The sequence below is a fragment of the Methylobacterium sp. HMF5984 genome (assembly GCF_045033435.1).
GTDB lineage: Bacteria > Pseudomonadota > Alphaproteobacteria > Rhizobiales > Beijerinckiaceae > Methylobacterium.
Window position 1 is genome coordinate 1,478,385 of sequence record NZ_JBJFLN010000001.1, and the last position, 112,253, is coordinate 1,590,637.

116 protein-coding genes, 2 tRNA genes and 2 pseudogenes (2 of these 120 cut by a window edge) are annotated in these 112,253 nt (G+C 65.8%); 62 read left to right on the plus strand and 58 right to left on the minus strand.

Translation table 11 applies throughout. The features are described 5' to 3' along the window. From ada to mgtE, 5 genes are all read right to left on the minus strand, one after another. A protein-coding gene (ada, locus tag ACFZ8E_RS07000) for a bifunctional DNA-binding transcriptional regulator/O6-methylguanine-DNA methyltransferase Ada (protein ID WP_243949636.1) crosses the window boundary here: on the minus strand, positions 1-40 show its beginning. It extends 1,037 nt beyond the left edge of the window; only the first 40 of its 1,077 coding nucleotides appear in the window; it begins with the start codon at positions 38-40; its stop codon lies off the left edge, out of view. Positions 41-172: 132 nt separating this feature from the next. Then, a complete protein-coding gene (locus ACFZ8E_RS07005; protein WP_405042418.1) occupies positions 173-1,054 on the minus strand; it encodes a DNA-3-methyladenine glycosylase family protein in 882 nt (293 codons plus the stop codon). 17 nt (positions 1,055-1,071) lie between these two features. Beyond that, on the minus strand, positions 1,072-4,848 hold the full coding sequence (locus ACFZ8E_RS07010) for a PAS domain S-box protein (RefSeq protein ID WP_405044339.1): 3,777 nt from the start codon (positions 4,846-4,848) through the stop codon (positions 1,072-1,074). A 73-nt stretch (positions 4,849-4,921) separates the two neighbouring features. Then, the gene (locus ACFZ8E_RS07015) at positions 4,922-5,251 is read right to left on the minus strand and encodes an Hpt domain-containing protein (RefSeq protein WP_147727214.1); all 330 of its coding nucleotides are present in this window, start codon (positions 5,249-5,251) and stop codon (positions 4,922-4,924) included. A gap of 128 nt (positions 5,252-5,379) precedes the next feature. Further along, a complete protein-coding gene (gene mgtE / locus ACFZ8E_RS07020) occupies positions 5,380-6,780 on the minus strand; it encodes a magnesium transporter (protein ID WP_405042419.1) in 1,401 nt (466 codons plus the stop codon). 481 nt (positions 6,781-7,261) lie between these two features. On the opposite strand from mgtE, the gene pqqA (ACFZ8E_RS07025) reads away from it, so the two are divergent. After that, positions 7,262-7,351, plus strand: coding sequence for a pyrroloquinoline quinone precursor peptide PqqA (gene pqqA / locus ACFZ8E_RS07025; protein WP_018042171.1), 90 nt, complete (start codon positions 7,262-7,264; stop codon positions 7,349-7,351). A 70-nt stretch (positions 7,352-7,421) separates the two neighbouring features. After that, positions 7,422-7,511: a pyrroloquinoline quinone precursor peptide PqqA gene (gene pqqA / locus ACFZ8E_RS07030; RefSeq protein ID WP_007559225.1), complete on the plus strand. Its 90-nt coding sequence runs from the start codon at positions 7,422-7,424 to the stop codon at positions 7,509-7,511. Between the two features lie 145 nt (positions 7,512-7,656). On the opposite strand, the gene ldtR is transcribed toward pqqA (ACFZ8E_RS07030), so the two are convergent. The 4 genes from ldtR to ACFZ8E_RS07050 form a co-directional block, all read right to left on the minus strand. Continuing rightward, on the minus strand, positions 7,657-8,169 hold the full coding sequence (gene ldtR / locus ACFZ8E_RS07035; RefSeq protein ID WP_147727217.1) for a transcriptional regulator LdtR: 513 nt from the start codon (positions 8,167-8,169) through the stop codon (positions 7,657-7,659). Positions 8,170-8,333: 164 nt separating this feature from the next. Beyond that, on the minus strand, positions 8,334-8,789 hold the full coding sequence (locus ACFZ8E_RS07040; RefSeq protein WP_147727218.1) for a DUF6163 family protein: 456 nt from the start codon (positions 8,787-8,789) through the stop codon (positions 8,334-8,336). Then, on the minus strand, positions 8,789-9,853 hold the full coding sequence (locus tag ACFZ8E_RS07045; protein ID WP_405042420.1) for an enoyl-CoA hydratase/isomerase family protein: 1,065 nt from the start codon (positions 9,851-9,853) through the stop codon (positions 8,789-8,791). The genes ACFZ8E_RS07040 and ACFZ8E_RS07045 overlap by 1 nt, the downstream gene beginning before the upstream one ends. A 122-nt stretch (positions 9,854-9,975) precedes the next feature. Next, a complete protein-coding gene (locus ACFZ8E_RS07050; RefSeq protein ID WP_405042421.1) occupies positions 9,976-10,734 on the minus strand; it encodes a hypothetical protein in 759 nt (252 codons plus the stop codon). 249 nt (positions 10,735-10,983) lie between these two features. Between ACFZ8E_RS07050 and hemB the strand changes: the two genes are divergently transcribed. From hemB to ACFZ8E_RS07100, 10 genes are all read left to right on the plus strand, one after another. Then, positions 10,984-12,057: a porphobilinogen synthase gene (gene hemB, locus ACFZ8E_RS07055; RefSeq protein ID WP_405042422.1), complete on the plus strand. Its 1,074-nt coding sequence runs from the start codon at positions 10,984-10,986 to the stop codon at positions 12,055-12,057. Continuing rightward, the gene (locus ACFZ8E_RS07060) at positions 12,054-12,428 is read left to right on the plus strand and encodes a hypothetical protein (RefSeq protein ID WP_405042423.1); all 375 of its coding nucleotides are present in this window, start codon (positions 12,054-12,056) and stop codon (positions 12,426-12,428) included. Before hemB ends, ACFZ8E_RS07060 begins: the two co-directional genes overlap by 4 nt. Before the next feature lie 253 nt (positions 12,429-12,681). Next, positions 12,682-13,734 (plus strand): methyl-accepting chemotaxis protein, encoded by a 1,053-nt coding sequence (locus ACFZ8E_RS07065; protein WP_405042424.1) that lies wholly within the window; start codon positions 12,682-12,684, stop codon positions 13,732-13,734. A 78-nt stretch (positions 13,735-13,812) separates the two neighbouring features. Next, a complete protein-coding gene (locus ACFZ8E_RS07070; RefSeq protein ID WP_147727423.1) occupies positions 13,813-14,301 on the plus strand; it encodes an RDD family protein in 489 nt (162 codons plus the stop codon). Between the two features lie 158 nt (positions 14,302-14,459). Continuing rightward, a complete protein-coding gene (locus ACFZ8E_RS07075; protein ID WP_147727422.1) occupies positions 14,460-15,215 on the plus strand; it encodes an arginyltransferase in 756 nt (251 codons plus the stop codon). A gap of 104 nt (positions 15,216-15,319) precedes the next feature. Then, a complete protein-coding gene (gene purB / locus ACFZ8E_RS07080) occupies positions 15,320-16,627 on the plus strand; it encodes an adenylosuccinate lyase (protein ID WP_243949652.1) in 1,308 nt (435 codons plus the stop codon). A gap of 58 nt (positions 16,628-16,685) precedes the next feature. Continuing rightward, the gene (locus ACFZ8E_RS07085; RefSeq protein WP_405042425.1) at positions 16,686-17,543 is read left to right on the plus strand and encodes a D-amino-acid transaminase; all 858 of its coding nucleotides are present in this window, start codon (positions 16,686-16,688) and stop codon (positions 17,541-17,543) included. Positions 17,544-17,828: 285 nt separating this feature from the next. After that, positions 17,829-18,170, plus strand: a complete 342-nt coding sequence (locus ACFZ8E_RS07090) for a hypothetical protein (RefSeq protein ID WP_243949656.1) — start codon at positions 17,829-17,831, stop codon at positions 18,168-18,170. A 159-nt stretch (positions 18,171-18,329) separates the two neighbouring features. Continuing rightward, positions 18,330-19,622, plus strand: a complete 1,293-nt coding sequence (locus ACFZ8E_RS07095; protein ID WP_405042426.1) for an adenylosuccinate synthase — start codon at positions 18,330-18,332, stop codon at positions 19,620-19,622. Positions 19,623-19,673: 51 nt separating this feature from the next. Continuing rightward, the gene (locus tag ACFZ8E_RS07100) at positions 19,674-21,074 is read left to right on the plus strand and encodes a histidine kinase (protein ID WP_405042427.1); all 1,401 of its coding nucleotides are present in this window, start codon (positions 19,674-19,676) and stop codon (positions 21,072-21,074) included. 89 nt (positions 21,075-21,163) lie between these two features. Here the strand turns inward: ACFZ8E_RS07100 and rpoH are convergent, their stop codons facing one another. Both rpoH and ACFZ8E_RS07110 read right to left on the minus strand, forming a co-directional pair. Further along, positions 21,164-22,048, minus strand: a complete 885-nt coding sequence (gene rpoH, locus ACFZ8E_RS07105) for an RNA polymerase sigma factor RpoH (protein WP_147728070.1) — start codon at positions 22,046-22,048, stop codon at positions 21,164-21,166. 243 nt (positions 22,049-22,291) lie between these two features. Further along, a complete protein-coding gene (locus ACFZ8E_RS07110; RefSeq protein ID WP_405044340.1) occupies positions 22,292-23,269 on the minus strand; it encodes an RluA family pseudouridine synthase in 978 nt (325 codons plus the stop codon). A gap of 128 nt (positions 23,270-23,397) precedes the next feature. Between ACFZ8E_RS07110 and ACFZ8E_RS07115 the strand changes: the two genes are divergently transcribed. Continuing rightward, positions 23,398-23,472, plus strand: a tRNA-Glu gene (locus ACFZ8E_RS07115). Between the two features lie 171 nt (positions 23,473-23,643). Then, positions 23,644-23,895: a hypothetical protein gene (locus ACFZ8E_RS07120; protein ID WP_405042428.1), complete on the plus strand. Its 252-nt coding sequence runs from the start codon at positions 23,644-23,646 to the stop codon at positions 23,893-23,895. A 133-nt stretch (positions 23,896-24,028) separates the two neighbouring features. On the opposite strand, the gene ACFZ8E_RS07125 is transcribed toward ACFZ8E_RS07120, so the two are convergent. From ACFZ8E_RS07125 to ACFZ8E_RS07135, 3 genes are all read right to left on the minus strand, one after another. Further along, entirely contained in the window at positions 24,029-24,244 is a 216-nt protein-coding gene (locus ACFZ8E_RS07125) for a hypothetical protein (RefSeq protein ID WP_147728068.1), read from the minus strand. A gap of 46 nt (positions 24,245-24,290) precedes the next feature. Continuing rightward, entirely contained in the window at positions 24,291-26,651 is a 2,361-nt protein-coding gene (locus ACFZ8E_RS07130; protein ID WP_405042429.1) for a putative bifunctional diguanylate cyclase/phosphodiesterase, read from the minus strand. A 451-nt stretch (positions 26,652-27,102) separates the two neighbouring features. After that, positions 27,103-28,584 (minus strand): PAS domain S-box protein, encoded by a 1,482-nt coding sequence (locus tag ACFZ8E_RS07135; RefSeq protein WP_405044341.1) that lies wholly within the window; start codon positions 28,582-28,584, stop codon positions 27,103-27,105. A gap of 501 nt (positions 28,585-29,085) precedes the next feature. On the opposite strand from ACFZ8E_RS07135, the gene ACFZ8E_RS07140 reads away from it, so the two are divergent. Continuing rightward, on the plus strand, positions 29,086-30,114 hold the full coding sequence (locus tag ACFZ8E_RS07140; RefSeq protein WP_405041947.1) for an IS110 family transposase: 1,029 nt from the start codon (positions 29,086-29,088) through the stop codon (positions 30,112-30,114). A gap of 561 nt (positions 30,115-30,675) precedes the next feature. Here ACFZ8E_RS07140 and ACFZ8E_RS07145 read toward each other — a convergent pair. From ACFZ8E_RS07145 to ACFZ8E_RS07165, 5 genes are all read right to left on the minus strand, one after another. Further along, positions 30,676-32,286 (minus strand): ABC transporter ATP-binding protein, encoded by a 1,611-nt coding sequence (locus ACFZ8E_RS07145; RefSeq protein ID WP_405042430.1) that lies wholly within the window; start codon positions 32,284-32,286, stop codon positions 30,676-30,678. A 2-nt stretch (positions 32,287-32,288) separates the two neighbouring features. Beyond that, a complete protein-coding gene (locus ACFZ8E_RS07150) occupies positions 32,289-33,710 on the minus strand; it encodes a M20 family metallopeptidase (protein WP_405042431.1) in 1,422 nt (473 codons plus the stop codon). Between the two features lie 50 nt (positions 33,711-33,760). After that, the gene (locus ACFZ8E_RS07155) at positions 33,761-34,567 is read right to left on the minus strand and encodes an ABC transporter permease (protein WP_405042432.1); all 807 of its coding nucleotides are present in this window, start codon (positions 34,565-34,567) and stop codon (positions 33,761-33,763) included. Positions 34,568-34,703: 136 nt separating this feature from the next. Further along, complete coding sequence (locus ACFZ8E_RS07160; protein ID WP_243949671.1) at positions 34,704-35,618, minus strand: ABC transporter permease; 915 nt, start codon at positions 35,616-35,618, stop codon at positions 34,704-34,706. 51 nt (positions 35,619-35,669) lie between these two features. After that, positions 35,670-37,196 (minus strand): ABC transporter substrate-binding protein, encoded by a 1,527-nt coding sequence (locus tag ACFZ8E_RS07165; protein WP_405042433.1) that lies wholly within the window; start codon positions 37,194-37,196, stop codon positions 35,670-35,672. 170 nt (positions 37,197-37,366) lie between these two features. Here ACFZ8E_RS07165 and ACFZ8E_RS07170 point away from each other — a divergent pair, with 170 nt between their 5' ends. Further along, positions 37,367-38,275: a LysR family transcriptional regulator gene (locus ACFZ8E_RS07170; protein ID WP_405042434.1), complete on the plus strand. Its 909-nt coding sequence runs from the start codon at positions 37,367-37,369 to the stop codon at positions 38,273-38,275. A gap of 30 nt (positions 38,276-38,305) precedes the next feature. On the opposite strand, the gene ACFZ8E_RS07175 is transcribed toward ACFZ8E_RS07170, so the two are convergent. After that, complete coding sequence (locus ACFZ8E_RS07175; protein ID WP_405042435.1) at positions 38,306-39,316, minus strand: 1-aminocyclopropane-1-carboxylate deaminase; 1,011 nt, start codon at positions 39,314-39,316, stop codon at positions 38,306-38,308. Positions 39,317-39,658: 342 nt separating this feature from the next. Here ACFZ8E_RS07175 and ACFZ8E_RS07180 point away from each other — a divergent pair, with 342 nt between their 5' ends. Then, a complete protein-coding gene (locus ACFZ8E_RS07180) occupies positions 39,659-40,930 on the plus strand; it encodes a D-serine ammonia-lyase (protein ID WP_405042436.1) in 1,272 nt (423 codons plus the stop codon). 226 nt (positions 40,931-41,156) lie between these two features. Here ACFZ8E_RS07180 and ACFZ8E_RS07185 read toward each other — a convergent pair. After that, positions 41,157-41,420: pseudogene (locus ACFZ8E_RS07185) on the minus strand (transposase); the annotation flags it as partial. Between the two features lie 1,053 nt (positions 41,421-42,473). On the opposite strand from ACFZ8E_RS07185, the gene ACFZ8E_RS07190 reads away from it, so the two are divergent. After that, positions 42,474-44,297, plus strand: coding sequence for an SdrD B-like domain-containing protein (locus tag ACFZ8E_RS07190; RefSeq protein ID WP_405042437.1), 1,824 nt, complete (start codon positions 42,474-42,476; stop codon positions 44,295-44,297). A 69-nt stretch (positions 44,298-44,366) separates the two neighbouring features. Then, the gene (locus tag ACFZ8E_RS07195) at positions 44,367-47,570 is read left to right on the plus strand and encodes an Ig-like domain-containing protein (RefSeq protein WP_405042438.1); all 3,204 of its coding nucleotides are present in this window, start codon (positions 44,367-44,369) and stop codon (positions 47,568-47,570) included. A 160-nt stretch (positions 47,571-47,730) separates the two neighbouring features. On the opposite strand, the gene ACFZ8E_RS07200 is transcribed toward ACFZ8E_RS07195, so the two are convergent. Together ACFZ8E_RS07200 and ACFZ8E_RS07205 are read right to left on the minus strand one after the other, a co-directional pair. After that, the gene (locus tag ACFZ8E_RS07200; RefSeq protein ID WP_147725666.1) at positions 47,731-48,738 is read right to left on the minus strand and encodes an inorganic phosphate transporter; all 1,008 of its coding nucleotides are present in this window, start codon (positions 48,736-48,738) and stop codon (positions 47,731-47,733) included. 2 nt (positions 48,739-48,740) lie between these two features. Continuing rightward, positions 48,741-49,385 (minus strand): DUF47 domain-containing protein, encoded by a 645-nt coding sequence (locus ACFZ8E_RS07205; RefSeq protein ID WP_147725667.1) that lies wholly within the window; start codon positions 49,383-49,385, stop codon positions 48,741-48,743. Positions 49,386-49,492: 107 nt separating this feature from the next. Between ACFZ8E_RS07205 and ACFZ8E_RS07210 the strand changes: the two genes are divergently transcribed. Next, the gene (locus ACFZ8E_RS07210) at positions 49,493-49,729 is read left to right on the plus strand and encodes a hypothetical protein (protein WP_147725668.1); all 237 of its coding nucleotides are present in this window, start codon (positions 49,493-49,495) and stop codon (positions 49,727-49,729) included. A gap of 170 nt (positions 49,730-49,899) precedes the next feature. Here the strand turns inward: ACFZ8E_RS07210 and ACFZ8E_RS07215 are convergent, their stop codons facing one another. Continuing rightward, a complete protein-coding gene (locus ACFZ8E_RS07215; protein WP_147725669.1) occupies positions 49,900-50,307 on the minus strand; it encodes a MucR family transcriptional regulator in 408 nt (135 codons plus the stop codon). 424 nt (positions 50,308-50,731) lie between these two features. On the opposite strand from ACFZ8E_RS07215, the gene ACFZ8E_RS07220 reads away from it, so the two are divergent. Continuing rightward, complete coding sequence (locus tag ACFZ8E_RS07220) at positions 50,732-51,826, plus strand: NAD(P)/FAD-dependent oxidoreductase (RefSeq protein ID WP_405042439.1); 1,095 nt, start codon at positions 50,732-50,734, stop codon at positions 51,824-51,826. Between the two features lie 10 nt (positions 51,827-51,836). On the opposite strand, the gene ACFZ8E_RS07225 is transcribed toward ACFZ8E_RS07220, so the two are convergent. The 3 genes from ACFZ8E_RS07225 to ACFZ8E_RS07235 are packed head-to-tail and all read right to left on the minus strand — an operon-like array spanning position 51,837 to position 53,432. Continuing rightward, the gene (locus ACFZ8E_RS07225) at positions 51,837-52,553 is read right to left on the minus strand and encodes an LrgB family protein (RefSeq protein WP_147725671.1); all 717 of its coding nucleotides are present in this window, start codon (positions 52,551-52,553) and stop codon (positions 51,837-51,839) included. Continuing rightward, entirely contained in the window at positions 52,550-52,948 is a 399-nt protein-coding gene (locus ACFZ8E_RS07230; RefSeq protein WP_243949679.1) for a CidA/LrgA family protein, read from the minus strand. The genes ACFZ8E_RS07225 and ACFZ8E_RS07230 overlap by 4 nt, the downstream gene beginning before the upstream one ends. 13 nt (positions 52,949-52,961) lie before the next feature. Next, complete coding sequence (locus ACFZ8E_RS07235) at positions 52,962-53,432, minus strand: TerB family tellurite resistance protein (protein ID WP_405042440.1); 471 nt, start codon at positions 53,430-53,432, stop codon at positions 52,962-52,964. 217 nt (positions 53,433-53,649) lie between these two features. On the opposite strand from ACFZ8E_RS07235, the gene ACFZ8E_RS07240 reads away from it, so the two are divergent. The 7 genes from ACFZ8E_RS07240 to ACFZ8E_RS07270 all read left to right on the plus strand — a co-directional run bounded on the left by ACFZ8E_RS07240 (position 53,650) and on the right by ACFZ8E_RS07270 (position 56,690). Further along, positions 53,650-53,725, plus strand: a tRNA-Thr gene (locus ACFZ8E_RS07240). Between the two features lie 136 nt (positions 53,726-53,861). Continuing rightward, the gene (locus tag ACFZ8E_RS07245) at positions 53,862-54,122 is read left to right on the plus strand and encodes a hypothetical protein (RefSeq protein ID WP_405042441.1); all 261 of its coding nucleotides are present in this window, start codon (positions 53,862-53,864) and stop codon (positions 54,120-54,122) included. Then, positions 54,119-54,328 (plus strand): hypothetical protein, encoded by a 210-nt coding sequence (locus ACFZ8E_RS07250; protein WP_405042442.1) that lies wholly within the window; start codon positions 54,119-54,121, stop codon positions 54,326-54,328. Before ACFZ8E_RS07245 ends, ACFZ8E_RS07250 begins: the two co-directional genes overlap by 4 nt. Beyond that, positions 54,325-54,516, plus strand: a complete 192-nt coding sequence (locus ACFZ8E_RS07255) for a hypothetical protein (RefSeq protein ID WP_405042443.1) — start codon at positions 54,325-54,327, stop codon at positions 54,514-54,516. Before ACFZ8E_RS07250 ends, ACFZ8E_RS07255 begins: the two co-directional genes overlap by 4 nt. Positions 54,517-54,531: 15 nt before the next feature. Continuing rightward, positions 54,532-54,762 (plus strand): hypothetical protein, encoded by a 231-nt coding sequence (locus ACFZ8E_RS07260; protein ID WP_405042444.1) that lies wholly within the window; start codon positions 54,532-54,534, stop codon positions 54,760-54,762. A gap of 143 nt (positions 54,763-54,905) precedes the next feature. Next, on the plus strand, positions 54,906-55,214 hold the full coding sequence (locus ACFZ8E_RS07265) for a hypothetical protein (RefSeq protein ID WP_405042445.1): 309 nt from the start codon (positions 54,906-54,908) through the stop codon (positions 55,212-55,214). 174 nt (positions 55,215-55,388) lie between these two features. Further along, positions 55,389-56,690 (plus strand): class I SAM-dependent methyltransferase, encoded by a 1,302-nt coding sequence (locus ACFZ8E_RS07270; RefSeq protein WP_405042446.1) that lies wholly within the window; start codon positions 55,389-55,391, stop codon positions 56,688-56,690. 492 nt (positions 56,691-57,182) lie between these two features. Here the strand turns inward: ACFZ8E_RS07270 and ACFZ8E_RS07275 are convergent, their stop codons facing one another. The 12 genes and pseudogenes from ACFZ8E_RS07275 to ACFZ8E_RS07330 form a co-directional block, all read right to left on the minus strand. Further along, positions 57,183-58,508, minus strand: coding sequence for a class I SAM-dependent methyltransferase (locus ACFZ8E_RS07275; RefSeq protein WP_405042447.1), 1,326 nt, complete (start codon positions 58,506-58,508; stop codon positions 57,183-57,185). Between the two features lie 72 nt (positions 58,509-58,580). Next, positions 58,581-58,781: a hypothetical protein gene (locus ACFZ8E_RS07280; RefSeq protein ID WP_405042448.1), complete on the minus strand. Its 201-nt coding sequence runs from the start codon at positions 58,779-58,781 to the stop codon at positions 58,581-58,583. Between the two features lie 7 nt (positions 58,782-58,788). Further along, positions 58,789-59,121, minus strand: a complete 333-nt coding sequence (locus tag ACFZ8E_RS07285) for a hypothetical protein (protein WP_405042449.1) — start codon at positions 59,119-59,121, stop codon at positions 58,789-58,791. 210 nt (positions 59,122-59,331) lie between these two features. Beyond that, positions 59,332-59,757, minus strand: coding sequence for a hypothetical protein (locus ACFZ8E_RS07290; RefSeq protein ID WP_405042450.1), 426 nt, complete (start codon positions 59,755-59,757; stop codon positions 59,332-59,334). Further along, complete coding sequence (locus ACFZ8E_RS07295; RefSeq protein ID WP_405042451.1) at positions 59,757-60,029, minus strand: hypothetical protein; 273 nt, start codon at positions 60,027-60,029, stop codon at positions 59,757-59,759. The genes ACFZ8E_RS07290 and ACFZ8E_RS07295 overlap by 1 nt, the downstream gene beginning before the upstream one ends. Positions 60,030-60,031: 2 nt before the next feature. Beyond that, positions 60,032-60,775, minus strand: coding sequence for a hypothetical protein (locus ACFZ8E_RS07300; protein WP_405042452.1), 744 nt, complete (start codon positions 60,773-60,775; stop codon positions 60,032-60,034). Between the two features lie 75 nt (positions 60,776-60,850). Further along, positions 60,851-61,150: a hypothetical protein gene (locus ACFZ8E_RS07305; protein ID WP_405042453.1), complete on the minus strand. Its 300-nt coding sequence runs from the start codon at positions 61,148-61,150 to the stop codon at positions 60,851-60,853. 8 nt (positions 61,151-61,158) lie between these two features. Next, a complete protein-coding gene (locus ACFZ8E_RS07310; RefSeq protein WP_405042454.1) occupies positions 61,159-63,354 on the minus strand; it encodes a hypothetical protein in 2,196 nt (731 codons plus the stop codon). A 10-nt stretch (positions 63,355-63,364) separates the two neighbouring features. After that, positions 63,365-63,718, minus strand: coding sequence for a hypothetical protein (locus tag ACFZ8E_RS07315; RefSeq protein WP_405042455.1), 354 nt, complete (start codon positions 63,716-63,718; stop codon positions 63,365-63,367). Between the two features lie 68 nt (positions 63,719-63,786). Then, on the minus strand, positions 63,787-64,197 hold the full coding sequence (locus tag ACFZ8E_RS07320) for a hypothetical protein (protein ID WP_405042456.1): 411 nt from the start codon (positions 64,195-64,197) through the stop codon (positions 63,787-63,789). Positions 64,198-64,204: 7 nt separating this feature from the next. Beyond that, complete coding sequence (locus tag ACFZ8E_RS07325; protein WP_405042457.1) at positions 64,205-65,356, minus strand: hypothetical protein; 1,152 nt, start codon at positions 65,354-65,356, stop codon at positions 64,205-64,207. Positions 65,357-65,684: 328 nt separating this feature from the next. After that, positions 65,685-66,826 (minus strand): annotated as a pseudogene (locus tag ACFZ8E_RS07330) (IS3 family transposase). Between the two features lie 113 nt (positions 66,827-66,939). Here ACFZ8E_RS07330 and ACFZ8E_RS07335 point away from each other — a divergent pair. The 3 genes from ACFZ8E_RS07335 to ACFZ8E_RS07345 are packed head-to-tail and all read left to right on the plus strand — an operon-like array spanning position 66,940 to position 68,599. Then, positions 66,940-67,233, plus strand: a complete 294-nt coding sequence (locus ACFZ8E_RS07335; RefSeq protein ID WP_405042458.1) for a hypothetical protein — start codon at positions 66,940-66,942, stop codon at positions 67,231-67,233. A 5-nt stretch (positions 67,234-67,238) separates the two neighbouring features. After that, a complete protein-coding gene (locus ACFZ8E_RS07340) occupies positions 67,239-67,958 on the plus strand; it encodes a YqaJ viral recombinase family protein (RefSeq protein WP_405042459.1) in 720 nt (239 codons plus the stop codon). Then, entirely contained in the window at positions 67,955-68,599 is a 645-nt protein-coding gene (locus tag ACFZ8E_RS07345) for a hypothetical protein (protein ID WP_405042460.1), read from the plus strand. Before ACFZ8E_RS07340 ends, ACFZ8E_RS07345 begins: the two co-directional genes overlap by 4 nt. Positions 68,600-68,673: 74 nt before the next feature. Here the strand turns inward: ACFZ8E_RS07345 and ACFZ8E_RS07350 are convergent, their stop codons facing one another. Next, entirely contained in the window at positions 68,674-68,940 is a 267-nt protein-coding gene (locus ACFZ8E_RS07350) for a hypothetical protein (protein WP_405042461.1), read from the minus strand. A gap of 346 nt (positions 68,941-69,286) precedes the next feature. On the opposite strand from ACFZ8E_RS07350, the gene ACFZ8E_RS07355 reads away from it, so the two are divergent. Both ACFZ8E_RS07355 and ACFZ8E_RS07360 read left to right on the plus strand, forming a co-directional pair. Then, the gene (locus ACFZ8E_RS07355; RefSeq protein ID WP_405042462.1) at positions 69,287-69,568 is read left to right on the plus strand and encodes a hypothetical protein; all 282 of its coding nucleotides are present in this window, start codon (positions 69,287-69,289) and stop codon (positions 69,566-69,568) included. Next, entirely contained in the window at positions 69,565-69,936 is a 372-nt protein-coding gene (locus tag ACFZ8E_RS07360; RefSeq protein WP_243949790.1) for a DUF4031 domain-containing protein, read from the plus strand. The genes ACFZ8E_RS07355 and ACFZ8E_RS07360 overlap by 4 nt, the downstream gene beginning before the upstream one ends. A 114-nt stretch (positions 69,937-70,050) precedes the next feature. On the opposite strand, the gene ACFZ8E_RS07365 is transcribed toward ACFZ8E_RS07360, so the two are convergent. Both ACFZ8E_RS07365 and ACFZ8E_RS07370 read right to left on the minus strand, forming a co-directional pair. Further along, entirely contained in the window at positions 70,051-71,310 is a 1,260-nt protein-coding gene (locus ACFZ8E_RS07365) for a site-specific integrase (RefSeq protein ID WP_243949791.1), read from the minus strand. A gap of 289 nt (positions 71,311-71,599) precedes the next feature. Next, positions 71,600-71,887 (minus strand): hypothetical protein, encoded by a 288-nt coding sequence (locus tag ACFZ8E_RS07370; protein WP_405042463.1) that lies wholly within the window; start codon positions 71,885-71,887, stop codon positions 71,600-71,602. 354 nt (positions 71,888-72,241) lie between these two features. Here ACFZ8E_RS07370 and ACFZ8E_RS07375 point away from each other — a divergent pair, with 354 nt between their 5' ends. After that, complete coding sequence (locus ACFZ8E_RS07375) at positions 72,242-73,180, plus strand: hypothetical protein (protein ID WP_405042464.1); 939 nt, start codon at positions 72,242-72,244, stop codon at positions 73,178-73,180. 443 nt (positions 73,181-73,623) lie between these two features. On the opposite strand, the gene ACFZ8E_RS07380 is transcribed toward ACFZ8E_RS07375, so the two are convergent. The 5 genes from ACFZ8E_RS07380 to ACFZ8E_RS07400 form a co-directional block, all read right to left on the minus strand. Beyond that, positions 73,624-74,058 carry a hypothetical protein gene (locus tag ACFZ8E_RS07380; RefSeq protein WP_405042466.1) on the minus strand — a complete coding sequence of 145 codons (435 nt, stop codon included), beginning with the start codon at positions 74,056-74,058 and terminating at the stop codon, positions 73,624-73,626. Between the two features lie 226 nt (positions 74,059-74,284). Further along, positions 74,285-74,503 carry a hypothetical protein gene (locus ACFZ8E_RS07385; protein ID WP_405042467.1) on the minus strand — a complete coding sequence of 73 codons (219 nt, stop codon included), beginning with the start codon at positions 74,501-74,503 and terminating at the stop codon, positions 74,285-74,287. After that, the gene (locus tag ACFZ8E_RS07390) at positions 74,500-74,826 is read right to left on the minus strand and encodes a hypothetical protein (protein ID WP_405042468.1); all 327 of its coding nucleotides are present in this window, start codon (positions 74,824-74,826) and stop codon (positions 74,500-74,502) included. Before ACFZ8E_RS07390 ends, ACFZ8E_RS07385 begins: the two co-directional genes overlap by 4 nt. 15 nt (positions 74,827-74,841) lie before the next feature. Continuing rightward, a complete protein-coding gene (locus tag ACFZ8E_RS07395; protein ID WP_405042469.1) occupies positions 74,842-75,120 on the minus strand; it encodes a hypothetical protein in 279 nt (92 codons plus the stop codon). Further along, a complete protein-coding gene (locus tag ACFZ8E_RS07400) occupies positions 75,120-75,437 on the minus strand; it encodes a hypothetical protein (protein WP_405042470.1) in 318 nt (105 codons plus the stop codon). The genes ACFZ8E_RS07395 and ACFZ8E_RS07400 overlap by 1 nt, the downstream gene beginning before the upstream one ends. 116 nt (positions 75,438-75,553) lie before the next feature. On the opposite strand from ACFZ8E_RS07400, the gene ACFZ8E_RS07405 reads away from it, so the two are divergent. Continuing rightward, a complete protein-coding gene (locus ACFZ8E_RS07405) occupies positions 75,554-76,219 on the plus strand; it encodes a hypothetical protein (protein WP_405042471.1) in 666 nt (221 codons plus the stop codon). A 1,224-nt stretch (positions 76,220-77,443) separates the two neighbouring features. Next, positions 77,444-77,716 carry a hypothetical protein gene (locus ACFZ8E_RS07410; RefSeq protein WP_405042472.1) on the plus strand — a complete coding sequence of 91 codons (273 nt, stop codon included), beginning with the start codon at positions 77,444-77,446 and terminating at the stop codon, positions 77,714-77,716. Between the two features lie 42 nt (positions 77,717-77,758). Here the strand turns inward: ACFZ8E_RS07410 and ACFZ8E_RS07415 are convergent, their stop codons facing one another. Continuing rightward, positions 77,759-78,517 (minus strand): hypothetical protein, encoded by a 759-nt coding sequence (locus ACFZ8E_RS07415; protein WP_405042473.1) that lies wholly within the window; start codon positions 78,515-78,517, stop codon positions 77,759-77,761. 127 nt (positions 78,518-78,644) lie between these two features. On the opposite strand from ACFZ8E_RS07415, the gene ACFZ8E_RS07420 reads away from it, so the two are divergent. Further along, positions 78,645-79,310 (plus strand): hypothetical protein, encoded by a 666-nt coding sequence (locus ACFZ8E_RS07420; protein WP_405042474.1) that lies wholly within the window; start codon positions 78,645-78,647, stop codon positions 79,308-79,310. Between the two features lie 32 nt (positions 79,311-79,342). Here the strand turns inward: ACFZ8E_RS07420 and ACFZ8E_RS07425 are convergent, their stop codons facing one another. From ACFZ8E_RS07425 to ACFZ8E_RS07440, 4 genes are read right to left on the minus strand one after another with little or no spacing between them, the layout of a single operon-like run. Continuing rightward, the gene (locus ACFZ8E_RS07425) at positions 79,343-79,507 is read right to left on the minus strand and encodes a hypothetical protein (protein WP_405042475.1); all 165 of its coding nucleotides are present in this window, start codon (positions 79,505-79,507) and stop codon (positions 79,343-79,345) included. Between the two features lie 23 nt (positions 79,508-79,530). Further along, positions 79,531-79,821: a hypothetical protein gene (locus tag ACFZ8E_RS07430; RefSeq protein WP_405042476.1), complete on the minus strand. Its 291-nt coding sequence runs from the start codon at positions 79,819-79,821 to the stop codon at positions 79,531-79,533. Next, positions 79,818-80,021: a hypothetical protein gene (locus ACFZ8E_RS07435; RefSeq protein ID WP_405042477.1), complete on the minus strand. Its 204-nt coding sequence runs from the start codon at positions 80,019-80,021 to the stop codon at positions 79,818-79,820. Before ACFZ8E_RS07435 ends, ACFZ8E_RS07430 begins: the two co-directional genes overlap by 4 nt. Then, positions 80,018-80,551 (minus strand): hypothetical protein, encoded by a 534-nt coding sequence (locus ACFZ8E_RS07440; RefSeq protein ID WP_405042478.1) that lies wholly within the window; start codon positions 80,549-80,551, stop codon positions 80,018-80,020. Before ACFZ8E_RS07440 ends, ACFZ8E_RS07435 begins: the two co-directional genes overlap by 4 nt. 138 nt (positions 80,552-80,689) lie before the next feature. Here ACFZ8E_RS07440 and ACFZ8E_RS07445 point away from each other — a divergent pair, with 138 nt between their 5' ends. The 25 genes from ACFZ8E_RS07445 to ACFZ8E_RS07565 all read left to right on the plus strand — a co-directional run bounded on the left by ACFZ8E_RS07445 (position 80,690) and on the right by ACFZ8E_RS07565 (position 108,928). Next, positions 80,690-81,265 (plus strand): hypothetical protein, encoded by a 576-nt coding sequence (locus ACFZ8E_RS07445; protein ID WP_405042479.1) that lies wholly within the window; start codon positions 80,690-80,692, stop codon positions 81,263-81,265. Further along, a complete protein-coding gene (locus ACFZ8E_RS07450; protein WP_405042480.1) occupies positions 81,265-81,987 on the plus strand; it encodes a hypothetical protein in 723 nt (240 codons plus the stop codon). The genes ACFZ8E_RS07445 and ACFZ8E_RS07450 overlap by 1 nt, the downstream gene beginning before the upstream one ends. Before the next feature lie 5 nt (positions 81,988-81,992). Continuing rightward, the gene (locus ACFZ8E_RS07455; protein WP_405042481.1) at positions 81,993-84,326 is read left to right on the plus strand and encodes a hypothetical protein; all 2,334 of its coding nucleotides are present in this window, start codon (positions 81,993-81,995) and stop codon (positions 84,324-84,326) included. A 14-nt stretch (positions 84,327-84,340) separates the two neighbouring features. Continuing rightward, a complete protein-coding gene (locus tag ACFZ8E_RS07460) occupies positions 84,341-84,775 on the plus strand; it encodes a hypothetical protein (protein ID WP_405042482.1) in 435 nt (144 codons plus the stop codon). Between the two features lie 2 nt (positions 84,776-84,777). Further along, positions 84,778-86,091 (plus strand): hypothetical protein, encoded by a 1,314-nt coding sequence (locus ACFZ8E_RS07465; RefSeq protein WP_405042483.1) that lies wholly within the window; start codon positions 84,778-84,780, stop codon positions 86,089-86,091. A gap of 31 nt (positions 86,092-86,122) precedes the next feature. After that, the gene (locus ACFZ8E_RS07470) at positions 86,123-87,991 is read left to right on the plus strand and encodes a hypothetical protein (protein WP_405042484.1); all 1,869 of its coding nucleotides are present in this window, start codon (positions 86,123-86,125) and stop codon (positions 87,989-87,991) included. 15 nt (positions 87,992-88,006) lie between these two features. Further along, complete coding sequence (locus ACFZ8E_RS07475) at positions 88,007-88,348, plus strand: hypothetical protein (protein ID WP_405042485.1); 342 nt, start codon at positions 88,007-88,009, stop codon at positions 88,346-88,348. Positions 88,349-88,409: 61 nt separating this feature from the next. Then, complete coding sequence (locus ACFZ8E_RS07480) at positions 88,410-89,564, plus strand: hypothetical protein (RefSeq protein ID WP_405042486.1); 1,155 nt, start codon at positions 88,410-88,412, stop codon at positions 89,562-89,564. Positions 89,565-89,571: 7 nt separating this feature from the next. After that, positions 89,572-91,254, plus strand: a complete 1,683-nt coding sequence (locus ACFZ8E_RS07485) for a phage tail tip lysozyme (protein ID WP_405042487.1) — start codon at positions 89,572-89,574, stop codon at positions 91,252-91,254. Continuing rightward, entirely contained in the window at positions 91,254-93,857 is a 2,604-nt protein-coding gene (locus ACFZ8E_RS07490; RefSeq protein WP_405042488.1) for a hypothetical protein, read from the plus strand. Before ACFZ8E_RS07485 ends, ACFZ8E_RS07490 begins: the two co-directional genes overlap by 1 nt. Next, the gene (locus tag ACFZ8E_RS07495) at positions 93,857-94,420 is read left to right on the plus strand and encodes a hypothetical protein (protein WP_405042489.1); all 564 of its coding nucleotides are present in this window, start codon (positions 93,857-93,859) and stop codon (positions 94,418-94,420) included. Before ACFZ8E_RS07490 ends, ACFZ8E_RS07495 begins: the two co-directional genes overlap by 1 nt. Further along, complete coding sequence (locus ACFZ8E_RS07500; protein ID WP_405042490.1) at positions 94,413-95,981, plus strand: hypothetical protein; 1,569 nt, start codon at positions 94,413-94,415, stop codon at positions 95,979-95,981. The genes ACFZ8E_RS07495 and ACFZ8E_RS07500 overlap by 8 nt, the downstream gene beginning before the upstream one ends. A 36-nt stretch (positions 95,982-96,017) precedes the next feature. Continuing rightward, entirely contained in the window at positions 96,018-98,066 is a 2,049-nt protein-coding gene (locus tag ACFZ8E_RS07505) for a hypothetical protein (RefSeq protein WP_405042491.1), read from the plus strand. Positions 98,067-98,185: 119 nt separating this feature from the next. Beyond that, positions 98,186-99,661, plus strand: coding sequence for a peptidoglycan recognition family protein (locus ACFZ8E_RS07510; protein WP_405042492.1), 1,476 nt, complete (start codon positions 98,186-98,188; stop codon positions 99,659-99,661). A gap of 8 nt (positions 99,662-99,669) precedes the next feature. Next, a complete protein-coding gene (locus ACFZ8E_RS07515; RefSeq protein ID WP_405042493.1) occupies positions 99,670-99,927 on the plus strand; it encodes a hypothetical protein in 258 nt (85 codons plus the stop codon). Beyond that, complete coding sequence (locus tag ACFZ8E_RS07520) at positions 99,927-100,970, plus strand: hypothetical protein (protein WP_405042494.1); 1,044 nt, start codon at positions 99,927-99,929, stop codon at positions 100,968-100,970. The genes ACFZ8E_RS07515 and ACFZ8E_RS07520 overlap by 1 nt, the downstream gene beginning before the upstream one ends. Before the next feature lie 37 nt (positions 100,971-101,007). Then, complete coding sequence (locus ACFZ8E_RS07525; RefSeq protein ID WP_405042496.1) at positions 101,008-101,934, plus strand: DUF5309 family protein; 927 nt, start codon at positions 101,008-101,010, stop codon at positions 101,932-101,934. 68 nt (positions 101,935-102,002) lie between these two features. Then, positions 102,003-102,350, plus strand: coding sequence for a hypothetical protein (locus ACFZ8E_RS07530; RefSeq protein WP_405042497.1), 348 nt, complete (start codon positions 102,003-102,005; stop codon positions 102,348-102,350). A 14-nt stretch (positions 102,351-102,364) separates the two neighbouring features. Next, positions 102,365-102,991: a hypothetical protein gene (locus ACFZ8E_RS07535; protein ID WP_405042498.1), complete on the plus strand. Its 627-nt coding sequence runs from the start codon at positions 102,365-102,367 to the stop codon at positions 102,989-102,991. Then, positions 102,988-106,053, plus strand: a complete 3,066-nt coding sequence (locus ACFZ8E_RS07540) for a beta strand repeat-containing protein (protein WP_405042499.1) — start codon at positions 102,988-102,990, stop codon at positions 106,051-106,053. Before ACFZ8E_RS07535 ends, ACFZ8E_RS07540 begins: the two co-directional genes overlap by 4 nt. Positions 106,054-106,066: 13 nt before the next feature. Next, positions 106,067-106,969, plus strand: a complete 903-nt coding sequence (locus ACFZ8E_RS07545) for a hypothetical protein (protein WP_405042500.1) — start codon at positions 106,067-106,069, stop codon at positions 106,967-106,969. Between the two features lie 8 nt (positions 106,970-106,977). Further along, complete coding sequence (locus ACFZ8E_RS07550) at positions 106,978-107,340, plus strand: hypothetical protein (protein ID WP_405042501.1); 363 nt, start codon at positions 106,978-106,980, stop codon at positions 107,338-107,340. 17 nt (positions 107,341-107,357) lie between these two features. Continuing rightward, positions 107,358-107,831, plus strand: a complete 474-nt coding sequence (locus ACFZ8E_RS07555) for a lysozyme (RefSeq protein ID WP_405042502.1) — start codon at positions 107,358-107,360, stop codon at positions 107,829-107,831. A 201-nt stretch (positions 107,832-108,032) separates the two neighbouring features. Further along, positions 108,033-108,455 (plus strand): hypothetical protein, encoded by a 423-nt coding sequence (locus tag ACFZ8E_RS07560; RefSeq protein ID WP_405042503.1) that lies wholly within the window; start codon positions 108,033-108,035, stop codon positions 108,453-108,455. Beyond that, entirely contained in the window at positions 108,452-108,928 is a 477-nt protein-coding gene (locus ACFZ8E_RS07565) for a hypothetical protein (protein ID WP_405042504.1), read from the plus strand. Before ACFZ8E_RS07560 ends, ACFZ8E_RS07565 begins: the two co-directional genes overlap by 4 nt. On the opposite strand, the gene ACFZ8E_RS07570 is transcribed toward ACFZ8E_RS07565, so the two are convergent. The 6 genes from ACFZ8E_RS07570 to xerC all read right to left on the minus strand — a co-directional run. Next, complete coding sequence (locus tag ACFZ8E_RS07570) at positions 108,918-109,850, minus strand: hypothetical protein (RefSeq protein WP_405042505.1); 933 nt, start codon at positions 109,848-109,850, stop codon at positions 108,918-108,920. The genes ACFZ8E_RS07565 and ACFZ8E_RS07570 overlap by 11 nt on opposite strands. Further along, on the minus strand, positions 109,847-110,062 hold the full coding sequence (locus ACFZ8E_RS07575; protein WP_405042506.1) for a hypothetical protein: 216 nt from the start codon (positions 110,060-110,062) through the stop codon (positions 109,847-109,849). Before ACFZ8E_RS07575 ends, ACFZ8E_RS07570 begins: the two co-directional genes overlap by 4 nt. Further along, a complete protein-coding gene (locus ACFZ8E_RS07580) occupies positions 110,055-110,306 on the minus strand; it encodes a hypothetical protein (protein WP_405042507.1) in 252 nt (83 codons plus the stop codon). The genes ACFZ8E_RS07575 and ACFZ8E_RS07580 overlap by 8 nt, the downstream gene beginning before the upstream one ends. Then, a complete protein-coding gene (locus ACFZ8E_RS07585) occupies positions 110,303-110,701 on the minus strand; it encodes a hypothetical protein (protein ID WP_405042508.1) in 399 nt (132 codons plus the stop codon). The genes ACFZ8E_RS07580 and ACFZ8E_RS07585 overlap by 4 nt, the downstream gene beginning before the upstream one ends. Positions 110,702-110,852: 151 nt before the next feature. Beyond that, the gene (locus ACFZ8E_RS07590; RefSeq protein ID WP_405042509.1) at positions 110,853-111,536 is read right to left on the minus strand and encodes a hypothetical protein; all 684 of its coding nucleotides are present in this window, start codon (positions 111,534-111,536) and stop codon (positions 110,853-110,855) included. Positions 111,537-111,781: 245 nt separating this feature from the next. Beyond that, positions 111,782-112,253 carry the final stretch of a tyrosine recombinase XerC gene (gene xerC, locus ACFZ8E_RS07595; protein WP_405042510.1) on the minus strand. It continues 815 nt past the right edge of the window, so the window shows 472 of its 1,287 coding nt (coding positions 816-1,287); its start codon lies off the right edge, out of view — the gene reads right to left on this strand; it ends in the stop codon at positions 111,782-111,784.

Consider the following 112,253-nt stretch of genomic DNA (forward strand, 5'->3'; position numbering starts at 1 on the left):
CCGCTGACAGATCGGGACGGGTGGCCTCAGTCGTCGGCATCGCAGCCTCATCGATGATCGGGGCCGGATGCGGACCGCGCGGTCTCCCCGTCATGCGCTGCTCGCTCACGGGCCGCATCCCGTCCCTTGCTCTCGAATCCGGCGGGCATCCTGGGCGCGCACGGCGTCCTCCTCAATCCGCCGGCCGCGCCGCATCGACCGCCCAGAGGTGCAACGCCGCGTAGGCGCGGTACGGGCGCCAGCCTTCGGCGCGCAGCAGCAGCTCCGCCGGGCTCGGGCGCCCGGCGCCGCCATCGAGGGCCCGCAGCAGGCCGACGTCCCCGGGCGGAAACGCGTCCGGCGCGCGCAACGCCCGCATCGCGATGTACTGCGCCGTCCAAGGCCCGATCCCGCGGATCGCGGTCAGGCGGGCGACGGCGGTGGCGAGGTCCTGGTCGGGTGCGAACGGATCGGGCTCGGCGAGGCTCGCCGCCGCGAGCGCCCGGATCGCGGCCCCGCGCGCACGCGGCATCGTCAGGATCTGCGCGACGTCCGCCGCGGCCACACGCTCGGCGGTCGGGAAGACATGGGTCAGGCCGGGTTCGGCGAGGGCCGGGAGGGGCGTTCCGAGCTCGGCGACGAGCCGCCCGGCGAGCCGGGTCGCGGCCGCCACAGAGACCTGCTGCCCGAGGATCGCGCGGACGCCGAGCTCGAACCCGTCCCAGGCCCCCGGCACCCGCAAGCCGGGCCGCGCGGCGACGAGGGGCGCGAGACGAGGATCGGTCGCGAGATGCGCGCCGATCGTCGCCGGGTCGGCGTCGCAATCGAACAGGCGCCGGAGCCGGGCCGCGATTCCGGGAAGCTCGGCCTCCGCCACGCCCGTCACGATCGCGACTAGCCCATCGCCGCCGGGCGTGATCGCGATCGATCCGGTTCGCCCTGCGACGGCGATGGTGCGCGCGTAACGATCCGGGCCCACCGCCTCGATCCCGGGGATCGCCCGGCCGGCGAGGAAGTCGCGCATCGCCGGCCAGTCGTGGGGCGGGCGGCAGGGCAGGGCGATCGACGCAGGCACCGCGGCCGCGATCCGGGTCAGCCGTTCACCGCCCGCCGCACCGGCGCGGCGTCGCGGCCCGGAAGCCAGCGCGCGATGGCGGCGTAGAGGACCGCGCGGTCGAACGGCTTGCCGACGTGGTCGTCCATGCCGGCCTCGCGGAACTGGCGCACCTCGGCCGGCAGCACGTTGGCGGTCATCGCGATCACCGGCACGTTCGCCGCCGGGCCTTTCAGGCGGCGGATCATCCGCGTCGCGGTGATGCCGTCCATGCCCGGCATCTGCACATCCATCAGCACGAGGTCGAACGCGCCGTCCTCCACCGCCATCACGGCGGCGGCGCCGTCGGCGACCACGTCGACGGTGTGGCCGGCGGCCTCCAGCACCAGCCGCGCCAGCTCCTGGTTGATCTCGACGTCCTCGACCAGGAGGATGTGCCCGGTGGCGTGCGACGCGACGACGGCCGGCACGGCGGTGGGTGCGTCGACGTCGACGCCGCGCGGCAGCGTCACCGTGAACCAGAAGGTCGAGCCCTCGCCGTCGTCGGAGGCGACGCCGATCGTCCCGCCCATCAGCTCGACGAGGCGCCGGCAGATCGCGAGGCCGAGGCCGGTCCCGCCGAAATCGCGGCTCACCGAATTGTCGACCTGCGAGAAGCGCTCGAACAGCCGGTGCTGCTTGGCCTGCGGGATGCCGATGCCGGTATCGCTGACGCTGAAACGGATGGTCTCGCCGGCGGGCGTGGTGCCGGCATGGCGCACCGCGAGGGTCACGCTGCCGCGCCGGGTGAACTTCACCGCGTTGTTCAGGAGGTTGAGCAGGATCTGGCGCAGCCGGGCCTCGTCGCCGACGAGGCTGGGCGGCAGGTCCGGGTCGATCCGGCCGATCACGGTGAGACCCTTCGCGGAGGCGAGCCCGCGCACGATCGACAGGCCGTTGTCGGCCAGCGCCGCCGGCGCGAAGGCGCGCTGCTCGAGATCGATCGCCCCGGCCTCGACCTTCGAGAAGTCGAGGATGTCGTTGACCACGGTGAGCAGGGCGGAACCCGACGAGCGCGCCAGCTCGGCGTGGCGCTGCAGGTCGGGCGCCAGCCGCTCGGAGCGCGCCAGCAGGTCGGTGAAGCCGATCACCGCGTTCAGCGGCGTGCGGATCTCGTGGGACATCGCGGCGAGGAAGTCGGTCTTGGCGAGGCTCGCGCGCTCGGCTTCCAGGCGCGCGGCCTCCGCGGCGGTCTTGGCCGCCTGCAGCGCGAGCTCGGCCTGCTTGCGATCGGTCGCGTCGAGGTTCAGGCCGATCACCCGCACGGGCCGCCCGGCGGGATCGTAGTACGCACGGCCGATGCTCTGCAGCCAGCGCTCGACGCCGTCGCCCCCCGTGATCCTGAACTCCATCACGAAGCTGCGGCGCGAGGCGATCGCCTCGGCGGCGTCCGCCAGGGCACGGTCCCGGTCCTCGGGCATCACTAGGGCCTTCCACGCCTCGATCGGCATGCGCAGGGGTTCGGTGCTCGACAGCCCGTGCAGCCGCGCGCTCTCGGGCGAGAGCAGGACGGAACCGGCGACGAGGTCGAGGTCCCAGGAGCCCGCCTCGGCCGCGTCCTGGGCGAGGCGCAGCAGGTCGCTGGTCTCCTCCAGGGCCCGGCGCGCGGCGATGATGTCGTCGATGTCGAGGGCGGTGCCGAGCCAGCCGACGATGGCGCCCGCCTCGCGGATCGGCATCATCACGATCTTGTGCCAGCGATAGGTGCCGTCGTGCCGGCGCAGCCGGCCTTCGATCTCGTGCCCGCGCCCGTCGCGCACGGCCGCCGCCCGGGCCGCCTCCATGCGACCGGCATCGTCCGGATGGTTGGCCGCGAGCCTTTCGGCAAGGCCGGTCCCGATCGGCCCGTAATAGGCCTCGAAGCGCTGGTTGACGTAGGCCGCCAGGCCATCCTCGGCCCGCACGATCCAGACGAGCTGCGGCAGCGTGTCGGCGAGCGCCCGGTAGCGCGCCTCGCTCGACCGCAAGGCATCCTCCGCCTGATGGCGCGCATCGACGTCGCGGACCGAGGCGACGAAGCCGGCGGGTCGGCCGGCGGCGTCCCGCACCAGGCGCCACGAGCCCTCGACCCAGATGTAGGAGCGGTCGCCGCGGCGCAGGCGATAGGTCGCCACCGCGGTCTCGGCCTCGCCTCCCGAGAGGCGGGCGATCATCGCCGAGAGCGCGCCTGCGTCGTCGGGATGGGCCTCGTCCTCCGGCCGCGTCCCGACGAGGTCCTGCGGCGCCAAGCCCAGGAGCGCGTGCGAGGCCGGCGACGCGTAGATCCGCCGCCCGTCGAGGCCGACCTGGACGATCATGTCGCTGGCGTTGTCGGCGAGCAGGCGGTAGCGCGCCTCGCTCAGCGCGATCGCCTCCTCGGCCCGGCGCAGATGGGTGATGTCGCGCACGCTGATGAAGACGCGCGCCACGCGGCGGCCGCCGGCCTCGCGCAGGGGCACCAAGATCACCTCGAAGCGGTGGGTCCCGTCGCCGCCGACCCGCTCCTCCTGGCGCCGCGCTGGCTCGCCGGAGCGGATCACACCCTCGATGTCGGCCCGCACGATCGCGGCCATGTCGGGCGGCATCACCTCTTCCGGGGTCTTGCCGCGGACGGCCTGCTGCGAGTGCCCGATCAGCGCGGCGGCGCTCGGGTTCAGGGTCTCGAGGGCGAAGCTGCCATCGGCCGCGACGGCGTGGACGAAGAGGTGGTCGGTGGCGTTCTCGAACACACCGCGGAACAGCGTCTCGGCCTCGCCGAGGGCCCGGTGGGTCTCGACCAGCAGCGCCTCGCGCCGCCGCCGGCGCTCGAGCTCGCGCAGCAGCACCAGGCATCCGAGCAGGATGACCGCGCTCGCGACCGCGCCGACCGCCAGCGCGTTGCGCCGCTCCGCGACGAGCGGCGCGAGCACGACCTCCACCGACTTGCCGACCGTGACGACGAGCGGAAGGTTCTCCGTGGCGCGATATCCGAAGATGCGCGCGCGCCCGTCGAGGCCGCTCTCGACCGCGTAGGTTCCCGCCGGCGCCTCGGACAGGCGCGCGAACAGGCCCTGACCGTCGAGCCGCCGGGACAGGTCGCGCTCGTACATGCCCGGCATCGCCGGCTCGCGGATGCGGACGTAGCCGTCGCGGCCGAACAGCCCGACGACCGCGTCGGCGCCGACGTCGAGCGCCTTGAAGCGCCGGGCGAGGTAGTCCGGGTCGACGGCCACCATGAGGACGCCGCCGAAGCTGCCGTCCGGGCGCGTCAGCCGGCGCGCGAGGTTGAAGGTGAAGGTATCCATCAGCCGGCCGCGGATGGTGCGCCCGACATAGAGGCCGGCTTCGGGATTGTCGGCCAGCGACCGGAAGTAGGGCCTGTCCGCGACGTTGGTCCTGCTGAGGGCGGAGGGCACGGCGTCGCGCGTGGCGACGAGGTCGCCGTTCGCGTCGAAGATCGCGATCTGGCGCGCGCTCTCGGCCAGCATCGTGGCGCGCTTCGACCAGCGGGCGAAATCGAAGGTCTCGGGATCGTCGGCGTAGTCGGCCTCGATCAGGCGCATCACCTGGTCGACGCCCTCGATCAGGCGCGAGACCTGCTCGGCCAGCGCGATCGACAGGTTCAGCACGTCGCGCCGCGCCTGGAGCATTTCGCCCTCGCGGCGCTGCTCAAGATGGAACAGCAGGCCGAGCCAAACGAGCGCGAGGAAGACGAGGCCCCCCGTCGCCACGAGCGCTTGCGGCAGCCGGCCGGCGAGGCGATTCGGCACGAGGCCGACCCTCCGTCGTTCCGGCATCTGCGTCGTCGCCACCATCATCCCGCTCACCCAGAACCCGTTCCGCGCGACCGTGGCATGCCGATCGTCACGAAACTGAATACGCGGCGCAGCGTCAGGACGTTTGCGCGACGTCTTCCAGCGCGCGCACGGTCTCGTCGCGCAGGTCGCGGATCTCGGCGAGCGCGGGCGCCAGGTCGGCGCCGTCCTTCGCCTCCGCTTCGAGAGCCCGGCAGGCCGTGGACAGCCGCTCGCAGCCGAGCATGCCCGACATCGAGATCAGGGTGTGCGCCTCCCGCGCGATCTCGCCCGGCGGGCGGCTTCCGGCCGGGAACGCGGTGCGCAGGCTGTCCGTGAACCGGACGATCAGGCGCCGGAGCTTCTCGGCGCCGATCACGCCGCCGAGGTCGTCGAGGACCGGGCGGCTCAGCAGGGGCAGGGTCACGGTCGCGCTCCGAAGTCACGTCTTGCCGGCGGCGCCTTCGTGGACGACGCCTGCATCGTCCGCCCTACGTCGGCCCGGACTGCGAAGTTTCCGTTGCCGACCGGTCGGCAACGGCAGCGGACGCGGCGCTAGAGCAGCGTGCCGCGCAGGATCAGCAACGCCACCGAGAAGTAGATGACGAGGCCGGTCACGTCGACGAGCGTCGCCACGAAGGGCGCCGAGGCGGTCGCCGGGTCGAAGCCGAGCCGTTGCAGCAGGAACGGCAGCATCGAGCCGGACAGCGACCCGAAGGTGACGATGCCGACGAGCGCGCCGCCGACGGTCGCCGCCACCAGCGGCCAGTGCTCGCCGTAATCGTACAGGCCGGTCTTCTGCCAGATCGCGATCCGCACCACGGCGATCACCCCGAGGATGCCGCCGAGCACGAGGCCGGTGGGCAGCTCGCGCAGGGCCACCCGCCACCAGTCGCGCAGGCGGATCTGGTGCAGCGCCAGCGCGCGGATCAGCAGCGAGGTCGCCTGGCTGCCGGAATTGCCGCCCGAGCTCATGATCAGCGGGATGAACAGCGTCAGGACGATCGCCTTCTCGAGCTCGCCCTCGAAGCCCTGCATCGCCGAGGCGGTCAGCATCTCGGAGAGGAACAGCGCGCAGAGCCAGCCGGCGCGCTTCCGGATCATCGTCATGAAGCCGATGTCCATGTAGGGCTCGGGCAGCGCCTCCATGCCGCCGAAGCGCTGCACGTCCTGGGTCTGCTTCTCAACCATCGCGTCGATCATGTCGTCGACGGTGACGATGCCGATCAGGTGGCCGACCGCGTCGACCACCGGCAGGGCGAGCAGGTCGTATTTCGAGATCAGCCGGGCGGCCTCCTCGCGGCTCGCCGTCGGCGACACCGCGAGCGGGCGGCGGCCGGCGGCGACCGAGAGCACGTTGTCCTCGGGGTTGCCCGAGATCAGCCGGCGCAGCGGCACCGCCTTGGTCAGCGCGCGGGTGCGCGGGTCGAGCACGAAGATCGCATAGATCGTCTCGCGGGTCTTCTCGACGCGGCGGATGTGGTCGAGGGTCTGCGACACGGTCCAGGTGCCGGGCACGGTGACGAACTCGGTGGTCATCAGCGAGCCGACGGTCTCCTCGCCGTAGGCGCTGAGGCGGTCGACCGCGCCGCGGGTCTCGGCGTCGAGGCGGGCGCGCAGGTCCGAGCGGCCGGGCTCCTCGATCTCGCGGAACACGTCGGTGACGCGGTCGGCCGACATGCCCGACAGGTAGGTGGCGACGCGGTCGCGCGGCAGCATCTCGATGATGTCGGCGGCGTCGTCGAGCTCGGGCTGGTCGAGCACCTCGATCGCGCGATCGTGCGGCAGGCCGAGCAGGATCGCGGCGGCGACCTCCGGCGCCTCGGCGTTCAGCGCCTCGACGATGTCGGGCGCACGCTCGTCGGAGAGGCGCGCCGCCAGGACGGAGGGGTCGACGCGCGGATCGATCGGCACGACCGCGTCGGGGACCGGCAGGGGGGGGACCTGTTCAACCATGGGCCTCGCCTCGCGGGCCCGGCGGCGCGCCGTACGGCACCGGCCGCGACCGGCTGCGCGGCGGAGCCCGGCGCGAGCCTTTCAGGGGCTCAGGCGGGATCGCGGCGTGCGGCCGGCCACGGCTCGGACGATCGGTCTGGCGTGTCGCTGGGCATCGGATCTTCGTGGGAATGGCGTGCGCGGATGCCGACGGCCGTCTCCGCGCGCGGCAGCCTGTGCGCCCGGCGGTGCGACGCGTCAAGCCGAAAGCGCCCCCCTCGGAGAGGGCGTGGCGGCAGGGGGCGGAATGGGGTTGGCGATTTGGCGCCACCGACACCATCTACCTTATCGAAAAGCCGAATTCGGCGTTTTGGAGATGAATGCCGGGGCGACCGAGCGCCCTCTCGGCGATCCTATGAGAAATATAAGTGTAGCGCCCGCTTGTATTGCGCCCAAGGTATCGCCTATCTTCCGGTCATCGACGTTCACGAGGAGAAACGCCATGACCTGGTCCGCCCCCATCGTTCAGGAAGTCTGCGTCGGCATGGAAGTGACGAGCTACGAGTCCGCCGAGATCGACACCTTCAACTGAGCCGATGACCGGCTCGCGAGCGAGCCGGCAAGACGTCCCTTTCGCCCGCATCCCATTCAGGAGAATTCACATGGCTTGGTCCGCCCCCGTCGTTTCCGAGATCTGCGTCGGCATGGAAGTCACCAGCTACGAGTCGGCCGAGATCGACACCTTCAACTGAGCTTTCGATCGGCCGCCGATGCGGCCGGTCTCGTGAGCGCCGCTCCCTCGGGGGCGGCGTTTTGCGTTGGTGCCGGGCGTGAAACGACGAAGCCGGCCGTCCCTCGCGGGCGGCCGGCCTCGTCGTGTTCGGCGTAACCGAGGTCTCACAGACGGTAGCGGATCTGGTCGGTCCAGAACCGCTCCAGGCGGCTGAGGGCGGTGTTGAGCCGGCCGAAATCGTCGTCGGAAATGCCGCCGATCGGCTGGATGGTGCGGGCGTGCTTGTCGTAGAGGCCCTGGATGATGTCGTGGACCATCCGGCCCTTGTCGGTGAGGCTGATGCGCACCGAGCGGCGGTCGGTCTTCGAGCGGGCGTGGTGCAGGTAGCCGGCCTCGACCAGCTTCTTGACGTTGTAGGAGACGTTGGAGCCGAGGTAGTAGCCCTTGGTCCGCAGCTCGCTGGCGGTGAGTTCCTTGTCGCCGATGTTGTAGAGCAGCAGCGCCTGAACGCTGTTGACGTCCTCGCGGCCGCGGCGCTCGAACTCGTCCTTGATCACGTCGAGCAGGCGGCGGTGCAGGCGCTCGACGAGGTGCAGGGCTTCGAGATACGAGCCGGCGACGGCTCCGGTCTCGGGAGCGGTGTTGGTATCCGAGATCTTGACGGCCTGGGACTTCATCTTGTGCCTCGCCCGAATTATTCTGCCGGAGCCTTCTGCCGTCCGGCACCGCTCATGGGGTGAAACTAGGCGGCGGAGATGAAAACCGCTCTAAGAGACAGGATGAATTCGCGATTTACTTCTGTCGGTAAATGCAAAGTGAAGTGATTCGTATAACCACTCGTTTACCGCGCTTCCTGTGCCGCGAGCCAAGAAAAAACGAAGTAGAAGATCACGATACTGGACTCGACCAAGACCAGAATCAGCGGCGTCTGCAACAGTTGCGGCGTCAGGACGGCGAGCGTCAGCATCGAGGTCACCGCCAGCAGCCAGACCACGCCGCCCCAGGCGCTGGTGAGCCACAGGCCGATCGCCGCGTTGGCGTCGATCACCGCGAAGTAGATCAGCGCCGCCTGGCGCCCGAACGGCTCCAGCGCGAACGGGCGGTGCCCCGGCACCACGTCGAGGATCGTCGCGAAGGAGAGCACGCTCTTGGCGAGCCACGCCAGGGCCGTCAGCCGCATGAACCAGACCAGCACCGTGTCCCAGGTGCTCTTGGGCGCGGCCGAGCGCCGCTCGATGCGGTCGCTCGGGGCCTCGCCGACCGCGCTGCCGCGGGTGATGCGTCCGACCTTGCGCATCAGGCGAACCGAGGCTCCGGCGCCTCGGACGGCCCGAAGGCAGCGGCGACCGCGGCGTGGTCGACGGCCTCGAGCGTCGCCGGCCGCCAGTCCGGCCGGCCGTCCTTGTCGATCAGCACGGCGCGGACGCCCTCGAAGAAGTCATGCCCGCGCATCAGGCGGGTGACGAGGCGGTATTCGGTCAGCACCGCGTCGGCGAAATCGAGATCCAGCCCGCGCCGCATCTGCTCGCGGGCGATGCACAGGCTTGTCGGGCAGCGGGTGCGCATCACGGCCGCGGTCTCCGCGGCGAAGGTCGAGCCCGATGCGGCCGCGCCGTCCAGCCGTCGCAGGATGTCCGCGACGTCGTCGGCGGCGAACGCGTCGTTGATCAGGCCGCGCTCGGCGACGAGCGGCCCGGTCGGCGGGCGCGCGGCGCCGGTCTCGAGCGCGGCCGCGATCGGGCCGCCCTGGGCGAGCCGGTCGAGGATCGCGGCGAAATCCCGGGCGGGCGCGTAGGCGGTGGCCAGGCCGAGGGCGAGCGCGTCGCCCGGGCCGACCCGGCTGCCGGTGAGCGCGAGATAGGTGCCGACGCGGCCGGGCAGGCGCGGCAGGGCGTAGGTCATCCCGACATCGGGAAACAGGCCGATCCCGACCTCGGGCATGGCGAAGACGTACGTCTCCGAGGCGACGCGGTGGGCCCCGTGGAGCGAGATGCCGACGCCGCCGCCCATCACCACGCCCTCGATCAGCGCGACGATCGGCTTCTCGTAGCGCTGCATCCGGGCGACGAGGCGGTACTCGGCCTGCCAGAACGCGAACACCTCGTCGAAGCGTCCCGCCTGGCCGCAGGCGTGGATGTGGCGGATGTCGCCGCCGGCGCAGAAGGCGCGCCCCCCGGCGCCGCGGATCGCCACGCGGGTGATGCCGGCATCCGACGCCCAGGCGTCGAGCTGCGCGTGCAGCGCGCCGATCATCCCGAGGGAGAGCGCGTTCAGGGCCTTCGGCCGGTCGAGGGTGACGAGGCCGAGCGCGCCCCGCCGCTCGAACTGGATCTCGTCGTTGGCCGCTTCGGCTCCGCTCACGTCTCTCGATCCTCTCGCCGCGTGTCCGCTCAGCGGGGGTTAGAGGCCGTAGCGGCCCGGGCGTCAACGCCGGGCGCCCGCGTCCGGTTTGGCCGAGGTCGAAGCCCGGGCGAGCGCGGGCGTCAGTCTGGCAACCGTTCCGCCTTCGATGCGAACGGCAGACCCATGCGCCGCCAGAGTTCGGCCTGGAGGGCGATATTGACCGCGAGGGATAGGAAACCGATCGGGCTCAACAGGATCGGCTTCAAAAACGCCGACTTCACGACGGTAGTTTGGAGCCACAGCGTCGCCAGGACGATTGCCAGGATGACGGGGACGAGCACGACGAAGACGCGAAGCCCGGCGAACGTGATATCCCAGAAGTGCCCCCTCGTCGCCGAGATGGCGTCCGACAGGGTGAGCGGCAAGGCGGCAAGGGCGAGCACCGGGCCGACCAGCGTGAGCCGCGTCCGTATCCACCAACTCGGGACGAGCAGTCCTACCAGAACGAAGGTGGGGATTCCGAGCTGGCCATGAAGGCTCCAGAGCCAGGCCCACGCCGCTCCGACGAGGAGGAGCAGGAGATCGAGGGCGACGACGTTGAGGATGGCGCGGCGCCGCGCGCCGGGTTTCGGGATCGACGGCGGCCCGACGTCCCACATCACCTCGTACAGGCGGACCTTGTAGGGCGCGACGAGGACGAAGACGGCCGCATGGAGCAGCAGCCACCATCTGGTCACGGCGGGCACGTCGTTCTCGTGGCGCATCAGGGCCTCCGCGCCGTCGCCAGCGAGCAGGATCACGAACGCGATCGCCGTCGCCGGCCCGAGCGCGCGCATCGCGCGAAAGCTCCGTCCGTACGCGGCCGGAATGATCCCCTCGAGCGTGAACGATGCCGTCATGAGCCCCCCGACCAACCACGACCGGCGAATCGAACGCCGGAGCGATGTGAAAGAATTCCGATCCGCTGCGGGATGTCACGTGCCGAGGCGACGGCGTCACGCAGGCGTGAACCGTTCGGGGACCCTGCCGCGCTGCGGGCGGGGCGCCTCCGGCGGCTCGTGACGTCGCGGCGCTTCGCCGGCTTCGCCCGCCCAGCCACTTATGCTACGCCGCGCCACCCGCGAACCGATCACAGCGAACGCGATCCCATGCCCTTCGAACACGCTTCCGACGACACGCCCCGGCCGCGCCCGCTCGCCGTGGAGACCGCGCGGGAGGGGACCCGCGCCGAGGGCCTGAAGATCACCCAGCGTCCGCGCCGCAACCGCAAGGCCGACTGGTCGCGGCGGCTGGTGCGCGAGAACACGCTGACGGTCGACGACCTGATCTGGCCGATGTTCGTGATCGTGGGGACGGGCCGGCGCGAGCCGATCGCCTCCATGCCCGGCGTCGAGCGCCTCAGCGTCGACGAGATCGTGCGCGACGCCGAGCGCGCCGCCCGCCTCGGCATCCCGGCGATCTCGTTCTTTCCCTATACGGAAGCGAGCTTGCGCGACCCCACAGGCTCCGAGGCCCTGAACCCGGACAACCTCGTCTGCCGGGCGGTGCGCGCGGTGAAGAAGGCGGTGCCGCAGATCGGCATCATGACCGACGTCGCCCTCGACCCCTACACCTCGCATGGCCATGACGGCCTGCTCTCGGACGGCGCGATCCTCAACGACGAGACCGTCGCGCTGCTGGTCGAGCAGAGCCTGATCCAGGCCGAGGCCGGCACCGACATCATCGCGCCCTCCGATATGATGGACGGGCGCGTCGGCGCGATCCGCGCCGGGCTCGACAAGGCCGGCTTCCTCGACGTGCAGATCATGGCCTACGCGGCGAAGTACGCCAGCGCGTTCTACGGCCCGTTCCGCGACGCGATCGGCACGCAGGCGGCGCTCGTCGGCGACAAGCGCACCTACCAGATGGACCCCGGCAACGGCCTGGAGGCGTTGCGCGAGGTCGCCCTCGACCTGGAGGAGGGCGCCGATTCGGTTATGGTGAAGCCCGGGCTGCCCTATCTCGACATCATCCGCCGTGTGAAGGACGAATTCGGCGTGCCGACCTTCGCCTACCAGGTGTCGGGCGAGTACGCGATGATCGAGGCCGCCAGCCGCAACGGCTGGCTCGACGGCGAGCGCGCCATGGTCGAGAGCCTGCTCGCCTTCAAGCGCGCCGGCGCCGACGGCGTGCTGACCTACTACGCCCCCCGCGTCGCCGAGCGGCTGCGCACCGGCGCGTGAGGCGCCGGCGGGGCAGCGGGTTCGTCGCCCTCGGGATCGCGCTCGGATTTCTCGGCGGTCTCGGCGCCTGCGAGAGCGCGGTGCAGCGCCAGCGCCTGTCCATCTGCCGGAAGGCGGTGCCGGCGCTCGTGCCGGACGAGACGGCGGTGCGGATCCTGCGCGCCGGCACCGGCGCGGCCCCCGACAGCATCCGCGTCGACTACGTGCTCGGTCGCCATCCTCACTATGCGTTGTGCCGCTTCAACGCCGGGGCCGTGCTCGACGGTATCTCCACCGACCGCACGACGCTGTCGGAGGCCTCCCTCTACCTGCTTAAGCGCTACTATCTCGACACGCCGGACGCCGACGAGCCCAAGCAGAAGATACCTTGAGCGCTCTGCGCTCGAAGCGGGATACCGCCACGTTGTCTGTACGGTGACGTGTTTTGAGGCAGACGGACGGCGGCTTGCTTGCAAGAGAAGCAATTACAGCTCAAGCCAGCGAAAATTAACAGCAGACCGTGCCTCGCACTTTTAAGATTTGTGAAAATATTACAGTCCTAAGTCTATATCACTACGGATTCATACAACCTTCTCCCCACAGGTACGCGTCGGCGTGCCCGCGGCGGCGCGCCCAGGAAATTCCATGGTCCCCCAGCGCATCTCCGAAGATGTCGGCCTCGCGGAACTGGTCGACCGCTCCACCGGCCAGCTGAAGACCTCGACCCGAGCCAGCATCGGCGCGATCAACACCATCACCCGCCGCATGCATCTGCTGGCGATGAACGCGATGATCGAGGCGGCGCATGCCGGCGCGCAGGGCGCGGGCTTCTCGGTGGTGGCGCAGGAGGTGCGCCAAGTCGCCGGCGAGATCGACGGCCTCGCCTCGGCGCTGGGCACGAAGCTCGGCGACGGCGTCGACACGCTGACCCGCGCCGTCGGCCAGCTCGCCGACCACGCCCGCGCCACGCGTTGCGTCGATCTCGCCCTCAACGCCGTCGAGGTGATCGACCGCAATCTCTACGAGCGCACCTGCGACGTGCGCTGGTGGGCGACGGATGCCGCGATCGTCGACGCCGCCTCCGATCCGACCGAGGCGGCCGCCGCCCATGCGAGCCGGCGCCTCGGCGTCATCCTGTCGTCCTACACGGTCTATCTCGACCTCTGGCTGTGCGACCTGCACGGGCGCGTGATCGCCGGCGGGCGCCCGGACCGCTTCGCCGTCCAGGGCCGCGACGTCCGCAACGAGGCGTGGTTCGCCAAGGCGCGCGCCCTGACCTCGGGCGACGACTTCGCGGTCGCCGACATCGCGCGCTGCGCCGGGCTCGGCGGTGCGCAGGTCGCGACCTACGTCGCCTCGGTCCGCGCGGACGGCGAGGCGCACGGCAAGCCCCTGGGCTACCTCGCGATCCATTTCGACTGGGAGCCGCAGGCCCGCGCGATCGTCGAGGGTGTCCGCCTCGCGCCCGACGAGCGGGCATCGAGCCGCCTGATGCTGCTCGACGCGCGCCATCGCGTCATCGCCTGCTCGCGGGGCCGCGGCATCCTCACCGAGCGCTACCCGCTGCAGGTCGACGCCGCCGCCAGCGGGCATTACCGGGATCCCCAGGGGCGCCTGGTCGCGTACCACGCCACGCCCGGCTACGAGACCTATGCCGGCCTCGGTTGGCGCGGCGTCATCGAGCAGGCGGCCGGCTGAGCGGAGGGGGCCGGGCCTTGAGGGAGATCGGGGCGATTCCCATGTGACGGTCCAGCGATGTCACGCGAGATCACGGCCATGCTGAACCCCCGCTCCGATTACGCCCGCCCGTTCGAAGCGCCGAGCTACCTGCCCCCCGTGACGATGCCGGCGGTCCGCGCCAGCCTCGGCGGCCGCACGGTCGCCTACCTGCTCGACATCCTGTTCATCCTCGGCTTCAGCGCCCTGCTCTGGGTCGCGATCGCCTTCCTCGGCGTGGTCACCTTCGGCCTCGGCTGGGCGCTGTTCGCGGTCCTGCCGGCGAGCGGCGTGATCTACAGTGCGATCACCGTCGGCGGCTCGCGCCAGAGCACGCTCGGGATGCGGATGATGGGCCTGCGCGTCGTCGCGCCGGAGACCGGGCGGCCGGTCGACCTGATCACCGCCGCGGTCCACGCGCTGCTGTTCTACGTCGCGATCTCGACCTTCCTGCTGTGGTTCGTCGATCTCGCCTTCGGCCTGGTCCGCAGCGATCGCCGTCTCGGCCACGACGTGCTCCTCGGCCTCGCCGTCGTGCGCGCCGGCTGACGTCGCGACCGCGCCGGCAAACGGTTTCGGCCGCGCGCACCGGCGCGGCGAAATTGTCGCCTCGCCTTGGCCGGCAACCCATTGAGCGCGGCCACGGCCGCGTTACACTGCAGCGGCGGCCCGGCGCAGGAACCCGTGGCGAGAGGGCAGCGCGAAGCGTGACGAGCCACCCGCGCGACACACCGCAATTCTACCTGACGGCGCCGTCGAACTGCCCCTACCTGCCGGGGCAGGAGGAGCGGAAGGTGTTCACGCACCTCGTCGGCCGTCGCGCCCGCGATCTCAACGAGATCCTGACGCAGGGCGGCTTCCGCCGCTCGCAGACCATCGCCTACCGCCCGGCCTGCGAGACCTGCCGCGCCTGCATCTCGGTGCGCGTGGTGGTGTCCGACTTCGTCGCCAGCGGCAGCCAACGCCGGATCCTGTCGCGCAGCGCCGACCTCGTCGGCACGCCCGAGCCGAACCGCCCGGCCTCCGAGCAGTACGCCCTGTTCCGCCGCTACCTCGACGCCCGCCACGGCGACGGCGGCATGGTCGACATGACGGTGCTCGACTACGCGATGATGATCGAGGACAGCCACGTCGACACGCACCTCGTCGCCTATCGCCGGCGCGGGCCCGACACCGCGATCCACGGCCGCGGCGTCGGCGGCTTGGTGGCGCTCTGCCTCACCGACGTGCTCTCCGACGGCCTGTCGATGGTGTACTCGTTCTACGACCCGGCGGAGGCCCACCGGTCGCTTGGGACCTACATGATCCTCGATCATATCCGGCGCGCCCACGAGATGGGCCTGCCGTACCTCTACCTCGGCTACTGGGTCGAGGGCTCGCGCAAGATGGATTACAAGGCCCGCTTCCTGCCGCAGGAGCGGTTGCAGCCGCAGGGTTGGGTGCGGGTCGAGCCGAAGGCGTAATGCCAGCGCGGTCAGCAGGGCCGGCCGGCCCTGCGGTGCGTTCACCTCCCGGCCCAGCCGTGCTAGGCGCGCGGCTCGATACGCCCGCGAGATCCGAGACGCCGATGATCCCCCGCTACAGCCGCCCCGCGATGACGGCGATCTGGTCGCCCGAATCCCGCTTCCGCATCTGGTTCGAGATCGAGGCGCACGCCACCACGGCGCTTAGCGAGATCGGCGTGGTGCCGAAGGACGCCGCTGACAAGGTCTGGGAGAAGGGCCGCGATGCGGTGTTCGACGTGGCCCGCATCGACGCGATCGAGGCGGTGACCAAGCACGACGTCATCGCCTTCCTCACGCATCTGTCGGAGATCGTCGGGCCGGAGGCGCGCTTCGTCCACCAGGGCATGACCTCGTCGGACGTGCTCGACACCTGCCTCAACGTCCAGCTCGTCCGCGCCGCCGACATCCTGATCGCCGACGTCGATGCGCTGCTCGCCGCCCTGAAGCGCCGCGCGCTCGAGCACAAGCTCACCCCGACCATCGGCCGCTCGCACGGCATCCACGCCGAGCCCGTCACCTTCGGCCTCAAGCTCGCCCAGGCCTATGCCGAGTTCGTGCGCAACCGCGCCCGGCTGGTGTTGGCGCGGGAGGAGATCGCCACCTGCGCGATCTCGGGCGCGGTCGGCACCTTCGCCAACATCGACCCGCGGGTCGAGGCCTACGTCGCCGAGAAGATGGGGCTGACGGTCGAGCCGGTCTCGACCCAGGTCATCCCGCGCGACCGGCACGCGATGTTCTTCGCGACGCTCGGCGTCGTCGCTTCGTCGCTCGAGCGGCTCGCGATCGAGGTGCGTCACCTGCAGCGCACCGAGGTGCTGGAGGCCGAGGAGTTCTTCTCGGAAGGCCAGAAGGGCTCGTCGGCGATGCCGCACAAGCGCAATCCGGTGCTGACCGAGAACGTCACCGGGCTCACCCGCATGGTGCGCGCCTACGCGCTGCCGGCGATGGAGAACGTGGCGCTCTGGCACGAGCGCGACATCTCGCACTCCTCCGTCGAGCGGATGATCGGGCCGGATGCCACCATCACCCTCGACTTCGCGCTCGCCCGCATGACGGGGGTGATCGACAAGCTGCTGATCTACCCGGCCCAGATGCAGAAGAATCTCGACCGGCTCGGCGGCCTCGTCCACTCGCAGCGCGTGCTGCTGGCCCTGACGCAGGCGGGCGTCAGCCGCGAGGACGCGTATCGCCTCGTCCAGCGCAACGCGATGCCGGTCTGGCGCGGGGAGGGCGACTTCCTCGCCCTGCTGAAGGGCGATGCCGAGGTCACGGCGGCCCTGTCGCCCGAGCAGATCGAGGAATGCTTCGATCTCGGCTACCACTTCAAGCACGTGGACACGATCTTCTCGCGGGTCTTCGGGGACGGCTGAACCCCGCACGAATCCTGCTAGGAACGATATCGACCGGTCATCGCAAAGGGCATCCGCCGTGGCGTCACCCCGCATCGTCTACCTCAACGGCGAATTCCTGCCCTTCGACCAGGCCCGCGTGCCGGTGATGGATCGCGGGTTCCTGTTCGCGGACGGGATCTACGAGGTCTCGGCGATCATCGACGGGCGCCTCGTCGACAACGCGGCGCATCTTGCCCGCCTCGACCGGTCGCTCGGCGAGATCGGCATCCGCAACCCGCACGACGCGGCCGCCTGGGAGCGCCTGCAGACCGAGCTCGTCGCCCGGAACGGGGTCGTCGAGGGGCTGGTCTACATGCAGGTCACGCGCGGCGTGCACGAGCGCGACTTCGCCTTCCCGCCCGCCGGCACGCCGCCGACCGTGATGATGTTCACGCAAGCCAAGACCGTGCTCGCCAACACGCTGGCCGAGACGGGCGCCAAGGTGGTCACGGTCGAGGACCTGCGCTGGAAGCGGCGGGACATCAAGTCGGTCGCCCTGCTCGCACAGGTGCTGGCCAAGCAGGCGGCCGCGGAGGCCGGCGTCGCCGAAGCCTGGATGGTCGAGGACGGCGCGGTCACGGAGGGCTCGTCCTCCACCGCCTTCATCGCGACCGGGGACGGCCGCCTCGTCACCCGCCCGCTCTCGACCGCGCTCCTGCCCGGCATCACCCGCGCCGCGGTGATGCGGCTCGCCGCCGAGACCGGCCTGACGGTGGAGGAGCGCCTGTTCTCCGTCGAGGAGGCCTACGCGGCGGCGGAGGCGTTCTACACCAGCGCCTCGGCCTTCGTGATGCCGGTCGTCGCCATCGACGACCGCACGATCGGCGAGGGCGTCCCCGGCCCGATCGCCCGCCGCCTGCGCGAGCTCTACATCGCGATGGCGCGGGGGAGCTGAGGGAACCTTTCGCGACCCAATCGGAGACATTCCTCGCCGCGCCTTCGCTCCCCTCTGCGGGGGAGGGTCGGCCTCGCGTCAGCGAGGTTCGGGAGAGGGGAGCGACCTTTCCGGATACGGCGCTCCCCTCTCCCGACCCGCTTCGCGGGCCACTCTCTCCCGCAGAGGGGGGAGCGAAGCGGCGCTCGATTCGAACGAGGCATCCGCGTCCCAGGAGATCGCGATAGGAACGGTTCCCCGGCCTCGGTGTTTGCTTCCCGATCGCGAACGAGAGGGAGGTCTTCGTTGTCAAAGGTCCTGACGGGGCTCGCCGCCTCGGTCTTCGCGCTGGTCGCCACGGCCGCGCTCGCCCAGAATCCCGATGCGCCGCTGAAGGATCGCGACAGCGATCCGGTGCTGCCGCCCCAGAACCAGACGCCGCCCGATCGCGTGCGCCCGAATGCCGACGCGCCGCCGGCCGATTCCACGCTCAGCGACAAGCTGCGGCAGAGCGACGGCGTCATCAAGCCGCCGGGCAACGCGGCCCCCGGCATGGTGGTTGAGCCGCCGAACCCGAACGCCGGCTCCATGCCGGTGATCAAGCCGGGCGAGCTGCCGGGGCAGAAGCCCGGAACCGAAGCCAAATAGGCTCCGCGCCGAAGCTCGTCCCCTGCCGGTTCGACACGGCGGGGGCGGTTTGCTTGATTTCCCGGACCGGATCGCGGAAACACCCTCACGGCAACGGGTTTTCTCTCGCGCGGCGCAACGCCGGGCGCCCGCGAACGGGCCACGGGTCTGAAGGCACGCATGGCGAACGTCGTCGTCGTAGGCGCCCAATGGGGCGATGAGGGCAAGGGCAAGATCGTCGACTGGCTCTCCGAGCAGGCCGACATCGTGGTCCGCTTCCAGGGCGGCCACAATGCCGGGCATACGCTCGTCATCGACGGCGTGACCTACAAGCTGGCGCTGCTGCCCTCGGGCGTGGTGCGCGGCGGCAAGCTCTCGGTGATCGGCAACGGCGTCGTCGTCGACCCGTGGCACCTCGTCGACGAGATCGCCCGCATCCAGGCGCAGGGCGTCGAGGTCTCGCCGCGATCCCTCCGCATCGCCGACAACGCGACGCTGATCCTGCCGCTGCACCGCGAGCTCGACCATTTCCGCGAGACCGCCAACGCTGGGCTGAAGATCGGCACGACCAAGCGCGGCATCGGCCCGGCCTACGAGGACAAGGTCGGCCGCCGCGCGATCCGCGTGGTCGATCTCGCCGATGCCGACACCCTGCCGGCCAAGATCGAGCGGGTGCTGACCCACCACAACGCCCTGCGCCGCGGCCTCGGCATCGCCGAAGTCGACGCGGGCGCCCTGCTGTCCGAATTGAAGGCGATCGCGCCGACGATTCTGCCCTATGCCTGCCCGGTCTGGGCGCTGCTCGACGAGGAGCGCCGCGCCGGCAAGCGCATCCTGTTCGAGGGCGCGCAGGGCGCGCTGCTCGACGTCGACCACGGCACCTATCCCTTCGTCACCTCGTCGAACATCGTCGCGGCGCAGGCGGCGACCGGCTCGGGCCTCGGCCCGGGCGCGATCGGCTACGTGCTCGGCATCGCCAAGGCCTACACCACCCGCGTCGGCGAGGGCCCGTTCCCGACCGAGCTGTTCGACGAGATCGGCGAGACCATCGGCCGGAAGGGCCGCGAGTTCGGCGTCAACACCGGGCGCAAGCGGCGCTGCGGCTGGTTCGACGCGGTGCTGGTGCGCCAGACCGTGCGCACCTCGGGCATCGACGGCATCGCCCTGACCAAGCTCGACATCCTCGACGGGTTCGAGACGATCGAGGTCTGCACCGGCTACCGCCTCGACGGCGCGGTCATCGACCACCTGCCGGCGAGCCAGGCCGCACAGGCCCGGGTCGAGCCGGTCTACGAGACGATCCCCGGATGGTCGGAGACGACCGCCGGCGCCCGCTCCTGGGCCGAGCTGCCGGCGCAGGCGATCAAGTACGTCCGGCGCATCGAGGAGCTGATCGGCTGCCCGGTGGCGCTCCTCTCGACGTCGCCGGAGCGCGACGACACCATCCTGATGCACAATCCCTTCGAGGATTGATCGTCCGGTCCGCGCGACGCGCGGACCGCGAACCCGCGGATCCCTGAGGACATGGCCGATTACTACCCGTTGCTGGCGCGGGCGCTCGACGCCCTGCCCGACCGGACGCCGGCCATGCGCAAGGCGGTCTACGAGCGCGCGCGCAACGCCCTGATCGGCCAGCTCCGCTCCCTCGACCCGCCGCTGCCCGAGGCGGACATCGATCTCGAGCGGCAGGCGCTCGACAACGCCATCGCGCGGCTGGAGGTCGATTACGGCGCACCCGCGCCCGCACCGGAGGTCGCCCCGCCGCCCGCGCCGGCGATCGTGCCGCCTCCGCCGCCGCAACCGCCGATCCCCGAGCCGACCCCGGCGCCGCTGCCGGCCCCCGTGCTCGAGCCCGAGCCGCAGCCCGAAGCCACGCCGTTCCTCCCGCCGGCTCCGGCCCCGTCCTTCCTGCCGAAGGCGCCGGAGGAGCCGCGCGAGGCCGCCGTGCCGATCACCGCGCGCAAGCCGAAGGGCCCGGATCCGATCCCCGAGCCGGAGCCCGCGGCGGTCCAGCCGGCCGAGGCCGTCGACGATCCGATCGCCGCCAACGATGCGGCGAACGGGCGGCAGCGCCCGCGCATCGACGTGGTGGCGCCGCGCGGCGGGCGCTCGCGGATGCTGCGCAACGCCTTCGTCGGCATCGTCCTGACGGTGGTGATCGGGCTGATCGCGGTCGCGGCGTTCCTGCTGCGCGACAAGCCGGCGAACCTGCCCTCCGGCGGTGCCGAGACGGCGGAAACCCAGCCGGAGGGCGCCGAGACGAAGTTCTCGGACCGGATCGGCGGCGACCCCGCTCCGAAGGCATCGCCGCCGGCCGTCGCGACGGATCAGGCCGGGTCGCGCAATCCCGCGAGCCCGCCGAGCCAACCCGGGATCGCGGTTGCGCAGCGCGCCGTCCTGATCGAGGAGAACACCGCGGGCCAGAACGCGGCGCCGACCTCGACGACCGGCCGCGTGGTCTGGCGCCTCGATTCCGTTCCCGGCGAGCAGGGCCAGCCCTTGGAGACGGCGATCGTCGCCACGGTGACGGTGCCGGAGGCCGGCCTCACGCTGGTGATGACGATCCAGCGCAACCTCGACCAGACCCTGCCGGCCTCGCACACGATCAATCTCGTCTTCACCGGCACCGGCGCGGACGGCGAGAAGCGCTCGGTGCAGGATATCGGCCTGCTTCAGGCCAAGGACGACGAGGCCGCCCGCGGTTCGCCGGTCTCGGGCCTACCGGTCCGCGTGCGGGAGAACCTGTTCCTGATCGGGCTGTCGTCGCTGCGCGGCGACGTCGACCGCAACACCGACCTGCTGCTGCACAAGCCCTGGTTCGACATCGCGATCCGCTACGCCAGCGGGCAGCGCGCCGTGCTCAATTTCGAGAAGGGCAGCGCCGGCACGCAGGTGGTGCAGGAGGCGTTCGACCAGTGGAAGTGAGCTGACCGCTCCGACGGAAGGCCGTGCCGCCCTCCCCGCATGGGGGGAGGGGATATGCCCGGATGTCGCCGCCGACGCTGGTCTCGGCGTCACGCACCCATGCGCGGCAATTCCCGCGTCGCGAGGTTGCGTTTGACCGCTTCCTGGACCTTCTCGAACGCCCGCACCTCGATCTGGCGGACGCGCTCGCGCGAGACGCCGAACTCGCCCGAGAGGTCCTCCAGGGTAATCGGATCGTCGGCGAGGCGCCGCGCCTCGAAGATGCGACGCTCGCGGGCGTTGAGCACCGAGAGCGCGTCGCGCAGCGCCGAAAGCCGGTTCTGGCCTTCCTGCTCGCCGGCCAGCACCGTCTCCTGGCTCGGCGCGTTGTCGACGAGCCAATCCTGCCACTCGCCCTCGCCCTCCTCGCGCAGGGGCGCGTTGAGGGAGGTGTCGCCGGACAGGCGGCGGTTCATGTCGATCACGTCCTGCTCGGGCACGCCGAGCCGGGTCGCGATCTGCGCCACCTGATCCGGCTTGAGGTCGCCCTCCTCGAGCGCCGAGATCTTGCCCTTGGCCTTGCGCAGGTTGAAGAACAGCTTCTTCTGGTTGGCGGTGGTGCCCATCTTCACGAGCGACCACGAGCGCAGGATGTATTCCTGGATCGCCGCCTTGATCCACCACATCGCGTAGGTCGCGAGGCGGAAGCCCTTGTCGGGATCGAAGCGCTTGACCGCCTGCATCAGGCCGACATTGCCCTCGGACACGACCTCGCCGATCGGCAGGCCGTAGCCGCGATAGCCCATGGCGATCTTGGCGACGAGGCGCAGGTGCGAGGTGACGAGGCGGTGCGCCGCCTCGCGGTCGCCGCCGTCGCGCCAGTTCTTGGCCAGCGTGAACTCTTCCGTCGGCTCCAGCATCGGGAACTTGCGGATCTCGTCGAGGTAGCGCGACAGGCCACCTTCGTTGGCGAGCACGGGCAATGCGCCGGCCATGGCATTCTCCTTGACGATGGTCCCCCTGGCGGGCGGACACTCTGGTGCGGAGCACCGCTTCTCAAGCCGGCTCTCCGAATCCCCATGGTAGAGGGGAAAACTCCGAGCCGGTAGCGGGTCCGCGACGCGAACATAGACCTCAACGCATCACGCCTCCGGAAGGTCGAACCTGTCACGATCGGTCGCGGGCCTCGGTGCGGTTTCACACGCTGGTCCTTGACCGTGGCCCGGCGGCCACGCGGCTCAGCGCTCCGCCAGCGCCGCCACCAGCCGCGTCATCTCCGGCGGGAGCGGGCTCTCGAAGCGGAGGTGCTCGCCGGTGCGCGGATGGGCGAAGCCGAGCAGCGCCGCGTGCAGCGCCTGCCGCCCAAGGGCCTTCAGCGCGTCCTGCGCGGTCTCCGACAGCCGCGCCGCCTTGGTGATGAAGGCGCCGCCGTAGACCGCATCCCCCAGGAGCGGATGCCCGCGATGGGTCATGTGCACGCGAATCTGGTGCGTGCGCCCGGTCTCGAGCCGGCAGCGGACCAGGGCGGCCTCGGGGTAGGCCGCCTCGACCGCGTAGTGCGTCACCGCGTGCCGGCCCTCCTCGGGGCGCACCACCGCGATCTTCTCGCGGTTCTTGCGGCTGCGGTCGAGGTTGGCGTCGATGGTGCCCACCCGCGGCTCGGGCAAGCCCCAGACCAGGGCGAGATAGGCCCGCTCCAGCGGCCCGTTGCGGCCGTGGTCGGCGAACTGCGCGGTGAGGCCCTTGTGGGCGGCGTCGTTCTTGGCGACGACGATCAGCCCGCTCGTGTCCTTGTCGAGCCGGTGGACGATGCCGGGCCGGCGCACGCCGCCGATCCCCGACAGGCTCGCCCCGCAATGGCCGATCAGCGCGTTGACGAGGGTGCCGGCCGCGTGCCCGGGCGCCGGATGGACCACCAGCCCGGCCGGCTTGTCGATCACGACGAGGTCGTCGTCCTCGTATGCGATGACGAGGTCGACCGCCTCCGCCTGCGGCTCGGCCGACACCGCCTCGGGCAGCACCACCGCGAGCACCGTGCCCGGCCCGACCTTCACCGCCGAATCCAGGATCGTCACCCCGTCGCGGCGGACATGGCCCGCCTTGACCAAATCCTGCAACCGCGCCCGCGACACGTCGGGAAAGGCGATCGCCAACGCCCTGTCGAGGCGCACCCGCTCCGCCTCCGGCCCGATCACCGCCTGCCGCTCGCCTTCGATCTCGAAACCCTGCAACACGCCACTCCTCACGACCCGGCGAAAAAGGCTCCGCCCGGGTCTTGCTCCATCGCCGTACCGTCGCTATACGAACGCCTCGCCGGCCGATAGCTTCATCAGCCGCAGCGACCGCGCCCATCGTCTAGCGGTTAGGACAGGTCCCTCTCACGGATCAGACCGGGGTTCGATTCCCCGTGGGCGCGCCACTTCCGTATAGGACTGCGAACATCAGGCACGGCTGTGCCACCGGCTCCTGTCACGGCAGTTTTTAGGCTTTCCTTGTCGCCGACAATGCGGATCACGTCCGCTCCGACCTCCACCCGGTCGACGAGCGCCTGAAGCCACGCCTTTCGAAACGGGATCTCGCCCGACGTCACGTGCTCGCGCATCAGGCGCTCGATCGCTTCGGGGCTGATCTTTGCTGGACCCGGACCGGCATCACGAATCCGGCCGAGCGCGGCTTTTGTCAGTTCCTGCTCCGCCCACACAGCCGAAAGCCGCTCCTTCAGGAGGTCGTCCGGCTCGTCCTCACCGATCTCCACCAGCCGGTAGAGCCGCCGCAGCTTCTCCTCCGCTATCGCGAGCTCGCTTCGCAGCCACGCGGCCGTCGACATCCGCCGCACGCTTAGCTCTGAGCGCCTAGAGACAAGTCAAAGTAGCCCCCAGTCGCTCGGGCTGCAGCAGTTCGGCTACGAGGCGGTCGGTGACGAGCGAGTCGAACGTCACCATTCGGATCGAGCGGCCGGGGCAGCCCGTCGCACCTTAACGCACCTGCGTCGAGCAGCTGCAGTAGGTGTGCCCTTTCTTCGATTTCGAGGTTCCGGTCCGCAGCCTCATCGCGCCGCCGCACGTCGTGCGCGTCGCAAGTCCGGTGAGCAGGATCGGCCCCGTCACCACGCGTGCGGGCGTGACACGCGGATTGTGGGCGTTCAGCGTCGTCTGCACCGCGTTGGACACGTCATGCGCGATGAAAAGCAAATGTCGGGTTCATCCTGAAAGCAGCGCGACGAACGTCAGCGATTGCTCAAGCCGCGGCCTTCATGCCCGTCAGGAAACTCAGGAACTCGAAATGGGGCAGCGGACGGCTGACGTGATAGCCTTGAACCTGGCTGCATTGGGCCTCGGCGACGAACGCGTACTGTTCCGCCGTCTCCACACCTTCGACGGTGGTCGTCATACCCAGGCACGCGCCCATGGTGATGATGGCCCGGACGATCGCCGCACTCTCCGTATCCTCAGGCAGGAGACGAACGAAGGAACGATCGATCTTGATCTTCGAGAACGGGAAGCGGCGCAGATAGCTGAGTGAGGAATACCCGGTCCCGAAGTCGTCCATCGCGAGGCTGACACCAAGCGCCTTGAGCTTCGTGAGCATCGAAAGGGTCCGTTCCTCGTCGTCGAGCATGACGCCTTCCGTGATTTCGAGTTCGAGACGGCCCGCCTCAAGCCCGGTCGCCTCGAGGGTCGCAGCGACCGTTTCCGCGAGACGGTCGTCGCGGAACTGAACGGGCGAGAGATTGACCGCCACCTTGATCGCGCTGGACCACGTCGACGCCTGCGTACAGGCCGTTCGCAGCACCCAGGCACCCAGGTGCAGGATGAGGCCGGTCTCCTCGGCCAGGGGGATGAACTCGATCGGCGGAATGAGGCCGTGTACAGGGTGACGCCAGCGGACCAGGGCTTCCGCCGCGGTCACTACCCCCGTCTCGGCATCGACGAGCGGCTGGTAGTGGACCTCGAACTCGCCGACCTCGAGGGCGCGGCGCATGTCGGCTTCCAAACGGATGCGCGCCTGCATGCGTTCGGCAAGCGCCGGCTCGAACAGGCAAAAAGACCCCTTGCCCTCACCCTTGACCTTGTAGAGGGCGAAATCGGCATTGCGGAGCAGTTCCTCGGGTTGGCTGCCGTTCAGCGGAGCCATCGCGATACCGATGCTGACGCCGACATGAACCAGCTGCCCGTCGAGCAGGAAGGGTCGGTCGATCGCCTCCACGAGGGCAACCGCCAGGGATTCCGCAGACGTGACGCCGACGGAGCCCAGAAGCAGGATGGCGAACTCGTCCCCGCCGAGACGTGCCACGATGTTGGTTTCGCCGACGACGGCTTGCAGCCGCGCGGCGACCTTGCGCAGGAGGTCGTCGCCCATGCCGTGACCGAGCGTATCGTTGTCGAACTTGAACCGATCGAGATCGAGCATCAGCACGGCGAAGCCGCCTTCCCCGTTCCGCAAGGTCGCGGAATGGTGGGTCAGCAGGTCGCCGAAGCGAGCCCGGTTGGGCAACCCAGTCACGGTGTCCGTGAAGGCGAGCGTCCGAAGCCGTGCTTCCGATTGCAGGCGCTCGCGTTGGTCCCGGAAGGCGATCACGGTCTGGCGCTTGTGGCCGAGCGAGATGTCCTTCCGTACGACGCGGACCGGGACATGCCCACCCGCGGCGTCGACGAGCTCGACTTCGCGTTCCTCGTGTTCCGGGAGGTCGCCCAGCACCAGTCCGGGGAGCAGGCGTTTCACGTTGCACCCGACCAACTGTGCCTGAGTCAGGCCGGACATCTCTTCAAGGCTACGATTGGCCGTCGTCACGACTTCGCCGTCGCATACGGCGAGGCCTTCGAGCGAAAGGCTTGCCAGCTCCCGCAGACGCGCGCTGTCCCTGCGCAGCTGCGCCCGGGCATTCAAGGCGGACCGCAAGCCGAAGAAGGCGAGGCTGAGCAGGCCGAACGAGACGAGCGCGATGATCGGGGCGATCGTCTCCGGGGCGATGGCGGAGGCGGGCAATGCCACCTGAGGGTCGTAGGCGATGGTGACCGCGGTCATACCGGCGAGATGCAGGACCACGATCGAACCGAACAGCAGGGGGCCGGCGAAACGTCGGCGGGAGCGATCGCGCTCACCCGCCATGATCAGGGCGAGGCCGGACAGACCGAGGCTCAGGAGCACGGATGGGGCGATGAAGCCCCAGTCCCAGGTGACGTGCCCCCTCACCCGATATGACGCCTGTCCGACGTAATGGAGGGCGGTGACGCCCGAACCCAGGATGACGCCTGCCACGAAGCGGGGCGCACGCGCGCGCTGGCCGATGGAGAGGCCGACCCCGGTGCCGATCCCCCCGATCACGAGGAACAGCGAGACTGCCGTCAGGATCGGTTCGAAGCCGGCCGCCATGCCGGGTCGATAGGCGAGCAGGGCGATCATGTGGGTCGCCCACGCGGTACAGCCGGCGGCGACAATACTGACGATGCCCCATTTGCGCCGAGCTACGCCTTCCGAACGCGCCGCATGAGCGGCGATGGCGGATGAGGCGTAGATGCCGACGCTGCATACGACTGCGGCCAACAGCAACAGCTGCTCGTCGTGGAAGTCTCGAACGCAAGTCACGATCGAATGCATGTCGACTTCACTGGTGATATCAGGGTCGGAAGTGTCCGGTGATCAGAGGTGGCCATCGCACCTGGCTGCGATGGCTTTACTCGCGCCTTTTCATGGTTGCGCCTTTGGGGGTGGACCGAGCAGAGTTTTGCCGTGTGGGATCAGGAGCTCGACTTCCGCTAGGGCTCGCACGGAGATGTCTTTCAGGTCGTCTGTGGAGGGACCAAAGCTCGGGTGCATCTACAACGAAGACGCCCAAAATCTTTCGGTGCCCGATCGTAATGTCTCTCGTCGAGCGCGTAGGCCTTGGAGCAGCAAGCGAACCGGCACTGCGTTGGTGGATCCGTTTTCCTGATCGGCATCCACGATCGTATCCCGTGCGCTTGAGCCGACGACTGATCGCGTCGGCTCGGACCGTCGGACAAGAGAAGCGAACTCAGCGCTCATCTCGTCCGCGCCTGGGACGACGTCTCTAGACAGCCGCTCGTGATGCCTGGCGAACCTTTCGGGTGGCTTGATCGACCTGCTCGCTTGCCCGGGCGATGTCCTCCATGCTTCCGGCGATCGTCGTCACCCCGTGGGCGGCCGTATGCATGCTTCCCGACATCTCCCGGGTCACGGCAGACTGTTCCTCCACAGCAGCGGCGATGGCGCCCGACACCTCATCGAGCGAGCGTATCGTTCCCTGGATGGAGCCGATGGCATCCACGGCTTCGCGTGCGGCGGCCTGTGTGGCGGAGATCTGCTCACGGATCTGGTCGGTCGCCTTGGCGGTCTGCTCAGCCAACGCCTTCACCTCGGACGCGACCACCGCGAAGCCTTTCCCGGCCATGCCGGCGCGCGCTGCTTCGATGGTCGCGTTCAAGGCCAAGAGGTTGGTCTGCGCGGCGATGCCCTGGATCAGCGTCACCACGTCGCCGATCTGCGCCGCCTGGCCGCTCAGCCCGGTGACGATGCTGCCCGTGCGCTGTGCCTGCTCGACCGCCTGGGCGGCCATCCGCGCGGCATGGCTCACCTGCTGGCTGATTTCGCCGACCGAAGCCGATAACTCCTCCGCGCCCGAGGCGACGCACTGGATGTCGTTGGACACCTGCCCCACCGTGCCGGCGGTCTCGGCCGTCTGACGGGTGACGTTCTCGACGGCTTGGCCGATCGCGTCGAGATCGGTGCCGATCGCCTGCTGCGCTTCGGCGCGACGCTGCCGCTCGTGCACCTGGGCCGTGATATCGGTCGCGAACTTCACCACCTTGATCGGAACCCCATCGCGATCACGGATCGGATTGTATGTTGCCTGGATCCAGACCTCACGCCCCCCCTTGGCGATCCGCCGGAACTCGCCCGACATAAACTCGCCGCGTCCCAGCTCAGCCCAGAAGTTGCGATAAGCCTCCCCCGTCCGCTCGTCCGCATCGACGAACATGCTGTGCTGCTGCCCGCGGATCTCATCGAGCCGGTAGCCGACGGCAGCGAGGAAGTTGGCGTTGGCCGTCAGGACGGTGCCGTCGAGAGAGAACTCGATCACCGCCTGCGAGCGGTTGAGGGCAGCAAGCTGGCCTTCATGGTCGATCGCGCGCTGAACCTGCGAGGTGATGTCGGACGCGAACTTGACGATCTTGCGAACGCGGCCGGCGCGGTCCAGCACCGGATTATAGGTCGCCTGAATCCAGATCGCACGACCATCGTTGGCAATGCGCTTGAACTCGCGGGTCTGGGACTCCCCTTTGCGCAATGCGTCCCAGAACCCGTGATAGGCCGGCGCGTCGCGCTCTGCCGGCGTGACGAGCTTGCGGTGGTTCTGGCCCTTCAGTTCCGCCAGCGTGTAGCCAACGAGGCCGAGGAAGTTCGCATTGGCATCGAGGATCGTGCCATCGGGGGCGAACGCGATGCGGGCGCGCGAGCGGTCGATGGCCTCGAACAGCGCACGGAAAGAGCTATCGAACAAGCGCACCAACAGACTCCCAGCCGGAGGGTCTACGACCTCTTCGACTTGAATTGTAATTCTTGCCGTAAATTATAGATTAATTTCTCGCTCAAACTGCCTATTTGTCGCACATCCAGTATATTTTTTACACTCTAGAAACCGCCTGGAAACACTCGAAGTATGGTAAGGGCCCTTGTAGGATTTGCCATTTCAAGCGTATAGGGCTCTTCCACCCTGTCCCTTGCATACTTCAAGTTGGCTGCGTTCCATCAGTCGACTTCTGCGCTCCTGAGACATCAGCGCCCCGGCGCCCTATCGAGAGCGCCGAGCCGACCGCCGCACGACAGCGTCTGCCGCCAACTCCCACCCGGAAGCGGAACGGCAGAAATCCATCCGACCCGGCCTTAAATCGCCGTCGATCAGGCTGCTACAAAGCAGATGGGGTGGATGGCTCCCGCTCCGACTGACGGCATCTCGGTGCCAAGATGTGGTTGCTGTCAAAGCAGCAGCCACGCAGATGCAGGAGCCATCCCCATGGAGATCACCACCGTCGGCATCGATCTGGCCAAGAGCATTTTCCAGGTTCACGCCGTTGATGCAGCTGGGCACGTCGTCGTTCGCAAGGCGCTACGCCGGGCGCAGGTCGTGCCGTTCTTCGCCAAGCTGCCTCGATGCCTGGTCGGCATGGAGGCGTGCGGAACGTCCCATCACTGGGCCCGGGAACTCATGAGCCTCGGCCACGACGTGCGGCTGATGCCGCCCGCTTACGTGAAGCCGTATGTGAAGCGCGGTAAAACCGATGCGAACGATGCCGCTGCCATCTGCGAGGCGGTGACGCGCCCGAGCATGCGCTTCGTGCCGGTGAAGTCGACCGAGCAGCAGGCAGCGCTGGCGCTGCACAGGACGCGCGACCTGCTGGTCAAGCAACGTACGCAGTTGGTGAACATGATCCGCGGCCTGCTCGCCGAGTTCGGGATCGAGATGGCGCGGGGCCTGCGGCACGCGCTCGAACTGGCAGCCCGGCTCTCGGCCGGAGACGCAGCCGAGGTGCCACCACTGGCGCAACGCGTGGTGACCGGGCTGGCCGATCAGATCGGCGCCGTACAGATCCATCTCACCCGGATGGAGAAGGAGTTGTTGGCCTGGCATCGGGACAGCGACCTGTCACAGCGCCTGGCGACGATCCCCGGTGTCGGCATCGTCTCGGCAACGGCGCTGGCCGCCTCAGTGAGCGAGCCCGAGCGCTTCCGCTCCGGTCGGCAGTTCGCAGCTTCGTTGGGGCTGACACCGCTGCAGAACTGCAGTGGCGGCAAAGAGCGCATGGGCCGGATCTCGCGCATGGGCGACCGCTATCTGCGCCGCCTGCTCGTGGTCGGCATGACCTCTTTGGTCCGGCGCGCGAAGGCTGCGCCGACGTCGGTCGACCCACGGCTGCCGGCGCTGCTCCAGCGCAAGCCAGTGCGCGTGGTAACCGTTGCGGCGGCCAACCGCACCGCACGGGTCGCCTGGGCGATCATGACCCGCGGCGGCACCTACCGCGCACCAGCGGCCACGGCCGCCTGACAGCACGGCAAGGAGACTTTTCCAGGTTGCGAGGACGATGAGAGTTGATGGCGAACCGGTCAGCCCGGGAGCCGGGACACCCCGCTGAATGTCCAGGGCATCATAGCCCGCAAAGCAGAGTGGGACCCAGCTCGCGGATACCATCAGGGCCAGCAGTCACAAGAACGACTGCATCAACAGGCCGGACACAAGACTGCACCCGACCAACGCGTCAGAAGCTCAATTCGCCGCTTGCAATGCGGGAGCCATCCACACAGGACCTTCCGAGCGTCTGAGATGGGTTGTAAGCGGACGCGGTGGCGATGTCCGCTTCGGCCAGTTCCCGCCCGCGAGCGGACCGACTGGGAACCGCCCACTCCGGCCGTAGGGCATCGTGCACCAAGCTGGCCGGAAGCGGACGTTCCAGCGCGCTGCATAGGGTGGGCAGCGAACCTGAGTCCTTCGCTTCGAAGCGGACGTTCCGCCTCCGACTCAGGCGTCGGGACCACCGCTAGCGCTTACCGAAAGCATCCGTCAGTCTGTCGTCTGGGAGCTTCGGCCGTCTCGCAGACCGTCGTGCTATCAGGGCCGGGTAGGCTGCAGGCCCGGCACCGCCGCGAGGAGCGAGCGAGTGTAGGCGTGATCCGGCTGCCGGAAGAGGTCGGCCGTGGGCCGCATCTCCACGATAGCGCCGCGATGCATCACGGCGATGCGGTCGCAGATCTTGGCCGCGACGCGCAGGTCGTGGGTGATGAACAGCATCGCGAGGTTCAGGCGCTGCTTGAGGTCTTCCAGCAGGTCGAGCACCTGCGCCTGAACCGAGACGTCGAGGGCCGAGACCGCCTCGTCGGCCACGAGCACGTCTGGCTCCATTGCCAGCGCCCGGGCGATGCCGATGCGCTGGCGCTGGCCGCCGGAGAAGGCATTGGGGTAGCGCTCGGCCGCGCTCGCCGACAGGCCAACGAGGTCGAGGAGCTCGCGGGCCCGGGCGCGGGCCTCCCGCCGGGGCGTACCGTGCGCGATCGGGCCGGCGGTGATGATCTGCTCGACGGTGCGGCGCGGGTTCAGGGACGCGAACGGGTCCTGGAAGATCATCTGGATGCGCCGGCGCTCGTCACGCAGCGCGCGCGGCGCCAACGCCGTGTAGTCGAGGCTGCCGAGGCGCACCGTGCCCCGGTCCGGCTCGATCAGCCGGATCGCGAGGCGCGCGGTGGTGGACTTTCCGGAGCCGGATTCGCCGACGAGGCCGAGGGTCTCCCCGCGGCGGACGTCGAAGGCCACCTCCTTGACCGCCGCGACCACGCGCGGCTTGCCGAACAGGCCGGCGCGCGTGGCGTAGGTCTTGGTCAGCCCGATGGCCGAGAGGGCGAGGGGCTCGGCCTCGCGGGAGGCGCGCGCCGGCGGCACCAGGCTCGGCACCGCCGCGAGCAGGGCCTGGGTGTAGGGGTGCTGCGGATGCTGAAGGACGGTCTCGGCGCTGCCCTGCTCCACCAGTCGCCCGCGCTGGAGCACGGCGACATGGTCGGCGATGTCCGCCACCACGCCGAAATCGTGGGTGATGAACAGGACGCTCATGCCGCGCCGCCGCTGCAGGTCGCGGATCAGCGTGAGGATCTGGGCCTGAGTGGTGACGTCGAGCGCCGTGGTCGGCTCGTCGGCGACGAGGATCGAGGGCTCGAGGGCGAGCGCCATGGCGATCATCGCGCGCTGGCGCTGGCCGCCGGAGAGCTGGTGCGGGTAGGCGCGCACGATCTGCCCCGGATCGGGCAGGCCGACCTCGGTGGCGAGCGCGACGGCCCGGGCCCTGCGCTCGGCCGGCGTGAGGAGGCCGTGCGCCTCGAACATCTCGGCGATCTGGTCGCCGATGCGCATGACCGGGTTGAGGGCCGTCATCGGCTCCTGGAACACCATGGCGATGCGGCGACCGCGAAGGCTGCGCCAGCCGCGCTCGTCCAGGGTGAGCAGGTCTCGCCCCTCGAACAGGATCTCCCCGCCGACCGGCTTCAGCGCGCGGGGCAGGAGGCCGGTGAGCGCGTAGGCGCTCATCGACTTGCCCGAGCCCGACTCGCCGACGACGCAGAGGATCTTGCCCGGCATCAGGTCGAGGGAGAGGTCCTCGACCGCGTGGGGACGGTCCGAGCCCTTCGGCAGCGCCAGGGTGAGATTCCGGATGCGGACGACGGGCTCGCTCATGCTCAGGCTCCCTTGAGGGCTTTGCGCCGAACGAGCACCGCCGGCCCGGTCTCGGCGAGGTCCCAGTACAGGCCCGCCATCAGCATCAGGGCCTCGCGCGAGGGCGGCCCGAGCAGGTGCTCGTCGGGGCCGTGCTGGAGGCAGGCCGGGTAGGAATGCGGCACCCACAGGGTCGGCAGGCCGAGGATCTCGGAAAAGGCGTCGTTGGGCAGCGAGCCGCCGAGGTTCGGCAGCAGGGCCGGCAGCTTGCCCGTGCTCTCGGCGATCGAGGCCAGCGCCCAGTCGACCCATGGGTCCTCGACGGGGAGCCGGGTGGCGCGGAACACCTCCGTGCGCGCGGCACGGACCTCGACCATCGGGTAGCCGTGGGCGTCGAGATGGGCGCGCAGGGCCGGCAGGATGCCTTCCCAGTCGGTGCCGACGACGAAGCGCAGCTGCAGCGTCGCCTTGGCGGTGGGCGGCACGGCGTTGAGCGGTCCGTCCGGGTCGCCGGTCTTGAAGGCCAGCACCTCGAGGGTGTTCCAGCCGAACACGCGCTCGGCCGCGGTCAGTCCCGGCTCGCCCCAATCCGCGTCGATCTTCGGCGCGGTCGGATCGGTGCCCACAGTGATGTCGGCCAGCGCCGCCCGCACGTTGTCGGGGAGCGCCGGTGGCCGCAGGGCGTCGAGAAGGATCTTGCCGCGTCCGTCGACGAGGGTCGCGATGGCGTTGGCCAGCACCGTGCCGGGGTTGCGCAGCAGGCCGCCCCAGTTACCGGAATGGTGGCTGCCCTCACGCAGGTCCAGCACCATCTCGAAGGTGTAACCGCCGCGCGAGCCCAGGAAGACCGTCGGCCGCTCGGCGCTGACGCGGGGCCCGTCCGAGGCGATGAGCACGTCGGCCTTGAGCGCCGCGGCCTCGGCGCGGCAGAGGTCGCGCAGGCCCGGCGAGCCGGCTTCCTCGCCCATCTCGATCAGCAGCTTGGTGTTGAAGCCGAGGCGCCAGTCGCGCGCCGCCATCACCGCCGCCAGCGCGCCGAGGTTGAGGATGTGCTGGCCCTTGTTGTCGGCGGTGCCGCGGCCGTACCAGCGCTCGCCCTCGATGGTCACGGTCCAAGGGTCGAGGCCGTCGCGCCACTGCTCGGGATAGCCCCGCACGGTGTCGCCGTGGCCGTAGATCAGCACCGTGGGCAACGCGTCGCCCTCGTGGCGCTCGGCAATGAGGAACGGGCCGTGGACGCCGTCCGGGTTGTCGAGGATGCGGCTGGTGAAGCCGAGCGGCGCGATCCGCGGCACCAGGAAGTCGGTGAGGTAAGCCTTCAGCTTCGGCAGCTGCCCCGAGGTCTGGCTCTCGGTCGGGCGGGCGACGGCGTCCTGCAGCACGCTGAGGAAGCCGCCCTCGTCGTAGTGGCGCGCGGCGCGCGCGATCGCGTCGTGTCGGGACATGGGCTCACTCGATCTCGGTGCGGTGAAGTTTTTTGCGGGGCAAGGGGGGCTCAGCGCCGCCCCTCGGGGGCGGTGACGTCGCGGATGCCGTCGCCGAGCAGGTTGATCGCCAGGACGAGGATCAGGAGCGCGACGCCCGGGATGGTGATCACCCAGGGCTGGAAGAACATGTACGGCTTGCCCTCGGCGATCATCAGGCCCCAGGACGGCAGCGGCGGCTGCACGCCGAGGCCGAGGAAGGACAGGGCGGCCTCGAGCAGGATGGCGTGCGCGATCTCCAGGGTCGCCACCACGATGAGCGCGTTGAGGATGTTCGGCAGCACTTCCTGGAACAGGATGCGGGCCGGGGAGAAGCCCGTTGCGCGGGCCGCGGCGATGAAATCCTGGTCGCGGATCTGCCGGGTCGCCGCGCGGGTGACCACGGCGAAACGGTCCCAGAGCAGGAAGCCGAGCACCAGCACCACCACCTTCAGCGAGCCGCCGACGAGGGAGGCCATGGCGAGCGCGACCAGCACCACCGGCATGGCCAGCCGCGTGGTCACGACGTAGCTCACCACCGCGTCGACCCGGCCGCCGAAATAGCCGGCGCAGATGCCGAGCGTCGTGCCGATCACGCCCGAGATGGCGGCCGCCGCGATCCCGATCAGCAGGGAGATCTGGCTGCCGTAGATCAGGCGGCTGAAAGAGTCGCGCCCGAGCTTGTCGGTGCCGAGCACGTGGTCCCACGTGCCCTTCGCCTGCCAGATCGGCGGGATCAGGCGCCGCGAGACGTCCTGGGCGTAGGGATCGTGGGGCGCGATCAGCGGGGCGGCGAGCGCGCAGAGCAGGATGGTCCCGAGGATGCCGGCACCGATCACAAAGCCGCCGTGGCGGAGACCGCGCCGAAGCACCGGGGCGGTGGGCGAGCGGGCGGCGCCGCCGGCCTATCGGCCGGGAGGGCCGCCGGCGTCTCGGGCAAGCCGGCGCTGAGCGGGGAAGCGGATGGCTGGAGGGTCATTGGCGCAGCCGGGGATCGAGGAAGGCGTTCAGGAGGTCGGCGGCCAGCGTCAGAGCGATGTAGATCATCGCCAGGACCAGCACGATCGCCTGCACCACCGGGAAGTCGTTGCGGGCGATGGATTCCCAGGCGAGCTGGCCGAGCCCCTGGAGCGAGAACACCGCCTCGATCACGATCGAGCCGCCGAGCATGAAGCCGAACTGGACGGCGGCGAGCGCGATCACCGGAATCACGGCGTTGCGCAACGCATGCCGGATCAGGATCTTTCGCGGCGGCAGACCTTTGGCGCGGGCGGTCCTGACGTAGTCCGAGGCCAGCACTTCGAGCATGCCGTTGCGGGTCAGCCGCATCACCGCCGGCATGGCGTAGTAACCGAGCGCGATCGCCGGCAGCACGAAGTGCTTCCAGGTCGTGTTGCCGGAGACCGGCAGCCAGCGCAGGTTCACCGAGAAGATCATGATCAGGGTCAGGCCGAACCAGAAGCTCGGCATGGCCTGGCCCAGCACCGAGACTGAGAGGGCGGCCCGGTCGATCCAGGTGTCGCGCCGGACCGCGGCCAGCACCCCGAGGGGGATGGCCACGAAGAGCGCCACGGCCAGGGCCACCACGCCGAGGAACAGGGTGATCGGCAGGCGGGCGGCGAGCAGGTCGATCACGCTCTCGCGGAAGTAGAACGAGTTGCCGAAATCGAGCCGGATCGCCCGGCCCGCCCAGGCGGCGAACTGAGCCAGGAGGGGCTGGTCGAGCCCGTACTGGACCCGGATCGCCTCGACCTGGACGGAGGTCGCCTCCGGCCCCGCGATCGCGGTGGCCAGGTCCCCGGACAGGTGCAGCAGCATGAAGCTCGCCACCGACACCGTCACGGCGACCGCCAGGGCCACCAGACTTCGTTGGATCATGAATCGCAGCATGGTCCGGCTCCCTCGGTCGGTCGGCGGTCGGTCGGCTTCAGGCGCCGGCCGTCACTTCCATTGCGCCGCGTAGAAGCGCGGCAGCTCGTCGGGCTGCGCCGTGAAGGTCAGGTCCGACGTGAAGGCGTAGTTCGTCGAGTACGAGAACAGCGGCAGGGCGTAAGCCTGGCCGGCGATGCGCTTGAGCGCTTCGGCGTACTTGACCTTCCGCACCGCAGGGTCGGTCGCCCCGTCCCCGGCTTGGAGAGCCGCGATGGTCTCGGGGTCCTTGGTCAGATCCTCGTCGCCGCCGCGGAAGTAGACGCCCGTGAAGGCCGAGACGTCGAGGACCGAGAACGACCCCCAGGTCTGGAAGGCGATCGAGACCTTGCCGCCGCGGATGAGGTCGCGGAGCGCCGCGTAGCGCAGGTAGTTCAGCCGGGCGGTGATGCCGACGGCGCGCAGGTAGCCGATCACGGCCTCGGCGTAGTCGCGCTCGCGGTAGGCGCCGAGATCGATCTCGAAGCCGTTCGGGTAGCCCGCCTCCTTGAGGAGCGCCTTGGCCTTGGCCGGATCGTAGCTGTAACGCGGCACGCCCTCGTCGGTGCAGCCGAACTGGTCGATGAAGCAGGCCGCGTTCATCACCCGGCTCCCGCCGCGCACGAGGTTGTCCACCATGGCCTTACGGTCGACGGCGTACGAGATCGTCTGCCGGACGCGGGGATCCTTCAGGGGCGAGTTCTCCTTGGCCCGGCCGAGAGTGTCGAACTGCAGAAAGCCGACCCGCATGGTTTCGGCGCTGAGGACCGAGACGTCTGGGGCGCCCTTCAGCTGGTCGGCCTGATCGCTCGGCACGCGCCAGATCCAGTCGATGCCGCCGGTGACGAGCTCGGCCATGCGGCTGTCGGCGTCGGGGATGACGCGGAACTCGAGCTTGCCGATCTTGGCCGCGCCGATCGGGCTGCCGGGCCAATACTTGGCGAAGCGCTCCATCTTGACGCCGCGCCCGTTCTCGACCGCGGTGATGCGGTAGGGGCCGGTGCCGACCGGCGCCTTGGCGAAGCCGTCGAGGCCGACGCGCCTGAAATAGGTCGCCGGGAAGATCGGGGTCGGCCCGGCGAGGTATTCGAGCGCCGCCGGGAAGGCCGCCTTCAAATGGATGCGGACCGTGTGAGCGTCGACGACCTCCGTCGACTTCATCCAGTCGACGTTCTGCTTCGTCACCGTGCGGGCTTCCGGCGTCAGCACGTAGTTAAAGGTGAAGGCCACGTCTTCCGGGCCGAAGGCGTCGCCGTTGTGGAAGGTCACGCCCTCACGCAGGGTCAGTTCCAGGGTGACGGGATCGACCCACCGCCAAGAGGTGGCCAGCATCGGCTGGTAGGTGCCGGTCTTCGGGTCGCGGGAGATCAGGGTGTCCCAGACGTTGCGGGCCAGGATGACGCCCTCGCGGGCGCTGTTGTGGTAGGGGCTGACGTTTTCCGGCTCGGTGTCGGAGGCGTAGACCAGGGTGTCGTTCGCCTTGCCGGCGAGGGCCGGGACACTGGCGGCCAGCATCAGCAGGGTGAGCGCGGCGCGTGCCGTGGAGCCGTGTCTCGCCATCTCCCGCTCGCCATGATGTCGGTCCTTTTCGCCCGTCCGCGCGGTCGGCCTAGTGCCGGCCGCATCGGTATGCCGCTTTTTTCGTCGTGCCATGGTGTTGTGCAATTGGCATCGCAACAAGTAGAATTTCGCGATTGCTGCCGTGCCGTTTCGGCAATCGACAGGTTTCCATGAACGTTTCGGGCCTCCGCTACGTCTTGGCCGTCGCCAGAACCGGGTCGATCGCCGCGGCGTCGACGCACTTGAACATCGCGGCGTCGGCGATCAGCCGGCAGATCTCCAACCTCGAGAGCGAACTCGGCTGCGTCCTCTTCGAGCGGCGCCCGCGCGGCATGGTGCTGAGCCCGGCCGGGGAGCTGCTGGCGGAACACGCGCGCCAGACCCTCCTGCGCGCCGAGCAGGTCGCGGCTGACGTCCAGGAATTGCAGGGCCTCGCGCGCGGCTTCATCCGCGTCGCCACCTCGGAGGGCTTCGCCCTCGACCTGCTGCCCAACGCGATCGCGGAGTTCCACGCCGCCCATCCGGGCATCCGCTTCGAGGTGCAGATGTTGCCCCCCGCCCAGGTCACGCACGTGGTGGCGGCGGGCGACGCCGATATCGGCATCACCTTCGCGCTCGCCCCCTCGAGCCTGATCGCGGTCGCCTACGACAACGCGGTCGAGATGGTGGCGCTCAGTGCCCCCGATCATCCCCTGGCGCGCCGACCCGCGATCCGGCTCGCGGACCTGAAGGCCTACCCGATCGCGGTGCCGACCCTCGACACTACCGCTCGCCGGGTCTTCGACGCGGCCTGCCTCGCGGAGGGCATCACCATCGAGCCGACGCTCACGGCCAACATCCTTTCCGCCCTGCTGCCCTTCGTCCGGCGGACGAAGGGGCTCGCGCTGATGTCGGCCCTCACGGTGCAGACGCCGGTGCGCCTCGGCGAGCTCGTCTGCATCCCGGTGCATGCGCGGATGAGCCTGATGCGGGGCATCCAGGTCCAGGTGATGCGCGACCGCAAGCTGCCGCACGCCGTCCAGGCCTTCCTGCGCCGGCTCGTCGCCGCGCTGCCGCCGACGGAGCCCGGCGGCGTCTGACATCGGTCGGCCGGTCCGGCGCAAGTCGGCTCAGCCGTTTCGGAAGGTGTAGCTGTAGCCGTTGAGCGCGGGGGCGCCGCCCAGATGGGCGTAGAGCACCTTCGCGCCCTTGGGGAAGAAGCCCTTCCGCACGAGGTCGATCATCCCCTGCATCGACTTCCCCTCGTAGACGGGGTCGGTGATCATGCCCTCCAGCCGGGCCGAGAGGCGGATCGCGTCCACCGTCTCCTTCGAGGGCACGCCGTAGACCGGGTAGGCGTAGTCCTCGTTGAGCACGATGTCGTCCTCGGCGATCGCCGGCGCGCCGACGAGGGCGGCGGTATTTTTTGCGATCTCCAGCACCTGGGCCTTGGTCTGGGCGGGCGTGCAGGACGCGTCGATGCCGATGACGTTGCGGGCGCGCCCGTCGGCGGCAAAGCCCACCACCATGCCGGCATGGGTCGAGCCGGTGACGGTGCAGACCACGATGTAGTCGAAACGCAGGCCCATCTCGGCCTCCTGGGCGCGGACCTCCTCGGCGAAGCCGACGTAGCCGAGCCCGCCGAACTTGTGCACCGAGGCGCCGGCGGGGATCGCGTAGGGCTTGCCGCCCTTGGCTTTCACGTCCTCCAGGACCCTGGTCCAGCTCTCGCGGATGCCGATGTCGAAGCCGTCGTCGACGAGCTGCGTCTCGGCGCCCATGATGCGGGACAGCATGATGTTGCCGACCCGGTCGTAGACGGCATCCTCGTGCGGGACCCAGGCCTCCTGGATCAGCCGGCACTTCATGCCGATCTTGGCGGCGACCGCCGCGACCATGCGGGTGTGGTTCGACTGCACACCGCCGATCGAGACCAGGGTGTCGGCCCCGCTCGCGATGGCGTCGGGCACGATGTACTCGAGCTTGCGCAGCTTGTTGCCGCCGTAGGCGAGGCCCGAATTGCAATCCTCGCGCTTGGCGTAGATCAGCACGTCGCCGCCGAGATGGGCCGTTAGCCGCGGCAGGTGCTCGATCGGGCTCGGGCCGAAGGTCAGGGGATAACGCTCGAACTTCGACAGCATAGGCGACGTCCTTTGTTGGTCAGCCCGAGAAAGCTAGCAAAGTCGGTGCGGAAGGTGCTCTCGAAATGCGCCGTTGTTTCCTATTGCAATGAGACGACCGGCGGTCTTAGCCGAAAGATCGTTGCGCCATCACCCATTGGAATGGAAGGATCGTTCATAAGCGCTCGGCGAGGGCGAACGAGCCGTGAGCTTCGCCGACGGCTTTATGATGGGCGGCCGCATGTGCGATGCCGTCCGGGCCCGGTGGACGAGGCCAGCCGCACGACCGCCGATTCGTCCCCGGCCGGCTCGGCGCGACGCCCCGGCGATCCGAGCCGATTTCCGTCACAGGACACCGCCCGTATGAGCGCCGCCTGCACGCCCCCGCTTGATCTCCCCGATGCCGTGCGGGATGCCAAACCCACGGTCTGGCGCAACCCGCGCCTGGGCCGAGCCGCCGAGATCCTGCCGGGCCTGGCCTTCGGCCTCGCGGACGTCGTGGCGGCCGAGGCGCGCTGGCGCCGCTTCGATCCGCTCCTCGCCCGGCTGTTTCCCGAGCTCGCGACCGGTCGGATCGATTCGGCTCTCCTGCCGCTCTCCGCCGACTTGGCCGCCCTGGTGTCGGGACGCCCGGGGGCCTCGGCTTGGGTGAAGGCCGACCACGACCTCCCGATCACCGGCTGCATCAAGGCGCGGGGCGGCGTCTACGAGGTGCTGGTCGAGACCGAGCGGCTCGGCCTCGCGGCGGGCTGGCTGTCGGGCGCGCCCTCCTATGCCCGCCTCGCCGACCCGGATGTCCGGGCGGCCTTCGGCGCCCACACGATCGCGGTGGGAAGCACCGGCAACCTCGGGTTCAGCGTCGGGGTGATCGCCCGCGCCCTCGGCTTCCAGGTCGAGGTGCACATGTCCCACGACGCCAAGGCGTGGAAGAAGCGCCGCCTGCGCGACCTCGGCGCCCGGGTGGTGGAGCATGCGGGCGATTACGGCAGCGCCGTCGCCGCCGCGCGGGTCGCCTTCGAGGGCCGCGCCGACGCGCACTTCGTCGATGACGAGAGCTCGGTCGACCTGTTCCTCGGCTACGCGGCGGCGGCCTTCGACCTGCAACGCCAGCTCGAGGCGGCGGGCGTGAGCGTGGACGCGGCCCATCCCCTGTGCGTCTACCTCCCCTGCGGCGTCGGCGGCGCCCCGGGCGGCGTCACCCTCGGCCTGAAGCTGCTCTACGGCGACGCCGTGCGCTGCGTCTTCGTCGAGCCCGTCGCCGCGCCCTGCATGCTCGTGCAACTCGCCGCAGGCTCGGCGCGGTCGGTGAGCGTCTACGAGATCGGCCTCGACAACCGGACCGCGGCGGACGGCTTGGCCGTGGCCGCCGCCTCGATGCTGGTGGCCGGCACCGTCGGCGCCCTCGTCGAGGCCGTGGTGACGGTGAGCGACGCCGACCTGTTCGCCTGGCTGCGCGATCTCTGGGACCGGGCGGCCTTGCGCCTCGAGCCGTCAGCAGCGGCGGCCTTCGCGGCGGTGGGGCCGGCTTGCGGCGTCCTGCCGGACGTCGCCCACGCGACGCACGTCGTCTGGACCACCGGCGGGGCGCTGCTGCCGGAGGCGGAGTTCCAGGCCGCCCTCGCGCAAGCGGCTTGAAATCAAGCAGCGGAGGCTGAGTGCTCAATCCAATGAAGGCCTGTCGTCCAATAGGCCGCGGCGCCGGCGCCATACGGCAGACATCATAACGTACCGGGGCCGCCGTTCGTCCGCTTTCGTGAGAATATCGCCAACCGTGGTCCGACCGCCTCCACCGAGGCAGTGTGGGAACGCGGTGTGCTGTGTTGGATTGGGGCGGCGATGGCGCACGGTGCGCCGCGTGCCCTCACGCCCGCAAGGCGGTGAGCAGCGGTCCGGTGCCGAGGATCGCCATCACCCGCTTCATATTGTGGGCCAAGACCTGCAGGCTCATCTCGGTTGAGGCGTTCTTCAGCCAGTACAACCGGAAGTGGGTCGCCCCCATCCAGCCTTTCAGCGTCCCGAACACGTGCTCGACCGTCTGCCGACGCGTGCGCATCGCGTGACGATCCTCGTCAAGCCGGTGCTGCACGGCTTCCAGGACCGCCTCGTCCCCCCAGCACGTCACCCGTCATTCCTTGGCCGGCGTGCTCCTCGCGCTTCGGTGAAGAAGCCCGATAGTGTACCTAGGCGCAGGCTCCGCCGTTAACCGCGCGACGGTGTTGAAATCGCCGCGAGGCGTTCCGTCGGGCACCGCACGTCGGTCGGTCTGTCGGACCTCCGCAGCTGACGATGAATCAGAGGTCCGCGCGGGGCGCACAGCATCACCGTCGGTGGGTATTCCTATCCGTGATGCAATCTGAGGGTATCAAGGACTCTGGTCCCCGACGACTCGTTCCGCGTCCACTGGCCGGCAGCTTCGTGGGTCCGTTCGAGCGGCACTGGCTCGGCGGCGGCGACGGGCCGAGGAAGGTTCGGGAAGCGGTCACCATCGACACGTTGTCTAGCGCTACATCGTTGTCATAAAATGATCTTTTTGACGGCGAGAGCGCCGTCGGCAGTGTGTGATCGTTCGGGCCGCGGCAGCTCAGCGTCGGTGCATTCGACGTCAACACACCGCCAACGCCGACCTCGGCCGCGTTACAAATGCGGGGGCGTGTTGATATATTTCCTAGGTCGGTCATTGCCCGGGCCGCATATGGCTAATAGTTCTTAACACGCATGAAAAAAAGCAGCTCCAAAAGCTGCCCTCGATGCAGCGTGACCATGTCCCCCTGCGTCGGGTTCGTCTGGGAGGCGGGCCGATCGATGTCGAGACCGAAGAAATACATCGTGTGCAACCAGGAGGTGTTGCCCCTGGCCGAGACTGTCGACCGGGCGACGCGATCCGTCGCGCTGCCGGGGATGCACGCCTCTCGTGGGACGCGCCGCTGCATCCGGCCCGCTGCGATCGGCCATCCGTGCGACCGAGGATCTTCCTCCTCTCATGCCACCTAGCCTGATCTCTTTCGCAAAAAAATCGTCCGCGCCGATGCATCGCGCGTCGTTCGAAGGTTGAAGCGGTCAGCGCGGCGCGCGTTGCTGGCGCGCTTCGCTGCAAGCGTCGCCGCGATCGCGGCGGATGCCCTCACGGCACCTGCCTCAAGATAATCAACAACGACGATCAGACTGGGGAGAGAGTATCATGGCCGTCTATGGCAACCACAAGGGGCACACGTTCTTCGACACAAACGGCAACGGCACGCAGGAATACGGTGAGGGCAACCTGTTCGGCGGGTTCCCGGTCGGCCTGTACAGCGCGGACGGCAGGACCCTGATCGCGACGACCTTGACCGACGCCAACGGCAACTACGATTTCGGCCAGCGCCCCGACGGCACCTACGCGATCCGCTTCGGCAGCGGCGGCGGGTTCCGCGGCGATCAGGCCACGATGACCGCGGACGGCGCCAGCTGGATCACCAACGTCACCGTCGGCCGCGGCGCCACCACCACGGTCGACCAAGGCTTCTACGTCGGCGCCGGCGGCACGATCGGCGGCACGGTCGGGACCGACCTCAATGGCGACGGGCAGTTGACGGCAGGCGAGGGCCAGGGCGGCGTCATCGTCCGTGCCTTCGACGGCGTCGGGAACCTCGTCGGAAGCACGAGCACCGACGCCGACGGCCATTACGGCTTCTCGGGGCTCGCCGGCGCCTACACCGTGCAGGTTGTCAACCCGCTGGGTCAGACCGTGGTCGGAAGCGCCTACAAGGCGGTCGCGACCTCGGTCGCCTCGGGGTCCGACGGCAACAGCTTCGTCCTGGCGGCCGCGCCGACGCTCGCGCCGTCCGCCGGCAGCGGCAGCGTCGGCGGCCACACCTTCTTCGACACGGATGCCGACGGCAGCCAGCAAGCCGGCGAGTACAGCCTCGGCGCCGGCTTCCCGATCGACCTCTATAATGCGGCCGGAACGGTCCTCTACGGCAGCACCGCCACCGACGCGAACGGCAACTTCATCTTCGCCAACCTCGCCGACGGAACCTACGCGCTGCGGTTCCACACCAGTGGCGGCTTCCACGGCGACCAGGGCATCACCACCGCCGACGGCTTCAACTGGCAGGCCGTCTCCGTCGATCACGGCGCGCCGACCCTCGTGAGCCAGGGATTCAACTTGGCCCCCGCGGGAAGCATCAACGGCATCGTCTACGCGGATTCCAACGGCAACGGACGGATCGACACCAGCGACGGCGGACAGACCGGCGCCGTCGTCACGCTGTACGACGCGAGCGGGCACGCGATCCAGACCACGACGACGGGCCCGAACGGCGCCTGGGCCTTTCTCGGCCTGGGCGGCGGGCAATACACGGTCGCGTTCGATCTTGGTCTCGGGAACGCCGTCGTCGACGCGCCCGCGAGCGTCTCGCGGACGGTCGTGAACGGCACCGCCGTCAACTACGAGCACACCCTCGTCACCGGAGCTGCGAAGGTCGCGGCCGGCCTATCGGGCACCGTGTTCGCCGACGCCAACGGCAACGGGCGCTTCGATGCCGGCGAGGCCGGCGTCGCCGGCGCGCACGTCGCGGTGATGGACGGCAGCGGCTACGTCGTCGCGACCCTGACCGCCGATCCGAACGGCCACTACACCCTGCCGGACCCCTATGCCGGGCAGAACTACCGCGTCGTCGTCAGCCCGCCCGCCGGCTTCGCCAGCGAGGACGCCCGCGGCGTCTCGGGCCTGGCGCTCGTCCCGGGCCAGGCTCTGGACCATGTCGACCTCGCCGTCGTCGCGGCCATCCCGCCGGCCACCGTGGTTCCGCCCACGGTCAGCAAGGTCATCAACGTCGTCGTGCGCGGCCAGTCCAACACCTACTACCCCACGGTCGAGGGGCAGATTGAGGTGATGCGCCAGGAGATCCAGAAGCTGCTCGGCTTCGACGGCATCAACCAGCGCGTGAACGTCGTCGCGTCGAGCAACGATCCGAACAAAGCCGACACCGAGATCGGCGGCACCTCGCTGACGGCCGACTAGCTCCATCCCAACGGAACCGACTGGTCCTCGACCTATCTCGAGCGCGGCTATCTCAGCGCGATCAACCAGTTGCCGGCCACCGACCGCGGCGCGCCGACCGCGATCGTGATGCTCCACAACGAGTGGGACAGCAACTTCACCACCGGGCTTACGGCCGACCGCTGGATGAGCGCCATGCGCTACGAGGCCGGCCTCGCCCGCGCCGTCCTCGGGCTGAGCACCAACGACGCGCCCTACCTGTTCGTCTCGCCGATCCCCTTCGCCGCCGGCGCGCCGCAGCAGCCCCTGCAGAATCAGGCGATCGCGGTCGGGCAGGCCGAGCTCAGCGCCGACGCGGCGTTCAACGCGAAGGTGGTCACGCTGCAGAGCAGCGACGTGACCATGGATCACGACGGCGCCAACGGCGGGTTCCACCTCAATACGCAGGACCAGCAGGCGCTCTACGGCCGCGCCGCCCTCGGCCTAGCCCAGCAGTTCGCGGCATCGGCGATGCCGGGCTCGCCGATCAGCCTGGCCAACGGCAACATCGACAATCTCGGGCCGCAGGTCACCCAGGTCTCGGCGGTGGCCGGGCACGCCAACCAGCTCCTCGTCACCCTGGCCTTCGATCAGGCCGCGAGCCTGCAGGGACTCGACGGCGTGGCCGCCTCGGGCACCGGTTGGTCCGTTCGCGCGGGCTACGACGACGCGACCGCGGAGGCCAACGGCACCGCCGCCCAGATCGTCGACGCCAACCACGTGCTGCTGACCTTCGACACCGCGGTGCCGGCCGGCGAGCGGCTGTTCTACAGCTGGGGCAGCTTGCGCCTGCAGCAGAACAACGGCCCGGGCAACGGCAACGCGATCTACGACAACAACGGGCTGCCGCTCTCCGTCGATCCGCACGGCCTGCCGATCGGCTACGTCGCCGCCGGGGGCCCGGCGATCACCGGCACGGTCGCCAACCAGACCACCGCGCAGGCCGCGATGAGCCCGTTCGCGACGACGACCCTCGCCGACCCGAATCTCGGCGCGACCGATACCCTGCGGATCACCGTCACGGGGGCCGGCGGCACGCTGTCCGGCGCCGGGCTCGCCGCCACCAACGACGGCGCCTACATCCTGTCCGGCTCGGCCGCGGCCCTGCACGCGCTCACCTTCGCGCCCACGATCGGCCAGCCCGGCACGACGACCTTCACCCTGCAGGCGATCTCGAACGCCTACCCGACCGCCGCCACCGACAGCACAACCTCGGTGGTGATCAAGGCCCCCGGGATCACCACGGCGCTGGCACAGGACACCGGCACGTCGGCGATCGACGGCATCACGGCGAACGCCACGGTCAGCGGCGTCACCAATGCGGGCGCGACGGTGACGCTGGTCGACGAAGCCGGCCGCACGGTCGGCCGCGCGACCGCCGATGCGACCGGGCAATACACCATCGCCCCAGCCGGGCTCGTCGACGGCGTCCACACGTTGACGGCGACGGAAACCTATCTCGGCGTCGCCGCGGGCTCCGCACGTGTCGGCCTCGTCCTGGACCGTGCCGCGCCGGGCACGCCCGGGCTCGCGCTCGCCCACGACACCGGCGCATCGGCGAGCGACCGGATCACCTCGGACGCATCGCTCACCGTGAAGGCGGCGGAGACCGGCGGCAAGCTGGGCTACGTCGTCGACGGCAGCGCGGTCGGGGCCTACGACCCGAGCACGCTGAAGGACGGCGCCCATACGGTCTCGGTGACCCAGTCGGACGCCGCCGCAAACGTCTCCGCCGCCCGCACGGTCGGCTTCACCCTCGACCACACCGCGCCGGTTGCGCCGACGATCGCGCTCGCCCACGATACCGGCTTCTCCTCGACCGATCGGATCACCGCCGACGCGACCCTCAAGGTCACGCCGGCCGAGGCCGGCGGCAAGCTGAGCTATGTCGTCGACGGCAGCGCGGTCGCCGCCTACAACCCGAGCACGCTCAAGGACGGCGCCCACACCGTCTCCGTCGTGCAGACCGATGCCGCCGGCAACGCTTCCGTCGCCGGGTCCCTCGGCTTCGTGCTGGATCACGTCGCTCCGACCCTGAAGGCCGACACCGCCTCCGGCACCTTCGCGGCGGCGCTCGCCGGCAACGTGCTGGCCAACGACACCGGTGCCGCCAGGCTCCACCTGGTGGCGGTGCAGTTCGGCAACGGGCCGTCCCACGTCGTCCCGGCCTCGGGCACGGTCCAGGCCTACGACCCGAGCGGCACGCTCACCGTCTCGGCCGACGGCAGCTACAGCTACCAGCCGACGAAGGTCGGGCACGCGGTGTACACCGAGACGGTGGCGGATGCGGCCGGCAACACCAGCCAGACCACGCTGACGCTGAACGTCGCCAAGGCGGCGATCCCGTCGTCGCTGAGCTTCGGATTCGCGCTGACCGAGGCGCATTTCGACTTCCGCGACGGTCACGACCTGATGACGGCGCCGAACGGCACCGTCACCGACCTCACCGGCGTCGCCACCATCGCCTTCACCGACGGGACCGTGCGGGAGAAGGACGGGTCGCCCCTGGTCGACGACCTGTACTACGACGCGCACAACCTCGACGTCTGGCGCGCCCACATCGATCCGGACACGCACTACGCGCAGTACGGATGGCACGAGGGCCGCGACCCGAACGCCTCCTTCTCGACCAACGCCTACCTCGCGGCCAATCCGAAGCTCGGTCCCGCCGGCGTGAACCCGCTGACGCATTACGACGTGCGCGGGTGGCTGGACGGTCGCAGCCCCGGCGCCGACTTCTCGGCCGAGGCCTACCTAGCCGCGAACCCGGACGTGGCCGCCGCGAAGATCGATCCGCTCAAGCACTACCTCGCGACCGGACAGGCGGAGGGCCGCGCCGCGTTCCCCGGGCTGACCATCGCCAACGGCACGGGCGACCATCTCTACGGCGACTTCGACGCGACCTACTATCTCGCCCACAACCTCGACGTGGCGGCCGCCGCACGGTCGCAGAGCGGGTCGGCGGATTCGTTCGCCTTCACGCACTACCTCACCACCGGCGCGCATGAGGGCCGCGACCCGAACGCCTACTTCTCGACCGACGACTACCTCGCCGCCAACCCCGACGTCGCCGCCTCCGGGACCAATCCGCTGCTGCACTACGAGCAGACCGGCTGGTTCGCGGGACGCGACCCGAGCACGGCCTTCCACACCGACGCCTACCTCGCCGCGAACCCGGACGTGGCGGCTCTCGGCATGGATCCGCTCCACCACTACCTGCAGTTCGGCATGGCGGAAGGGCGCCATCTCGCCTGAAGCGCGCCGCGCCGGTGCGCCGCCTCGGCGGGACGCACCGGCGCTCTCAGGCCGGCGAAGGATCCGGCTCGGCGCGGGAGCGTGCACCGGGGCCAGGGTGCGCTCCGTCAGCCGGAATGTGCGAATCGGGGCAGGCTCGCGCGGCGACCCCGACGGCGGGTCAGGCGAACAGCCCGACGAGCGCGTAGCACCCCGCCGCGATCAGTGCGGCGGCGGGCATCGTCAGCACCCAGGCGATGACGATGTTGCCGGCCACGCCCCAGCGCACCGCGGAGGTGCGGCGAGCGGCACCGACGCCGACGATGGCGCCGGTGATGGTGTGGGTGGTCGAGACCGGAACGCCGAGCCAGGTCGCGGCAAACAGCGTGATCGCCCCGCCGGTCTCGGCGCAGAACCCCTGCATCGGGTTCAGGCGGGTGATGCGCGAGCCCATGGTGTGGACGATGCGCCAGCCGCCGAGCAGCGTGCCGAGCGCCATCGCGCCCTGGCAGGCGAGCACGACCCAGAGCGGGATATAGAACTCGGATCCGAGCAGCCCCTGCGAGTAGAGCAGCACCGCGATGATGCCCATGGTCTTCTGGGCGTCGTTGCCGCCGTGCCCGAGGGAGTAGAGCGAGGCGGAGAGGAACTGCATCACCCGGAATGTGCGGTCGACCGCGAACGGCGTCGCGCGCACGAAGCTCCAGGAGACAGCGAGCACCAGCAGCAGCGCCAGCAGGAAACCGAGCAGCGGCGACAGAACGATCGCGGCGATGGTCTTGCCGAGGCCGGCCCACACGATCACCGGCGGCCCGGCCTTGGCGAGGCCCGCGCCGACGAGACCGCCGACGAGGGCGTGCGAGGAGCTCGACGGGATGCCGAGCACCCAGGTGGCGACGTTCCAGGCGATCGCGCCGATCAGCGCGGCGAAAATCACCGGCGCGTCAACGATGCTGGCGTCGACGATGCCGGTCCCGAGCGTCTGCGCCACGTGGAGGCCGAAGAACAGGAAGGCGATGAAGTTGAAGAACGCCGCCCAGATCACGGCGTAGCGCGGCCGCAGCACCCGCGTCGAGACGATGGTGGCGATCGAGTTGGCCGCATCGTGCAGGCCGTTAAGGAAGTCGAAGACCAGCGCGACGGCGATCAGTCCGACGAGCCAGGGCAGCGCGAGCGCGGTGATCGTCATCCTCAGACGTTCTCGATGACGATGCCGCTGATCTCGTTGGCGACATCCTCGAACCGGTCGACCACGCTCTCGAGGCTGCCGTAGATCTCGCGTCCGATCAGGTAGCGCATCGGGTCGGTGTGGCCGTGGGCCTGGTACAGCGCCTTGAGGCCCTGGTCGTGCAGCTCGTCGGAGCGGCCCTCGACGCGGGTGATCTCCTCGGTGAGGGCGGAGAGCCGCGTGGCGTGGGTGCCGATCGCGCTCAGCAGCGGGACGGCCTCGGCGGTGAGGCGGGCCGCCTGCACCACCGTGTCGCCCATCTCGCGCATCAGCGGCTCGAAGGTGCGGATCTCGTAGAGTTCGATGGTCTTCACGGTCTTCTGCATCTGGTCGATGGCGTCGTCCATCGACTGGATCAGGTCCTTGATGTCGCCGCGGTCGAACGGGGTGATGAAGCTGCGGCGCACCGCGAGCAGCACCTCGCCGGTGATCGCGTCGGCCTCCGCCTCGCGCGCCACGATCGTGCGGCCGAACTCCGGCACGGCATCGCCGCCCTGGAGCAGGCCGTGAAGGGCGTCGGCTCCGGCGACCAACGTCTCGGCGTGGCGCGCGAACAGATCGAAGAACCGATCCTCGCGCGGCATCAGCGCCCGGAACCATCCCAGCATCGCGGCGATACCCCTCGGCGCCCGACCGTCGACGCGCCGCTTCCGGTCCCTCGTGGCACGCTTTGCGGCTCGGCGCGAGGGCGGGCGCGTGAAAGGCTCGACCGATCATGCCGAAGCGTATCGGACGGCGCTACACCACCTTCCTCGTCGCGGTGACCGCGGACGCGGCCACAAGCACGGTGCCGGCTTCGGTCTACGCGGTGATGGCGCGACGCCCGGACGAGGCGTTGGAGATCGTGCGCGCGCAGGCCGATGGGAGCGACGAGGTCGTCGTGGTCGGGTCGCTGTCGAGCCGCATGGCGAAGGCGATCCGGCTGTCAGCGGGCGAGATGCGCGCGATCTGACAGGCGAGCCCGCGCATCGCCGCGACGGCGCCCGGCCGGGATCGTCGGATCCCGGGGATGGCATCGGATCGGGCCCGCACGGCGGTCGCCGCGGCAGCCCGATCCGGTTCGGCCCATCCATGCGCCCTCGGCGCCGACGTCGGACGCGAGGGCGGTCGAGGTTCAGCGGATCACTCCGCCGCCTGCTGCAGCCGCAGGCGCTGGTTCTGGCCGATGGTCCGGGAGATCACCGAGCGGCGGGCGCTGTAGCTCGCCGAGACCAGGGGGTAGTCGATCGGGAGGCCCCACTTGCTGCGGTAGGCCTCCGGCGACAGGCCGCGGAGCGTCAGGTGCCGGCGCAACGCCTTGTAGGGCTTGCCGTCCTCGAAGCTGATGATCGAATCCTGGCGGATCGAGGCGCGGATCTGGGCGTCGGTCGGCCGGGCGAGCACCGGCTTCGGCGGCGTCTGCAGGCCGGTGATCGAGCCGTGCACCGTCCGGATGAGGTCCGGCAAGCCGGCGGCCGGCACCGAGTTTCGGGCGACGTAGGCGGCGAGGATCTTCGCGGCGAGATCGATGGGGTCTGAGGTGGTCTGCACGGTCGTGTCCTTCCGAATTCAATCTGGTGGGTGCGCCGGGGCGCGAAGTCGTCGAAACCAGGATGCTTCAGCGGTCGATCGCTCTAGAGGGACGCGGCGGGAGGAGCCGCTGCCGAACGATTATGCGCCTGCGCGCTCAAAACACAACTTATGCGCGACCCATTCAGTGCGTTAAATCTACTTAGAATTGATTAACGCGCTCAAGCGGGTTGCAAATGCACGCACGCAGCGCGCTCGGGTCGCCAATTTCGCTCACGGCGACAAACCCTTAGGTGAACCCTAAATCGTCCGCCACTCGCGCGAATCGCTATACACTTTCTAGTTGTATATCTCGTGCTGCCGCCCGGTGCGACGCCCTCGACGAGGCACCGGGCCTTTACCGGTCCGGCGACCTCGCCGAGAACGGGCGGCGGAGGATCGCATCATGGAAGTCCTGGTCGTCGGTGCGGGCGTCGTCGGCCTCGCGACTGCGCGCGCCCTGGCGCTGCGGGGGCACGAGGTCGTCGTCGCGGAGGCGGCGGAGGCGATCGGCACCGGCGTGTCCGCGCGCAACTCCGAGGTGATCCACGGCGGGATGTACTATCCGGCGGGCTCCCTGCGGGCGAAGCACTGCGTTGACGGCGCGCGCCGGCTCTACGCGCTCTGCGAAAGCCACGGCATCGCCCACCGCGCCTGCGGCAAGCTCATCGTCGCCACGACGGAGGCCGAAGCGGAGACGATCGCCGCGATCCGGGATCGCGGCGTCGCCAACGGCGTCGAAGGACTCGATCTGCTCGACGCCGCCCAGGCCCGACGCCTGGAGCCGAACCTCGCCTGCACCGCAGCGCTTCTGTCGCCGCGGACGGGAATCGTCGACAGCCACGGCCTGATGCTGGCGCTGCAGGGCGATCTCGAGGATCGCGGCGGCGCGATCGCCCTGCACACCCCCGTCACCGGCCTGGGGCGCCGCGACGGACGCTGGGCGGCGGCGTTCGGCGGTGCGAGCCCCGGCGACTATCCGTGCGACGCGGTGGTCAACGCGGCGAGCCTCGACGCACAGGCCCTGGCCGCGCAGACCGGGGGCTACCCGGCCGAGCGGGTGCCGCGCCGCGTGCTGGCGCGCGGCAACTACTTCGGCTTCACGGGAAAGCCCGCGTTCTCCCGGCTGATCTATCCGGCACCGGTCGAGGGCGGCCTCGGCACCCATCTCACCCTCGATCTCGCCGGGCGGATGCGCTTCGGCCCCGACGTCGAGTGGATCGAGGCGGTCGACTACCGGGTCGATCCGGCGCGCGGCGACGCCTTCTACGCGGCGATCCGGCGCTACTGGCCCGGCCTGCCCGACGGCGCGCTGGTCCCCGATTACGCCGGCATCCGCCCGAAGCTCACCGGCCCGGGCGAGCCGGCCGCCGACTTCGTGATCGACGGGCCGGCCGAGCACGGCCTGCCGGGCCTCGTTCACCTGTTCGGAATCGAGAGCCCGGGCCTGACCGCCAGCCTGTCCCTGGCCGAGGCGGTGGCCGACCGCCTCGGCGCGTGACGGCGCGCTCTCAGGACAGGATCCGCAGCGCCAGCGGCACGAAGATCGCGGTGAGGAAGGCGTTCAACCCCATGGCGATGCCGGCGAAGGTGCCGGCGACCTCGCTCACCTGGAACGCCCGCGCGGTGCCGACGCCGTGGGCGGCGAGCCCGACCGCGAAACCGCGGGCGCGCATGTCGCGGATACCCAAGGCCTGCATCAGCGGCGTCACCAGGATCGCGCCGGTGATGCCGGTCAGCATCACCAGCACCGCCGTCAGCGTCGGGTCGCCGCCGAGCGCTTCTGAGATGCCCATCGCCACCCCCGACGTGACCGATTTCGGGCTGAGCGAGACGATGACGGGCTCCGGGATGCCGAGGAGGCGCGCCAGCACGATCGCGCTGCCGAGCGCCACCGTGCAGCCGGCGACGAGGGCGGCGAGCATGGGCAGGAGCGCCCGCATCACCGTGGCGCGGTGCTCGTAGAGCGGCATCGCCAGCACCACCGTCGCCGGCCCGAGCAGGAAGTGGACGAACTGCGCGCCGTCGAAGTAGGTGGCGTAGGGCGTGCCGGTCAGGGTCAGCACCGTGCCGGTGATCGCGATGGCGATGAGCACCGGGTTCGCCACCGGGTGGCGCCCGCTCGCGGCCGAGATCCGGTCCGCCACGAGGTAGGCGGCCAGCGTCACCGTCAGCCACAGCAGCGGCGTGCGCGCGAGGTAGACCCAGACCGCGAACTCGCCGCTCACCGGTCGCCCCCGACCCGCGCCGTCAGCCGCGCGACCCAGAGGAACACCAGAACCGTGGCGACGAGCGCCGCCGCGGTCGAGACCACGACCACGATCGCGAGGCGAAGCCCCTGTGCCTGCACCACGTCGAGGCGCCCGACGATTCCGGCGCCGGCCGGAACGAACATCAGCGACAGGTTCGCGAGCAGCCCGCGGGCCGTGTTCTCCAGCGTCCCGTCGGTCAGCGGCTTCGGCAGGACCCGTGCCAGGTGCAGCGCGCGCCGGTCGCGCAGCACCAGGAAGCCCAGCATCAGGGCCATGCCGAGGACCGGGCCGGGGAGGGGCAGCCCGGCGCTGCGGGCAAGCACCTCGCCGAGGAGCTGCGCCAGCAGGATCAGGGTCAGGCTCGCGATCATCGATCGCCGCCGCTCAGGCCGGATCGGCGGCGATGCCGGGGATGCTCTCGCCGCGCGCCCGCGCGATCCCGCCCTCGTCGAAGCCGAGGAGCTTGCCGAGCCGCCAGACCAGCGCCTCCTCGAACTCGTCGACGTGGCCGTCGGCGGCGGCGACCGACCACGCCATCCCCAGGATGCGCCCGCGCTCGCCGGCATCGGCCTCGTGCGGCAGCATCTCGACGAGGCTCGCCACGTCGCGGGTCTCGGAATCGAAGGCGGCGGCCCGGGCGATCAAGGCGTCGGCGGCCTCGGCGCTCTCGGCGTAGCGCCCGCGCACCAGCCGGGCGAGGCGCTCCGATTCCGCCGGCGCGAGGATGCCGTCGGCCCGGGCCACGTGGACGAGGAGCGCGGTGGCGGCCAGGTGGGTGTCGTCGCCCGGCGTCTCGTGCGCGGCGACCCCGAGGGCCTCAGCGGCATAGGCCCGCAGGCGTGCGATCAGCGACATGGCGATGTTCCCGCGACCGGCGCGCCCGGTGCGGTGGGACCCTTCCCGCCGGATCCGCCCCCGTCAAGGACGCGAAGCCCGCCCCCGACCCTTCCCCGCGCCGCCGTGTCCCGCCTGCATCGCAGCCGGCTCCGCGAACGGTGCCGCCTTGCCAACGGCAGACCGGACGGCTATGCACCGTGGCCTCGGCGATCGCACCCTGCGACCGCGGACGGATGCCGCTTTAGCTCAGCTGGTAGAGCACCTCATTCGTAATGAGGGGGTCGGGGGTTCGAATCCCTCAAGCGGCACCAACACTTAGCCCTCTGCTTGCTTACCGGAAATGATGATCGGTAAGCACATGGTAAGCAGACCGGGAAATCGGATATTCCTTCCCAACGCTTCGTTACGCCCGTTGCGCTTGCACTCAGCGGCCGCCAGGATCGCCCCATGGCAGACCCCACGACCGGCGAACTTTTCAAAATTAAGGCTGTCACAGACGACGAGGTGAACGTCGCTGTCGACGCGTACCTTGCGGCGCCGGACATGGGCCCATTCCCAATCGCAGAGGGCTACCGAATCGACATCGACGCGGCGGTCAAGGCGAGCAACTTCGCGACCCTCGTCGTCTCGGATGATCACGCGAGCCCTGCGCAGAAGGCCAAGGCCGTGCGCACCGCGATCCTGCTGGCGCGGCCGGTGGCGTCGTGAGCGATCCCGCGAACAGCAACACGCCGGCTCAGCTCTTCGACATGCGGAAGGACGACGAGGTCTGGACGGTCTACGATATCGCGACCGGCGAGCCGGCTCGCGTCAACGGCGTGCCTCAGACCGGCCTCGACATGGAAGTGGCTGACGACCTCGTCGACCTGCTGACCCTCCTCGCTCGGCAGAAGAACGAGAGCACCGGGCATTGAGCGAGACGCTCCGGTTCGCCCTACCGTTGCGCATCAAGGCCACCGAGGAATCGATCCAGGTCGTCGACCGGGCCGGGCGGGTGATCTTCTACGTCTACGTGTGCGCCGAGCCCGAGCGTCGGATGAACACCAAGCGCCTGCGCACGAGGAAAGCGTCGCGGTCGCCCAGATCGCCGCGCGGGCGCTGACTGACCGGGTCGAGCGTGGCGAATGACCCAGCCGTCCGCGGGCGTGCTCTCGAAGCTCTGCGCGCCGCCGCGATGAACCCCCTCGGCCTGCGCCTCTCCGCGCACCCAAAATCGATGCGCGCGCTGGTCGTGCTCGGCTACATCGGTGTCCGGCCGGCGCAGTACCCCGGACGCCGGCGAGACGAGCGGGCGTGGTTCCTGACCGACAGCGGGCACGAGCTGCTGAAGGTGCTCGGCCCGGGCTAGGTCGGCGGCCGACAGCCGCGTTGCGCCACCCCGCCCGGGCCCCTATCCCCGCCGGCCCACATCCGGCGAGACCCATGGCATCACCCGCACCGATCCGACCCACGCTCGCCGACGTCCAGGCTTGGCGCGACACGCTCGAGGCCATGAAGCCCACGGTGCCCCCCTGTCCCGGCTTCTCGGCGCAGCGATGGCAGGAGATGCGCGAGGCAGCGATCGACTTCCTCGACCGGTTCGGTGAAGACGCCATCGCCCTTTGCTGGATGGCTACGGACCTATTCGGCGTGCACCCGACCGTTGGCGTGGTCCGGGTCGATTACTGCGGCGGCCTGATGATCAACGCCCGCCGTGTCGAGGCGATCGGCGACACCTTGATCCGGTACGGGAATCAGACCTACCGGCGGGACCGGCCTGGGCGGCCTGTGAACGCGCCGGCGTGGCAGGCCGCGCGGTAAGCTGCGCACACGAAAAAGCCCGCCGCAGCTGGTGCCGGGCGGGCTGAGATGTCTCGCGGGGCGCTCATCACGAAGACGGCTGATGTAGCGCGTACGGCAGCGCGGGCCCAAGGCCTCGGCCTTGCATTCAAATCCAAAATCGCAGATCAATAATCGGTAAACGAGGGGCTTGAGATGCGACTGGACTCAAACCAGACTTGGCCGATCGAATGGCTTACTAAAGAACAGTTCCCCGGCTTCGATCAGGTCTATTATCTCGACCGGTATCCGGACATCCGAGAGGCAGGTGTCGACCCTCTTCAGCACTTTATGGATCTGGGATGGAGAGAGGGGCGTGATCCAAGCCCAGGCTTCAATGTTGCGGGATACCTCGCCGCTAATCCGGATGTGCGGGAGTCAGGCGGCAATCCTTTGCTGCACTACCTTAACTACGGTTTGGCTCAAGGGCGAGTCGGACACACAAGATACATGGAGCAGCAGGAAGCCTCGACCACTCTTGCCGCGGACCCGATCGACCCGTCTGACGTCTGGGGCGCGCGCGCGCGCGAGAACCTGAGCCTACCGCCGCATGGCTGGCTCGACGTTCTCTGGCTTCTACAAGACAGAGTGTGGCCCAAGGTATTCGGCCACGTACCGGAGAGCTGGTGGGCTCCGGAGGTGTTCCGCGCCCTAGGCGTCCCGACCGGCGGTAAATGGCTTAGCCTCGGATGCGGTCCTGGTCATGCCGAGATCGCCCTCCTGCAGCACGGCTCTGTCGACGAGATACTCGGTATGGATCCTTCCTCTGGGGCAATACAGGTCGCCAATGAGCTTGCCCTCGGTGCAGGTGTCGCGGATCGCGCGAAGTTCGCCATTTCGGCAATGGACCTCCCCGAGTTTGAACCCAACTCGGCTGACGTGGTGCACATGAACATGTCGCTGCACCACATTCATGATCTCGAATGGGTGTTCGCGCAAATCTTTACGGCGCTAAAGCCCGGTGGATACTTCGTCGCTAATGAGTTCGTTGGACCGAAACGTTTTCAGTGGTCTGAGCAGCGCATCAAGATCGTGACAGACTTCCTTGCAACGATCCCGGACCATTTACGACGCGACTACCGCGACAACTCGGTTAAGGTTCGGCAGCAGACCTACCCCGCCGAGTGGTGGATCGCAAATGATCCCACCGAGTCGGTGAGATCAAATGAAATACTTCCATTGCTCATGAGTATTTCACCTGAAACGAAAGTGTACTCTTATGCTGGAAATATCGCAAATTTGGTTCTAGAAAACATCATTCATAACTTTGATCCGCAACGTGATGAAGACAAAGCAGTATTGGCGCGGCTCTGGGAAGAGGATGATAAATGCGCTGAGGCCGAGGGGCCAGATTTCGTTTACATCGTAGCATCAAAATCGGCGGACGGGCGCGAGATGAAGATTGCTCGGAAGATCGCCGCCGAGTGGGTAGGCCACAGGAACTCGCATAGCGAGTGACGGTACTGAAGCGCCGGAACGCGAAAAGCTCGCCGCGGCGTATGCCGGGCGGGCTGAGTTTGGCTCGGGTAGGAATGAGCGTGGGGCGGAAGTGCCTCGCGCGACACGCCTACGCGATCCACATGCTAACGAAACGACAGCGCACGAAAAAGCCCGGCGCGCCATAATGGCGGCCGGGCATAGTCTGGAATAAAACGGAGCAGGGGAGCTCCGATTGCCCGGCTCGCACGAAATGTGCCGTAGGGCTGTCGACCTATGTTGAAGGATCGGCACTGAAGGTTGAAGCACACGTAACGCCCGCCGCGGCGGGTGCCGGGTGAGCTGAAGGGATCTGGAGGAAGTCGCTCGGCCGATGTGAATGTCGGTACGATGCTCATACGCCGGCTTGGGCCAATGACATACGAAGGTTGCCGTTGGCTGGATCATCCTCAGAATCTGCGTCAGCGAGCCGGCAAGCATTAACGTTTCGCAATCCAAGCGCCGATCTAATCGCTAGAGTCCATCTGGAGGCGGTCCAGGGCGCTTAGGGCGCCCGATCTTCAACAAACGGAGCGGCCGCGTCAGCTTCCAACTTAATGATGCTGCCGTTGAATCGTGGAAAGAAACGCTCCATTGCAGCAGTGCCGTATAGCTCTCTCTCTCTCTCTCTATGTCCGACCATGCAGTCTTCAATTCAGCTTCAAGTTCCTGGCGTCTCAGAATAGACGTGTCGCTCTCCAATAAAATTGAGTTACGCTCAGCGATGATCGCATTGCGATCCGCGCAAGCGGCATCGCGATCTGCGTGAGCGGCATCGCGATCCGCTCGAACAGCATTTAGTTCTTCCTTGTAATTCAGAGATGCGGCGTTCACGGCAGCAAGCTCGGCCTTGATAACGTTCAGGTCTGCCTGGTCCACTTGTGCGCCGGCAAGTGCGGATCGCAGGGTCTCGTTGTCCCTCCGAAGCGACTGGATCTTGCCCTCGCTCGAGCTGACGAACGACTCGATCGCTGCAATGGCTTGGTTGTTGGCGAGGTTGCTCAAGTGAAAGTCGTGTGCTTGAGCGCGAGATGCATCTAACTGCTGTCTGAGGTCCAAAAGTTCTGCCCCGCGGGCGAGGTATTCTTGTTCTCTAACGATTGCCCCGCCAAGGCGAGCGAAGTAATCACGGATCAACTGTCCATGTGGTTCGATACGGCCTCCGAACAATTGATCCATCCAGGGCAGCATTGGATCGGAGCCGACATAGATTACGCCTAATCCGTAGGAGTGGTCGAAGTCGAACGATGGATATCTTTGAGAAACTTCGTTCCAAAGTTGCCAGACGCCAAAGTTATTATCAAGCACCCGAATATCATGGAATAGCACGATTCCTCTACGGCTTAACTTTAGCAGCCAGGTTTCTAAATCGTGCCTCACGGCCTCATAGGTGTGAAGGCCGTCAATATGCAGCAGATCAACGCTGCCATCATCAAAATGCGGCAATGCGTCATCGAAGCTCATGCGCATGAGATTTAGGGCGTCGAGTGGCCGTGCTGCCACGTATGCTTTGAGGTTCCAGTAGGTGTCTATGGTATGAGAGCCGGCATGTGCATCGCCGATCCAGTGATCGACGCCGAAAAATGCCCCAGCATGCCCAACATCGTTCGCCGCCTCGGCCATGGCACAGAGAGATGCACCATTGTGGACGCCCAACTCGACTGTGATAGACGGTTGATGAATACCGACTAACCATTTGGAAAAGGGGATATGCCCCAGCCATGCCGACGCAACAATACGGTCAGGCATCGTAAAGACATGTCGTTCGTTTAGATTCGGCAAGATCTGTTCGTCAGGCATTCGTAGCGCTTCTCCAAGTCAGACCAAGCCCTTATAAGTCCGTTTACTGTATAATGATTCAGATCGAATTGGCTAGATCCGTTTCTGAAGATGTGGCGTCGAATTTACCGCATCGGGTGCCGGGTCGCGCCGCGCGGCTAGATGCTTCAGGATCACCACCACCAGCATGACGATCGCGCCACACAAAGCCGCCATCCAGAGGTGGCCGGCGGTGAACGTAGAAAAGGCGCCCCAGCCGAAGCCAGGGCGCACGAGGGTGTTGACGGATGTCAACGCGAGGTCAGTGCAGCAGCCCGACCTTCGTCAGGATCACGGACCCGAAGGCGCCGACTGCCGCCGTGACGGCGCCCCACACCCGCTTGTCCATCGTGTCCAGGCGCTTCTCGACGCCGTCGATCCGCTCGTGGATCGCCCGGTTGTCCTTGTCGATCTCCGACCACGGGACGAACGTGGCGATCGCCTGGATGACGTTGGTGTGCCGCGCCTCGGCCGCCGACTGCGCGGCCTTGTTGGCATCGAGCATCGAGTTCTGGCGCTCCTCGATGCGCGCCAGCGCGATCAGGATCCGCATCTCGGGGTTGGCATCGACGCCACCTTCACGGACGACGGTCATGGCAGGCGCGCTCCTCGGCGCTTGGGCGTGTTCGAGAAGGCCTTCCCCGAGGCCGGGAGGGATGGGCGTCGGCACGCGAGAGGCGACGCCTTGTCCGATCAGGTCGAGCCCGGGTCGCGATACGGCAGGCCGGCGGGTGCGCCGCGGTTTCTCGTCGGACATCGGTGCCCCCGGATGATCCCTCCCCCTCCTGCGGGGGAGGGTGAAGCGCTACCGCTTCGAGAAGATGCGCCCGACGGTGGCCTGGACGCCGGCGACGCCGATCACCGACGCGACGATCATCTGCTCCATCGCGTCGTAGGGCGCCGGGAGCTTCGCCACCTGCCAGTTGAACAGGAAGGTCGAGTCGAGGACGATCGCGCCGAAGTGGAGCATGCAGAGCCCGAACGCCGTCGGGATCATCCAGGCCGACCAGAGCGAGAGGCGTTGCGCCGCGCGCTCGGCGGCGATCACCTTGCGCTCCTCGATGTAGGCGGAGAGCTGCCCGGTCGCGACCGCCGTGTCGGCGGTGACGTTCTGGCCGTTGGTCAGAACGGCGGTGTCCTGGCGCTTGCTGAGATAGGCGAGGACGGCGGAGGCGAAGCCTGAGCCAAAGAACTTGAGCAGGCCGCCGCCGATCAGCGCGAGGAAGCCCATCAGCGCGGTCCCCCGTCCGGTCCGTCACCCGGGCGCGGTCCCATCGGACGCGCCGCGTCGCGGATATTCTTCAGGACGGGCGGCAGGGCGAGACGGGCGAGCGCGAGCACCGATCCGATCCGCGCGCCATAGCCCTCGTATCCCGGCGGCAGGACCGACGACCAGTCGAAGCCCACGACGGCGTTCAGGATGTCCGGCAGGGAGAACAGGATCGCGAGCAGGTAGAGCCGAACGCCCACCAGGCGCGCGTTGATGCGCTGGAGCATATTCATGGTTAGGCAGCCTTCGGGCGAGAGAGCAGGGCGTGCACGCGCGACCAGAAGCCCGGGGCGGGGCTGGGCGCAGAAGAAAGCCCGCCGGTGAGGGCGGGCTTGATGGTGGTCGGGGCGGGCTTCGCGGCGGTGATCGGCGCGAGGGGATCGGGCACCTTCGGCGGCGGAGCGACTTCCGGGATCCGCACCGACGACATCAGGGCGACGCGGAATTGCGCGTGGTAGCCGGCGATCAGCTTGTCGCAGTCGGTGCCGTTGATGATGCGCCGGGCGCCGACGGCGTCGGCCCGGCCGGGCCCGAAGTAGTCACCGAGCTTCTTGCCGGTGAACCACCCCTCGATCATCCCGTAGAACAGGATGGCCGCCGCCACGTCGGGGCGCATCGCGAGCGCCGGCGTCTTCACCAGGTCCTCGCCCGCCTTCAGGATCCCGAGCGCGCGAAGCCGCGCCGTCGCCTTGGCGTAGTTCGCCTCCCAGGTCAGCTGGACGTAGCCCCGCCCCCAGAAACCGGTCGGGCCGTAGGCCTTGCCCTTGCCGCGGCCGAACTCCTCGATCGGGCGCATGGTGCGCGCCGTCTCGTGGAACGTGGTCGCGAGGCAATAGGCCGGCTTCTCGACGCCGAGGTCGGCCGGGCAGGCGTCGAGGATCGCTTCCATGCCGGCGACCTGGTCGGCCGTGAGGTGGCCGGCGAACGGCTGCCGGCGCACGGCGTCGAAGAACGCCACGCGGTCGATGTCGAGGGCCATGTGCGGGCATCCCTGCAATAGAAAAAGGCCGCACAGGGCGGCCAGGATGGGGGGCACGTCAGGGACGGGGCCGGTCTAGCGCGAGCCCTGGTCCCGAAGGGCCTGGACCGCGCGACCGCTGATCGTGGCGACGACCTTGCCGTCGGCATCCACGACCTCGAAGGGGCCGATGTTCGTGGCCCCGTCGCAGAGCTGCAGCCAGTCCGGTCCCTGCGTCGGGCCCGGCGTGACGCGATTGTCGCCGGGCGCGACCGGCGTGCCGGCGGCGCCCGCTCCGGTCGGATTGGCGGCCGGGCGAATGCAGCTCGTCGAGGCGGCCGAGGCAGGCAGAGCGAGCGCAAGCATCGCGGCCGCGGCGAGGGCGGTTCGGATCATGGCGCGCCTCAATGGATCATCTTCGAGACGGTCGGCGCGGTGCTGTAGGTCAGCTGGTAGATCGCGCCCGCGGGAACCGTGAACTGCCCGCCGCCCGTGCCGAACGTGATGCTGTTCGTCTCGTCCCGCACGATGACGGACGCTCCGCCCTGGACGAAGTACGTCGTCGTCGTCGGGCCGGCCGGTAGAGGCATCGGCGACGCCGCGACCGTGACGTTCGACGGCCCGACCGGGTTGTAGCCCGGGTTGTCGTGGACGACGTTGTTGCGGCCGGTGGCGTTGAAGCCGACTGCCGCCACGGTGTTCCCGAAGAAGCGGTTGTCGTGAGCGGCGATGAAGTTGCCGGCGCCGCCCTGCGCACGGAAGCCGATCCCGTTGGTGCGGGCCGAGGTCGCGACGTTGAACGGCGAGTAGGCGCCGATCCCGTTGTCGCCGATCGTGAAGTGCCCGCAGCCGGGACCCAGATCGATACCGACGGCCCAACCCGAGACCATCGCGCCCGTCACCGAGGTATCGATCGGCGAGGCGTCGGCGCAGACGAAGCCGCTGCCGTTCAGACTGGTGCCCTGGCCGGTGGTCGAGACGATCAGGCCACCGGACCACCGCGTGTTCATCACGGGGCTGGTGATGCCGGTCAGCTTCGCGGCGCCCGACCCGTTGATGATGAAGCCGTTCGTGTTGAGCGTGCCGTCGCTGGCATTCGTATTGGTGATCCAGGAATTGTAGATCCCGGTGTCGAAGACGTAGCCGGAGCCGACGGGCGTGATCGATCCGTTGTCGCGCTGTGCCGAATCCATGTAGGTCGAGTTGACCCGCGTCGCCTGGACGGTCTGCCCGCGCACCACGAAGGCCGCTCCCGAGCCCGTCCCACCTGTGGTGTTGCCGATAGCGAACGTGGCGCCGGTCCCGGTTCCGCCTGTGACGGAGGTCGGGTTCGGCGGCGCTGCCGTGTAGTTCGACTGGACGGTGTAGGAGCAGCACCCGGCAGGGGCGACGGCCGTGATTGGTCCGTTCGCCGCGCTGGTGTTGGTCAGCTGCAACGCCACGCTGCCAGAGCCGACCGTTCCGCCGACCAGCGTTAGGGTGTCGCCCCGGGTGTAGCTCGCGCCACCGCTGTTGACCTGGACGGGCAGCGCTGGGAGCACCGTGTACCCGCCGGGGTTCGTGACGGTCCAAGCCGTGATCAGGCCGCTGCCGTTCACCGCCGTGACGGTGATCTGCATGGCACTGAAGCCGGACGCGAGCGTGCCGCCGGTGACCGTGAGCACGTCGCCGACGCGATAGCCGGTGCCGCCGGAGAACAGGAACGGTGCGTTCGATGGCTGCAGGAGCAGGTTCGTGCGATTGCTGATGAGGTCCGAGTCCGTAACGACGAGCTCGCCCGTGTCCTCCCCCTTGATCGCGAACGTCGGATAGCGCCGGTTCGACGCCACCGGGTCGATGAAGTTCGACATGCAGATGAGGCGGTTGATCCAGTTCGCCGGACCGACCACGTCGTTCTGGACCAGCACGCAGCCCGAACCCGGGTTGGTGCCGCCGTCCGCGCAATACTGGACCATCAGGTGATCGACGGAGTTCCAGCCAGCCTGCGCGCCCATGCGCACGCCGATGAAGCAGTTCCGGATCGAGGTGTTGCGGACGTAGCCGTAGCCGTTGGCGAGGTTGACGGTGTAGCCGGAGGTGCGGACCGCGTTGGTGTCGGTCGCGACGTGCTCGAAGGCGACGTCCGAGATCCCCGAGTTCAGGCCGGTGAACTTCAGCACGTCGCCGGTCGTGAAGCCGACCGTGGTGCGCAGGCGCGTGCAGTTCTGGCCGCCGCCCTGGATGTGCAGGTAGGCGTTCGTGATGACCGAGGTCGACGACAGCAGGTAGACGCCGCAGGCCAGCCGCAGCCGGGCGCCCGTCGAGGGCAGCTTCGCAACCGCAGCGACGATCGCCTGCGAGACGTCTACCCCGGTGTCCGGCAGGACGCCGAGGTTCCCCATCGAGAAGTCGGGCAGCTGGGTCGCCGCGTCGAAGATGTTGGTCGTCGCGTTCAGGCAGCCGATCGGCACCATCGCGCGCGCGTTCGAACTCCGCACCGACAGTTGCCGGCACGGGCCGGAGTTCTGCATGCCGATTTCGGGCAGCGTGTAGGTCTGAGCGCCGGCATGCGCGCACAGCGTCGCGAACGCGACGAGCGCGAGAATGGTCTTGCGGAGCATCGGGCGAGCCTCAGTTCGGGAGCGCGGCGGCTTGGGCGAGGACGGACGCGAGCTGCGCGTCGGAGAGGCCGAGCGTCGCCTTGACGAAGGCAGCAAGGGCGCATCCGGCGGTGACGAAGGCGGTGCTGTTGAAGGCCCGGTTGATCGGGTCGCCCGGATCGGACGGCACGGCGGCGGCCAGGACCGCGGTCGCTCCGGGCGTCAGGGCCTCGAGCGCACCGAAGAACTGGCTGCGGCTGGGTCCGGGGGTGCCGCCGACGCCGGTGGTGTCGAAGCGGAAGGCCGTGCCCTCGCGCGTCACCACGACCGTCGGCGTGGAGCGCACGTCGATCGGGAAGGATGGCCGGATCGGGTAGGAGGGCATGGCGGCTCCGGGCAAAGAAAAACCCGCCGGCGAGGGCGGGTTGGGCAGAACGGTGCGCGAGGCGCGCGTCAGGCGAATTCGATGGGCTCGTCGAAGATCTCCGCCGTCTCCAACCCGATCGTGACCGAGACGCGGACGTCGTAGAGGCCGGGCGGGATCGCGAGCAGCGAGCCGGCCGGGAAGAGCGCCTCGACGAGGCCGGGGTTCGAGACGACGAGCGTCCCGGTGGACAGAGAAGCCGACAGGACGGGCGGCGCATCGCTGGCGCAGCACCCGATGCTCGACCAGCACCACAACTCGCGCCACATCGGCGCGCGCGGCGTCACGGTGAGCACCACGTCGGACGCGGCCAAGAAGTCGATCAGCCCCGCATCGGTGATGTCGAGCCGCCCGGCCGGATCGGCGCTGCGGAAGACATGCCGGAACCGCCACTGCCCCCGCCGCGAGACCGCGCCGAGCGTGTTCATGAACGATGGCATGGCGCGCTCAGAGCTTGAGGTAGTAGGTGCCGAGGCGCGTCGGCTGCAGCGTCGAGATCGGCACGCCGCCGCCCGGGTTCGCGTTTGACACGTCGAAGTCCGCCGAAGGCTGCTGAACCGTAGGCGTTCTGACGCTGTGCCAGAGATCGTTGACTGCCACGCCGCCGGCGCCCTGCGACGCGCCGACCAGATCAACGAAGGTTGGCGTCTGGAATGGCGGGTAGTTCACCGTTACATGCCCGTTCGGCAGCGCGGCCGGAAGGTTCGGGTTGGCCAACACCTCGGCGATGTCGCCGCCGGTCGCGCCTGGTGATTGCGCGTCGCCGAAGGCCGAGAACCGCGCGGAGACGGTGCCGGTCGAGCCCGCGGCCGCAACCTGCGAGAGCGTGATGCTGGTCCCGTTGATCGCGAGGACGCGCGTGCCGGACGAGAGCCCGACCGCGGTCACGAACATTCCCAGCGCAAGGCGCCCGGGGTCCACGACCTGTGCCGCCGTCGATCCGTCCGTCAGGGTGATGTCGGTCGTCACCTGGAGCCGGTTCGTGGGCGACGACCCCATGTCGTCCAGGCCGCCGGCCACGAAGCCCTGCATCGTCGGGACGGCAATCTGCTTGCCGGCGGCGAAATCGTCGGCGGCCGACGTGCCGCGCCCGCCGATGACGGAGGCGATCCCATCCCCGAAGGTCGACCACAGGTAGATGAAGAGCGCCCGGGCCGAGGCGTCGGCGAGCTCCGTCGCGCCGGAGCCGCTGCCGCCGACGGTGCGCTGGTTCATCCGCACCCAGCCCGGCTGGATCGAATTGTCGAGGCGCCACTTCACGTCGCCGGTCCGCGCGAGCGCGTTGGGGTCGACGTCCGCCACCGGATCGGTCGTGTCGACCACCGGGGCCTCGCCGAGCCCGTCGTCGTTCCAGATCAGGTCGCCGTAGGGGCCCAGGACCTCTTCGCGGTAGAGCACCTGCGGCAGGTACACCCGCGGGAATCGTCCGGTGCCGTCGGCGACGACCGGCTGCGTCAGCGGCACGGACAGCGCGGCATCGCTGAAGACGGTCAGCGGCTTGGTGGTGCCGGCGTCGTAGAAGAACGCGCGCGGCACCAGCAGCGGGCGGCCCGACGCATCGAGCACCTGCTGCCGCGAGAGCGGCCAGGATTGGGTCATTTCAGGGGTCCGACATGCGCCCCGCATGGGGGCGGGGCTTGCGGGCTGCGCGGCAGGTTGCTCGCGCGCGTCTCGGGACGGTGGCTTATTCGGCGGGATTGCCCGTCGGGTCAAGGGTACTGCCGAAACGTTCGAGCCGGGCGCTTGTGGAAGCGGCCCGGCTCGGTTCATCCTCGGAGATGCGACTCAACCGATGGACATCACCACAATATGAAAAAGCCACCGCGGAGCAAGCCCGGGAAACCGAAAGCTAAGCCCAGCCTACCGCAACTAACAGTCGCCACTGACCTTGACCTGACCGGTATTTTGGACCGAGCCGATTGAGAGGCTACTGCATGGCCGCTGCCATGGGTAGCCGGAAGGCCAGATCCGGGAAGCTGACAGGCGCGGGCGGCCGATAGCCCAGGGACGAATGCGGCCGGACGCGGTTGTAGGTAGTTTGCCAAAGACCGATCACGATCTGCGCCTCCTTCAGCGAGTAGAAGATCTCTTGTCTCAGGCACTCATCCTGAAGCTTGCCATTGAAGCTCTCGCAGTACCCGTTCTCCCACGGCGAGCCCGGCGCAATGTACTGGATCTGTGCTCCGGCTTTGGCGACCCATTTGCGCAACGCCTTGGAGATCATCTCAGGGCCATTATCGCAGCGTATGTGCTCCGGGATGCCGTGCAGGCACATGGCGTCGGCCAGCGTCTCGATCACGCCGACGCTGTTGATGCGTCGCGCCACCTTCAGCGCCAGACAAGCTCGGCTATGCTCGTCGATCAGCGTCAGGACCCGGAGCGAGCGTCCGTCGTGGGTCCGCGCCTGGACGAAGTCGAAGCTCCAGACGTGATTGCGGTGGAGCGGACGTAGCCGCACGCTGGATCCATCGTTCAGCCACAGGCGGCTGCGCGGTCGGTGCTTCTGTGGGACCTTGAGCCCCTCGCGACGCCAGATGCGTTGAACCCGATCCTTGCCCACCTGCCAGCCGTCCGCTTGTAGCAGCGCGGTGATGCGGCGGTAGCCATAGCGCCCGTACTCGGACGCCATGGCAATGATGGCGCGGGTCAGCGCATCCTCGTCGGCCAGCACGGTCGGCACGTAGCGTTGCGTGCCCCGGTGCTGACCGACGATCCGGCAGGCGTGACGTTCCGAGAGGCCGTACTTCTCCCGGATCCCATCGACCGCCTGCCGGCGTCGCTCGGGGGCTACAAGTTTCCCGCGGCGACGTCCGCCAACACCTGCTTCTCCAAGGATAGATCGGCTACCAGTCGCCGCAGCCGCGCGTTCTCGCGCTCCAGGTCCTTCATCTTCCTGGCCTGATCGACTTGGAGACCGCCGTACTCCTTGCGCCAGCGGTAATAGCTCTGCTCGGAGATCTCCGCCTCCTTGCACGCTAGCGCTAAACTCTTGCCCTGGGCCGTCTGCACCTCGATCTGCCGCAGCTTCAGCACCACCTGCTCCGCGCTCGTCTTTTGACCTCGCCGCATGTCCGACTCCTTCGGTCCTGGCTGATCCTCTCAATCAGTCCGGTCCAAAGCCAGCCGGTCAGGTCAATCGCCGGCGGCAATGTCCTGATCTCTCACGCTGCCGAGGTGCGCCCATGAGCCGGCTCGCTCACCATTTCCGCCCGCCGTTCGCAGTCCGGTCCGCCTCCGAGCCGGTGATCGTTGACGCCGACGGCGAGCTGATCGGGCAGGCGCTGCCTGGTCCGCCGCTGAAGGTCCGCATGCTCCTCGCCGAGGAGATGGCCGCCGGCCTCAACGCGCGCTGCCGTGTCCCCGAGCCGGCGATCGCCGACGGCTTCGACCCTCACCACGGCGCGGCTGTCCTCGCCGAGAGCCGCCAGCAGGCCGAGCGGATGAACCGCGGCCGCCTTCCCGACGCAGCGGAGTGACCACCATGGAAATGATCGCCAACGCCGGCAGCGCACCATCCTCGGTCCGCATCCACACCGACCTCTTCCAGGGCACCGATGAGTGGCTGGCGGCTCGGTGCGGCATGCTCACCGCGAGCGAGATGAAGCTGATCATCACGCCGACCTTCAAGGCGGCGAAGAACGAGAAGGAGCGTGCGCACCTCTACGAGCTCTTGGCCCAGCGCATCACGAAGCACGTCGAGCCCCACTACGTCGGCGACGACATGCTGCGCGGGCAGGAGGACGAGTTCGAGGCGCTGGCCATCTACGCCAAGCACTACGCCGAGACCGAAGCGGTTGGCTTCATCACCAACGACAAATGGGGCTTCACGCTCGGCTACTCGCCCGACGCGATCGTCGGCTCCGACGGCCTCGTCGAGTGCAAGTCCCGGCGCCAGAAGTACCAGATCGAGACCTTCGTCGTGCACGTCGCCGAGGGGTCGATCCCGGCGGACTACCTGATCCAGATCCAGACCGGCCTCCTCGTGGCCGAGCGCGACTGGTGCGACCTCGTCTCGTACTCCGGCGGCCTGCCGATGGCGGTGATCCGCGCCTACCCGGACGAGAAGATCCAGGCCGCGATCGAGGAGGCCGCCGGCGACTTCGAGCGGCGCCTGAGCGAGGCCCACGACCGCTACCTCCACGCCATCGCCAAGTCGAAGGCCGTCCCGACCAAGCGCATCAACCGGGAGATCGTGGCGTGACGGACCTCTCGCAGACGATCGCCCCCAAGAGCGACCAGCTCAACGCCGACGACCTGATCGGCGGGCCGCGCACGATCACCGTCACGCGCGTCTCGGCGATGAAGGAGCCCGACCAGCCGATCGCGGTCTACTTCGAGGGCGATGGCGGCAAGCCGTACAAGCCCGGCAAGTCGATGCGGCGCGTCCTCGTACGGGTCTGGGGCAACGACGGCGCGACCTACGTCGGCCGCCGCATGACGCTCTACCGCGACGACGCGGTGCAGTTCGGCGGCGCGGCCGTCGGCGGCATCCGCATCAGCCACATGTCGGACATCGCCCGCGATGTGACGATGGCGCTCACGGTCACCCGGGCGAGCCGCAAGCCGTTCACGGTGAAGCCACTGCCGGTTGATCGCGGGCCGGCGCCGGGGAAGGAACCGACCGCACCGACCGGCGCCCCGAAGCCGACGCTGTCTAACGTCGCTCGCGACAAGGCCCGCCTCGGTCGCGAGGCCTATGCGGCGTGGACTGATCGGCTAACGCCCCGCCAGGTGGAGGCGCTCGGCGAGATCCGGCCCGACCTCGACCGGTTGCTCGACGACGCCGACGCGCGCGACGAGGAGACGTTCCCCGGCGACATCCCGAACAGCGAGGCCGCGTGATGCGTGGCGCTTCTCCTACAATGTGCCGCGCGACGGTAGCTGGTCGCCGCCGCGATATCGCGAGCCGACCTAGGTCACGCCGCGATGGCGTCCCGCGCCGCGTGAAGATCGAGCCACAGGTCCAGGCCGAGCGGCCCTTGCTTACGGAGCGCCACCTGCGCGCGGTGATCCGCGCCGTCTTGAACGAAGGCGATCTCATCGGGAACGCGGCCGGTGGTGAACACGCGCACGTGGGCGGCGGATCCTGCGAGCGAAAGCACCGCACACGGGACGACCTCACCGTCGAAGCGGATCGATGCCGTCGTGTGCGTGGGAGCCTGGTTGAAGTGCTTGTTGGCCATGCTGAGCGTGTCCTCCATGCGGAAGCTGCCAGCGTAGAGCCCCCGTCCTCAATCGTCCGTTGCAGCGCAGCAACGCGCGTCGTGGCTGTGGTGGCCAGATCATGACCGCGACCACCCCCACGCTCGGGAAGGACAGGTCCCCCTTGGCTGAGATCACATGGACGGTCCGCCCCGAGCAGATGGAGCTCGTCGCCTGATGGTTGCCTACAGCTTCAAGTAGCGGTTCGGTCCGCCGATCCTCGCCGGCACGAAGGCGCAGACGATCCGCGCCGACCGCAAGCGCCACGCCCGCCCGGGCGAGCAGCTGCAGCTCTTCACCGGCATGCGGACGAAGCACTGCCGGCGGTTGGGCGAGCCGGTGTGTCTCGCGGTGCAGCCGGTGCGCCTCGTGTTCGCCGAGCGCGGGATCCCGGAGGCCTTCCAGGTTGACCACGAGCCGATCGGGCCACGCGCGATGGTAGCGTTCGCGCAGGCTGACGGCTTCGTCGACCTAGACGACATGCGCCGCTTCTGGTGGTCGGAGCACCCGCCGGAGGAAGGCGACACCCTCGTCTTCGAGGGCTTCCTGATCCGCTGGCAGCCGCTCGTGCCGGCCGACGCGCTCGACATCGCAGCGAGGGCAGCATGAGCGTCTACGTCGATCAGCCCATCTTCCCGTTCGGACGGATGATGATGTGCCACCTCTGGGCCGACAGCCTCGATGAACTGCTGGCGATGGTCGACCGCATCGGCGTGCATCGGAAGTGGATCCAGGGCCACCCGACGCTGTCGTTCGGTAAGCACCGTAACGCTTCGTGGGTCCATTTCGACATCGCGAAGGGCAAGCGCATTCGCGCGATCGAGGCCGGCGCCATCGAGACCGACACCTACGGCGCTGTCTACTGGCAGGCCCAACGCGACGGGAACGCGGCGAAGGTGGCGATGATCGATGGCGTTCGGGCGAAGCGGCGCGAGACTGAGATCGCTGCAGCAGAGGAGGCGCGGCTGCATGGATAAGCCGCAGGCGGTCAAACCGTCGCCGAACACCCATCAGAACAGGGAGGGGAGGGCGTCATGACTGATGCAGCGCGCCACGTCGTGCCGTTTCAGGCGGCCGCCCGCGAGGTCGGGTTAAGTACGGCGACCCTTCGCCGGATCTGCAAGGACGGGCGCGGCCCGACGCTTCTTCGGCTTAGCGAGCGGCGCCTGGGCGTCCGCCGGGGCGACCTGGATGCGTGGCTCAAGACCCGCGAGATAGGCGCCGAGAAGGTCTAGGGCTTCGCGCTTCTCCGATGCGTAGACCGCCCGGTTGTAGATGCCGGCCACGCCGGCCTTGTGACCCGAGATGTGGTTCAGGACGGCCTCGACCACGTGCGGCAGCACCTTGAGCCGATCGGCCATCAGTGTCGCCGCGGTTCGCCGCAAGTCGTGCAGCCTCCAACCCGTCACGCCCGCGCGCGCGTCGAGCGCCGCCTTCGCCCGAGAGAACCCTTGGAATCCGCCATCGCCTTGACCGAAGACGAGGGTCCGCCCCTCGATGTGCTCGGTGGCGGTGAGGATCTGCAGGGCAGGGGCCGACAGCGGGACGTCGTGATCCTGCCCGTTCTTCACCCGGTGCGCCGGCAGCGACCAGAGCGCGCCGGCAAGGTCGACCTCGAGCCACGCCATGCCGGCGACCTCGTCGCGGCGCTGGCCGGTCAGCAGCAGCAGCCGCACGATCCGACCGAAGTCGTCGTTCCGGCACGCACCGAGCACCTTGGCAACCTCGTCCTCGGTGAGGATGCGGGCGCGCCGGACCTCGGGCGCCGGCTTCGGCACGCCGATCACCGGGTTGAGCTCGGCCGCCCCGGTCCCGACCAGCCACGCGAAGTGCGCCGAGAGGGCCGAGCGGGCGCGGTTCGCCGCGTGCGGGCCGGTCTCCCGCCGGATCTCAGCCAAGCGATCGGCGATCTGCTGCCGGCCGACCGAATGGAGTGGCAATCGGTGCAGGGGCCGCCATACCGTCCGCAGGTAGCGGGACGCCTCGCTGAGATAGGCCGGCCGTAGTTTCGGCGCGACCGCCTCCAGATAGGGCTCGACACCGGCGCCGAAGGTGATTGCCGCGCGCGCCTTGGCTTTCACCTTCTCGGCGTGCGGATCCTCGCCGAGCTTCGCCCGCGCCAGGCGTTCGCCGGCGGCGCGGCGCGCATCGCTCGCGGTGAGCACGCCGACCTTGCCCAGCGTCTCACGCTTCGATTGCCCCAGCGCGTTCCGGTACTGCACGACCCAGGTCCGCGAGCCGCCCTTGCTGAGGCTCAAACCGAAGCCGGGCAGGTCGTCGTCGAACACCACGAGCTTGTCGCGCCCGGCGGGGAGCACGACGGCAGCTGCGGTTTGGTTCGTAAGCCGCATCGCGCCCCGGTAAGCACATGGTAAGCAGCGCGGCGGATGCCTACGCTCACTCCCGCGCACATGATGAGGTGTTACCCGTGGGCAAGCCCTCTCGCGGTCAGCACTTTTGGCGGCCGGTAAGCAGTCCTGTCAACTGTTGCGAGCTATAACCCGTGTTTCGTAATGAGGGGGTCGGGGGTTCGAATCCCTCAAGCGGCACCAACACGTCTAAGTCGTTGTTTTGTCACGATTTTCTAACGGACCCCAAGACGCCTAGCTACAGTCCGCAGCTACAGGTTCGAGTCGCGAATCACGCCTCGTTCATGTTCACGGTCAGGTCCAGATCGTGCCAACGCGTCTTCAGTTCGAACGCGAGCAGCGGGCTGATCTCCGTCTCGATCCAATCGTTGTCGAACGGACCGATATCGCGGGCGACGCACCACGCGGCCATGTCCTCGTGTTCAACGTCTGCGACGAACTGCGCATCCGGCCGCTTGCGGTAGCTGCGTGGGCGACGCGATCCCTGCGGCTCGTACAGGATGTACGCGTACGGGTAGCCGGTATCGACATCCACGTACCAATCGATCGCGTAAAACACGGGCGGCGCGCTCCGGATGGGACCGCAGCTTTACCAGCCGAATCATTAGGGAATCTCTACTCAGCTATTCAGCCAAGTATAGACCCCTTGACAAGCTCGCGGTTCGGTTTACCCGAGCGATGATCAACTAGAATCCAAGCAAGTATAAGAATTTGCCAGCGCGCCGACCGCCTCTGACTTGAGAAAGTCGGTGGGATCGACTATTCCCGATCGATCGTGTCGAGCGCACGAAAAAGCCCGGCCGCCATTTGCAGTGGCGACCGGGCTGAATGGGTACCTTCAGCAGGTCCCCGCTTATACAGGTTTTAGCAGCGAGGCGCAACGGCCTCGGACTGAAGCCTTGCGCTCGACCTCATGAACGGGGTCGAAGGGATGAATCAGTACAGGATGCGCCGGTTGGCGCGGTACAACGTAGGCGTGAAGAAGTGGAAGGGCGTCGTCGGGTACGCCCTGCCCAGGCCGGTGATCCGGTGGCTCCAAGGCGTGTGCGACGAACGGCTCGCGAACGAGAACGTCCAGCGGGCGACCCTCACCCTCGCGAATCTCATCGGCCGCTGCTTCACGTCACCGGGCACGCTCGGACGCGATCCCGACTGGATGGCCTACGGGGCGGTGTTCTGCCTCGCCCGCGACGCCTCGAACAAGGCAAAGGGCGTCTCCGGGACCGGGGGTATCCTCTCGCATCCCATGATGATCGCGGCGGGAGTGACCGAACACTACTTCAAACTGGCTAAGCAGATTCTGCTGAGTTGTGGATTCATCGATGTCGTATCGCACCCGTTCACGTACAACTCGAATCCGCTTGCCAACACCACCCGTCGAAAGCCCATTCTGTACAGAATCGGCAAGCGCTGGTTCAACCTTTTACACGCGCGGCCGGGCCTGAAGAACCCACCGATCCATCCGGAAAGCCCCGATCTCCAGAATGCAGTAAATCTTACGATTGAAGGGAAGGATTCTACACCACATCCGTTTGGGCCGGTTGGATTGAATTCTGGAGATTCACTTCCGAGCGGGTTCGAGCGGACCGTCCCAGAGAACCCGTGGATTTGCCGGATGGAGACGAAACGGGAGCGGGAACGGCGTGAGGCGCGTCCGGAGAAGGACCGGGCGCGGGCCGACCTTGCCCGGCGACGGTACGCCGAGGCGCTTCGGGCCAAGGAGGCGGACCAGCGGAACGCGTCGATCGACAATTTCATCGGCTTCGGGCGGAGGTCGAAGCGGGGACCCGCATCGGCGCCTCTGGAACAGGCGCTGGATCAGTTCGCCCAGGCCATGGGGCTGAACCTGTGAGCGACGACGAAGGCGAGTGGACCGAGCTGTGGTGGGAGACGTTGCGGGTGGTCGCCCCGATCAGTCGTGGAGATCGCCGGGGCGGGGCGTGGCGGCGTCGGCGGGTCAGTCTGCCCGGCGGGAGGCCGCGACCGTCTGAGGAACAGCGGTCACAGCCTCGACAAGGTACGCGTTCGCGTACTCAGTGATGGGAATCTTCCGGCATGGGTTCCGAGGGGCGCGGCGGTTCTGCTTGCCCACGGGCATCGTCAAGGCTTCCTCGACGGTCAGCTTCGACCTGAACACCCGATTGTGGATCAGTGTCGCGGTGATCTTCGTCCGAGCTGACCACTGCGCACAGTCCAACCATTCACCCTCGAACAGCAGGTACACATCCCCGTGCACCCATTTGACGTGATCGAAATCGATGGTCCGGGAAGGGACGGTCGGCGGCCGACCGCGGCTCACTCGGATTCCCCAGGCAGCGGTGGGAAGAACTCGCGCCACGGTGCGGGAACGATCTTCGATCCCATCTTCATCTTGAACATGAGCACGTGCGCGTCATCGGGGAAGGTCCACCGGAGAAGGCGACCGACCTGTTGAACATCGACCACCTCACAGCCTGACTCTGCGAGCGCAAGACCGACCTCAATTCCGAACTTGATTCCGGAATCACCAAACAACATTGGTGTGTTGGGGCGCTCGGTGTAGGTGATCGAAGCCTTGGAGTCGGTATCCCTCAGGTATTCGAGATGTTCCAGAAATTCTGCCACATCAGACTTATCGATCTGTCTGGGGCCATGGTCGCCGATGAACCGCATCTGACGGCGCTGGCCGTGCAGGTTCGGCTGGGGAGCCTTCTTCGGCACCACGGGGTGACGGATGGGACGGCCGCTCATCGCTTCACCCCCGCGACTGTGTAAACCTTCTCCGCCTTGCGCCGCTTCACGGCGGCCCTGGCCCTTCGGGCTTTGATCGCCTGCATGTATTCCGCGTACAGCGCATCATGATCACGAGCGTATTGTTCACCGAGAGCACGCTTACGCGCCCTGAATTCTTCCTTCGTCATAACATCCTCAGATTTGAATCTAACGATGTTACCACTTCCAAACTTCGATCTCAGTATTAAAGCTCGCCGCAGTTTCCCAGGCGGATCAGCTCGTAAACAATCTCCGGATCGCTCGCGTAGAGCTGCCCGGCATTCCCAATGCTGTAGCCGGGTGGAATCGGACCCTTGTGCGGGGGATCACGCGACGGCGGAATCTTCGACCGCAGCACCGTGTTCTCCATCTCCAGCCGATCAAGCTCGGTGAGAAGCACGGCAAGCTCGGATTCCGAGATCACGGGGCGTTGCTCAGAAGACGGTTCGAGAGCGGAATCGAGAGCGGCGCGGGCTTCACGGTCCGGCACCGTCCACGGGTCTGAACGGTTCGAACCACCGTGACGACCCGCGGAGCCTTCGCCTTCAACGCAAGAATCTCGGTGTGCTGAGCGGCGATCTGATCGTGTTGGCGAGCGATCTCCGCATCTCGGACGGCATGACCGGAAAGGGTGCTGATCAGCAGCACGAACAGGACGGCGGCTTCGATGCCAGCGATGAGAAGAAACGACCTCACGCCCACCTGGGCGTAGAGCGCTTTGAGGCGGGTGAGGGCACGGGTGAACATGCCCTATTTAGAACTTCACCCCCAGGCGATCTTCAGCTCGAACGCAGCTCGACGGTCCGGCACCCATAACGAGTACAGCTCCACATCGGTGTCCCACCGACCGATGTGCTCGTCGAGCCATTCGACGAACTCGGAATCCAGCACGTCGTCGCCCTTCGGCCGGTCCTGATCGAACGCACGCTCGTACTGACGAAGCGAGATTCGAACACGCAACCCGCGGGCACGGTACGCCCTGATCTCACGCGCTTCGAAGTTCCGGAACGACTGGTTGGACGCTGTTCGAGGCCGTCGCATCACAGCCATCGTCCCATGAAACCGGACACCTCATTATCCGCAATCGCGATCGTGTGAATCCAAGTTCCGTTCGACATGCTCTGAGTGGCAATCGGGATGTCCCGCGCGTCGCAGAAGACCCGCATATCCGCCATGTCGATCTCTGCATTCGGGAAATTCGGCCTCGTGAAGATCGCCTGAGCGGTCACCCCATTGAGGGAGATCGTTTCCTCGCCAACGATCTCGCGCTCACCACGAAGATAAGAGTTTTTCATCGCATCAAAGTCGAGCAGGTGGGCCACTGAGCCCATGTCGAGAATCTTGAAGGTCCTTGCCATAGTGAATCCCCGATGATTCACAGCTCGCGTTATAGCGAAACGTGAATCCGTAAATTGTTATAGCCACCCGCACATCTCATATGCTTAAACGCGGCATTGCGAAACGGAAATTTCATATGACTCCGACCTTAGACGACCTTCAGAATCAGATCGCCTTCCTCACCCAACAGCTCCAGGCCGCACTTGCCGCTCAGACCGCCACAGCAGCCCCAGCACCGCCTTCGCGGTTCACCATGGGTCGATGCCCCCCGGTGCCGTCGATGACGCTCGCGCAGGCCACGTTCTTCGACAATGGCCCATCCGGATCGCGCAAGAAGCACACCGCAGAGTTCGCGGTCACCGTGGAGACGTGGATCGTCCCACCCGACCAGATCAAGCTCTCAGCGTGGCAGTGGAAGAAGTCGATTCCCCTGATCGAGTACGACACGTTCAAGCTGAGATTCGATGGCCTGCTCAACCGTGGCTCGATCACCCCGGAATACCACGAAATCCTCCAGCACACGTGGAAGAAGCTCGAACCCCAAATCGGTGCAACGAATCGAGCGATGTTCGGGCTCATCAGCACCAAGAACCCAGGCACCGTGTACTTCGATAATCAGTTCGCGATCGTCTACGTGGAGAACCGAATCCCCACGTCATTCCAGTTGTTGATCGAAGGCGATGACCTGTTCACCGCGAAGTTCGATCACCTCGACATGAAAGGACAGCCATTGAAGGGCTATGCGAAGCGACAAGCTCGACTCGCCATGTGCGATTTCCACTCGAACTGGTCAACCGAATAGCTCGAAACTCATAGTCTAATTAGTCTAAGTCGAAGACTAAATTTAGACTATGAGTTTTCGCTGCGCTGCAACTAAAGGTCAAGCGCTCGCAAAGCTCGCACTCGACCAGTCTACGAGTTGGCCTCGTCCCTCGACCAACTCCCGTACAATGCGGTCCGCGCCATCAATGGCCGCAGACCTCGACCAGTTGAGAAAGAGAAATTCTGTCCCTTCGTCGAGGCAAAAGTAAAGTGATCGCGGCGGTGAATCGTCGAGCGAGAATAGCTTCGCATGGGGCGTGGTACCACAGATACGAATAATATCGACGTGTCAGCTCGACCAATGTATAAATCAATCTATCGAAAGATGACACGCAGCATCGATCGGTAGCTTAGTTCATAATTCATACCTTGCCCCACGATGATTGCTCGTCATCGTGGGGTTTTTCGTTTGATCATCACATGACCATCCGCACACAGGCCCGTACAGAGCCGTGTAGAGCCGTGGGGGCTAGGGGAGGGGAATCGTGTGGAAGCGTCTGTAGGGCGCTGTGAGACGATCCTAGAGGCATCCTAGAAGGCCACAGCATTTTTGTGATTTTCAATGTCGCCTCGCTGAAGCCAAGACGATAATTAGTTCATATGTGAACTATCTCAGATCATGCAAGCAGAGCATACCAACACCCTGCCTCGAATAGTTAACACGGCTTCGCATAAGCTGTATTATGGAATCTGCGAAAACGACTTGGGGTCAGGCTATGCTGCCCACGCATGCCCATGGCGGGGCATGAATGCATGGCTTGCGGCCTAATGTCGGGGAATGTCCCCCATGAATCCGAAAAACGTCAGACGATGATGTGTGGACGCAGCTCGACCAGTCTTCGAGCGGCCTGACCTGGGCAGATGATCGGCTTTGTGAGGCTAAGTGATTGATCTTGCTCGAAAAAGCCTAATGAAAATGAGCCTCTCCCGCCGGAATTCTTCGACCCCCCTCCCCTCCCCTGCGATTTCAAAAATCCGGAGTAAAACCCGAAAAAGCCAGCGAAAAAACGGGTCCCCATCTGGAGTAGGGGACCCTCGCGTTCCGCTCGGCCCTACCGGGTCCCCCCAGATCAGGGTCCCCTGATGGGTCCCTCTATAGTGGGACTCACCCCGCCGGGTCCTCCCTAACATTTTAACCGTGCTTGAAGACCGTGGATTCACTTCCCCCTCAACCTGTGAGATTCTTCGGTCAGAGGAGTCCATCATGCGTCGTATCATTCCCCTTGCTCTGGTTCTCAGCCTTCTCCCGACCTTCTCGCAGGCGTGCGTTCTGATGTCGGACGATCCCGACGCGGAGCTGTGCGATGGGGTGATCTCCCGCGGCGGGTCCTCCCATTATCTTCGGGACCTTCACGGGGAGCGTCGGTACCGCAAGGAGCTGCGTGACCGCGCCGGGGATGTTCCGATGATCCCCCAGGGCCAAAGCTTCAACCTGTTCGACGGTCGGACGATCTACTCGGGGCAGGTGAACCCGTAGGAACGAAAAAGACCCTTCGATGGGGATGACCGAACGATTCCCTCACCAGATCATGTTGATCAGGTCTTGCACCCAACTCGCTGCGGTTTCGGACGCATGTCCGATTCCCTGTTCAAGTTCCTTCTCCGCAGATTTTTTCGCGACCTTCGCAAGGCTATCTTTCATTTTGTTCATAAGACCACGTTCGACCATCACGGGATTTCGAAGCAGCCCGAGTGTCGTTTCGAGAATCGCGATCAACTGATTTCGCTCAATATCGGTGATCGCCTGTTGGTCAGGTGGAAGATTTGATCGTTTTACTTGTACGACTATGCTATCTAACAGCACAGATGTAGCCGAGATTTTGGCTTTAAGCTCAGAATTTAAGGCGATGAAGCTCCAACTATCAGCTTGAAATGTAAAAGGCGGCGATGATGGTTGCGCCTGAGCTGAACGATTTTGACTCGATTCGACTAGGCTATCAACCTCGTCTCGGAAAAATTCTGTATCGTATTCGTTTACTGGATCGGTCCGCTGATCTAAGCTCCGTAGATAGCTTCGAATACGCTGTGCGACAATTCGTGTATCTTGAAGATCAAATGGCCCAGGATTTTTGAGGTATTTTGAGACTAGCGGAGCAGCGAGGGACAACTTGGGAGCAAGATCGGTGTAAGCCGTGCCCCATCCGTGCAGTTCATTCAAGACGATGATCAAGTCATCAATCTCATGCTTCTCAACGGTTTTCTCATCTCGACCATTAAGATATGAGATGACCATTTCCATATCATCGAGAAGCTTATGGACGACATCGATTTGCGCCATTCCGGTTTTGAGCCTTCGCGGACGTTCATTTAGGACGTACAGTCGGACTTTACGCTATCAGGTCAATCCCACGTCAACAAGCTTTGATCGCCAAGGATTCGCTTGCTAGAATGTAGGGTGTATCGGTATGGCAACGCCTCTTAAGTATCAGTACAATTACCTGCCTGTAAAATACCTTCTTTCTTCGTATCGGGCACTTATAGATGGGCGGCACGGCGTGTTGCACTTGGAGCGGTTGTTAGGTGAAGATAAGCTTTATGTTTCTGACTGGAAAATCGCTTGGATAGGGACCTGTACGATCCTGCGGACCGCAGTTTCCCTATTCATAAAAGACGGTAAGTCGTGCTTACCAGAGAAGCTTAGATTTGAAATCACCGCAGAAGGAAAAAAATTAACGAAAGAGAAATCTGAGAATCCGATCTATCACGAATTCCTTCTTAAAGAGCGGGATAATCTGATCCACCAGTACGAATGGAGGGCTTACGAGAGATGGCTTAAGCCGGATGGTACCTATCGGGTCCCTCACACGATCGCGATGATGATGTCCGCGGAACATGACGACGCCCGCCCCGTAATTTTGATGAGAGAAGGTTTCTACGCCGGACGTGACTCGTTGGAGCTGCTTCACGAGAGCGCGGATTGGGTTGAGGCACGAATCTATGATGCAATCGGTAGGGCAGGTTATCACCCTGACGAGTATCGTAATGCATTCGACTTTTCAGAAATGCCGAAGCCACCCAAAACGTTGCTCGACGCACTGTCGAATGATGATTCAAGCTCAAACGATAAGTGACGTGACAGATCATCTATATCTGTGGTGGGGCTTCATGCCCACGTCATCCGGTACTCGAATATCGTGTCTTCATTTGGAAAGACCGCCCAGCCAACGCGGTTGATATCGTAACCGAACATCACCTCACGTTCCGCGAGCCAATCCACGATGACCTGGGTGGTTACTCCTTGCCTCAAAGAGTCCTCGGCGATCTTCATGATCGTGATTCTGAGGGGACTCATCAGCCCCACCGCATCTTGATCGCGACGCGCTGATTCTCATCCGTGGGCTCGAACTTGAACCAGTTATCGTATATCGGGTTGAAGCTGATCGCGATTCCTTGTTCACGTGCCCATGCCTGAACACTTTCGAGTTCCACGGACCGATCGTACTGCTTTTCCGGTCGGTCGATCCGCTTGATCAGGTCGCGTTGCTTCGCAATTTGCTGCAATACCGTGATGACGGAATCGTCCATATCGTCCAGCCAAGCGTTGGCTTCTGCATATCGGTCATCGTACGTTTTCTGGGTCATTCCGACCCCCTCAGCATCGCCACCAGGGCTTCAGCAACGGCCACGGCGTCTTCCGGGGCATCTTCCCCCCAGGTGAGCCCCAAGGCGCTGTAGAGGGCTCTCAGCTCGTTCTGGAGCTTCACCAGTTTCGCGAGGGTGGCGACCAGGGACTGTTCCCTGATCTCCGGCTGGATCGGCAGGTGGACGTTCTTGTCGATCACTCCGCGTCTCCCCCACCGAGGTGATAGGCGGTCCACGCGTCGTACAGGCCGCGTCCACGGGTCGGGCCACGCACGCGCGAACCTTCCTTGCGGATGCTCCACTGCTTCTGAATCGGCGTGGTGATGATCCGCTCGTCAGACCATCCACGCTTGCGGCGCATGGTGAGCGCGGGAATCTCGCAACCGAGGATCATCGCCCATTCCTGGCTGCTCAGGGTCACGCCGTTGTAGGTGAAGTGGACCGTGTGCCGCTTGTTGCGGGCCTGTTCTTCGTCGGTGGCCCAACGGCAGTTATGGGGCTCGTAGTTCCCGTTGTTGTCGATCCGGTCGATCGAATAACGTTGTCCGGGAACCTTCGGCTTCTGACCCATATCCGCGTAGAAGTTCCAGAAGTCTTTCTGCCAATGATCGCAGATTGTGATTCCGCGTCCGCCGTAGTTCTTGTACTGCTTGTGATCCGCGTTGTTACACCGAAGCAGCATCGCTCTGTAAACATGATATTCAGGGAGTGTAGATTTCGCAATGGTCACTTGTAAGGTCAATCAATTTGTGAATGACTTACAATAAAACAGCGTTACCACTTCTGACGATATGTTTTTGCTCTAACAAGTCGATATTAGCCGGGGGTTCTAAATAGACGACCTCATCTTATTGAATCTTGGAGCACTATGTCCGTCGAAGTAGCAGACTGGATCACCGATCTCGACCCCACGAATCCGCCCGCGGGCGACCCGATCGCGCAGGCCGCCGACCACATCCGCACGATCAAGGGCGCGCTGATCAGCACGTTCCCGGCGATCACCGGTCAGGTCACCGCCACGCACACGAATCTGAACAACGTGATCCTTCAGGCCACGCCTACGGGGAAGTGCGTTCCCGTCTACACCTCGACCACCACGGCGGGTGTCGTTCCGTACACGGATTTCGGCCTGACCTTGCTCAATCTGGCTGATGCGGCGGCGTTCAACGCGGCGATCGACAAGTCCGGATTCGTCGCCAAGTCCGGCGACACCATGACGGGTGCTCTGACGCTTCCTTCGGCGAACCTGCCCGGAGATTTTAAGGTCACGATCGACGCGAATGGGAATCCGATGATCCAGTTCAAGACTGGCTTGGCGATCATCGGGAATCTCTCGCTCAACGCGATCGAGTTCTACACCCAGGGGGTTCGGGTCGCGCACTTCAACTCGGCGGGTGACCTTCGCGTGCTCGGAAACATCGAAGCGTACTCGAAGTTCGACTGATGACGATCCCCTGCACAGGCCCGATCCGGGCCGATCAGATCGCGACCGAGTTCAAGGGTGCGAAGCCGATCAAGATCAGCGAGTACTACAGCGGCGGACGCTACGTGCCCGCGAGCATCACGAAGGTTCCGAAGTCGGGACCGATCAAGTGGTCGGATTTCCGCTGCGTCTCGAACACGTCCGCGGGCACCCAGAATTACGACACCGCCGGGGCGTTCGCGTTCGTGGTGCCCTCGTACACGACGATGACCGTTGAGGTCGTCGGCGGCTCCGGTGGTGGCGGTGGATCGGTCACCGACCAGTCCTCGTACGTCGGGAACGGCGGAGCCGGTACGAACGGTGGGGAATCCAAGTTCCTCAACATGGTCGGCGGAGCCGGTGCCGGTGGCGGCGGCGGCACGGGTGGTCGCAACCCTTCGGATGCCCGCCCAGGCACCGCAGGTGGTCCCGGACAGGCGTCGGGTGGTGACACCAACGTCACCGCGGGCGGCAAGGCCGGTGGCGCTGGATCGGTCTTCGTCCCGTCGAATGACGCGCGCGGCAAGGGCGGCGACGGCGGCAAGTCCGGCAAGGCGACGAAGACCTACACCGCGGGCAGCGATGGCGCCCCCGTGGTCGGCACGACCATCAACGGATTCGTCGGTGCGGGTGGCGTTGGCGGTCTTCCGGGGTCCCAGGGCGCTCCGGGTGCGACCGGGTACGTACATATCACGTGGAGTTAAGTTAAGTGGCGATCGTTCCTTTCCGACAGTTGGGTCAGTTCGGTGTGAATACCGACTCCGATCCGTTTTCATTTCAGGACCCGCGGCAGTGGACCACGGCGAACAACGTCCGATTCCGTGACGGTTCGATCTGGCGCGGTCCGCGCTTCCGCAAGGCTGGAACGATCGCCGAGAACGAGCCTCAGAGCGTCATCGGGTACGGTCTGCCGTCCGGCGGGTACGAGTACCTGATCACGTTCAAGTCCGGAAAGGTCTTCCGGTGGTCTCAGCGTGGAAACACGGGTGAGGAAGGGATCAAGGCCGATCTCACCCCGGTATCGTGGGTGAATCACGACTACGATGAGCCCGGCACGTGGGCGGAAACCAACTCGGTGGTGTACTTCAACCGTCCCGACCGCAAGCTCTGGAGCATGCGCAAGGGCGGCAAGGGCTTCGCGGTCGTCGATGGATGGGGGAAGTACTGGCGCTGCAAGGCTGTTCGAGCCCTGAACGGTCAGGTGATCGCGATCGGCGTCCAGAAGGATGGCCGCGACTACCCGACGATGGTTCTGAACTCCGATTACACGACCTACAACACCTCTGCCGACATCTGGAACGCCGACACGACCAATTCGGCGGCCTCGAACGTCCTCGCCGACATGCCGAGCGCGCTCGTGGACGGCTGGCCGATGCAGGACCGGATGTTCCTCTACGGCACCCGCTCGACCTGGGTGATGGAGCCGTCGTTCGACAATTTCGTGTTCCGCTACCGCCGGGTGTTCGAGTCGGATTCCGGTGTAATCAGCCAGAATTGCGTTCAGGACGTGAGTTCGACCCACTACGTGTTCGGTCCGGAAAGCATCTGGATGCACAACGGGTTGTCGCGTCAGGATATCGTCGATGGTGTGATCCGCCGTAAGATTTACGACTACATCGTCATGGCGGAGAAGGCAAAGTTCTACACCGTGTACATTCAGGAGCGGAACGAGATCATGTTCTGCTTCGTGTCGAGCGATCCCGAGTGCGCATTTCAGGTCCCGACCGATCCGGATGTCCCGGCACCGGGCTGCAACCGCGCGGCCGTGCTGAATCTGAAGACCAACCAGTGGTCGTTCGATGATCTGCCGTTCGTTCTCGGTGCGGCGTTCGTCTCAGCCCACACCGGCAAGCGGTACGAGGAATTCACGGATGCCGACACCTACACGTCGTCAGCTCCGCACACGTACGCCTACTACACCGACCGCACGAAGCCGTCGCCGCTGTTTGTGGCGCGTGCCCAGGTCGCAGCTCCCCCGCCGCCCCCGCCGCCCCCGGCGACGAGCCTGCTTGCGGTGGACGATTCCCGGTACCTGACCATCTCGTCCGGCTACACGCCGAACATCATCCCGGTGAAAGACATCCTGGGGAACGACCTGGGTTCGAACGTCACCATCGTGTCGGTCGAAGCCCCGCACAACGGCACGAGCTTGGCCGGTACGGTCACCCTGGGTGGCGACTCGATCTACTATCGCGCACCCCCTCCGACCTTCAGCTCGACCCCGAGTTCCAGGGCGTACCCGGATGTGTTCGGTGGCAAGTACCAGAGTGGTGCCGACGTGTTCGACTGGTCGCTCGAAGTGAACGACAACTACGATCTTCGGATCGGCGACATCTGCATCGCCAGCGTGATCACGAACCGCCCGGTGACCGGGGATGCGTTCATGGGAATGAACGATCCCGCTTGGGTCAAGACGATCACCCTGCCCAGGGATACGCTCGAAATCTCCGTCTACGTGCTGATCGTCGATCAGGCCGTGTACGATCGGCAGCACGGCAAGAAGTGGATTCTTCGCAAGGCGGGAAGCACCTCGAACAGTTCGTGGATGGATGCGCAGTTCAGGAATGTCCGGTACGAAGACGTTAAGACCCTGGATGAAGTACACTTCAGCTTCGATGCGCACGTCAAAGCTGGAGATATTACGGAATCTTACATGCTTGGCAGCGATGAGCCGACTGCTTGGTTCACGCACGCGCTGCTCTACAAGGCCGCGGGCAAGCCCAGCTATGCAGGCGGATATCCGGGTGCGGCGGGCTTCCCGTGGTTGGCTTACTTCTCCGAGGGCATCACGAACGTTCCGGTCGAGCACATCGACTCGCTCACCGGGATCGACGCGGACGAGTACGCTTACTCGGAAATCCGTTTCCTTGCGAAGCCGAGCGGGTATGCATCGAACTCGGCGACCTACGCGACCTCGGACAACTTCGGCTACACGATCAGTGATGGCACGAATACGTCGAGCGCCACCGTGCACCTGACTTTGATCCCGCCGAACGATGGTTCTGGTTCGACCCCAAATCCTGATCCGATCATCCTCGACTAGCTCTAAATACAGCCATGGCTGATTCCAATTCCGTGACGCTCGTCGATGGCGCTGTCATCCTGAGCTATGATCAATTCCGAGAGGTCAACCCCAACGGGTTGGTCTCTCCGGAATACAACGCGCCGATGTACGTGCGGAATCGCATGGTCAATGTCGATCAGCTCCTTCCGGAGCTGCGGCAGTACAAGCACATCACCACGATCTATCCGGCCGCGATCATGCACGAGAACTCGAAGCCGCTCCAGATCGCTTGGGGTGGATTCGATTACGTCGGCACCGATCCCTTCATGGGTCCGTACCTCGAATTCCTTCCGAACGGGGTCAACTACCGGCTGGATTCGATCTCGAAGGGTCGCTTCCTCGATCTGCGCATCCTCTACGAAGACGATGTGTACGATGCCTCGATCTCCGCTCTCGACATGGACATCACGGGTGCGGGTAAGAGCTGAGCATGGCCGCTTACACCAAGCCGCTCGACATCTATCGGTACACGTTCCAGCCTGATCTTTCGGTCAAGCCGGAGACGATGGCACTCTACGTCGATCGCGAGTACCGCAAGGTCGAGCGCTCGATCCGCACGTTGACCGAAGCTCTGTCCGAGGTTCGCGAAGGCACCTCCACGGGTTCCACGATCACGCTGGCGCCCACCGGGGTGAAGGCCGGGCAGTACACCAACGCGGTCATCACCGTGGGTGCTGACGGCCGGATCATCGCGATCCGGAACGTCCCGGTCGAACGCGAGCTGCCCCGGTTCGGCCTCGCCGGTCAGGTCCTGATCTCGGACGGCGCCGATGGCGCTGCATGGCAGACCGCGCCGTCACCGATCCCTTCGGGTGGCCTCACCGGACAGGTTCTTGCGAAGACCGCCTCCGGCACCGCCTGGGCCGATCTCCCGGCACAGCCCACGCTTCCGACGATCCCGCGCGCACAGGATTCCACCGACATGGTGGTGGACGCGGTGGGGACGGATTTCGCGTTGCGCCTTCGCACCACCGGGGTGAGCCCCGGCACCTACACCCAGCCGATCCTGACGATCGACGCGACCGGCCGGGTGCTCTCGGCCCAGAATGGTGACCTTGCCGGTCCGGCCCCGCCGACCGCGTACTGTTCGCACACCAGCGCGGGTACGTCCGACACGTGGCGGCTGATGGTGGATATTGGCTTCACCGGCTCGTTCACCGCGGATGTCGCCTTCCTCGTCGATGGCGTCGAGACCACCGGCACCCAAATTCGGTCGAACGAATTCATCACCGCGACGTTCGACCAGCCGGTGGACGTTCAGGGCATCCGGATCACCGCGGTGGATGCGGCGGGTGCGCTGATCTCCGGACGCGTTCAGCAGCCCGACAACGGGTTCTGGACCACCGCGTTCGAGATTCCCCGTCAGGCGGATTGGCACGATGGCGAGACACGGTTCTACACGATCGGTCCGTCGATCTCTCTCACCGGAGCTGTGACCGGGACCGGCGCGAACGAGATCGTCACGACGATCGCCCCCACCGGGGTCACCGCGGGCACCTACACGAACGCGACCGTCACGGTCGGCCCGGATGGTCGGATCACCAAGATCAAGAAGGGTGAAGCCTCCGGCGGATTCGGTGGCGTCCTCGATTTCCCGTTCACCGGGCGCAAGAACGGCCAACTGTACACCATCGACATTATCGGTGGTCAGATCGTGGTGACCGGTGACAGCGGCATGCAGGCTGAAGATGGTTCGACCATCCAGGCCGAGAACGGCTCTGGCAGCATTTCGCCGGAAGCATAAAATACTATAGACTTGTTTTGCTAAGGACCCTATGACCGGCAAGAAGATTTCCGAATACGACGACGGCGGCCAGTTTCAGGTCGGCGACAAGTTCCTGATCGCTCGCGACGGCGACAACTATTCGATCGACGGTGGTGTGATTCCGACGCTGGCGAACGTTGCAGCCAACGCCAACGCGATCACCGGGCTTTCCTCGAACGCGGTCATGTTGACCATGCGGGTCGCCCAGGTCGCGGCCAATGCGGTCACGTTGACCGGTCGCGTGACCGGTCTGGAATCCAATGGGACGACCCTCAGCGCCACCGTCGCCAATCTTGCGGCCAATGCCGCCACGCTGGCGAACGTGGCCCGTACGGGCGCATATGGCGATCTGACTGGCAAGCCTGCGATCCCCTCGAAGGTCTCGGACCTCACCAACGATTCCGGGTTCCTGACCTCGGTGGCGATCCCCGCCACGGGTGTCGCGCCGGGCTCGTACACGAACGCGAACATCACGGTCGGAACGGATGGACGGATCACGCTGGCCTCGAACGGCGTTGCGGGCTCCGGGTCCACCGGGTCCACGGGCTCGACTGGCTCCACGGTGCTCCCCGCCCCGTACATCAAGGGTCGGGTCTCGTTCGTCGTCGATCCGAACACCCTCGCGGTCACGATCCGCAGTTCGTACAACGTCGCCAGCGTCGAGCGGACCAACACGGGCAAGTACCGGGTCACGTGGACCACGCCGATCGCTCCCAACCTGATGCCGTTGGTCACCGGCCGGTACCCGGACATGCCCGGCACGGCTCCGGCGATGGTCGTCGGTGGCGCCAACCGTGAGACGGCGAGCGGCGACACCACGAACGCGACCAACATCGAAATCTTCTTCGGTCAGTACGACATCTACGCGGGTGAACTCGTCATGGTCGATCCCGACCAGTGGCAGAAGACCGGCGGCTCGACGGGGGGATCGACCGGCGGCAGCGTAACATCGAACAGCTTCAAGGCTTTCCGCCTACGGTTCGATAGCACTCAGTCGATGAGCTATGCGTCGATTGCCGAAATCGAGTTCCGCGAAGTGGCGGGGAAAGCGCAAACCGCTTCCGGCGGAACCGCGTTCAGCACGGCCACAGGCAATAATACGACCGCAGGCGCGGCGTTCAACGGCGATCTGACCGATCGATGGGTCGGCGACTACCCGGATAAGCCGTTCCCGAAGTACGTTGGCTATATCTTTTCTTCGGCCAAGACGATCGTCGAGGCTATGCTGGCCGCATCAGGTTATTCGTCCGAAGCTCCGCTGACCTACGGCATTGAAGCAAGCAATGACACAAACACGGGTCTCGATGGAACATGGATCGAGCTTGCGAAGGTTGCGACTGGAACGAACTGGTCTGAGAACGAGAAGCGCATCCTGACCCTGACCCCGCCTGCCGCAAGCTCGGCTGCTCCCAAGACCTTCAAGACGTTCCGCCTGACCATGAGCGGGATTCAGGGCGGCTACGGCTACGCGTTCTCCGAACTGGCGTTCCTTGACGCGTCCGGCGCTCCGATCTCGACCGCGAACGCGACGATCACCGCCTTGGGTACCAATCCGGGTGGGAACAACCCGGCGAATCTCATCGACGGCTCCGCACAGACGTATTGGGACTACTCCCCGGATAGCTCTAGCTCGATCAACCAGACGACTCCGGTGTGGGTCGAAGTCACCTTCCCGTCCGCGGTCACGGTTGGTTCGTTCTCGGTCCGCGCCCGTGCCGATGCGACGAATTCTGGCGACGCGGCGATCACGGGGAATCAGGTCTCGAAGACGCTCATTCTCGAAGGTACCTCCGACGACGGTCACGTCTACGCCCTGGGCAAGTTCCGCACCGTCACGGCTTATGGTCTTGGCGAAGTCCGGACCTTCAAGCTCTTGTAACACCGTAAATAGGGGGTGATCACCCCCTATTACACCCAGCACATCCGCACGCCGGAAACCCTCATCTACGCGGACCCGGCCCACCGCTACTCGGTTTGGCAGCACATGGTCAGCGTGGATGGGGAATGGTTGGTCTTCGTCCATTCCTACGTGACCGATTGGAAACCCTCGACGCTTCGCGCCATGCGCGCGTCCTTCGCAGCGATCCGGCCTCAGCTCCCCCCGGTGATCGCGTGCATGCCGTTTCGGCCTGATCGGACCTTCCACCACTTCATCACGGCCTTCGGATTCGAGCAGTTCGGCACAGCGCCATGTTCGGATGGTCCCGACCGCCCGCTGTACTTCCACTTCAGATAAAAGCTTTCGAATAAATATCCGTCATATGCATCACAGATAGTTGGTGCGCGCAAAGGACGAGATGGGAAGCTCCACCACTGAAACCAAATCAAGCAGCTCGTCGGATACCACCCCGTGGGCACCGCAGCAGCCGTATATTCTCTCCGGCCTCGCCGATGCGAAGTCGATTTACGACAAGCGCAACGCGGCAGGAAACTACACGGGCGATTTCGTCGCAGCTCCGAACAAGGACCAGTATCAGAGCTTCAACGATGCGCTGGGCTGGGCCAACGGTGCGGCGAAGGATTTCTCGAATCAGCAGCTCAACCAGGGGAACGCGCTCTACAACGCTGGTATGGCGACCCAGAACGCCGCGACCCAGGGTCTCGCTAACTGGACCTCGACCGACCACACCCAGGCGAACATCGACAAGGCCAACCAGTACGCCAGCGCTCAGAACGTTGACGGACAGGTGCAGGCGGCGATGCGCGACCAGTACCGGCTGGCCTCCGAGAACACCCTTCCGACGCTCTACCGTCAGGCATCGGGCACCGGGAATCTGAATTCCGATCGGACCGCGCTCGCACAGGGCGTTGTCGATCGTGGTCTCGCCGAGAAGTCCGCCGACCTGTCCGCGACCATCCGCTCGAACCTGTTCAACCAGGGTCTGGCGATGACCAACAACGAGAACCAGCAGAACCTGTCCGCGCTCGGCACCCTCGGGACGCTCGGCACGAACAACCTCAACATGGGCATGACGGGTCAGAACAACGGCTTCACCGATTACGGCAAGGCGTTGGGTGCTCAGCAGGCGGCTTCGTTCGGTCTTCAGGGCCTGAACCAGAACGTCATCGACAACGACAAGGCGAAGTGGATGTCGAACTACTCGTTCGACCAGAACAACCTCAACGATTACTGGAAGATTGCTGGTGACGTGAAGGGTACGCACACGGATTCCACCGGGACGCAGACGACGACTTCGACGCCAAGCCTCGGATCGCAGATCGGTCAGGGTATCGGCATCTTCGGATCGCTGTTCTCGGACGCACGATACAAGGTCGTGCTGTCTGATGGTCCGGTCGGCTCGTGGAAGGGTTTCCCGACCTACCGCTACGCCTACACCTTCGCCCCGAACGATATTCACGAAGGTCCGATGGCGCAGGATATTGCTGCGGCTCGCCCGGATGCTGTGTCGGAAGTCTTCGGCAAGCTGATAATCGACACCAGCGTTCTCTAAGGATACCATGGCAGACTTCGATTACTCCGGCTACGACTTCGCAAACGACCCGAACGCGGTCGCAAAGGCCACCTACGCGCGGCTTCAGTCGCTCGGCGTGGCGCCGCAGACCGCCGCGGGTGCCCTGGGCTCGCTCATGGGTGAATCCGGCTCGCGCCTGAACACTTCGGCGATCAACAAGGGCGACGGCGCGGACGGCTCGAACAGCATCGGCATGGGCCAGTGGAATGCAGACCGCGCCATCGCGTTGCAGAACCGCGCTCAGCAGATGGGAACCAAGGTCGAGGACCCCCGTGCTCAGATCGAGCATATCGCGGGTGAGCTGACCGGGACGCACAAGCACGTTCTCGCCGCGCTGAAGGAAGCCGGTGACGATCTCGGCAAGGGCACCGACATCTGGACGCGTCAGTACGAGGTGCCGGGCGATCCCGACGCGACCATGTACAAGCGCGCCTCGAACGGCCTGAACTTCTACAACAACGTCGGCCGTCTCATGGACCCGGCGACCACCGGTTCGATCAACACGGTGAAGCCGCCCGCGCGTCCCGCCGACACCTCGGTGTCCGAGGACGGTGCGGCAGCTCCGGCCGGTGCGATCTTCAACCGCAATCCGATGGCTCAGCAGGCGGTCGCGAACAGCCCGGCACAGCTCGGTCCGGCCGAACAGCCGGGCGGTGGAATCCTCTCGCCTTCGTTCTGGTCTGGCAAGGGCGGCGGCTTCGCAGGCATCAACAACATCTCGGACCTGGGGAACCGGCTCGAAAAGGTCGGTGGCTGGCTGAATCCCGCCGCTGCGGCTGGCGCTGCGTCGATCCAAGGTGCGCAGACGAGCGCGCTCACCGCAGCGTCCAACATCGAGGCTCAGAAGTTCAATCAGGCCCGCGCGACCAAGAAGGATGCGCAGGAAGAAGCCGACAAGAACAACCCGGAGACCACGGTGTCCACGGCTCCGTCCGGCAAGGCGTTGCTGGTCACCCGCAAGAAGCCCAACGGCGACATCTCGGTGGACACGATTCCGCTCACCTCGGACGCGATCAAGGATGATGGTGAGGGCAAGACCGCCAAGGGTGAGAAGCCCGCACCGGCAAGCATCCTGAAGCTCGAAAACGACCACAAGAAGGGTTTCTCGTCTTCGGTCGATCTGGTCGATAACATCGACGACGTTGTGAAGGCGATCACCACGGGCAAGGTCTCGATGGATGCGGTCTCACAGGGTCTCGGATACCTGAAGAACCACACCGACAGCGCCGACTACAACGCACAGATTCTGAAGAAGGCCAAGTCTGCGATCATGCAGTTGGCTCAGCAGCGCGTGAAGCTCGAAGGCGGAAGCCCCTCGGACTTCCGGATCAAACAGGCCGAAGCCTCGATCCTTCCGTCCGGTGGCGAGTACGACACCACGCAGGTTCTCGAAGCTCTCGTTCGCGCGCGTCGCGTCCTCACCGGGAATCTTCGTGATTCCGCGTCAGGTCTCGGCTCGATCTACACGCAGCATCCGTCGCTCGGAAAGGCGATCATGCCGGGTTCGACCTCCGGAACCGGTGAGTTCTACCTTCACCGCTACGGCGACATCACGAAGGACGACGAGAACTATTACAAGTCCGCCGAGGACTTCGTGAAGAAGCGCAACACGACCAATTCCACCAAGGGCCGTCCGGACATGAACCGCGCGATGCCGGGGCTGTTCTGATGTCGGATATCATCGCTGAAGGCGTCGAACGTGCCCGATCCAAGGGCATCGACGACATCAAAATCCTCGACAGCATCTCCCAGGGCGACCAGGGGGAGCTGTACCGCGACGGCATCGCTAAGGCGCGTGAGAAGGGCATCGAACCGGCCAAGATCGTGGATTCGATCGTACAGGGTCGGGCGAACCTGAAGGAAGACGCGCGCGCCAACCAGACCTGGGGGGAATGGGCTGGCGATATCGGCAAGGGCCTGATCCACGGGGTCGGCGCTCAGATCGGGAACGTGGGTTCGACCCTTCAGGCCCCGGCGGATGCGCCCCAGGCGGAACAGACCGGGCTGGCGAATCAGGCGTCTGAGAAGCTGATGGGCGCCGGTCAGGCGATCCAGAACATGACCCCTGGGTACGAGCCCGGTGGAGCCACGTGGAATCCCTCGACGTGGCCCAAGGCCATCGCGGAAGCAGCTCCGGCCATCGCCGGGTATCTCGCTGCGGCCCGTGCCGGTGCCGCCGTGGGTAGCACCGCGGGCATGCTGGGCGGACCCTTCGCGGAAGTCACCGTCCCGGTCGGTGCCGTCGTCGGCGGCCTCGGTGGCATGGGCGTTTACGCGTACGGTCAGAACCGCGGCGTCAACGCGACCGCGCACGCGAACGAACGCGGGCTGAACTTCCCGGAGAAGCAGGACTTCGACCGCACGCTTGCGCCGACCATCGCTCAGTCCGCGCTGGATGCCGGTGCGACCGCCGCGGGTGGTCTCGTCGGCAAGGTCGCCGGAAACGCCCTCGGTGCGGGTGCGGACAAGATCATCCGCGGCGCGGTCGGTGACGGCGTAACCGGCAAGATCGCCGGGACCGTCCTGAATGGTCCGAATCCGATCACCGGAACCGGTGTGAAGGGCTTGGTCAACACGGGCGCACGCGTCCTCACCACGGATGCGGCGCTCGCCGCTCAGGGTGCGGGCGATTCGGCGATCCACGATTTCGCGGCGACCCGCGACAACGAGGGTGGTCCGTCGATCTCGTTCGACAAGGCGCTTCAGGCGGCCAAGGAAGGCGCGATCCTCGGGACGGCGCTTCGTGGCGCGCGCTCGGCTGGCTCGCTCCACGCGGCGGCGAAGTTCCGCGGTGGTGATGCGGAAGCGCTCGATCGCGTCGCCAACCACATGAAAAGCGACGACTTCCCGGTCGATGTCGCGGACCCGAAGAAGGCCGAGCTGGCTCTCTCGATGGCGAAGGACCTGTACAAGAAGCGCGTGAAGGAAGCCGCAGCTCCGGCGGAAGGCGAAACCGGCCTGACCGGTCGTCAGCAGGATGCCGTGGATTCCACGATGTCCCTGCTGAAGCGCGGCGGCACCCTCGAAGGCAAGCAGCTCGCGTCCCTGAAGGACACGCTGAGCGATGCCCCGAAGGTTGTCGAAGAAATCCGCAACCTGAACGCCGTGAACTTCATGGCGGACCGGTCGGGAATCACCCCGGAGCCGAAGGCGTCCCTCGGATCGGTCCTGAAGGCGGCCAAGCACCCGTTCGCGCTCGGTGGACTCGGTTCGGTCGGCCTCGAAGCGGCCATCCACGGCGCGGGTGGTCTCGGACTGGCGACGCTCGGCACCGCGGGTGGTGTCGGTGCGGCGGCCTATCTCGGTGCGAAGACCCTGGGTCACCTCACGGGAATCGCCGAGAACAACAACCGTCCACTCTCCCGGATGATGGATCGCTTCGGCGACCGTCAGGGCGCCCCCATGGGTCCGGTCGGAAGCCTGTCCGATCCGATGACGGCCGCTCAGCAGGTCATCGCCACGCAGCGGGCGCGTGAGGCGCTTGCAACGGCTCAGGCTGCTCAGGGTGCCCCGCGGGCTCCGGAGCCGTCCCAGGCCCCCCAGGGCGCTCCTATGCCCCATCCGGAAGCCCCGCCGATCCCCGCGGCCGAACCGGTCGCCGCTGAGCCGCATCCGGCGCTCGCCGAAGCCATGGGCGGCATGGCCGCACCGATGGTGATGCAGTCGAGCGGTCCGCGTCGTTCCGCACCGGCTCCGGCAGTCGAGGCCGCGCCGATCGGCGACATCCACGCGGAGATCGCAGCTCAGGCGAAGGCCGAAGGCCAGCCCCTGCTGGATGTCTACGGTCAGCACCTGCGGTCGGCCTTTTCGGTCGCGAAGAACGATCGGATTCCTGAGCCGGTCCGGGCACGCGCTGCGGCGGATGCGGTCGAGCTGAAGACCGCCATGGACAAGCTCGGTGAAACCGCCTCGCCGGAAGCGATGAAGCGCGCACGCTCGCCGCTGGCCCAGGAAGAACCCGCACCGGGTTACGAGCCGGTCTTCAGCGACCTGCGTGGATTCACCCGCGAAGGCGCTGCTTACGCGCGCTCGGCCGGTCCGAGCTACCGCGCGGCGATGTCCCAGGCGGCAGCTCCGGCCCAGGCGGAAGCGGCGACCGCGAAGTTCCTTAGCGGATTCCCGACCAAGCCGGATGCGGAACTCGCGTCGAAGAAACTGGCGCAAAACGGTCTGTTTGGGGCGATTACTGCTAAATCCAAGGCAGGTGCGCTCAACATGGCGCACAAACATGGAAAGACGGGTCGTCCCCGCGGTCGCCCGAAGAAGAAGTAATGCAGCTCAATGCCATCGGAGGCGGGCGTTACATCGAAGTGATCGATGGCGCGCTCGCCTTCGTCCCGAAACCGAAGCGGATCGGGCCGTTCAACACCAGACCACGCAAGCGTCGCCCGGCCAAACCATTGGTCCGCGCCGAACGCGGGTACGGGCCGATGGGTAAGCTCATGGCGACCCCAGGCTATCGGGAATGGTTGAGCCGCGAACACAAGCACATGGCCGAACGCTGCAATAGTGTTCGCGGTCGCCAGCGCGGTCTGATGGATGGTGTCGGGCTCGAAAACCTGCCCGCGATCAAGAAACAAGCGGAGATTATCGCGATGACTGAATTCGAAGAACTTTGCACGGCGCTCAATGAACACGATCCGGTCGTCGCGTACGCGATGAAGCAGATTCTGATCATGCTGAACGAGCCCGGCGGCACGCGCGACAAGCACGCGCTGATCCGCACCTTGCTGGAATACCGCAAGGCCAAGCCTGCGGCGGCCTCCACGGTCACCGTCACCAACACCCAGGACACCTGGGCTACCCTGATCTCTGGCCCGGAGTCCAATGACTGAAGCTGAACTTCGCCAAAAGTTGGCGACGAACTTTGCTTTCTACGCGGAAAACTTTGTCAAGATTAGAACCAAGGACGGTGAGATCAGGAACTTCAAGCTGAACAAGGTTCAGCGCGATCTTCTGGAACTCGTCGAAGCTCAGATACGCACCACCGGCAAAGTCCGGATCGTCATCCTGAAGGCGCGTCAGCAGGGCCTGTCCACCTTCGTCTCCGCGTATCTGTACTGGTACCTCAGCCATCATCGGGCCAAGAAGGGTCTCGTGGTCGCGCACGTCGCGAAATCCACGCAGTCCCTGTTCGACATGTACCGCCGCGTCCACGGCGACATGGACAAGCGGCTGAAGCCTTCGACCTCCTACGCGGGTCGAACCGAACTGTTCTTCGACAAGCTCGACACCGCGCTGGCGATTGCGACCGCGGGTGGTGACGGCATCGCGCGCGGTGAGACGATCACCCACGCCCACCTGTCCGAGGTTGCGTTCTGGCCCAAGGGCTCGGCGCACGAAAACCTCAACGCGCTGATGCAGGCGATTCCGGGAAACAAGGAGACCGTGGTGTTCGCCGAGAGCACCGCGAACGGTGTCTCCGGGCCTTTCTACGACCTGTGGAACGCCGCGGTGAACGGCACCAACGGATTCATCCCGTTCTTCTCCCCTTGGTACGATTCCGCGGAATACACGATCGACGGTCCTGTCATCCCTCCGATGCAGATGACGGTCGAGGAAGTCGATCTCGCCGCGCGCGGCGTGAGCAACGGGCAGCTTCTGTGGCGCCGACAGAAGATCGCTCAGAACGGCCGCGACGCCTTCATGCAGGAGTACCCGTCGTCCGCCGACGAAGCCTTTCTGACTTCGGGAAGCCCAATCTTCTCCCCGTCCGCGCTCACCGACCTGATGGCGAACGCCAAGGATATCATCACGCGCGAACGCTTCACGGTCGAGAACGAGTGGATCGAAGATTCCCGCGGTGAGCTGTTCCTGTACCACGACTACGACAAGGCATCGACCTACTACATCGGAGCTGACGTTTCGCAGGGTACGGGTCGAGACTTCAGCGTGGCGCAAATCCTCGACGAGGATAAGCGACAGGTTGCGATCTGGCGCGGCAAGGTCGATCCATTCCGCTTCGCCGACATCCTGTGTTCACTCGGTGAACGATTTAACTTCGCCCGGATCATCGTCGAAAACAACTCGATGGGCTTCGGTTGCGCGGCTCATCTTGGCACGCATCTGCATTACGACAACATCTATTACACGATGACCGAAGGCAAGGCGAACGTCAAAGAGACGAAGACCTTCGGATTCCGGACCTCAGCTCAGACCAAGCCGATGATTGTCGCCGGTCTGCAAGAGGCGATCCGCATGGGTGAGATCGAGATCAACGATCGCATCACCCTGTCGGAATTGCAGACGTACATCACCACGGATTCCGGTCGAATGGAAGCAGAGTCCAATTGCTGGGACGATACTGTGATGTCGTTGTGCCTCGCGAACTATGTCCACACCGGTAAAGTCCAGCCGATCAATGTTACGGACGAGTATTACGTCAGGGCGATCTAAATAGATCACCTCATATTGAATGATTTTAAGGACCGGATGGACAAGAATGGCCTGACAGACGATCAGATTGTTGCACTGTGCGAGACGAAGATCGCTGATGCAGTAGGCTGGAATTCGTCCAAGCTCAGCAAGGAGCGTGAGCGCGTCACCGATTACTACAACAGTCTGCTCCCGAAGCGAATCCACGCAGGTTCGACTTCGTACGTGTCTCCGGAGGTCTATATCAAGGTCAGCCAGATGCGGAACCAGATCGTCGAGACGTTCAGCGGCTCCGATCGGTTGGTTTCGTTCGACGCGTTCCATCCCCAGGATGAGATGAGCGCGCGGGCACAGACCGAATACTGCTCCCACGTGCTGTTCAAGGACAATCCCGGCCACGCCATCCTCCGTGACGTGATCCACGATGGCCTGATGGCGCGTGTCGGTGTGGCCCGCGTCGCTTGGGAGAAGATCGAGGGCGAAGGCGAGGAATACGAGTTCAGCAACGTCACCCAGGACGAGATGGACGCGCTGCGTCAGAACCCGGCGTTCAGCGACATCCAGGCGGCTCAGGACGAGTACGGCATCTATTCGGGCCGTCTCGTGGAGACCAAGGAAGGCGGTCGCATCGTCGTCGGGAGCGTGAATCCGGAGGAATTCTTCATCGAGCCTCAGGCGAAGATGCTCTCGCCGGAATACTACTGCGGCACTCGTACGGTGAAGACGCTCGCCTGGATCGAGACCAACTATCCGGGCAAGACCAAGGGCCTGGAGAGCTACAACTTCGAGGACGATCTGGCCCTTCGGAACTCGCCGGAGCTGATCGCCCGGTTCCAGGGCACGGATTCCGGGGTGAGCTACAACAGCCCGGACGCGACCGATGCCGCCGATCCGATGACCCGTCCGGTCCTGATCAACGAGCTGTTCATCAAAATCCGCCGCGAAGGCGACATCACCCCGTCGCTCCATCGCGTGGTGACGTGCGGCAAGGTGATGCTGGAATGCGAGAAGATCGCCCGGCTCCCGCTGATCGCCTTCGTGCCCCTGCCGATCCCGCACGCGTTCTACGGCGACTCCTTCGCAGCTCGGATGATCCCGTTTCAGGATATCGCGACCTCGACGGCCCGTCAGGTGCTCGACCACGCGGCGATCACCAACAACCCGCGCCTTCTGGTGAAGACCGGCTCGCTGAAGAATCCGCGCGAGCTGTTGGAAAACCGCCTCGGTGGCATCGTCAACGTGTCCAGCCCGGACGCGATCATGCCGATGCCGCAGACCGCGCTGAATCCGTACATCTTCTCCCTTGGTCAGGCGATGCAGGCCAAGTCCGAGGAAGTCACGGGCATCTCGGCGCTGTCCCAGGGTCAGAACAAGGATGCGGTTTCGCAGCAGAATTCGGCCGGTTTGATCGAACAGTTGGTCAATATGGGTCAGGTTGGTCAGAAGCAGATCGCGCGAAACTTCGCCGAACAGTTCCTGATCCCGCTGTACGAGATGATCTCCGAACTCGTCATCCTGAACGAGAGCGAGGCGCGTCAGCTTCAGGTGACCGGTCAGGTCATCACCTGTGACCCCGCTCAGTGGGTCGCCGGTCGCACGTGCTCGGCCTCCCCGCACCTCGGTTACGGTGAGCGCGACGCGAAGGCCCGCAAGGTCGTCGATTTCATCAGCCGGGTGAAGGAAGGCGGCGGCGGCAAGTTCATGGGCGACCAGGGCGATTACGCCGTGATCGAGTACCTGATGAGCCTCGATGGTGAGCGGAACCTGCTCCAGAGCTTCTTCCCGATCACCCCGGACAAGATTCAGCCTGCCCAGCCCGATCCGATGATGATCGCGGAAGTCGAGCTGAAGAAGGCCCAGGCCCAGGCGCACGTTCAGGACGCACAGACCAACGCGAAGAAGGTCGATGTCCACGCCGAGTTGGCCGCTGCTAAGCAAAAGCTCGCCGAGATGCAGGCGATGCTGGACAACAAGGTCAAGGAAGAAGGCGAGCACCGCCGGAACATGGAAAGCATGAACCGGATCGACATCAGCCAGCGTGAGATTCACCTGACTGAGCAGGCTCCCGCCGACATGACCAAGGCGATCATCTCGCCGAACGGCTAAATATCGGCATGAAGAAGCCGATCAAATCAGTCAAGCCGATGAAGAACATCAAGGGTCAGAAAGCACAGAAGTCGCTTTCTGGCCCGAAAGCCATGAAAGGCATGAAGGGGGACCGGTAAGTGGATTACGTCGATATTTCGGATCAGGCGAAGTACCGCCGCGGTCAGCTTAGCACCCCTCAGGGCTTGATCATCCATCACACCGCGGGTGGTTCCACCCCCTCCAGCATCATGAACACGCTGAATCAGCGTGGCCTGGGTGTGCAGTACGTGATGGATCGCGATGGCGTGGTCTACCGGACGCTTCCCGATGGCGCCAAGGGCGCGCACATGCTGCCCGGTTCGAAGTTCGAGAATTCGGCCAACCGAAATCTGAACAATTCAAATGCGATCGGCATCGAAATCATTGCGAAGAACAACAAGGATTTGACCCCGGCTCAGATGAAGGCCAGCCAGTCCTTCATCAACGACATGCAGACGAAGTACCCGTCGATCGGGAACAACATCTACGGTCACGGTGAGGTCAATCCGGGCCACAAGGAAGCCGACGAAGGCATGGGTCCGGTAAGCGCGTATCGCGCGGCGTCCGGCGCACCCGGCACAGCTCCGAATCAGGCCGCGATCACCAAGCACCTTGCGAGCTACAACCCGGAAGCCTCGACCCCTGTGGCGGCAGCTCCGGCGGCTCCGGCTGATCCGGCCAAGCCCGCTGAGCGCCCGATGCTCACCGAGTTCTCGCTTCCCGGCAAGGGCTCGTACGCGCTCGAAGACGGCATGGTGGTTCCCAAGGAGACGGGTTCGCCGAAGGCGTTCGCCTCGACCCCGCTGGTGTCCCAGAACCAGAGCATCCCCGGACAGGCCGCAGGCTTCAACGGCGCGAATCTCGGCCCGTCGAGCACCGGCTTCTCCGGCACGTCCGGCTCGATCGTCGATCAGGCCAAGCAGATGGCGTCCACCGGTCAGATGGGCGGCCTGATGGGCAAGCTCCAGACGCTGGCCTCGGGTGGGTCCGATGTGGCGAAGTCGATGATGAACGCGCTGATCACCCCGGCCTACGGGGCGACCCGTGACGAGGTGCCGAAGCCGCTGGTCCCGCCGGTCACCCCGGCGGCCACGAATCCGGCCCCGCTGGTCCCCACGGCACCGACCACGCCGGTCACCCCGCCGACTCCGAATGCCGCCGCAGCTCCGGCCGACAACCCGCTGATCGTTCGCGGCATCCGTCCCCAGGAGCCGGTCAATCCGTTCACCGGGCTCCAGCCGCAGACGACGCCGCTCCCGCCGACCCGCCCGGCGGATTCCGAGCTTTTCGCTCAGCCGACCGACCAACCGAAGGCACAGTCCCAGGGGACGATCTTCGGGGCGAACTACCACGGACCGGACAGTGGCATGATCAACGTCGCGATGGGTGCGAAGCCGGACTTCAACTCCGGAATCCAGTCGAAGCAGACCTTCGGGGATTGGCTGACGCCGCAGCAGCCCGCGCAGCCGCCCGCACAGCAGCCGATCGGTCAGTTCGACCCGCTCACCGGTCAGTCGCTCCAGAACAACGCGGGTTCGGGCTTTATGGGCTTCCTCGGCGGCCTGTTTGGTTAAATACCTTCGTGACTGAAGATGAAATCATCGCTCGTGGCTCCCAAGCCACGATCATTCTCAATGATGAGCGGATTATGTACTTCTTCGATGAGATGAAGTCGCTGATCAAGGATGCCACCTTCAACACCGAACCGGGCGAAACCGTTGAACGGGAACGCCTCTATTATCAACTTCGGGGCATCGAAGATGTCCTCAACACCATGCTTGGCTATTCAGCCAAAGCCGAGGAACTACTCGCTGCCCATAGCAGCACTGAGGTCGATTGATGACTGAAGCTATCCGAGAGGACGCTTTTGAAGCAGGCGGGGCTGATCCCGCCGATCTGTTCTTCAACCGTATGCAGGACGCGGACACGCTATCCGAGAACGAGAACGAAGACGAAAACCACGACGATCATGACGCAGGCACCGATGAGGATGCGGACGCGGATGAGGGCGCCGATGAGGCTACCCAAGACGACGAAGACGCTGATGAATCGGAATCCGATGAGACCGTAGAGACCAAGGCGGAGAAGGCTCCCGTCGAGATCACCGATGACGCTGTGCTGAAGCACAAGGTCGATGGTGTCGAGATGACCTTCACCGGACGTGATCTGAAGATTCTTGCCGGTCGCAATGCCGTCATCCAGCGGAAGGAGCAAGAAGTTGCTGATCTCCGCAAGCGCGCTGAAGAAATTGGCGGAGTCGCTACGGCCACTCTGAAGCATCTTCGCGAACAGGCTCTGGAACGATTCAAGCCGTTTGAAGGAACCAACCTCCTTCTGATGTCGAAGCATCTGTCCGCCGACGAACTCGCCATCGTGACCGAACAGGCACAGAAGGCGAAGGCGGAACTCGACTATTTCGACAACGAACTTGAGAACGTTTCCAAGCGCAATCAGGAAGACGAAGCCACTCGCAAGAGAGCTGAGGACGCTCAGCTCAAGGAGTCGGCGGAAGCTTCTTGGAAGCAGTTGAGCGATCCGAACACCGGCATCCCTGGATGGGGCATGCAGATGTACAACGATCTGCTTGGCTACGCCATCGGTGACCGCGGTCTCAACCGCGAGATGGTTTTGACGCTCCACGATCCTGTCGCTTGGCAGATGATCCACGATTCCTACACCCTGCGTAAGGGTAAGAAGGTTCTGGAACAGAAGGCCAAGCCTGTCGCAAAGACCGGCCAGACCAAGATTATCAAGTCGTCGGGCACCGTCGCATCCGAGATGGCAAAGCCATCCAACGACGCAAAGCTCATGAATCGCCTTCGCCAGACTGGTGATGTCGATACGGCTGCTGATCTATTCCTCGCGCGCGCCACTCGTAAGTAAATAGTTACAATCAAACCCTTTTCTTTGAGGTATTACAGTGTCCGCTCTTAGTTCCTACGAAATCGTCGGTAAGAAGGAAGATATTTCCGACGTTATCTCGAACATCTCCAATCGCAAGGTTGCTTTCACGACCCTGATCAAGGGTCCGGTGAAGGTCAACAACACGCTGTTCCAGTGGCAGGAAGACGCGCTCGCGGCTCCCGACCTGAACAACGCCGCAGTCGAAGGCGCGACCTTCGTCGATGCGAACCTGACCCCGACCGTCATGCGTAACAACTACACGCAGATTCTGACGAAGACGGTCAACGTCGCTGAGACCACGGATGTCGTCGGCACCTACGGCCGCGCGAAGCAGATCGCGTACGAGCTTGGCAAGAAGTCCGAGGAGATCAAGATCGATCTTGAGTCGATCTATCTCTCCGGTCAGACCGCCGTTGCTGGTTCGTCTTCGGTTGCCCGCAAGATGAACTCGTTCCAGGCCCAGGTCGATGCCTCGCTGCGTTACGCAACCGGCGGCGCCACCACGACCCCGGCCCTGGCTGACATCAAGACGGCCCAGCGTGACCTCATGGGTTACGGCGCTCGGATCAACACCGTGCTGCTCCCCTACACGGACGCTGATGCCCTCGCTGGCTTCACGACCACGCCGAACGGCAAGTTCGTCCGTCAGATTCCGAACTCCGGCGCGGCTTCCGAGGGCATCGTCGATGTCGTCGATTTCACCGTGACGCAGTACGGCCGCGTTGACTACGTGCTCTCGATCTTCGCGCTCTCCACCGACTGGTTCCTGTTCGACCCGGCCATGTGGGAGAAGAAGGTTCTCCGTCCGTGGACCCGCGAAACCCTCGCGAAGACCTCGGATTCGACCCGCATGTCGATCGTCGGTGAGTACTCGCTGGCTCACAAGAACCAGAAGGCTTCCGCCGTCATCCGCAAGGTCACCGGCACCAACGGCAAGTTCTGATCCTCGGATCAGGCACCAAGAGAACCGGCCTACGGGCCGGTTTTTTTATGCGCCGTTCTAAATACGGCATGCAGTTATTCAACAAACCCAAGTTCCACCGCGTCGTTTACAACTTCAAGGACGACTCGTCCGGCGATGTCGTGATCAAGTCGGAACAGCACATTCCGCAGTCGTTCTTGGATGCCCGCAAGGCCGAACGCGACGCCGCGGACGCCAAGGGGCACATCGGCGACGACATGCGGGTGTTTTCGGTGCCGACCTTCCTTCTCCGCAAGTGGAAGGCCGAGGATGGATTCGATCCGATGGCTTGCCGCGAAGCAGATGACGAAACGTCGATGGAATTGCTTCGTGAAGCACGCCGTCGCCTGATCGCGGAAGGCTATTCGCACTTTCTGAACACGAACAAGACCTTCTAAAGGAGGCCGGACCCATGCCCATCACCCTCGGTGATATTCGAGCACGTGTCATCGATTCGCTGAAGCGACGCGATGTTCCGCTGGCGACCCTCGATCGCTTCATCACGGACGGCATTCGCCGGATTCAGTTCAACCTGCGCACGCCGCTCTCGGAAGCCCAGGCCGAGGTGGTCACGAGTGGTAGCTTCACCGGCAAGGTCAACGTCCCCAACGATCTGCTCAACCTGATCTCGCTTCAGGTGAACGGCATGGAGCTGACCCAGCGCTCGGTGTCCGAGGTGCGTCGCGTTCAGACCCAGGTCGGAATCGGACAGCCCACGTACTACTGCCGCGTCGAGAACCAGTTCCTGATCGCGCCGCTGCCCGGACCGGGCGCGCTGGTGCACATCGACTACCATCAGGACTTCGCCGCGCTCGTCAACGAGACGGACACCAACCCGCTCATCGACGTGTGTCCGCAGCTCGTCACCTGGGGTGCGCTGATCAACGCGGGCGACTGGTCCCTCGATCCGGCTCGTCAGGCCGCGTGGGCTCAGGGCTTCGCCACCGCATTCGCAGAAATTCAGGAGCAGGCCGATCGCGACATCCTGCTGAACGCCTCGATGGCGCCATGCCACGCGATCGATGGAGGTATCCGGTGAGCGGCTTTTTCAGCAATGAGTCCACGGACGACGTGGGCGCGCTCACGATGACCGCAAACAGCATCGTTTCGGAGTCGAGCTTCTTCGCGACCAACCCGGACGGCACGATCGCCAACGCGACGATTCCGTTCGACGGCAAGCTCGATCACTCGGATGCCATGATCGGCCACGTCATCGTGGACAATCAGCCGTCCACGGTGGCGATCGGCTCGATGCCGCCGGTCAGGGGTGTGGTTTCGGTCAGCAACTTCCCGACGACCATCGCGGTGTCCAACCCGCCGGAGACCCAGGCGGTCACCGGTTCGGTCACGGTCGCCGGAACGGTTTCCGTCGCCAACCAGCCCACCGAGATTCGCGTCAACAACGTCGATCCGATGCCGGTGCGCATCGTCGCCTCGGACGTGCAGCTCGGCGGTGGAACCGGTGGCGGCGACGCCTTCGACGGCATCGTTCGGAACACCGTCTCGGCTCCGGTCAACGTGAAGCTGGTCTCCACGGATGTGACCGTGAATGGCTCTGTGAGCCTCGCCAGCGGCAGCAACGTGGGGATCACGGGTCTGGTCGGGATCAGCTCCCTTCCGCCTGTGTCGGGCTCTGTGAGCATCAGCAACTTCCCGGTCGCGCCGACCTCCCTCACGATCAACAACGCGGCGTCCAACCCGGTCCCGGTTGCGCTTCAGAACGCGTCGGTGACGATCGCAAATCCGGTGACCGCGGTCAGCATCACCAACCTGCCGACGAAGCAGAAGATCGACGACACCACGGCGATCCGGGTCGAGGTGACCAATCAGGTCCAGACGGGCGGCTCAAATTCGTTCGACGGAAACGTGACGGTGAAGGCCGGGACCGCGCACATCGGTTCGGTCGGAATCGACGGAACGGTGAAGATCGACACCTCGACGCCGCTTCAGGTAACGGTCACGAATCCGTCCTCCGGCGGCGGCGGTGGCGGCACGTCCTTCAACGGCGTGCTGGCGAACTCGAACGCGACCATCGGCACCGTCAACATCGCCGGTCCGCTCGAAGTCGGTGGTGAGGTCACTCTGACCCCGGACAGCCTGATCCAGTTGACCGCGAATTCGGTGGTCGGGATCAACGACACCAAGCCGATCCGCGTCGAAGTGACGAATCAGGTTCAGACCGGTGGTGGTTCGACCTCGTTCGACGGGAACGTGACGGTCCGCAACGACGTGCTCAACACCAGCGAGCGCGCTTCGATCAAGCGGAGCGTGGCGATGTCCCAGGTTGCCGACACCTACACGGTGATCGACCGCGACGCCTATCAGGGCATCCGCATTCATGTGGTCGATCCGACCGATTGGTCCACGAGGACGATCGACGGTCACCCGTACTACGAGATTTACGGCGGCACGATCTCGTACGTGATCGAGGGCTCGGACGACGAATCCACGTGGACGCAGCTTGGCACCGCGGCGGTCGATCCTTCGCAGGGTGTGATCGGCGATCAGGTCATCTTCGAGAATTCCGAGCCGTACATTCAGGTCCGGTATGTCCGCGTGAAGATCGACCGCAGTTCGCTGTATCTGATCGATTCGAGCACCTACCCTCAGTACACGATCGCGAACTTCCCGGTCGATACTCTCGGACTGAGCGCTGATCAGTTCAAGATCGTTCAGGTCGCTCAGAGCGGTAACTTCTACGTCCAGCCGAGCGGCGGCGAGATGGCCGTTCGCCTGAAGGGCACGGCCGCAAACGGAAGCACGGTCAACCTGGGAACGGACACCGCGCCGGTCTCGGTGAAGGTGGTTTCCGCCGCGACCCAGACCGTCAACGGCACGGTGAGCCTGGGTGCAGGGACCGCGGCGATCGGCACGGTGAATCTCGCCGCTGGTTCGACCGTACGCCTCGACCTCAACAATCAGAACGGCAGCATCCCGGTGACCCAGCAGGGTCCGGTGAGTGCAACGCTAACCAACCCGTTCGACGGTGCGCTTCGTCTCGCCGGACTTGCTGTTTCGAACTCGAATCGTCTCCCCGTGGATGTCGGAAACCCGACCGTTAAGATCACGGCCGCTGATGGAAGTTCTCCCATCCCGGTGGTCGTCAGTAACGCGCTCAAAGTCGAGATCGACGCGGGTGCTAATAAGGCGGGTTCGTACGACTATCCGTTCTACACTGTGTACAAAGGTATCGCGAACGTTACGGTCGCGAACCCGGTCACCTCGGTGACGGTTTCGAACCTGCCCGCGACCCAAGCGGTGAGCATCGCCAACACGGTCAACGTCGCGGGAACGGTCACGATCGCGAACCCGATCAGTTCGGTGTCGATCTCGAACTTCCCAGCCACGCAGACCATCGCGGGTACGGTCACTCTGTCGAACCCCTTCGATGGTGCGCTGAAGCTCGCCGGGAATGCGGTGTCCTCGACCAACCGCCTCCCCGTGGACATCGGCTCGCCGACCGTCTCATTGGCCTCGAACGCGGTCACGGTTTCCGGCTCGGTTGCGATCTCGAACCCCGTCACTTCGGTGGCGGTGAACAACTTCCCGGCGGTCCAGGCGATCAGCGGCACGGTTTCGCTCGCATCCAACGCGGTCACGGTTTCCGGTTCCGTCAACGCGACGATCCAGGGGACTCCCGCGGTCACCGCGACGATCACCGGCACGCCTTCGGTGAACGCCACGATCCAGGGCACCCCTACGGTCACCTTGTCGTCGAACGCGGTGACGGTCTCCGGGTCTGTCGCGGTCTCAGCTCTGCCCACGGTCAACGTGAACACGCATGCGGTCACCGTTCAGGGCGCCGTCACCCAGCAGTACGCGTCGGTCGCATCCTACACCGACCGCTCCGGCAGCATCGCAACGGCTGGCGCGTCGCAGGTGCTGTTCTCAGCGAACGCGAGCCGCGTCGGTGCATGGGTCCAGAACCTTTCGACCGGTGATCTGTACATCAGCGAAATCGGTTCTGCGACCACCGGTGGTTCGAGCCTGAAGATTCCGGCCGGTGGTCTGTACGAGTATCCGGTTCACGGTGTTCCGCAGGGCGCAGTCAACATTATCGGCGCAAACGCCGGACAAGCATTTTCAGCACGTACGTGGTAATTTGAAAGATTAGATGCCTCTCTACACTCCTTCTACTGCCGCGGCTGCTGCCAGCGGCGGAATGTCATTGCTTCGTACGACGATTCTGACTTCCTCGGGCACGTGGACGAAATCGACCGACGCCAAGCTGTTCTTCTTCGAATTGATTTCGGGGGGATGCGGCGGCGGCAGTGGTACGCTCGGCGATACGTCCGCGAACCGATTCGGTGGCGGTGGCGGATGCGGCGGACGTGTCATCCATGCCACGATCGTCGCCGCTGATGTTCAGTCGAGCTGCCCTTACGTGATCGGCGCGGGTGGTGCAGGTGGTGCGGCGATCCCTACCTCCCAAACTGCTACGCCGGGTAAGGCCGGAACCGTTGGCGGCGCCACCTCGATCACCATCGCACCGAACCTAACCATGTACATCGCCAGCGGTGTATCCGGCGCGGGTGGTGGCGGCAGTACATCGGCTGGGTCCGCGGGCGTCGGTCTTGCGTCCGTCACAAGCATCGTCATGTACACCCAGGCTTCGGCCGGTGCAGGCGGCGACCTTACCGGTCTCCCCGGAGGTCAGAACGTCATCGGCCCTGGAAACGGCGGTGGAGGAGGCGGCGCGAATTCTGTAACTTCGGGCTCAACCGCCGGAAGTGGAAGCCCTGCGGCTCGCTTCACCTACAACAACAGTCTCCAGACGATGCTGAACAACAACGGTGCTCAGGGTGTCGCAGGCACCGCGGGACCCGATGGACCGTCACCGAGTTACGGCGGCGGCGGCGGCGGTGGCGGTGGTACGACCAACAACGGTGTGGTGTCCGGCGCAGGCGGTGCGGGCGGTCTCCCCGGTGGTGGCGGCGGCGGTGGCGGCGGTGGCCGCGTCTCCAGCAAGGGTGGTGACGGTGCACGTGGCGAGATTCGGATTTACGAATTCGGATAAATCTCAGCATGGCACGCTATCAAGTTCGCGACATTCAGTCCCGCAAGATCAACATCATCGAGTGGGACGGTAAGTCCCCGCTTGGCCCTCAGTACCACGATTGCTCCATCACGCTCGATGATGGGCTTCCGATGTACATGATTCCACCGCTATCTGTTTCGCGACGCCAAATGATGCTCGCCCTGAACGCTCAAGGGAAGCTTGTGAGTGTGAATGCGATCGTCGCGAGCGCCGACATCGTGACCCAGCTATCGTGGAGCGGTGCGACGGCATTCGATCGCACCGATGCGCTCGTCACGGTGATGGCGAAGACCAATGGATGGACCGACGCAGACCTCGATGATCTGTTCCTGCTCGCAGGTACTTTCTGACCCTCTCTAAATAGTGGATGCGTACTTCAACCACTGGCATCGATCTGATCAAGTCCTTCGAACATATGGAGCTGACGGCCTACAAGTGCCCGGCCGGTGTCTGGACGCTCGGATACGGCACGACCTCCGGGATCAAGCCCGGCATGACGTGCACCGAGGCCCAGGCCATCGAGATGTTCAAGAAGGACCTGATCAAGTTCGAGAACGGCGTGAACCAACTCGTCAAGGTCGCGCTGAATCAGAACCAGTTCGATGCCCTCGTGAGCTTCGCCTACAACTGCGGTGAGCACGCGCTGGGTGGCTCGACCCTGCTGAAGAAGGTCAACGCGGGTGACTACACGGGCGCGAGCAAGGAGTTCGGAAAGTGGAACAAGGGCGGAGGGAAGATTCTCGCGGGTTTGACGAGGCGTCGAGCTGCGGAATCCAAGCTGTTCGAAACCCCCGTGGACGGCGCAAGCAAAGGATTCTTCGCAAAGTTGCTCGGTCGATAAGCGATCTGTTCGACTTCCTTCGGACCAATATCAAGGTGATTCTGATCCTGATGTTGATCGTGGGCGTTCTCACCGGGGCGATCGACAAGGACAAGCTCATCGAAAAGATCACCGATCCGGTGTCCTTGATCACGATCCTCGTGACCGGCTAATACAATGCGCTTATTGTCGAAAAGTTCCCTATCTAGCGATAAATAGGGCATGGCCGACGATTACAAAGACGACCTCAGGCACCTTTCAGACAAGATCAACGCGGTAGAGGTTTCGGTCGGTCAGATCAACGCCAAATCCGACGAGGCGAGTCGTCGTCTTCAGGGCATTGAGACGGACACCAAGCACACCGCGAAGAACCTTGCGATGTTCAACATGACGTTGGCGCGGATCGATCACCGCCTGACGACCATGGAGAACGATATCAAGATCATGGACCTCGAAAAGGCCGATCGAGTTGATGTCGATCACAAGATCGACACGCTGACCAAGCGCGTCGATACGATCGAAAATCAGAAGAAGGAAACCAAGGCGTTCTTGACCCGGAACGCTACTCCGATCGTCACCACGGTCGGCGGCATGGTTGCCGCGTACATCGCGGCGAAGCTGGGCATCTCGGACCTCCTGAAATGATCCGCTTCATCCTCGGCGCCACGAAGCGCATCGCGTACCTGTTGGTGGTCACCGCGTGCATCCTCTACGGATGGAACGCCTGGACTCGATATGTCGATCATCTGGAGACGCTGAAGGAACAGCACGTTCATCAGTTGCTTGAACCCCCATATGTCCATCACGGCGATAAGGTTCCGGACAATATCGTTCGACCGGGAACAATCATCTACGTCCACAACGTCTACACGCGGACCGAACGTTGCTCGATGGCCGTGGCAAATCTGCTCATCGGGGTGGACACGGACATCGTGTTCCATTGGACCACGTTCAACAACTGGCTCGGCGCGGGCACATTCCGCACCGACGAGGTGTTCGATGTTCCCGCCTGGGTCGTGCCGGGTCAGTACCGGATCGTGAAGCGGACCACCGCGACGTGCGGGGATAAGATCGTGTTCTTCGTGAACTTCGACCTCCCGGTGGAAGTCAGGAAGTGAACCGAATCCGGGTGAGCGTGCTCCAGTGCATGCTGATCCAGGGCGCGGTCAGCTTCTCCACGGGGAGATGCATCAGGGTGAGGTGACGGCGATTCCCGTCCTCGCTGAGCGAGCCCGGTCCCTCACACGTCCACACCACGCAGCTCAACGGTCCCTCGACCTCCTTCGAATGCAGCCGACACGCGTGCTCGATCGTCTGGCGCATCTTCAGGGGCATCTCAGGCTCACAGGGAAGCCCTACAGGCCGGTAGAACGCCGCGACCGCATCGAAGTCCGCCCCGAAGCCTGTCGGCCGTCCTGAGGCATCGTAGGCGGCTTCTACGCCTTTCCCGGACACGTCCCGAATCACCCCGCGATCGGGAAGCATCGCAGCTCCAGCCATGCCGACCATCGAACCGATGTTGGCCGCGTTGATCAGCTCGATTCGGCGCTCGACCAGCGTGGCGAGATCGCTCGGACCCGGCTTTGAGTAGCAGACGAGCGTCCCGAGTCCTTCCTTGGCGAACTCGACCCATTGCGGGTCCCCGTAACACATCTGCGGCTCGCACGATCCGCCGACGTACTCGGCGAGGATTCGGACCAGCCGGATGATCACCAGTCGGTTCAGCGGAAGGCCAGCCGCGTGGTTGATGCACTCCCATACCCGCTCGATCCATGGGTGATCCGCGCAAGGCGTCAGCACCACGTAGGAGACCGGGCGACGGTCCCCCAGGTAGTCGAACAGGAACGAGGGCATGTCGGTGGCGGTGTACCGGGTGAAGCTCTTTTTCTTGCCCGGCTCGTCCGTCCTGAGCTGCGTCGGCCGCGTCGGGCCGAACAGGTGACCGGGTTCCGCCATGAATCCGAGCACGTGCCCGGCTCGCATGACGGACATCGCGGTGAACAGATCGTTCACCGTCCGGATCACCATGAACGCGCTCACGCCTTAGCGACTCGCTTCGCCTTCGGAGCTGCGGCGGGTGCCTCGACGGGTTCCTCGACCTCGACCGCCGCCGGGGCGCCGATCAGCTTCTCACCGAACGATTCCAGGGCCAGCACGACCTGCTGGAGACCGTAGGTGGAGAATCCATGCTCGACCGCGTAATGCAGGATGTCCGCGGCGGTCGCGTGAATGAGTTCCTTCGTATCAGACATTGTACTCCTTCAGTACTTTGAAAAATTCTTGCATAGGTGTGGCAGTTCCCTGAAGTGGGAACCAGATTTTTCCCGTCATTCGACCGGTTCCAGGCTTGAATTCGATGATGTAATCGAATGGGCGCTGGTGCTGAATGCTCTGCTCGATGCACCACTGGTCGATCAACGACTTGTGGCGCATGAACCACGCGGCATCCACGGTGAGCCGGTAGCGGGGGAAGTATCGGCCTGCGTCGCCGCTCATGCCAACCACTCCGGCGGAATCGATCCGATCGCGTAGGTGAAGCCTTGCTTAGCCAACCACTGTTCCTGTGATGTCGGGCTGTTCTTGTAGAGTTTGACCCCGGCCCGCATCAGCACGAAGCGTACTTCGATGTCCGGATTGGATTCACGGAAGTGGAGATACTTCACGCGCTCATCGACGGAACGGAAGCGACCCTTCATTTCGATCACCAACTTCCGATCGGGGAAGTAGAGATCGGGAACGTAGAACGATTTACGCGCCGGAATCATGTAGGGGATTCGAGCGGCTTCGTAATGGGCGTCAACATCGAATCCCGGCTCACGAGCCAGGATTTCGGAAACGACTTTCTCCTCGAACTTGCTTCGGAAGATTGCTTTGTAAAGGGCCGGGGTCACCCAGGTATTTACGAAACACTCGTAAAACACGTGGGATAAGGCTGAAAAGCAAAAGGACGACCCGTTTCCGGATCGTCCCTGCGTGAAGTCAAGTCGAGATAAGGTGAGTCACGTCACCGTGCGACGCGTATCGATAAGTCAGGCTCACATCTTAGCTTGCCGCTTTGCCCCGGCGCAACCACCCGAGATCGCCGACGATCTCAGATTCGTTCGCGTACTTCGTGCCGTTGACCCGGCACAGCTCGATCACGCGGTCCGAAAGGAACGACTCCATGTAGTCGATCGTCTTTTCGAGGATGCGGGCCTGACCTTCAAGTTCTTCGTTCTCGTCGCTTAGCGCTTTCCGAATGCCATTGATGCGCTCGCATTCCTTCTGGAAGTAATCCAGCTTCTCCGTCACGCGCGCTAAGTCTTCCTTCATCTTGCCACCGGATTCGGCTTCGTCGATGATGCTTTCCAGCTTCGACATCAGCTCGGACTTATTCGGCGCCCTGATCGACTGAGCAGCGATTAGATTCTTCTCACGCTCCAGCCCTTCGGCGACCAGCTTCTTCAAACGAAGAATCTCATTCTTCTGAGCGGCGACCTGCATCCGGAGCGGACGGTTCACCGCACTAGCCGCGTTCAGCTCCCGAGCCAGCCCATCGATCGTCCCCTGCATCCTCACAGCGAGGTCGGTTTCGTCACCGGCAAAACTGACTTTCACGTCAGACGGGTGGACCTTAGCGCTGTTCAGCATCCGGCCCATCGTTCGACCGGCGTTCTCGTGCGCGGTCTCATTGTCTCCAGCGAGCTGCTGAAAGACCTTCTTGAAGGTATCGATGTTCAGCGCCATGATCACGCCTCCACGGTCAGGTGAAGGCGGATGGTCGGCGGGGAAGAAGCCGGGCTACGCGGGACGGGGATCGAAATCTGCGACAACATCATGGGCTCCATTGCTTGTCCGTTGCTTCGGACAAGACAAAGGATGCCATGAATCTTTCGAGAGTCGAATCGTATCCGGGCGGATGGTTAAAGCTAGGCTAGTCTCGCCTATGAATCGGCTTCGGAATCGGTTGAACGAAATTCCGAAGCCGATGTCTACTCGGATTGATCCTCAGGGTTAACCGGCGGTGCACCGGTCAGGCTGATCTTGTCGATCCAGGGCTTGAGCACCCGCATCGACGAGCCGTGTCCGTACCCGGCGGCGACCGTTTTGATCTCGTGGCCGATCAGCTCGTACTGGACGTGGAGCGGGCATCCCTCTGCCCGGAGCTGATCCTTCGCCCTGTGACGCAGGCTGTGCAGCACCTTGCCCTTATCCTTGACCCCTACCTTCTCGATAACCCGGTGGAGCACGCGACCCAGGTTCTTGGCGTTCGACGTGAACAGCGGGCCTTCGATCTTCGCGGGAAGGTACGGCATCACAAGGTCCGGAATTGGAACCCAACGCTTGGACTGCTTCGACTTCGTGCCGACGAAGACCTTCCGAATGCCTTTCTCGGATTCCTCACCCTTGATCTGGAACGCCTCACCCAGGCGCATGCCGGTGGTCGCCAGCAGCACCCAAAGA

Excerpts from the sequence above, each read along its gene's own strand:
- ACFZ8E_RS07465 (WP_405042483.1), top strand. The coding sequence starts at position 84,778 with ATGGCCGCTTACACCAAGCCGCTCGACATCTATCGGTACACGTTCCAG.
- ACFZ8E_RS07010 (WP_405044339.1), bottom strand. The coding sequence starts at position 4,848 with ATGATGGTGGCGACGACGCAGATGCCGGAACGACGGAGGGTCGGCCTC.
- mgtE (WP_405042419.1), bottom strand. The coding sequence starts at position 6,780 with ATGGTTGAACAGGTCCCCCCCCTGCCGGTCCCCGACGCGGTCGTGCCG.
- ACFZ8E_RS07315 (WP_405042455.1), bottom strand. The coding sequence starts at position 63,718 with ATGCCCTCCTACCCGATCCGGCCATCCTTCCCGATCGACGTGCGCTCC.
- ACFZ8E_RS07130 (WP_405042429.1), bottom strand. The coding sequence starts at position 26,651 with ATGCATTCGATCGTGACTTGCGTTCGAGACTTCCACGACGAGCAGCTG.
- ACFZ8E_RS07430 (WP_405042476.1), bottom strand. The coding sequence starts at position 79,821 with ATGACCCAGAAAACGTACGATGACCGATATGCAGAAGCCAACGCTTGG.
- ACFZ8E_RS07150 (WP_405042431.1), bottom strand. The coding sequence starts at position 33,710 with ATGTCCCGACACGACGCGATCGCGCGCGCCGCGCGCCACTACGACGAG.
- ACFZ8E_RS07140 (WP_405041947.1), top strand. The coding sequence starts at position 29,086 with ATGGAGATCACCACCGTCGGCATCGATCTGGCCAAGAGCATTTTCCAG.
- ACFZ8E_RS07500 (WP_405042490.1), top strand. The coding sequence starts at position 94,413 with ATGACTGAAGCTGAACTTCGCCAAAAGTTGGCGACGAACTTTGCTTTC.
- ACFZ8E_RS07100 (WP_405042427.1), top strand. The coding sequence starts at position 19,674 with ATGGCCGATTACTACCCGTTGCTGGCGCGGGCGCTCGACGCCCTGCCC.
- ACFZ8E_RS07170 (WP_405042434.1), top strand. The coding sequence starts at position 37,367 with ATGAACGTTTCGGGCCTCCGCTACGTCTTGGCCGTCGCCAGAACCGGG.
- ACFZ8E_RS07590 (WP_405042509.1), bottom strand. The coding sequence starts at position 111,536 with ATGGCGCTGAACATCGATACCTTCAAGAAGGTCTTTCAGCAGCTCGCT.
- ACFZ8E_RS07425 (WP_405042475.1), bottom strand. The coding sequence starts at position 79,507 with ATGAAGATCGCCGAGGACTCTTTGAGGCAAGGAGTAACCACCCAGGTC.
- ACFZ8E_RS07400 (WP_405042470.1), bottom strand. The coding sequence starts at position 75,437 with ATGGCAAGGACCTTCAAGATTCTCGACATGGGCTCAGTGGCCCACCTG.
- hemB (WP_405042422.1), top strand. The coding sequence starts at position 10,984 with ATGCCCTTCGAACACGCTTCCGACGACACGCCCCGGCCGCGCCCGCTC.
- ACFZ8E_RS07200 (WP_147725666.1), bottom strand. The coding sequence starts at position 48,738 with ATGACGATCACCGCGCTCGCGCTGCCCTGGCTCGTCGGACTGATCGCC.
- ACFZ8E_RS07575 (WP_405042506.1), bottom strand. The coding sequence starts at position 110,062 with ATGTCTGATACGAAGGAACTCATTCACGCGACCGCCGCGGACATCCTG.
- ACFZ8E_RS07145 (WP_405042430.1), bottom strand. The coding sequence starts at position 32,286 with ATGAGCGAGCCCGTCGTCCGCATCCGGAATCTCACCCTGGCGCTGCCG.
- ACFZ8E_RS07445 (WP_405042479.1), top strand. The coding sequence starts at position 80,690 with ATGTCCGTCGAAGTAGCAGACTGGATCACCGATCTCGACCCCACGAAT.
- ACFZ8E_RS07560 (WP_405042503.1), top strand. The coding sequence starts at position 108,033 with ATGGCCGACGATTACAAAGACGACCTCAGGCACCTTTCAGACAAGATC.
- ACFZ8E_RS07410 (WP_405042472.1), top strand. The coding sequence starts at position 77,444 with ATGCGTCGTATCATTCCCCTTGCTCTGGTTCTCAGCCTTCTCCCGACC.
- ACFZ8E_RS07415 (WP_405042473.1), bottom strand. The coding sequence starts at position 78,517 with ATGGCGCAAATCGATGTCGTCCATAAGCTTCTCGATGATATGGAAATG.
- ACFZ8E_RS07175 (WP_405042435.1), bottom strand. The coding sequence starts at position 39,316 with ATGCTGTCGAAGTTCGAGCGTTATCCCCTGACCTTCGGCCCGAGCCCG.
- ACFZ8E_RS07360 (WP_243949790.1), top strand. The coding sequence starts at position 69,565 with ATGAGCGTCTACGTCGATCAGCCCATCTTCCCGTTCGGACGGATGATG.
- ACFZ8E_RS07235 (WP_405042440.1), bottom strand. The coding sequence starts at position 53,432 with ATGTCGCTGATCGCACGCCTGCGGGCCTATGCCGCTGAGGCCCTCGGG.
- ACFZ8E_RS07230 (WP_243949679.1), bottom strand. The coding sequence starts at position 52,948 with ATGATCGCGAGCCTGACCCTGATCCTGCTGGCGCAGCTCCTCGGCGAG.
- ACFZ8E_RS07485 (WP_405042487.1), top strand. The coding sequence starts at position 89,572 with ATGGCAGACTTCGATTACTCCGGCTACGACTTCGCAAACGACCCGAAC.
- ACFZ8E_RS07535 (WP_405042498.1), top strand. The coding sequence starts at position 102,365 with ATGCCCATCACCCTCGGTGATATTCGAGCACGTGTCATCGATTCGCTG.
- ACFZ8E_RS07580 (WP_405042507.1), bottom strand. The coding sequence starts at position 110,306 with ATGAGCGGCGACGCAGGCCGATACTTCCCCCGCTACCGGCTCACCGTG.
- ACFZ8E_RS07545 (WP_405042500.1), top strand. The coding sequence starts at position 106,067 with ATGCCTCTCTACACTCCTTCTACTGCCGCGGCTGCTGCCAGCGGCGGA.
- ACFZ8E_RS07220 (WP_405042439.1), top strand. The coding sequence starts at position 50,732 with ATGGAAGTCCTGGTCGTCGGTGCGGGCGTCGTCGGCCTCGCGACTGCG.
- ACFZ8E_RS07395 (WP_405042469.1), bottom strand. The coding sequence starts at position 75,120 with ATGCGACGGCCTCGAACAGCGTCCAACCAGTCGTTCCGGAACTTCGAA.
- ACFZ8E_RS07380 (WP_405042466.1), bottom strand. The coding sequence starts at position 74,058 with ATGAGCGGCCGTCCCATCCGTCACCCCGTGGTGCCGAAGAAGGCTCCC.
- ACFZ8E_RS07210 (WP_147725668.1), top strand. The coding sequence starts at position 49,493 with ATGCCGAAGCGTATCGGACGGCGCTACACCACCTTCCTCGTCGCGGTG.
- ACFZ8E_RS07335 (WP_405042458.1), top strand. The coding sequence starts at position 66,940 with ATGAGCCGGCTCGCTCACCATTTCCGCCCGCCGTTCGCAGTCCGGTCC.
- ACFZ8E_RS07160 (WP_243949671.1), bottom strand. The coding sequence starts at position 35,618 with ATGCTGCGATTCATGATCCAACGAAGTCTGGTGGCCCTGGCGGTCGCC.
- ACFZ8E_RS07205 (WP_147725667.1), bottom strand. The coding sequence starts at position 49,385 with ATGCTGGGATGGTTCCGGGCGCTGATGCCGCGCGAGGATCGGTTCTTC.
- ACFZ8E_RS07350 (WP_405042461.1), bottom strand. The coding sequence starts at position 68,940 with ATGGCCAACAAGCACTTCAACCAGGCTCCCACGCACACGACGGCATCG.
- pqqA (WP_018042171.1), top strand. The coding sequence starts at position 7,262 with ATGACCTGGTCCGCCCCCATCGTTCAGGAAGTCTGCGTCGGCATGGAA.
- ACFZ8E_RS07390 (WP_405042468.1), bottom strand. The coding sequence starts at position 74,826 with ATGTTCACCCGTGCCCTCACCCGCCTCAAAGCGCTCTACGCCCAGGTG.
- ldtR (WP_147727217.1), bottom strand. The coding sequence starts at position 8,169 with ATGAAGTCCCAGGCCGTCAAGATCTCGGATACCAACACCGCTCCCGAG.
- ACFZ8E_RS07180 (WP_405042436.1), top strand. The coding sequence starts at position 39,659 with ATGAGCGCCGCCTGCACGCCCCCGCTTGATCTCCCCGATGCCGTGCGG.
- ACFZ8E_RS07555 (WP_405042502.1), top strand. The coding sequence starts at position 107,358 with ATGCGTACTTCAACCACTGGCATCGATCTGATCAAGTCCTTCGAACAT.
- ACFZ8E_RS07530 (WP_405042497.1), top strand. The coding sequence starts at position 102,003 with ATGCAGTTATTCAACAAACCCAAGTTCCACCGCGTCGTTTACAACTTC.
- ACFZ8E_RS07450 (WP_405042480.1), top strand. The coding sequence starts at position 81,265 with ATGACGATCCCCTGCACAGGCCCGATCCGGGCCGATCAGATCGCGACC.
- purB (WP_243949652.1), top strand. The coding sequence starts at position 15,320 with ATGATCCCCCGCTACAGCCGCCCCGCGATGACGGCGATCTGGTCGCCC.
- ACFZ8E_RS07405 (WP_405042471.1), top strand. The coding sequence starts at position 75,554 with ATGACTCCGACCTTAGACGACCTTCAGAATCAGATCGCCTTCCTCACC.
- ACFZ8E_RS07325 (WP_405042457.1), bottom strand. The coding sequence starts at position 65,356 with ATGACCCAATCCTGGCCGCTCTCGCGGCAGCAGGTGCTCGATGCGTCG.
- ACFZ8E_RS07285 (WP_405042449.1), bottom strand. The coding sequence starts at position 59,121 with ATGACCGTCGTCCGTGAAGGTGGCGTCGATGCCAACCCCGAGATGCGG.
- ACFZ8E_RS07065 (WP_405042424.1), top strand. The coding sequence starts at position 12,682 with ATGGTCCCCCAGCGCATCTCCGAAGATGTCGGCCTCGCGGAACTGGTC.
- pqqA (WP_007559225.1), top strand. The coding sequence starts at position 7,422 with ATGGCTTGGTCCGCCCCCGTCGTTTCCGAGATCTGCGTCGGCATGGAA.
- ACFZ8E_RS07565 (WP_405042504.1), top strand. The coding sequence starts at position 108,452 with ATGATCCGCTTCATCCTCGGCGCCACGAAGCGCATCGCGTACCTGTTG.
- ACFZ8E_RS07165 (WP_405042433.1), bottom strand. The coding sequence starts at position 37,196 with ATGGCGAGACACGGCTCCACGGCACGCGCCGCGCTCACCCTGCTGATG.
- ACFZ8E_RS07190 (WP_405042437.1), top strand. The coding sequence starts at position 42,474 with ATGGCCGTCTATGGCAACCACAAGGGGCACACGTTCTTCGACACAAAC.
- ACFZ8E_RS07375 (WP_405042464.1), top strand. The coding sequence starts at position 72,242 with ATGAACGGGGTCGAAGGGATGAATCAGTACAGGATGCGCCGGTTGGCG.
- ACFZ8E_RS07550 (WP_405042501.1), top strand. The coding sequence starts at position 106,978 with ATGGCACGCTATCAAGTTCGCGACATTCAGTCCCGCAAGATCAACATC.
- ACFZ8E_RS07310 (WP_405042454.1), bottom strand. The coding sequence starts at position 63,354 with ATGCTCCGCAAGACCATTCTCGCGCTCGTCGCGTTCGCGACGCTGTGC.
- ACFZ8E_RS07265 (WP_405042445.1), top strand. The coding sequence starts at position 54,906 with ATGAAGCCCACGGTGCCCCCCTGTCCCGGCTTCTCGGCGCAGCGATGG.
- ACFZ8E_RS07040 (WP_147727218.1), bottom strand. The coding sequence starts at position 8,789 with ATGCGCAAGGTCGGACGCATCACCCGCGGCAGCGCGGTCGGCGAGGCC.
- ACFZ8E_RS07490 (WP_405042488.1), top strand. The coding sequence starts at position 91,254 with ATGTCGGATATCATCGCTGAAGGCGTCGAACGTGCCCGATCCAAGGGC.
- ACFZ8E_RS07270 (WP_405042446.1), top strand. The coding sequence starts at position 55,389 with ATGCGACTGGACTCAAACCAGACTTGGCCGATCGAATGGCTTACTAAA.
- ACFZ8E_RS07245 (WP_405042441.1), top strand. The coding sequence starts at position 53,862 with ATGGCAGACCCCACGACCGGCGAACTTTTCAAAATTAAGGCTGTCACA.
- ACFZ8E_RS07495 (WP_405042489.1), top strand. The coding sequence starts at position 93,857 with ATGCAGCTCAATGCCATCGGAGGCGGGCGTTACATCGAAGTGATCGAT.
- ACFZ8E_RS07505 (WP_405042491.1), top strand. The coding sequence starts at position 96,018 with ATGGACAAGAATGGCCTGACAGACGATCAGATTGTTGCACTGTGCGAG.
- ACFZ8E_RS07340 (WP_405042459.1), top strand. The coding sequence starts at position 67,239 with ATGGAAATGATCGCCAACGCCGGCAGCGCACCATCCTCGGTCCGCATC.
- ACFZ8E_RS07300 (WP_405042452.1), bottom strand. The coding sequence starts at position 60,775 with ATGGCCCTCGACATCGACCGCGTGGCGTTCTTCGACGCCGTGCGCCGG.
- ACFZ8E_RS07070 (WP_147727423.1), top strand. The coding sequence starts at position 13,813 with ATGCTGAACCCCCGCTCCGATTACGCCCGCCCGTTCGAAGCGCCGAGC.
- rpoH (WP_147728070.1), bottom strand. The coding sequence starts at position 22,048 with ATGGCCGGCGCATTGCCCGTGCTCGCCAACGAAGGTGGCCTGTCGCGC.
- ACFZ8E_RS07275 (WP_405042447.1), bottom strand. The coding sequence starts at position 58,508 with ATGCCTGACGAACAGATCTTGCCGAATCTAAACGAACGACATGTCTTT.
- ACFZ8E_RS07290 (WP_405042450.1), bottom strand. The coding sequence starts at position 59,757 with ATGGGCTTCCTCGCGCTGATCGGCGGCGGCCTGCTCAAGTTCTTTGGC.
- ACFZ8E_RS07095 (WP_405042426.1), top strand. The coding sequence starts at position 18,330 with ATGGCGAACGTCGTCGTCGTAGGCGCCCAATGGGGCGATGAGGGCAAG.
- ACFZ8E_RS07460 (WP_405042482.1), top strand. The coding sequence starts at position 84,341 with ATGGCTGATTCCAATTCCGTGACGCTCGTCGATGGCGCTGTCATCCTG.
- ACFZ8E_RS07520 (WP_405042494.1), top strand. The coding sequence starts at position 99,927 with ATGACTGAAGCTATCCGAGAGGACGCTTTTGAAGCAGGCGGGGCTGAT.
- ACFZ8E_RS07470 (WP_405042484.1), top strand. The coding sequence starts at position 86,123 with ATGACCGGCAAGAAGATTTCCGAATACGACGACGGCGGCCAGTTTCAG.
- ACFZ8E_RS07365 (WP_243949791.1), bottom strand. The coding sequence starts at position 71,310 with ATGCGGCTTACGAACCAAACCGCAGCTGCCGTCGTGCTCCCCGCCGGG.
- ACFZ8E_RS07320 (WP_405042456.1), bottom strand. The coding sequence starts at position 64,197 with ATGCCATCGTTCATGAACACGCTCGGCGCGGTCTCGCGGCGGGGGCAG.
- ACFZ8E_RS07295 (WP_405042451.1), bottom strand. The coding sequence starts at position 60,029 with ATGAATATGCTCCAGCGCATCAACGCGCGCCTGGTGGGCGTTCGGCTC.
- ACFZ8E_RS07050 (WP_405042421.1), bottom strand. The coding sequence starts at position 10,734 with ATGACGGCATCGTTCACGCTCGAGGGGATCATTCCGGCCGCGTACGGA.
- ACFZ8E_RS07480 (WP_405042486.1), top strand. The coding sequence starts at position 88,410 with ATGGGAAGCTCCACCACTGAAACCAAATCAAGCAGCTCGTCGGATACC.
- ACFZ8E_RS07420 (WP_405042474.1), top strand. The coding sequence starts at position 78,645 with ATGGCAACGCCTCTTAAGTATCAGTACAATTACCTGCCTGTAAAATAC.
- ACFZ8E_RS07305 (WP_405042453.1), bottom strand. The coding sequence starts at position 61,150 with ATGATCCGAACCGCCCTCGCCGCGGCCGCGATGCTTGCGCTCGCTCTG.